108 protein-coding genes and 1 pseudogene (2 of these 109 cut by a window edge) are annotated in these 111,725 nt (G+C 60.8%); 48 read left to right on the plus strand and 61 right to left on the minus strand.

Features of this window, described 5'->3' with window-relative positions:
• Together ppk1 and hemB are read right to left on the minus strand one after the other, a co-directional pair.
• A protein-coding gene (ppk1, locus tag J1G18_RS01795; RefSeq protein WP_123585821.1) for a polyphosphate kinase 1 crosses the window boundary here: on the minus strand, positions 1-1,139 show its 5' portion. Its footprint begins 1,087 nt before the window's first position; only the first 1,139 of its 2,226 coding nucleotides appear in the window; the start codon lies at positions 1,137-1,139; the stop codon falls past the left edge of the window.
• An 18-nt stretch (positions 1,140-1,157) separates the two neighbouring features.
• Positions 1,158-2,171, minus strand: a complete 1,014-nt coding sequence (gene hemB, locus J1G18_RS01800) for a porphobilinogen synthase (RefSeq protein WP_223007004.1) — start codon at positions 2,169-2,171, stop codon at positions 1,158-1,160.
• A gap of 207 nt (positions 2,172-2,378) precedes the next feature.
• Here hemB and J1G18_RS01805 point away from each other — a divergent pair, with 207 nt between their 5' ends.
• A complete protein-coding gene (locus J1G18_RS01805; RefSeq protein WP_027610469.1) occupies positions 2,379-3,029 on the plus strand; it encodes a DedA family protein in 651 nt (216 codons plus the stop codon).
• A 278-nt stretch (positions 3,030-3,307) separates the two neighbouring features.
• A complete protein-coding gene (elbB, locus tag J1G18_RS01810) occupies positions 3,308-3,976 on the plus strand; it encodes an isoprenoid biosynthesis glyoxalase ElbB (RefSeq protein ID WP_134784935.1) in 669 nt (222 codons plus the stop codon).
• A 130-nt stretch (positions 3,977-4,106) separates the two neighbouring features.
• On the opposite strand, the gene J1G18_RS01815 is transcribed toward elbB, so the two are convergent.
• The 3 genes from J1G18_RS01815 to J1G18_RS01825 all read right to left on the minus strand — a co-directional run bounded on the left by J1G18_RS01815 (position 4,107) and on the right by J1G18_RS01825 (position 7,552).
• Entirely contained in the window at positions 4,107-4,562 is a 456-nt protein-coding gene (locus tag J1G18_RS01815) for a YaiI/YqxD family protein (protein WP_098966204.1), read from the minus strand.
• Between the two features lie 108 nt (positions 4,563-4,670).
• Positions 4,671-6,566, minus strand: coding sequence for an FTR1 family protein (locus J1G18_RS01820; RefSeq protein ID WP_223007005.1), 1,896 nt, complete (start codon positions 6,564-6,566; stop codon positions 4,671-4,673).
• Positions 6,567-6,652: 86 nt separating this feature from the next.
• Positions 6,653-7,552, minus strand: coding sequence for a LysR family transcriptional regulator (locus tag J1G18_RS01825; RefSeq protein ID WP_223007006.1), 900 nt, complete (start codon positions 7,550-7,552; stop codon positions 6,653-6,655).
• Positions 7,553-7,680: 128 nt separating this feature from the next.
• Between J1G18_RS01825 and J1G18_RS01830 the strand changes: the two genes are divergently transcribed.
• The 5 genes from J1G18_RS01830 (at position 7,681) to J1G18_RS01850 (ending at position 12,457) form a co-directional block, all read left to right on the plus strand.
• Positions 7,681-9,060 (plus strand): COG3014 family protein, encoded by a 1,380-nt coding sequence (locus J1G18_RS01830; protein ID WP_134784938.1) that lies wholly within the window; start codon positions 7,681-7,683, stop codon positions 9,058-9,060.
• Positions 9,061-9,301: 241 nt separating this feature from the next.
• The gene (locus tag J1G18_RS01835) at positions 9,302-10,696 is read left to right on the plus strand and encodes a COG3014 family protein (RefSeq protein WP_223007007.1); all 1,395 of its coding nucleotides are present in this window, start codon (positions 9,302-9,304) and stop codon (positions 10,694-10,696) included.
• 15 nt (positions 10,697-10,711) lie between these two features.
• Entirely contained in the window at positions 10,712-11,086 is a 375-nt protein-coding gene (locus J1G18_RS01840; protein ID WP_065258120.1) for a YcfL family protein, read from the plus strand.
• Between the two features lie 36 nt (positions 11,087-11,122).
• Positions 11,123-11,710 carry a penicillin-binding protein activator LpoB gene (lpoB, locus tag J1G18_RS01845; RefSeq protein ID WP_003229365.1) on the plus strand — a complete coding sequence of 196 codons (588 nt, stop codon included), beginning with the start codon at positions 11,123-11,125 and terminating at the stop codon, positions 11,708-11,710.
• A gap of 3 nt (positions 11,711-11,713) precedes the next feature.
• Entirely contained in the window at positions 11,714-12,457 is a 744-nt protein-coding gene (locus tag J1G18_RS01850) for a hypothetical protein (protein ID WP_027610462.1), read from the plus strand.
• A gap of 199 nt (positions 12,458-12,656) precedes the next feature.
• On the opposite strand, the gene J1G18_RS01855 is transcribed toward J1G18_RS01850, so the two are convergent.
• The 3 genes from J1G18_RS01855 to J1G18_RS01865 all read right to left on the minus strand — a co-directional run bounded on the left by J1G18_RS01855 (position 12,657) and on the right by J1G18_RS01865 (position 15,984).
• On the minus strand, positions 12,657-13,289 hold the full coding sequence (locus J1G18_RS01855) for a LysE family transporter (RefSeq protein WP_027610461.1): 633 nt from the start codon (positions 13,287-13,289) through the stop codon (positions 12,657-12,659).
• Between the two features lie 203 nt (positions 13,290-13,492).
• Entirely contained in the window at positions 13,493-14,074 is a 582-nt protein-coding gene (locus J1G18_RS01860) for a mechanosensitive ion channel family protein (RefSeq protein WP_098966213.1), read from the minus strand.
• Positions 14,074-15,984 carry an ATP-binding cassette domain-containing protein gene (locus tag J1G18_RS01865; RefSeq protein WP_003229372.1) on the minus strand — a complete coding sequence of 637 codons (1,911 nt, stop codon included), beginning with the start codon at positions 15,982-15,984 and terminating at the stop codon, positions 14,074-14,076. Before J1G18_RS01865 ends, J1G18_RS01860 begins: the two co-directional genes overlap by 1 nt.
• A gap of 50 nt (positions 15,985-16,034) precedes the next feature.
• On the opposite strand from J1G18_RS01865, the gene J1G18_RS01870 reads away from it, so the two are divergent.
• On the plus strand, positions 16,035-16,499 hold the full coding sequence (locus J1G18_RS01870; protein WP_223007008.1) for a TIGR02444 family protein: 465 nt from the start codon (positions 16,035-16,037) through the stop codon (positions 16,497-16,499).
• On the opposite strand, the gene J1G18_RS01875 is transcribed toward J1G18_RS01870, so the two are convergent.
• Positions 16,496-17,629, minus strand: a complete 1,134-nt coding sequence (locus tag J1G18_RS01875; RefSeq protein WP_223007009.1) for an AlgP family protein — start codon at positions 17,627-17,629, stop codon at positions 16,496-16,498. The genes J1G18_RS01870 and J1G18_RS01875 overlap by 4 nt on opposite strands.
• A 192-nt stretch (positions 17,630-17,821) precedes the next feature.
• On the opposite strand from J1G18_RS01875, the gene J1G18_RS01880 reads away from it, so the two are divergent.
• On the plus strand, positions 17,822-18,487 hold the full coding sequence (locus J1G18_RS01880; protein ID WP_223007010.1) for an FKBP-type peptidyl-prolyl cis-trans isomerase: 666 nt from the start codon (positions 17,822-17,824) through the stop codon (positions 18,485-18,487).
• Positions 18,488-18,563: 76 nt separating this feature from the next.
• On the opposite strand, the gene rsd is transcribed toward J1G18_RS01880, so the two are convergent.
• The 7 genes from rsd to J1G18_RS01915 form a co-directional block, all read right to left on the minus strand.
• Positions 18,564-19,022 carry a sigma D regulator gene (gene rsd / locus J1G18_RS01885; RefSeq protein WP_103483669.1) on the minus strand — a complete coding sequence of 153 codons (459 nt, stop codon included), beginning with the start codon at positions 19,020-19,022 and terminating at the stop codon, positions 18,564-18,566.
• Positions 19,023-19,208: 186 nt separating this feature from the next.
• Positions 19,209-19,760, minus strand: a complete 552-nt coding sequence (locus J1G18_RS01890; protein WP_095137655.1) for a disulfide bond formation protein B — start codon at positions 19,758-19,760, stop codon at positions 19,209-19,211.
• 218 nt (positions 19,761-19,978) lie between these two features.
• Positions 19,979-21,217 carry a heme biosynthesis protein HemY gene (locus J1G18_RS01895; RefSeq protein ID WP_098966222.1) on the minus strand — a complete coding sequence of 413 codons (1,239 nt, stop codon included), beginning with the start codon at positions 21,215-21,217 and terminating at the stop codon, positions 19,979-19,981.
• On the minus strand, positions 21,214-22,356 hold the full coding sequence (locus J1G18_RS01900; RefSeq protein ID WP_134784943.1) for a uroporphyrinogen-III C-methyltransferase: 1,143 nt from the start codon (positions 22,354-22,356) through the stop codon (positions 21,214-21,216). Before J1G18_RS01900 ends, J1G18_RS01895 begins: the two co-directional genes overlap by 4 nt.
• 16 nt (positions 22,357-22,372) lie before the next feature.
• The gene (locus J1G18_RS01905) at positions 22,373-23,140 is read right to left on the minus strand and encodes a uroporphyrinogen-III synthase (RefSeq protein WP_223007011.1); all 768 of its coding nucleotides are present in this window, start codon (positions 23,138-23,140) and stop codon (positions 22,373-22,375) included.
• The gene (gene hemC / locus J1G18_RS01910) at positions 23,137-24,078 is read right to left on the minus strand and encodes a hydroxymethylbilane synthase (protein ID WP_135296820.1); all 942 of its coding nucleotides are present in this window, start codon (positions 24,076-24,078) and stop codon (positions 23,137-23,139) included. The genes J1G18_RS01905 and hemC overlap by 4 nt, the downstream gene beginning before the upstream one ends.
• A gap of 137 nt (positions 24,079-24,215) precedes the next feature.
• Positions 24,216-24,962 carry a LytR/AlgR family response regulator transcription factor gene (locus J1G18_RS01915; RefSeq protein WP_003229385.1) on the minus strand — a complete coding sequence of 249 codons (747 nt, stop codon included), beginning with the start codon at positions 24,960-24,962 and terminating at the stop codon, positions 24,216-24,218.
• A 472-nt stretch (positions 24,963-25,434) separates the two neighbouring features.
• On the opposite strand from J1G18_RS01915, the gene argH reads away from it, so the two are divergent.
• A complete protein-coding gene (gene argH, locus J1G18_RS01920; RefSeq protein ID WP_223007012.1) occupies positions 25,435-26,829 on the plus strand; it encodes an argininosuccinate lyase in 1,395 nt (464 codons plus the stop codon).
• Between the two features lie 128 nt (positions 26,830-26,957).
• Here argH and J1G18_RS01925 read toward each other — a convergent pair whose 3' ends face one another.
• Positions 26,958-27,617: a glutathione S-transferase family protein gene (locus tag J1G18_RS01925; RefSeq protein WP_223007013.1), complete on the minus strand. Its 660-nt coding sequence runs from the start codon at positions 27,615-27,617 to the stop codon at positions 26,958-26,960.
• Positions 27,618-27,740: 123 nt separating this feature from the next.
• Here J1G18_RS01925 and J1G18_RS01930 point away from each other — a divergent pair, with 123 nt between their 5' ends.
• The 3 genes from J1G18_RS01930 (at position 27,741) to J1G18_RS01940 (ending at position 31,557) form a co-directional block, all read left to right on the plus strand.
• Positions 27,741-28,025, plus strand: coding sequence for a hypothetical protein (locus J1G18_RS01930; protein WP_027610447.1), 285 nt, complete (start codon positions 27,741-27,743; stop codon positions 28,023-28,025).
• A 258-nt stretch (positions 28,026-28,283) separates the two neighbouring features.
• Entirely contained in the window at positions 28,284-28,529 is a 246-nt protein-coding gene (locus J1G18_RS01935) for a TIGR02647 family protein (protein ID WP_027610446.1), read from the plus strand.
• Positions 28,530-28,713: 184 nt separating this feature from the next.
• On the plus strand, positions 28,714-31,557 hold the full coding sequence (locus J1G18_RS01940) for a class I adenylate cyclase (RefSeq protein WP_223007014.1): 2,844 nt from the start codon (positions 28,714-28,716) through the stop codon (positions 31,555-31,557).
• Positions 31,558-31,564: 7 nt separating this feature from the next.
• Here the strand turns inward: J1G18_RS01940 and rnk are convergent, their stop codons facing one another.
• The 3 genes from rnk to cyaY all read right to left on the minus strand — a co-directional run bounded on the left by rnk (position 31,565) and on the right by cyaY (position 32,799).
• Positions 31,565-31,984, minus strand: a complete 420-nt coding sequence (rnk, locus tag J1G18_RS01945) for a nucleoside diphosphate kinase regulator (RefSeq protein ID WP_003229397.1) — start codon at positions 31,982-31,984, stop codon at positions 31,565-31,567.
• 259 nt (positions 31,985-32,243) lie between these two features.
• Positions 32,244-32,462, minus strand: coding sequence for a DUF1289 domain-containing protein (locus J1G18_RS01950; protein WP_098966236.1), 219 nt, complete (start codon positions 32,460-32,462; stop codon positions 32,244-32,246).
• Positions 32,463-32,466: 4 nt separating this feature from the next.
• Positions 32,467-32,799 (minus strand): iron donor protein CyaY, encoded by a 333-nt coding sequence (cyaY, locus tag J1G18_RS01955; RefSeq protein WP_003229398.1) that lies wholly within the window; start codon positions 32,797-32,799, stop codon positions 32,467-32,469.
• Between the two features lie 316 nt (positions 32,800-33,115).
• On the opposite strand from cyaY, the gene lptM reads away from it, so the two are divergent.
• The 6 genes from lptM to J1G18_RS01985 are packed head-to-tail and all read left to right on the plus strand — an operon-like array spanning position 33,116 to position 37,725.
• On the plus strand, positions 33,116-33,289 hold the full coding sequence (lptM, locus tag J1G18_RS01960; protein WP_007911098.1) for an LPS translocon maturation chaperone LptM: 174 nt from the start codon (positions 33,116-33,118) through the stop codon (positions 33,287-33,289).
• A 9-nt stretch (positions 33,290-33,298) separates the two neighbouring features.
• Positions 33,299-34,546, plus strand: a complete 1,248-nt coding sequence (gene lysA / locus J1G18_RS01965; RefSeq protein WP_098966238.1) for a diaminopimelate decarboxylase — start codon at positions 33,299-33,301, stop codon at positions 34,544-34,546.
• 3 nt (positions 34,547-34,549) lie between these two features.
• Entirely contained in the window at positions 34,550-35,380 is an 831-nt protein-coding gene (dapF, locus tag J1G18_RS01970; RefSeq protein WP_139055128.1) for a diaminopimelate epimerase, read from the plus strand.
• A 13-nt stretch (positions 35,381-35,393) separates the two neighbouring features.
• Positions 35,394-36,119: a DUF484 family protein gene (locus tag J1G18_RS01975; RefSeq protein ID WP_097089519.1), complete on the plus strand. Its 726-nt coding sequence runs from the start codon at positions 35,394-35,396 to the stop codon at positions 36,117-36,119.
• A gap of 2 nt (positions 36,120-36,121) precedes the next feature.
• The gene (xerC, locus tag J1G18_RS01980; protein ID WP_003229409.1) at positions 36,122-37,021 is read left to right on the plus strand and encodes a tyrosine recombinase XerC; all 900 of its coding nucleotides are present in this window, start codon (positions 36,122-36,124) and stop codon (positions 37,019-37,021) included.
• On the plus strand, positions 37,018-37,725 hold the full coding sequence (locus tag J1G18_RS01985; protein WP_223007015.1) for an HAD family hydrolase: 708 nt from the start codon (positions 37,018-37,020) through the stop codon (positions 37,723-37,725). The genes xerC and J1G18_RS01985 overlap by 4 nt, the downstream gene beginning before the upstream one ends.
• 199 nt (positions 37,726-37,924) lie before the next feature.
• Here J1G18_RS01985 and sutA read toward each other — a convergent pair whose 3' ends face one another.
• From sutA to glnK, 4 genes are all read right to left on the minus strand, one after another.
• The gene (gene sutA, locus J1G18_RS01990; RefSeq protein ID WP_003229413.1) at positions 37,925-38,251 is read right to left on the minus strand and encodes a transcriptional regulator SutA; all 327 of its coding nucleotides are present in this window, start codon (positions 38,249-38,251) and stop codon (positions 37,925-37,927) included.
• Between the two features lie 102 nt (positions 38,252-38,353).
• Complete coding sequence (locus J1G18_RS01995; RefSeq protein ID WP_003229414.1) at positions 38,354-38,779, minus strand: secondary thiamine-phosphate synthase enzyme YjbQ; 426 nt, start codon at positions 38,777-38,779, stop codon at positions 38,354-38,356.
• Between the two features lie 216 nt (positions 38,780-38,995).
• Positions 38,996-40,333: an ammonium transporter gene (locus J1G18_RS02000; protein WP_025113244.1), complete on the minus strand. Its 1,338-nt coding sequence runs from the start codon at positions 40,331-40,333 to the stop codon at positions 38,996-38,998.
• A gap of 37 nt (positions 40,334-40,370) precedes the next feature.
• Positions 40,371-40,709: a P-II family nitrogen regulator gene (glnK, locus tag J1G18_RS02005; RefSeq protein WP_002555808.1), complete on the minus strand. Its 339-nt coding sequence runs from the start codon at positions 40,707-40,709 to the stop codon at positions 40,371-40,373.
• Positions 40,710-41,122: 413 nt separating this feature from the next.
• Here glnK and J1G18_RS02010 point away from each other — a divergent pair, with 413 nt between their 5' ends.
• Together J1G18_RS02010 and J1G18_RS02015 are read left to right on the plus strand one after the other, a co-directional pair.
• On the plus strand, positions 41,123-41,383 hold the full coding sequence (locus J1G18_RS02010; RefSeq protein WP_007920416.1) for an accessory factor UbiK family protein: 261 nt from the start codon (positions 41,123-41,125) through the stop codon (positions 41,381-41,383).
• Between the two features lie 763 nt (positions 41,384-42,146).
• Complete coding sequence (locus J1G18_RS02015) at positions 42,147-43,640, plus strand: YifB family Mg chelatase-like AAA ATPase (RefSeq protein WP_223007016.1); 1,494 nt, start codon at positions 42,147-42,149, stop codon at positions 43,638-43,640.
• Here the strand turns inward: J1G18_RS02015 and J1G18_RS02020 are convergent.
• The 3 genes from J1G18_RS02020 to J1G18_RS02030 form a co-directional block, all read right to left on the minus strand.
• On the minus strand, positions 43,637-44,851 hold the full coding sequence (locus J1G18_RS02020; protein ID WP_098966246.1) for an aldose 1-epimerase family protein: 1,215 nt from the start codon (positions 44,849-44,851) through the stop codon (positions 43,637-43,639). The two genes, J1G18_RS02015 and J1G18_RS02020, sit on opposite strands and share 4 nt — an antisense overlap.
• A gap of 219 nt (positions 44,852-45,070) precedes the next feature.
• The gene (locus tag J1G18_RS02025; RefSeq protein WP_027610434.1) at positions 45,071-47,047 is read right to left on the minus strand and encodes a methyl-accepting chemotaxis protein; all 1,977 of its coding nucleotides are present in this window, start codon (positions 47,045-47,047) and stop codon (positions 45,071-45,073) included.
• Between the two features lie 181 nt (positions 47,048-47,228).
• The gene (locus tag J1G18_RS02030) at positions 47,229-48,149 is read right to left on the minus strand and encodes a LysR substrate-binding domain-containing protein (protein WP_047596753.1); all 921 of its coding nucleotides are present in this window, start codon (positions 48,147-48,149) and stop codon (positions 47,229-47,231) included.
• A 159-nt stretch (positions 48,150-48,308) separates the two neighbouring features.
• Between J1G18_RS02030 and J1G18_RS02035 the strand changes: the two genes are divergently transcribed.
• On the plus strand, positions 48,309-49,706 hold the full coding sequence (locus J1G18_RS02035) for a NorM family multidrug efflux MATE transporter (protein ID WP_223007017.1): 1,398 nt from the start codon (positions 48,309-48,311) through the stop codon (positions 49,704-49,706).
• Between the two features lie 127 nt (positions 49,707-49,833).
• Here J1G18_RS02035 and J1G18_RS02040 read toward each other — a convergent pair whose 3' ends face one another.
• The gene (locus J1G18_RS02040; RefSeq protein WP_223007018.1) at positions 49,834-51,507 is read right to left on the minus strand and encodes a putative bifunctional diguanylate cyclase/phosphodiesterase; all 1,674 of its coding nucleotides are present in this window, start codon (positions 51,505-51,507) and stop codon (positions 49,834-49,836) included.
• A gap of 254 nt (positions 51,508-51,761) precedes the next feature.
• Here J1G18_RS02040 and rep point away from each other — a divergent pair, with 254 nt between their 5' ends.
• Both rep and J1G18_RS02050 read left to right on the plus strand, forming a co-directional pair.
• Positions 51,762-53,771 carry a DNA helicase Rep gene (gene rep, locus J1G18_RS02045; RefSeq protein WP_027610430.1) on the plus strand — a complete coding sequence of 670 codons (2,010 nt, stop codon included), beginning with the start codon at positions 51,762-51,764 and terminating at the stop codon, positions 53,769-53,771.
• Between the two features lie 55 nt (positions 53,772-53,826).
• A complete protein-coding gene (locus tag J1G18_RS02050; RefSeq protein ID WP_007962388.1) occupies positions 53,827-54,399 on the plus strand; it encodes a xanthine phosphoribosyltransferase in 573 nt (190 codons plus the stop codon).
• Between the two features lie 129 nt (positions 54,400-54,528).
• Here J1G18_RS02050 and J1G18_RS02055 read toward each other — a convergent pair whose 3' ends face one another.
• The 6 genes from J1G18_RS02055 to dadA all read right to left on the minus strand — a co-directional run bounded on the left by J1G18_RS02055 (position 54,529) and on the right by dadA (position 60,620).
• Positions 54,529-56,451 carry an acetyl-CoA hydrolase/transferase C-terminal domain-containing protein gene (locus J1G18_RS02055; RefSeq protein ID WP_223007019.1) on the minus strand — a complete coding sequence of 641 codons (1,923 nt, stop codon included), beginning with the start codon at positions 56,449-56,451 and terminating at the stop codon, positions 54,529-54,531.
• A gap of 135 nt (positions 56,452-56,586) precedes the next feature.
• On the minus strand, positions 56,587-57,003 hold the full coding sequence (locus J1G18_RS02060; protein ID WP_025112727.1) for a c-type cytochrome: 417 nt from the start codon (positions 57,001-57,003) through the stop codon (positions 56,587-56,589).
• Between the two features lie 182 nt (positions 57,004-57,185).
• Positions 57,186-57,734: a cupin domain-containing protein gene (locus J1G18_RS02065; protein WP_007920393.1), complete on the minus strand. Its 549-nt coding sequence runs from the start codon at positions 57,732-57,734 to the stop codon at positions 57,186-57,188.
• 88 nt (positions 57,735-57,822) lie between these two features.
• On the minus strand, positions 57,823-58,896 hold the full coding sequence (alr, locus tag J1G18_RS02070) for an alanine racemase (RefSeq protein ID WP_223007020.1): 1,074 nt from the start codon (positions 58,894-58,896) through the stop codon (positions 57,823-57,825).
• 94 nt (positions 58,897-58,990) lie between these two features.
• Positions 58,991-59,344, minus strand: coding sequence for a RidA family protein (locus tag J1G18_RS02075; RefSeq protein ID WP_027610426.1), 354 nt, complete (start codon positions 59,342-59,344; stop codon positions 58,991-58,993).
• A complete protein-coding gene (gene dadA, locus J1G18_RS02080) occupies positions 59,316-60,620 on the minus strand; it encodes a D-amino acid dehydrogenase (protein WP_007962383.1) in 1,305 nt (434 codons plus the stop codon). Before dadA ends, J1G18_RS02075 begins: the two co-directional genes overlap by 29 nt.
• A gap of 156 nt (positions 60,621-60,776) precedes the next feature.
• Between dadA and J1G18_RS02085 the strand changes: the two genes are divergently transcribed.
• Positions 60,777-61,265 carry an Lrp/AsnC ligand binding domain-containing protein gene (locus J1G18_RS02085; protein WP_003177284.1) on the plus strand — a complete coding sequence of 163 codons (489 nt, stop codon included), beginning with the start codon at positions 60,777-60,779 and terminating at the stop codon, positions 61,263-61,265.
• Positions 61,266-61,407: 142 nt separating this feature from the next.
• Here J1G18_RS02085 and J1G18_RS02090 read toward each other — a convergent pair whose 3' ends face one another.
• The gene (locus tag J1G18_RS02090; protein ID WP_223007021.1) at positions 61,408-61,761 is read right to left on the minus strand and encodes a YkgJ family cysteine cluster protein; all 354 of its coding nucleotides are present in this window, start codon (positions 61,759-61,761) and stop codon (positions 61,408-61,410) included.
• A gap of 147 nt (positions 61,762-61,908) precedes the next feature.
• Between J1G18_RS02090 and J1G18_RS02095 the strand changes: the two genes are divergently transcribed.
• Positions 61,909-63,219 carry an NAD(P)/FAD-dependent oxidoreductase gene (locus J1G18_RS02095; protein ID WP_223007022.1) on the plus strand — a complete coding sequence of 437 codons (1,311 nt, stop codon included), beginning with the start codon at positions 61,909-61,911 and terminating at the stop codon, positions 63,217-63,219.
• Positions 63,220-63,352: 133 nt separating this feature from the next.
• On the opposite strand, the gene J1G18_RS02100 is transcribed toward J1G18_RS02095, so the two are convergent.
• On the minus strand, positions 63,353-63,598 hold the full coding sequence (locus J1G18_RS02100; protein WP_134784980.1) for a DUF1127 domain-containing protein: 246 nt from the start codon (positions 63,596-63,598) through the stop codon (positions 63,353-63,355).
• Between the two features lie 179 nt (positions 63,599-63,777).
• Between J1G18_RS02100 and J1G18_RS02105 the strand changes: the two genes are divergently transcribed.
• The gene (locus J1G18_RS02105) at positions 63,778-65,196 is read left to right on the plus strand and encodes a PLP-dependent aminotransferase family protein (RefSeq protein ID WP_134784981.1); all 1,419 of its coding nucleotides are present in this window, start codon (positions 63,778-63,780) and stop codon (positions 65,194-65,196) included.
• Here J1G18_RS02105 and J1G18_RS02110 read toward each other — a convergent pair whose 3' ends face one another.
• From J1G18_RS02110 to J1G18_RS02125, 4 genes are all read right to left on the minus strand, one after another.
• Positions 65,197-65,727, minus strand: coding sequence for a hypothetical protein (locus tag J1G18_RS02110; protein WP_135296832.1), 531 nt, complete (start codon positions 65,725-65,727; stop codon positions 65,197-65,199).
• The gene (locus J1G18_RS02115; protein ID WP_210556335.1) at positions 65,724-68,153 is read right to left on the minus strand and encodes a fimbria/pilus outer membrane usher protein; all 2,430 of its coding nucleotides are present in this window, start codon (positions 68,151-68,153) and stop codon (positions 65,724-65,726) included. The genes J1G18_RS02110 and J1G18_RS02115 overlap by 4 nt, the downstream gene beginning before the upstream one ends.
• Complete coding sequence (locus tag J1G18_RS02120) at positions 68,153-68,866, minus strand: fimbria/pilus chaperone family protein (RefSeq protein ID WP_223007023.1); 714 nt, start codon at positions 68,864-68,866, stop codon at positions 68,153-68,155. The genes J1G18_RS02115 and J1G18_RS02120 overlap by 1 nt, the downstream gene beginning before the upstream one ends.
• A gap of 87 nt (positions 68,867-68,953) precedes the next feature.
• Positions 68,954-69,604: a DUF1120 domain-containing protein gene (locus tag J1G18_RS02125; protein WP_098966262.1), complete on the minus strand. Its 651-nt coding sequence runs from the start codon at positions 69,602-69,604 to the stop codon at positions 68,954-68,956.
• A gap of 312 nt (positions 69,605-69,916) precedes the next feature.
• On the opposite strand from J1G18_RS02125, the gene J1G18_RS02130 reads away from it, so the two are divergent.
• Positions 69,917-71,467: a phospholipase D family protein gene (locus J1G18_RS02130; RefSeq protein ID WP_262415490.1), complete on the plus strand. Its 1,551-nt coding sequence runs from the start codon at positions 69,917-69,919 to the stop codon at positions 71,465-71,467.
• A 139-nt stretch (positions 71,468-71,606) separates the two neighbouring features.
• On the opposite strand, the gene J1G18_RS02135 is transcribed toward J1G18_RS02130, so the two are convergent.
• The gene (locus J1G18_RS02135) at positions 71,607-72,752 is read right to left on the minus strand and encodes an MFS transporter (RefSeq protein ID WP_223007025.1); all 1,146 of its coding nucleotides are present in this window, start codon (positions 72,750-72,752) and stop codon (positions 71,607-71,609) included.
• 244 nt (positions 72,753-72,996) lie between these two features.
• A complete protein-coding gene (locus J1G18_RS02140) occupies positions 72,997-74,490 on the minus strand; it encodes an aldehyde dehydrogenase (protein ID WP_007962373.1) in 1,494 nt (497 codons plus the stop codon).
• Positions 74,491-74,725: 235 nt separating this feature from the next.
• Here J1G18_RS02140 and J1G18_RS02145 point away from each other — a divergent pair, with 235 nt between their 5' ends.
• Complete coding sequence (locus J1G18_RS02145) at positions 74,726-75,088, plus strand: cupin domain-containing protein (protein ID WP_097089496.1); 363 nt, start codon at positions 74,726-74,728, stop codon at positions 75,086-75,088.
• A gap of 179 nt (positions 75,089-75,267) precedes the next feature.
• On the opposite strand, the gene rpmG is transcribed toward J1G18_RS02145, so the two are convergent.
• Both rpmG and rpmB read right to left on the minus strand, forming a co-directional pair.
• Positions 75,268-75,423 (minus strand): 50S ribosomal protein L33, encoded by a 156-nt coding sequence (rpmG, locus tag J1G18_RS02150; protein ID WP_003177274.1) that lies wholly within the window; start codon positions 75,421-75,423, stop codon positions 75,268-75,270.
• Between the two features lie 11 nt (positions 75,424-75,434).
• Positions 75,435-75,668, minus strand: a complete 234-nt coding sequence (gene rpmB / locus J1G18_RS02155; RefSeq protein WP_003229474.1) for a 50S ribosomal protein L28 — start codon at positions 75,666-75,668, stop codon at positions 75,435-75,437.
• Positions 75,669-76,114: 446 nt separating this feature from the next.
• On the opposite strand from rpmB, the gene J1G18_RS02160 reads away from it, so the two are divergent.
• A complete protein-coding gene (locus tag J1G18_RS02160; protein WP_096796086.1) occupies positions 76,115-77,701 on the plus strand; it encodes an ABC transporter substrate-binding protein in 1,587 nt (528 codons plus the stop codon).
• A 134-nt stretch (positions 77,702-77,835) separates the two neighbouring features.
• Here J1G18_RS02160 and radC read toward each other — a convergent pair whose 3' ends face one another.
• A complete protein-coding gene (gene radC / locus J1G18_RS02165) occupies positions 77,836-78,510 on the minus strand; it encodes a RadC family protein (protein WP_098966267.1) in 675 nt (224 codons plus the stop codon).
• Positions 78,511-78,646: 136 nt separating this feature from the next.
• Between radC and coaBC the strand changes: the two genes are divergently transcribed.
• From coaBC to argB, 4 genes and pseudogenes are all read left to right on the plus strand, one after another.
• A complete protein-coding gene (coaBC, locus tag J1G18_RS02170; protein WP_003229480.1) occupies positions 78,647-79,855 on the plus strand; it encodes a bifunctional phosphopantothenoylcysteine decarboxylase/phosphopantothenate--cysteine ligase CoaBC in 1,209 nt (402 codons plus the stop codon).
• A gap of 5 nt (positions 79,856-79,860) precedes the next feature.
• Complete coding sequence (gene dut / locus J1G18_RS02175; protein WP_003229483.1) at positions 79,861-80,316, plus strand: dUTP diphosphatase; 456 nt, start codon at positions 79,861-79,863, stop codon at positions 80,314-80,316.
• Positions 80,317-80,645: 329 nt separating this feature from the next.
• A pseudogene (locus tag J1G18_RS02180) lies at positions 80,646-82,022 on the plus strand (phosphomannomutase/phosphoglucomutase); the annotation flags it as partial.
• Positions 82,023-82,039: 17 nt separating this feature from the next.
• Complete coding sequence (argB, locus tag J1G18_RS02185) at positions 82,040-82,945, plus strand: acetylglutamate kinase (protein WP_003229488.1); 906 nt, start codon at positions 82,040-82,042, stop codon at positions 82,943-82,945.
• A 165-nt stretch (positions 82,946-83,110) separates the two neighbouring features.
• On the opposite strand, the gene pyrE is transcribed toward argB, so the two are convergent.
• Positions 83,111-83,755 carry an orotate phosphoribosyltransferase gene (gene pyrE / locus J1G18_RS02190; protein ID WP_011336558.1) on the minus strand — a complete coding sequence of 215 codons (645 nt, stop codon included), beginning with the start codon at positions 83,753-83,755 and terminating at the stop codon, positions 83,111-83,113.
• A gap of 82 nt (positions 83,756-83,837) precedes the next feature.
• Between pyrE and J1G18_RS02195 the strand changes: the two genes are divergently transcribed.
• Complete coding sequence (locus J1G18_RS02195) at positions 83,838-84,617, plus strand: exodeoxyribonuclease III (RefSeq protein ID WP_003229491.1); 780 nt, start codon at positions 83,838-83,840, stop codon at positions 84,615-84,617.
• A 79-nt stretch (positions 84,618-84,696) separates the two neighbouring features.
• Here J1G18_RS02195 and gltS read toward each other — a convergent pair whose 3' ends face one another.
• The 3 genes from gltS to rph form a co-directional block, all read right to left on the minus strand.
• Entirely contained in the window at positions 84,697-85,905 is a 1,209-nt protein-coding gene (gene gltS, locus J1G18_RS02200; RefSeq protein ID WP_096796084.1) for a sodium/glutamate symporter, read from the minus strand.
• A 389-nt stretch (positions 85,906-86,294) separates the two neighbouring features.
• On the minus strand, positions 86,295-86,663 hold the full coding sequence (locus J1G18_RS02205) for a DUF4870 domain-containing protein (RefSeq protein WP_003229492.1): 369 nt from the start codon (positions 86,661-86,663) through the stop codon (positions 86,295-86,297).
• A gap of 29 nt (positions 86,664-86,692) precedes the next feature.
• Positions 86,693-87,415 carry a ribonuclease PH gene (gene rph, locus J1G18_RS02210; protein WP_027610407.1) on the minus strand — a complete coding sequence of 241 codons (723 nt, stop codon included), beginning with the start codon at positions 87,413-87,415 and terminating at the stop codon, positions 86,693-86,695.
• Between the two features lie 270 nt (positions 87,416-87,685).
• Between rph and J1G18_RS02215 the strand changes: the two genes are divergently transcribed.
• The 6 genes from J1G18_RS02215 to J1G18_RS02240 all read left to right on the plus strand — a co-directional run bounded on the left by J1G18_RS02215 (position 87,686) and on the right by J1G18_RS02240 (position 92,993).
• The gene (locus J1G18_RS02215) at positions 87,686-88,549 is read left to right on the plus strand and encodes a YicC/YloC family endoribonuclease (protein WP_102356281.1); all 864 of its coding nucleotides are present in this window, start codon (positions 87,686-87,688) and stop codon (positions 88,547-88,549) included.
• A 10-nt stretch (positions 88,550-88,559) separates the two neighbouring features.
• A complete protein-coding gene (gene gmk / locus J1G18_RS02220; RefSeq protein ID WP_003229498.1) occupies positions 88,560-89,180 on the plus strand; it encodes a guanylate kinase in 621 nt (206 codons plus the stop codon).
• Between the two features lie 167 nt (positions 89,181-89,347).
• Positions 89,348-89,611 carry a DNA-directed RNA polymerase subunit omega gene (gene rpoZ, locus J1G18_RS02225; protein WP_003229503.1) on the plus strand — a complete coding sequence of 88 codons (264 nt, stop codon included), beginning with the start codon at positions 89,348-89,350 and terminating at the stop codon, positions 89,609-89,611.
• Positions 89,612-89,668: 57 nt separating this feature from the next.
• The gene (gene spoT / locus J1G18_RS02230) at positions 89,669-91,774 is read left to right on the plus strand and encodes a bifunctional GTP diphosphokinase/guanosine-3',5'-bis pyrophosphate 3'-pyrophosphohydrolase (RefSeq protein ID WP_007920338.1); all 2,106 of its coding nucleotides are present in this window, start codon (positions 89,669-89,671) and stop codon (positions 91,772-91,774) included.
• A 24-nt stretch (positions 91,775-91,798) separates the two neighbouring features.
• Positions 91,799-92,179, plus strand: coding sequence for a RidA family protein (locus J1G18_RS02235; protein WP_003229509.1), 381 nt, complete (start codon positions 91,799-91,801; stop codon positions 92,177-92,179).
• Positions 92,180-92,252: 73 nt separating this feature from the next.
• On the plus strand, positions 92,253-92,993 hold the full coding sequence (locus tag J1G18_RS02240; protein WP_027610405.1) for a hypothetical protein: 741 nt from the start codon (positions 92,253-92,255) through the stop codon (positions 92,991-92,993).
• A gap of 136 nt (positions 92,994-93,129) precedes the next feature.
• Here J1G18_RS02240 and J1G18_RS02245 read toward each other — a convergent pair whose 3' ends face one another.
• Positions 93,130-93,987, minus strand: coding sequence for an SDR family oxidoreductase (locus J1G18_RS02245; RefSeq protein ID WP_098966278.1), 858 nt, complete (start codon positions 93,985-93,987; stop codon positions 93,130-93,132).
• 188 nt (positions 93,988-94,175) lie between these two features.
• Between J1G18_RS02245 and exbB the strand changes: the two genes are divergently transcribed.
• From exbB to J1G18_RS02275, 6 genes are all read left to right on the plus strand, one after another.
• On the plus strand, positions 94,176-95,132 hold the full coding sequence (exbB, locus tag J1G18_RS02250) for a tonB-system energizer ExbB (RefSeq protein ID WP_098966280.1): 957 nt from the start codon (positions 94,176-94,178) through the stop codon (positions 95,130-95,132).
• A gap of 6 nt (positions 95,133-95,138) precedes the next feature.
• On the plus strand, positions 95,139-95,567 hold the full coding sequence (exbD, locus tag J1G18_RS02255) for a TonB system transport protein ExbD (protein ID WP_007962355.1): 429 nt from the start codon (positions 95,139-95,141) through the stop codon (positions 95,565-95,567).
• Entirely contained in the window at positions 95,564-96,313 is a 750-nt protein-coding gene (locus tag J1G18_RS02260; RefSeq protein WP_223007026.1) for an energy transducer TonB, read from the plus strand. The genes exbD and J1G18_RS02260 overlap by 4 nt, the downstream gene beginning before the upstream one ends.
• A gap of 264 nt (positions 96,314-96,577) precedes the next feature.
• Positions 96,578-97,507, plus strand: coding sequence for a hydrogen peroxide-inducible genes activator (locus J1G18_RS02265; protein ID WP_007962352.1), 930 nt, complete (start codon positions 96,578-96,580; stop codon positions 97,505-97,507).
• Positions 97,508-97,516: 9 nt separating this feature from the next.
• Positions 97,517-99,592: an ATP-dependent DNA helicase RecG gene (recG, locus tag J1G18_RS02270; protein WP_103369795.1), complete on the plus strand. Its 2,076-nt coding sequence runs from the start codon at positions 97,517-97,519 to the stop codon at positions 99,590-99,592.
• Between the two features lie 79 nt (positions 99,593-99,671).
• Positions 99,672-101,072 carry an aminoacyl-tRNA deacylase and HDOD domain-containing protein gene (locus tag J1G18_RS02275; RefSeq protein WP_095137709.1) on the plus strand — a complete coding sequence of 467 codons (1,401 nt, stop codon included), beginning with the start codon at positions 99,672-99,674 and terminating at the stop codon, positions 101,070-101,072.
• A gap of 277 nt (positions 101,073-101,349) precedes the next feature.
• Here the strand turns inward: J1G18_RS02275 and J1G18_RS02280 are convergent, their stop codons facing one another.
• Positions 101,350-101,733 carry a helicase gene (locus J1G18_RS02280; protein WP_003229522.1) on the minus strand — a complete coding sequence of 128 codons (384 nt, stop codon included), beginning with the start codon at positions 101,731-101,733 and terminating at the stop codon, positions 101,350-101,352.
• Positions 101,734-102,248: 515 nt separating this feature from the next.
• Here J1G18_RS02280 and J1G18_RS02285 point away from each other — a divergent pair.
• Entirely contained in the window at positions 102,249-102,620 is a 372-nt protein-coding gene (locus J1G18_RS02285) for a DUF6124 family protein (protein WP_027610398.1), read from the plus strand.
• A 114-nt stretch (positions 102,621-102,734) separates the two neighbouring features.
• Here the strand turns inward: J1G18_RS02285 and J1G18_RS02290 are convergent, their stop codons facing one another.
• The 10 genes from J1G18_RS02290 to J1G18_RS02335 form a co-directional block, all read right to left on the minus strand.
• Entirely contained in the window at positions 102,735-102,896 is a 162-nt protein-coding gene (locus tag J1G18_RS02290; RefSeq protein ID WP_177434699.1) for a hypothetical protein, read from the minus strand.
• Between the two features lie 37 nt (positions 102,897-102,933).
• Positions 102,934-103,467, minus strand: coding sequence for an N-acetyltransferase (locus J1G18_RS02295; protein WP_064589829.1), 534 nt, complete (start codon positions 103,465-103,467; stop codon positions 102,934-102,936).
• A 227-nt stretch (positions 103,468-103,694) separates the two neighbouring features.
• Entirely contained in the window at positions 103,695-104,135 is a 441-nt protein-coding gene (locus tag J1G18_RS02300; protein WP_102356290.1) for a hypothetical protein, read from the minus strand.
• Between the two features lie 60 nt (positions 104,136-104,195).
• Positions 104,196-105,269: a tetratricopeptide repeat protein gene (locus tag J1G18_RS02305; protein WP_223007105.1), complete on the minus strand. Its 1,074-nt coding sequence runs from the start codon at positions 105,267-105,269 to the stop codon at positions 104,196-104,198.
• 2 nt (positions 105,270-105,271) lie between these two features.
• Positions 105,272-106,120 (minus strand): tetratricopeptide repeat protein, encoded by an 849-nt coding sequence (locus J1G18_RS02310; RefSeq protein WP_135296842.1) that lies wholly within the window; start codon positions 106,118-106,120, stop codon positions 105,272-105,274.
• 18 nt (positions 106,121-106,138) lie between these two features.
• A complete protein-coding gene (locus J1G18_RS02315) occupies positions 106,139-106,510 on the minus strand; it encodes a hypothetical protein (RefSeq protein ID WP_135296843.1) in 372 nt (123 codons plus the stop codon).
• 4 nt (positions 106,511-106,514) lie between these two features.
• Entirely contained in the window at positions 106,515-106,970 is a 456-nt protein-coding gene (locus tag J1G18_RS02320) for a hypothetical protein (RefSeq protein WP_167797108.1), read from the minus strand.
• A gap of 68 nt (positions 106,971-107,038) precedes the next feature.
• Positions 107,039-109,489, minus strand: a complete 2,451-nt coding sequence (locus J1G18_RS02325) for an alpha/beta fold hydrolase (protein WP_223007027.1) — start codon at positions 109,487-109,489, stop codon at positions 107,039-107,041.
• A 9-nt stretch (positions 109,490-109,498) separates the two neighbouring features.
• A complete protein-coding gene (locus J1G18_RS02330) occupies positions 109,499-110,893 on the minus strand; it encodes a TIGR01777 family oxidoreductase (RefSeq protein ID WP_135296845.1) in 1,395 nt (464 codons plus the stop codon).
• A 204-nt stretch (positions 110,894-111,097) separates the two neighbouring features.
• A protein-coding gene (locus tag J1G18_RS02335) for a lysozyme inhibitor LprI family protein (protein ID WP_135296962.1) crosses the window boundary here: on the minus strand, positions 111,098-111,725 show its final stretch. 740 nt of this gene lie beyond the right edge of the window; 628 of the gene's 1,368 nt are visible here — the last part of the coding sequence; its start codon lies off the right edge, out of view; it ends in the stop codon at positions 111,098-111,100.

Below are 111,725 nucleotides of genomic sequence, written 5' to 3' on the forward strand. Positions count from 1 at the left end.
TCGCTGTTCTGCAGCAGTTTCGGGATCTGCGGGGTGAACGGCGTGTATTGCAGCTCCGGGTGGCTGTCCAGACCGGTGATGCTGAACAGACGGGTCAGGTTGACCGGGCCGTTGACCTGATACAGCTCGGTCTCGCTCAGGTTGAACTGCTTGAGCAGATAGTCCGAGAGGTGTTTCGGGCAGGTGTCGGCGACTTCCAGACGTACCGCATCACCGTAGCGCCGCGAGAACAGCTCGCCACGCAGGGCGCGCGCAAGGTCTTCGACATCTTCGGAGTCGAGCGCCAGGTCGGCGTTTCGGGTCAGGCGGAACTGGTAGCAGCCTTTTACCTTCATGCCTTGGAACAGGTCATCGGCGTGGGCGTGGATCATCGACGACAGGAACACATAGTTGTCGCCCGGGCCGCCGACTTCTTCCGGAACCTTGATGATCCGTGGCAGCAGGCGCGGTGCCGGGATAATCGCCAGACCGGAATCGCGACCGAAGGCGTCGATGCCTTCCAGTTCGACGATGAAGTTCAGGCTCTTGTTCACCAGCAACGGGAACGGGTGCGTCGGGTCGAGGCCGATCGGGGTGATGATCGGCGCGATCTCGTCGCGGAAGTAGCGGCGCACCCAGGTCTTGATCTTGGTCGTCCAGTGACGGCGACGTATGAAGCGCACCTGATGCTTTTCCAGCTCCGGCAGCAGGATGTCGTTGAGGATCGCGTACTGGCGGTCAACGTGACCGTGCACCAGCTCGCTGATCCGCGCCAGCGCCTGATGCGGTTGCAAACCGTCGGCACCGGCCTGTTCCCGGGCGAAGGTGATCTGCTTTTTCAGGCCGGCGACGCGGATTTCAAAGAATTCGTCGAGGTTGCTGGAGAAGATCAGCAGGAACTTCAGCCGCTCCAGCAACGGATAGGACTCGTCCAGCGCCTGTTCCAGCACGCGGATGTTGAACTGCAATTGCGAAAGCTCGCGATGGATATACAGGCTGCTGTCATCCAGGCCCGGGATCGCAATCACTGGCGCCGCCGCGACGGCTTCAGCGACCGGCGCGGGTGGCGCAGGCTCGAGTTCCGGCGGGGTTTCGGTGATTTGCTCCACCACCGGTTGAGCTTCTTTTACTGCAACTTCAGTGAGTCCTTCGGTATTCATCGAATGTTCCTGGGAGGGCTATTTCTGCTCTCGTAACAATTGAGCGGCGCGGACAGCAAAGTAAGTCAGGATGCCATCAGCGCCGGCACGTTTAAAGGCGGTCAGTGATTCAAGAATTACCGCCTCGCTCAACCAGCCATTCTGGATCGCCGCCATGTGCATGGCGTATTCGCCGCTAACCTGATAGACGAAGGTCGGCACTTTGAAGGCATCTTTTACCCGGAAAAGAATGTCCAGGTACGGCATGCCGGGTTTGACCATGACCATGTCCGCGCCTTCAGACAAGTCCGCGCCGACTTCGTGCAGCGCTTCGTCGCTGTTGGCCGGGTCCATCTGATAGGAGGCCTTGTTGGCCTTGCCCAGATTCGCCGCCGACCCCACGGCATCGCGGAACGGCCCGTAATAGGCGCTGGCGTACTTGGCCGAGTAGGCCATGATCCGCACGTTGACGTGACCGGCCAGCTCCAGCGCCTCGCGGATCGCCTGAATCCGACCGTCCATCATGTCCGACGGCGCCACGACCTGAGCGCCGGCTTCAGCGTGGGACAGAGCCTGCTTGACCAGTGCGTCGACGGTGATGTCGTTCTGCACGTAGCCTTCTTGATCGAGAATGCCGTCCTGCCCGTGGGTGGTGAACGGATCAAGGGCGACGTCAGTGATCACGCCCAATTCCGGGAAACGCGCACGCAACGCGCGCGTGGCGCGCTGGGCAATGCCCTCGGGGTTCCAGGCTTCGGCAGCATCAAGGGATTTCAGTTCGACAGGCGTGACCGGGAACAGCGCCAGCGCCGGGATCCCCAGTTCGACCCATTTCGCCGCTTCTTCAAGCAGCAGGTCGATGGTCAGACGTTCGACACCGGGCATCGAGGCCACGGCCTCGCGACGGTTTTCACCCTCAAGCACGAACACCGGCAGAATCAGGTCATCGACCGTCAGCACGTTTTCCCGCACCAGCCGACGCGAAAAATCATCACGACGATTGCGACGCAGGCGAGTGGCGGGAAACAGACGATTGGCAGGGGTAAAGCTCACGGCGGACTCCTGAGCCCGCGCAAACGGGCGAGCGTGACAGTTATAGACGGCCATTATGACCAACAGATTACAGTTGTGCGTACCCCGTGACATGTAGCCGCATTCCATTGTTGGCGTAGGAATTGTTCACGTCGAGACACATTTGGACACTTTCATGAATGTGTCCGAAGGGTTAGGCTGCGCGTTCATTTCGCCAGCACCCAGACAATGCTCCAACAATTTCTGCATGACTTTGGCTACTTTGCCTTGTTCCTCGGCACGTTCTTCGAAGGCGAAACCATCCTGGTGCTCGCAGGCTTCCTCGCGTTCCGTGGATACATGGACATCAACCTGGTGGTGGTCGTGGCGTTCTTCGGCAGCTATGCCGGCGATCAGCTGTGGTACTTCCTGGGGCGCAAGCACGGGCGCAAATTGCTCGCACGCAAACCGCGCTGGCAGATGATGGGCGACCGCGCGCTGGAACACATTCGCAAGCATCCGGACATCTGGGTTCTGAGCTTCCGCTTCGTTTACGGACTGCGCACGGTGATGCCGGTGGCGATCGGCCTGTCGGGTTATCCGCCGGGACGTTATCTGTTGCTCAACGGTATCGGCGCAGCGATCTGGGCCACCGCCCTGGCAGCCGCCGCCTACCACTTCGGCGCGGTGCTCGAAGGCATGCTCGGCAGCATCAAGAAGTACGAGCTGTGGGTGCTCGGCGCGCTGCTGATTCTTGGCGTTGGTCTGTGGCTGCGTCGCCGCTTCAAGAATGCGCGACTGGCAAAACAGGTTTACGCCGACGAGCAAGCCGCAAAAGCGGCACTGCTGAATCAAGCCGAAGTGGCCAAACCTGCCGAACCGAAGACGCCAGCCGAATAACGCGCTGGCGCCTGGCGTACAGCCTGCGCAAAGCCCGGGCTGGCCGGCTCTTTTAGTCATTTATCCCCTCTGCGCCAGCGGACTCCCGTTCGCCAGCGGCGTTCTCACGCGAAAAATCTCCTGCTCGTCACGAAGCAGGCAACCGCAAATAATGAACACCCCGCCGTTGTTGCGATCCATTTAGAAAGCGCTCCATGCAGGTGCCGCCGCCACTTCAGCCTATGGCAACGCGCGATAAATTAGTGGACATTTAGCGCCATGAATCTGGAGAGAAACCCATGAGCAAAAAAGTTGCAGTGATCCTGTCCGGCAGCGGCGTGTACGACGGCGCCGAAATCCATGAAAGCGTCATCACCCTGCTGCGCCTGGATCAACGCGGCGCACAGGTGCAATGCTTCGCGCCGAACATCGCGCAATTGCATGTGATCAATCACCTGACCGGTGAAGAAATGCCCGAGACGCGCAACGTGCTGGTCGAGTCAGCACGCATTGCCCGCGGCAACATCAAGGACATCCGCGAGGCCAACGTCGATGACTTCGACGCCCTGATCGTACCTGGCGGTTTTGGCGCCGCGAAAAACCTCTCGAACTTCGCCGTTGAAGGCGCCGGTTGCGCAGTACAGCCTGAGGTGCTGGCCTTGGCGGAAGCATTTGCCGAAGCGGGCAAACCGGTGGGCCTGATGTGCATCTCGCCGGCGCTGGCAGCGAAGATCTACGGCCCGGGCGTGACCTGCACCATCGGCAACGATGCCGACACTGCTACCGCGATGAACAAGATGGGCGCCAGCCACGAAGACTGCGCGGTGACCGACATCATTGAAGACAAGGCACGCAAACTGGTGACGACCCCGGCTTACATGCTGGCGCAGAACATCAGTGAGGCGGCTTCGGGGATCAACAAACTGGTGGACCGGGTGCTCGAACTCACCCACGAAAACGATGTTTGATCTCTGACTGCATGCAGAGCGAAATGTGGGAGCGGGCTTGCTCGCGAAAGCGGTGTGTCATTCAAATCAATGTTGTCTGATTCGACGCCTTCGCGAGCAAGCCCGCTCCCACAGGGGAATGGTGATTATTTCAAGGTTTGCGGGTCAGGCGGGTGAGGATGCGGTCCAGCGCATTGGCAAACGCCTGCTTCTCACGCTCGCCGAACGGTGCCGGGCCGCCGCTGATCTGGCCCTGCTCACGCAGGTCGGTGAACAGGTTGCGCACCGCCAGCCGCTCGCCCATGTTCTGCGCATCGAACTCCTTGCCGCGCGGGTCCAGCGCCGCCACGCCCTTCTTCACCAGACGATCGGCCAGCGGGATATCGCTGCAGATCACCAGCTCACCAGGCACGGCGTGCTCGACCAGATAATCGTCCGCCGCATCCGGACCGCTGGGCACCACGATCAGTTTGACGATGGCCAGCCCCGGCTTGGTCTGCGGCTGCCCGGCCACCAGCACCACTTCGAACTGGCGCTTGAGGGCGAACTTCACCACCAGATCCTTGGCGGCCCGGGGGCAAGCGTCGGCATCGATCCATACACGCATGATTTTTTCCTCTTCAAAAAAGCATCGCGGGCAAGCTCGCTCCCACAAGGTTAACGCTAAACCTGTGGGAGCGTGGCTTGCCCGCGAATGTGAGCGCAGCGAATGCTGTTAAGCAGTGACCCGCTTCTTCTCCGCGATCCGACTCCGCCCATACAGCACAACAATCGCCAGAATCGCCACGGCCTGAGCCGTCAGCGAATAGGCGTCGGCGTGAATCCCCAGCCAGTCGAATTCAAAGAACGCCACCGGTCGCGTGCCGAAGATCCCGGCTTCCTGCAGCGCTTTCACGCCATGCCCGGCGAACACCACCGACAAGGCACAGAGCAGACCGGCGTTGATGCTGAAGAACAGCGCCAGCGGCAGTTTTGCCGAGCCGCGCAGGATCACCCAGGCCAGACCGATCAGCAGCACCAGTGCGGTCGCACCACCGGCCAGCACCGCGTCATGCCCGGCGGGGCCGGCCTGCAGCCACAGGGTTTCGTAGAACAGGATCACTTCGAACAACTCGCGGTACACCGAGAAGAACGCAAGGATCGCGAAGCCGAAACGCCCGCCGCCGCCCACCAGACTCTGCTTGATGTAATCCTGCCAGGCCGCCGCGTGGCGCCGGTCGTGCATCCACACGCCGAGCCACAGCACCATGACGCTGGCGAACAGCGCCGTGGCGCCTTCGAGCAGTTCACGCTGCGAGCCGCTGACGTCGATCACGTACGCCGCTAGCGCCCAGGTGCCAAGACCGGCGAGCAGCGCCAGGCCCCAACCGATGTTGACGCTGCGCACCGCCGACTGCTGGCCGGTGTTGCGCAGGAACGCGAGGATCGCCGCCAGCACCAGAATCGCTTCGAGACCTTCGCGCAGCAGAATCAGCAGGCCGGAGATAAAGCTCAGCGACCAGCTCAGACCATCGCTGCCGAGCAGTTCAGCGGACTCTTTCAACTTGCCCTTGGCTACGTCCAGACGCTGTTCGGCCTGCGCCACCGGCAAGCCGTCCTGCAACGACTGACGGTAGGCCATCAGCGATTTTTCGGTGTCCTTGCGCACGTTGGCATCAACGTTGTCCAGCGAGCTTTCGACCAGCTCGAAACCTTCCAGATACGCCGCCACCGACAGGTCATAGGCCTGATCGTGATCACCGGCGCGATACGCCGCCAGACTCTTGTCCAGCGTGGCGGCGGTGTAGTCGAGCAACTGCGCCGGGCCACGCTTGACCTGCGGCGGCTGCGCGCGTTGGGCACGGAAGCTTGCGGCGACCTGCGGGCCTTCGGCAGCCTGCACTTCGGCCGGCGTCTGGCGCGCCAGATCGGCGATGTTGAAGGTCTTGTCGGACTTGGCCGCGGCCGGGTCGGCACTGAAAGCGGCAATGTAGGTCGCCAGATCCCAACGCTGACGGTCGTCCAGTTGATCGGCGAACGCCGGCATGTCGGTACCTTCGACGCCTTGGCCGAGGGTGCTGTAGATCGCGTACAGGCTCAGGTGATCGATGCGTGCGGCATCGCGCAGATTGGCTGGCGGCGGCGTCATGCCGAGCCCCGCCGGGCCGTCGCCGGCACCGCTGGCGCCGTGACACACCGAGCAGTTTTGCGCATAGAGCGGCGCGCCCCGGGTCGGATCGGGAGTGATGATCGGCGCTTGGCTGACTTCATATGCCACCGCCAGTTTCGCCCCCAGTTGTCGGGCCTGACGCGCGACGTCGGCGCCGTCCTGTTTCGCGGTGATGGCGGCGTGCAGAGCCTCGACACCCTGCTCCAGCGCAGCCTTCTCCGGTTTGGCCGGCAGACCGCCGATCAGCCCTTGCAGCACCTGGGTGAATTCCAGTTGCTCGCGGTATTCGCCGTCGTCGATGACCTTGCCCGCCTCGACCGTCGGCGGGTAGTCGGCGCTGATGTAATCGAGCAGGTGCAGCGCCTGCGGGGCGCCTTCCACGGTGTCGGCCAGCAGGTTGAAACTGCTCAGGGCAAACAGCGGGAACACCAGCCAGGCCAGGAATCGGGACGCGGCAGTCATGAATGAGTCTCAAATGGAAATGCGAAGTTACATATTGTTCACTTCGAACGCCTTTCACTCAAGCTTTGTCGACGTCTCGTGGCGTTTTAACGCAGCGCTGCGGTGGTGTTGCGGTAGTGCTCAAGCATGAATTCGACGAACACCTGCACCTTCAGCGCGACGTGCCGGGCATGCGGATAGAGCGCGTAATAGTGGCGCCGCCCAAGGCTGTAGTTGGGCAGGATTTGCACCAGCCGACCGCTGAGCAGATCGTCCTGCACTGTGGCCCGGGTGAACGCGGCGATGCCAACCCCAGCCAACGCGGCGGCGTGCAGCGAACTGATCGAATCGGCCTTGAACCGGCCCTGCACGCGCACGCTGGTGGTAAGTCCACGCGTATCGGTCAGCACCCAGTCGCTGCCACCGGCAAACGCCAGCAACTGCTGCTCGGCGAGTTCGCGCACCTGTCGCACCAGACCATTGCGCGCCACATACACAGGCGAAGCCACCAGCAACATGTCCGAGACAGTCAGCAACCGCGCCACCATGGATGAATCGGCCAACGGCCCGCAGATGCGCAGGGCCACATCGAAACCCTCGGCGATCAGATCGACGAAACGGTCATCGCAGGACAGGTCCACTTCAATCTCGGGATAGCGCTGCTGAAACGCCGGCAACCAGCTCGCCAGTTCCAGCGTACCGATGACCATCGGCGCGCTGATGCGCAGCACACCGCTGGGGCTTTCATGTGCCTGCCCCACCGCCAGTGCGGCTTGATCGAGGCGATCGAGAATGTCCACGCACGCCGCGTAATACTGCTGCCCCGCCGTGGTCAGGCTGAAACCTCGGGTGTTGCGATTGATCAGCCGCGTGCCCAGCTCGCGTTCCAGCTGCTGCAACTGCCGGGAGATGGTCGAGTGAGTGGTGTCGAGGCGCTCGGCAGCGGCGCTGAACCCGCGACACTCGACGATGCAACGAAACGCGCGCATGGCTTGCAGTTGATTCATTAAAGCCCCGGATCTGTTGAGCGCTGAGCGCGCAAGCCTAGCGCAATCCTTGTCCACCCGGCAGCAGCAAAGCGCCCCTATAATGCGTCACCTCCGTGCTTTTGCCGTTCAAGGAAGAACCCGTCTCCATGCGCCATTGCCTGCCGCTCTACCTGCTGCTTAGCCTCATCATGCAACTGAGCGGGTGCGCCGCTTACCGCAATTACGATCAGGAAATGCAGCAGACCATCGATCAGATGGCGCAGGGCAATCTCAACGAAGCACTTTATCTGATGGAGCTGCACAATCCTTGGGAAGACAAGGATCTGCTGTATTTCATGGAACGCGGCGCGATTCTCAGCGCCGGCACCAACCTGCCAAAAAGCCAGGAAGCGTGGCGCAGTGCTGACCGGATGATTTTTCAGCGCGAAGAAGCCGTGCCCTCCGCAGGCATGAAGTTGCTGACCCGTTTCGGTAATGAAATGGGCACCATGCTGGTCAATGACAAGCTGCAGCGTTACGAAGGCTACGACTACGAAAAAGTCATGCTGACCACCGAAATGGCCCTCAACCAACTGGCGGAAAACGATTTCGACGGGGCCCGCGCCGACATCAAGAAAACCCACGAGCGCGAAACCCTGATCGCCCGCCAGCGGGAGCGGCAATACGAAGAAGCGCAAGAGCAAGCTACGCAACAGGGCATCACCTTGCACTACAAGGATCTGGAAGGCTATCCGGTGGCCATCCTCGATGCCCCGCAAGTGCTTGAGCTGAAGAACGGCTACCAGAGTGCATTCAGCCATTATCTGGCCGGCTTCACTTATGAAGCGCTGGGCGAACGCGCGCTCGCAGCGCCGGGGTATCGACAGGCGATCGAATTGCGCCCGGGCGTGCCGCTGCTCGAAAACGCTTTGCGCAACCTGGACAAACCCGGACCGGCAGCCGATGAAAGCGAGATTCTGATCGTGGTCCAGGCCGGTTTCGCCCCGGCACGCAGTTCGGTGCAAGTGCCGATCCCGGTGCGGCTGAACGAAAACCTGACGATTGTTGCACCGATCTCGTTCCCGGTGATGGTGCCCGACACCCTCACACCTGGCGTGACCCAGATCCTCGTCGACGGTAAAAAGCACCCATTGACCATGATTAACAGCGTGTCGGACATGGCCATCCGCACCTTGCGCGATGACATGCCGGCGATCATCTCTCGCGCCATGTTCCGCGCCAACATGGCCGCCATCAGCCAGGCGCAAAAGAACGAGCGCGATCCGTCCAAGGCGTCGTTGGTGGTGACCGATCCTGATCCTTTTGAAGAGGCTGACACTAGAACCTGGCGCACGCTGCCGGACAAAACCCTGGTCGCCCGTCTGCGCCTGAAAAAAGGCCTGCACCGCGTGCGTTTTCCGTATTTTCGTGCAGAAGACGGATTCACGGTACGCGTCGACCGCAGCCATCAAGTGTTCAACCTGCGGGTATTCATGGGCCAGAACTATTACATCGGATCGGCATTGGTCCTGCCCGAAACGCCATGAACGAAAGGTGTCAGATAATGCAGAGGAGTAATGGCACCAAACTAACAAGTGCGATTAAAAAGCTATTACATGGCCAGCATCGCCCGCTTATAATGCCGCGCCCGCGCTATAGCAACGCGGCATAAAAGCTCCTCTGGTTATGAGGAATTGGCAGGAGGCCAGCGCCACTGTCGATGGGTCACACCAGCCCGACCAGCACCGGCGGCTGATGCAGTTTCTAGCTCAGGGAAGAAGTACCCCCATGGCATTGCGCACTCCCACCTTGATCGCGCTCAGCGCTGTCACCCTGCTGTCCGGCTGTTCGGCGTTTCGCAACTACGATTCGGAACTGGCCCAGACCAACCAGCAACTGGCCACCGGCAACGTCGATGCCGCGCTGACCCTGCTGGAAAAAAACAACACCGGCCCCGACAAAGACCTGCTCTATTACTTCGAGAAAGGTGAGTTGCTGCGCGCCAAGGGCGACCTGTCCGGCAGCCAGAACGCCTGGACCAGCGCCGATCAGGTGGTTGGCCAGTGGGAAGATTCGGTCAAGCTCGACACCGGTAAATACCTGGCTCAGTTCGGCAGCTTCCTGGTCAACGACAAGGTGCGTCGCTACGAAGGCTACGACTACGAAAAAGTCATGCTGACCACACAGATGGCCCTCAACCTGCTGGCGGTCAATGACTTCGACGGTGCCCGCACCGCGATCAAGAAAACTCACGAACGTGAAGCGGTGATCGCCGACCTGCGCGACAAGGAATACCTCAAGAGTGAGGAAGAGGCCGAGAAAGAAGGCATCAAGACTCAGTACAAGGATCTGCAAGGCTACCCGGTCGCCAGCCTCGACGCGCCAGAAGTGGTCAGCCTGAAAAACAGCTACCAGAGTGCGTTCAGCCATTACCTGGCCGGTTTCGTCTACGAAGCCCTGGGCGAGAAAGACCTGGCTGCGCCGGGCTACCGCAAGGCGGCCGAACTGCGCCCGAACACCCCGCTGCTGGAGCAGGCGCTGGTCAACCTCGACAAGCCGAGCAAGTCCGACGATAGCGACATCCTGATCGTCGTGCAAAGCGGTCTGGCACCCTCGCGTGATTCGATCCGCGTGCCGCTGCCATTGCCGATCTCCAACAACGTGGTGATCACCCCGCTGTCGTTCCCGATCATCAAGCCTGACACCTCTACCGCACCATTCACGCAGATTGGCGTCGATGGCCAGCAAGTCAACCTGACCGCCCTCAACAGCACCACCGCCATGTCCCGTCGCGCCCTGCGCGATGACATGCCGGGGATCATTGTGCGCACCACCGTGCGCGCAATCACCAAAGGTGTGGCGCAGAAGAAGATCAATGAAACCAACCCGCTGGCCGGTCTGGCCGTGGGTATTTCTTCAGCTGTGCTGGAAGGTGCCGATACCCGTACGTGGCGCACCCTGCCGGACAACACCCAAGTGGTGCGTCTGCGCTTGAAGAAAGGCGAGCATCAAGTCAGTCTGCCGAGCGCTGTCGGCGGCTCGCTGGTCAAGGTCACCGTCGATCAGCGTTATCAAGTGATCAGCCTGCGTGCCGTGGGCAATCAGGTATTTGCCGGTGGCGTCGCCGCCCACGTCATTCCGAGCGCCGGCGCGACCAACGTCGCCAGCCTCAAACAACCTTAAGAACGGAGTCTTTGCATGCGCTTCAAACTCTTCGCCGTTGCCGCCCTCGCCGTGCTGGCCAGCGGCTGCGCCACCCCGCCACCTCCTGAGCCGGGCAGCGCCGCGAGCAAGGTCGTGGCCATGGGTCCGCAGAAACACATCGCGGTCGGCGCCATGCGCGTCGCCCGAGAGAACGGCTTCATGACCGTCAATGTGCAGTTGACCAACACCCTCAACAGCAACAAGACGTTCTACTACCGTTTCGCCTGGCTGGGCCCGGAAGGTTTCCCGATCGCCGAAGAAGAAGTCTGGAAAAGCCAGATGATGTACGGCGCTCAGACCAGCTTCATCCAGGGCATCGCCCCGACCCCGAAAGCCGTGGATTTCCGTCTCGAACTCAAGACGCCTTAAGTCCGCCACCCTATTCCTGTTTTAGAGAGCATTCCCATGTTTGCACGCTTTTCCTTGATCGCCGTCCTCGCCCTGCTGGCTTCCGGTTGCGCCAACACCTCGCCGACCCTGGGCAGCAAGAACATCAGCTACGGCGACACCAAAGCGGTTGAAACCGTGACCAACGAATTCGGCTCGACCGACCTGCAAATGATCGCCGAATCGATGACCCGCTCGCTGGCCCAGTCCGGCATCCTGCAGGGCCGCCCGGTGGTGCAGGTCTACGACGTGAAGAACAAGACCAGCGAGTACATCGATACCCGCGAAATCACCACCAGCATCAAGACTCAGTTGATGAAGTCCGGCACCGCCCGCTTCGCCAGCGACAACACCGCGATGCAGAGCCAGGTCGACCAGCTCAAGCTGCAGAACCAGAGCGGCCTGTACAAGAAGAGCACCGTGGCCAAGACCGGCAACATGATCGCCGCCAAATACCGTCTGGAAGGCTCGATCAGCTCGATCGTCAAGCGCAGCAGCGACTACAAGGACGTCTTCTACAAATTCAGCCTGCAACTGATCGACGTCGAAAGCGGTCTGGCCGAGTGGATGGACGAAAAAGAGATCCGCAAAACCACGGAGCGTTAATTGATGCGCGCATGGATTGGCATGATGGCCCTGGCTTGCGCGTTCAGCGTGCAAGCGGCCCCGAAAGTCGCGGTAACGGATCTGGCGTATCAGGAACGGGTGGAGCAGTACATCCACATCGTTTCGGCGCAGAACAATTACCGCGAGGGTTACTACAGCTCCAGTGGTTCGTCGAACTACAACGAGCTGGAAGCGACCACCAGCTACATCGAACAAGGTGAGCTGCGTAAATTCACCGGCGACATCAAGGGCGAGATCCTCCGCACCGGCATGTTCCAGCTGGTGCAGGGCACGCCGTACACCGCGTCGTCCAAGGGTGACGTCTACGACGTGATCAAGCGCATCAAGGCCGGCAACTTCAAGGGTGCCGACTACGTGCTGTTCGGCACCGTGTCGGACATCGACTTCACCCAGGACATGAACGAGCTGGCGCACACCGACAGTTATTCGGCGGTGCTGGGCCTGACGCTGGTGGCGGATTTCAGCCTGATCAACACCAAGACCTACGAGATCACCTCGGCCTTCACGGCAATGGGCGAAGCGCAGGACACCAAACTGGTGAACGGCCGCGACATCAAGATCTCGCTGAATCGCCCTCGCGTGGTACGTGAAGTTTCGAAAGCGCTGGGTGAGGACGTGGCCGGGCAACTGAGCATGCAGCTCGGTGGCGGCGGTTACGAGCAGCCGCGTGAGGCGCAGCAGCGCAACAATCTGCCGCGTGATACCGCGCCGGTGATTTTGCACTGACCGGCTGAGTGAATAACTCTGTGGTGAGGGGATTCATCCCCGATGGACTGCGCAGCAGGCCCCTTCTTGTCAGGTCAAGAGCGGGGCCGCTTCGCGCCCCATCGGGGATGAATCCCCTCGCTACAGCGGAGTTCACTGGAGAAATCAGTAGGAATAAAAAGGCGACCTCAAGAGGTCGCCTTTTTTCTGCCTGCGGGTTTTACACCGCCGCTTTACGCAACGTCGCCATGAACGCCGCCGCACCGATGAACAGCCCGGCAAAGGTGCGGTTCATGCGTTTCTGCTGCTGCGGTGTACGCAACAGGCGCAGCACCTTGGACGCCAGCCCGGTGTAACCGGCCATGACAATCAGATCCACGCAGATCATGGTCGCACCGATCACCACATACTGAATCAGCAGCGGTGCGTGGGGATTGATGAACTGCGGCAACACCGCGAGCATGAACACCAGCGCCTTGGGGTTACTGATGTTCACCAGAAACCCACGGAACACCAGCGCCAGCGGCTTGCCGATCGGCCGTACCGCCGCGTCATCGCTCATGTCCATCGGCAGCGCACGCCACTGCTTGATCGCCAGATAGACCAGATACGCCACACCGAACCATTTGATCGCGTGGAATGCGGTGGCCGATGCGGTGAGGATCGCGCCGACACCGGCGCCGACAATCGCGATCTGCACCGCCAGGCCGATCTGCAGGCCGAGGGCGTTCCAGTAACCGCGCCAGAAACCGTATTGCAGACCGCTGGACATCGACGCAATGGCGCCCGCGCCCGGGGACAGACTGATCACCCAGCAGGCGGCAAAGAATGCCAGCCATGTTTGAAGCTCCATCGCACACCTCGACTCATGCTCGTGACAAGACGTCAAAGCTAATGCGCTTTGGCGCGGATGACTACCGATTTTTGCTGGAGGGTTCGGGCGCGGCTGATGGCCTCTTCGCGAGCAAGCCCGCTCCCACATTGGATTTGTGTCGATCACAGATCCAATGTGGGAGCGGGCTTGCTCGCGAAGGCGTCAGATCAGACGCCCGAGGACTACTTCTCGAAACCGCTCGAAGGAAACACATCACTCCCGCGCCAGCGCCGCACCGAACGCTGGAAGAACAGGCTGTTCGGCACTTGCACCATGGCGCTGCCCGTCCCGAGCTCCTCGGCTTCGATCAACGTGGTGTAGAGCAGATTGATCGCCACCACCCGGCCCTTGACGCCCGGCTTGTCGGTGGTGTCCACCAACTCGACCACATCGCCGAGGCGGAACGGGCCGACGGTGAAGATCAGGATCGCGCAGAGCAGGTTCGACAGCACACTCCACATGGCGAAGAACGCCACCGCCGCCACCGCGACGAAACCCGACAGCGCCGTCCACAACACCGTGGCCGATACGCCGAGGCGCTCCAGCACAAAGATCAGCGCGCTGCCCATGATCAGCCAGCGCAGACCGCCCCGCAGGGGCATCAGCAACTGCGGCGGAAACGGATAGCGCTCGCCCAGGCGGGTGAGGAATCGAGCGACGACACGTTGAGCGAAGTAGCCGGCCAGCAGGATCAGCAGAATCTGCACGCCGAGCCAGATCGGTTCGACCCACACCGCCGGCAGCGGCAGCTTGAACGCTTCCATCAGGACAGCGCCTCCAGCTCCGCCTGCATGCTTTCCAGCGTTTCGAGTGCCTCCATCCACGCTTCTTCCAGCTCGGCTTCGCGCACTTTCAGCTTGGCCTGCTCTGCCAGCAGATCACGCAATTCGTTCTTGCGCGCCGGCTCGTAGATGTCGCTGTCGCCGAGGCTGGCATCGACCTTGGCGAGTTTCTCGTGGAGCTTGCCCAGTTCGGCTTCGAGCTTGTCGGCTTCACGCTTGTGCGGCGCCAGTTGCTGACGCAACGCGGCAGCCGCCTGGCGCTGGGCCTTCTTGTCGGTCTTGTCCGGGTTGACCGGGGTGTTGCTGACCGGCGCATTGCGTTGACGATATTCCACCAGCCAGCGCGCGTAATCTTCAAGGTCGCCATCGAACTCTTCTACCTTGCCGTCAGCGACCAGGTAGAAGTTGTCGGTGGTGCTCTTGAGCAAGTGCCGATCGTGAGACACCACCAATACCGCGCCGCTGAATTCCTGCAGCGCCATGGTCAGCGCCAGGCGCATTTCCAGGTCGAGGTGGTTGGTCGGTTCGTCGAGCAGCAACAGGTTCGGCCGTTCCCAGGCGATCAATGCCAGCGCCAGACGCGCTTTCTCGCCACCGGAGAAATTCAGCACTGGCTCGTCAATGCGTGCGCCACGGAAATCGAAACCGCCGAGGAAGTCGCGCAGGGTCTGCTCGCGTTCGGTCGGCGCCAGACGCTGCAAGTGCAGCAGCGGGCTGGCCTTGGCATCCAGCGAGTCGAGCTGATGCTGGGCGAAATAGCCAACCACGGTGTTTTCGCCACGGGTCAGGCGCCCGGCCAGCGGTTCAAGCTCGCCGGCGAGGTTCTTGATCAGGGTCGATTTACCGGCACCGTTCGGCCCGAGCAGACCGATCCGCGCACCCGGGGTCAGTTGCAGCTTGACCTTCTCCAGGATGGTTTTGTCGCCGTAACCCAGGCGCGCATCGGACAGGTCGATCAGTGGACTGGAGATCTTGGTCGATTCGCGGAACACGAAGTCGAACGGTGAATCGACGTGGGCCGCCGACAGCTCTTCCATGCGCTCCAGGGCCTTGATCCGGCTCTGCGCCTGACGGGCCTTGGTGGCCTGAGCCTTGAAGCGGGCGATGTAGCTTTCCATGTGCGCACGTTGCGCCTGCTGCTTCTCGTAGGCCTGTTGCTGCTGGGCCAGACGTTCGGCACGGGCGCGTTCGAACGCGGTGTAGCCGCCACGATAGAGGGTCAGTTTGCGCTGATCGACATGCGCCACGTGATCGACCACTTCATCGAGGAAGTCGCGATCGTGGGAAATCAGCAGCAGGGTGCCCGGGTAGCTTTTCAGCCACTCTTCGAGCCAGATGATCGCGTCGAGATCCAGGTGGTTGGTCGGTTCGTCGAGCAGCAACAGGTCCGACGGACACATCAAGGCCTGCGCCAGGTTCAGACGCATCCGCCAGCCACCGGAGAAATCTCCTACCTGACGATCCATCTGTTCATTGGTGAAACCGAGACCGGCCAGCAACTTGCGCGCCCGCGCATCGGCGGTATAGCCGTCGGCGCTGTCGAGTTCGGCGTGCAGACGGGCCAGAGCCGTGCCATCGTGGGCCGCTTCGGCGGCGGCGAGGTCACGTTGCACTTCGCGTAGACGCAGGTCGCCATCGAGCACATAGTCGACCGCCAGGCGTTCGAGGGTGTCGACCTCCTGGCGCATGTGCGCGATTCGCCAGTCGGCCGGCAGCAGGCAATCGCCCGAGTCCGGGTGCAACTCGCCGCGCAGCAAGGCAAACAGGCTGGATTTGCCGGCGCCGTTGGCACCGATGAGGCCGGCTTTGTGGCCGGCGTGCAGGGTCAGCTCGGCGTCTTCTAGCAGACGTTGCGGGCCACGCTGTAAAGTCAGGTTCTGAAGTCGGATCATAATGGCGGCGGAGTCTACCAGCTTCGCTCACAACTGGCGCGAGTAGCACGATGTCCTCTGACCTGTGGAGCTTTTCCCTTGCCACCTACGCCCGACCGGGCGTGGAACCTGCCTGCCTGCAACTGCAAGCGGCGGGGGCCAATGTCTGCCTGCTGCTGTGCGGTCTGTGGTTGGAACAACGTGGCGTGGCCTGCGACGAACAACGCCTGGAGCAGTTGAAAACGCTGGTGGGGCCTTGGGATGCGGAGGTGGTGCAGCCACTGCGTGCATTGCGCACTCAATGGAAAACCCTGGCCGAGGAAGATCCGGTACTCAAGGGTCTGCGAGAACAAATGAAAGCATTGGAGCTGGAAGCCGAACGGCATCTGCTGTGGCAACTGGAACAGGTTGCGCAGGACTGGCCGCACGATGAAGTATCAGCGTCCGGGCAATGGCTGGAGAGCCTGGCGGGATCGACCGCCAGCCCGAACCGCGACGCGCTGCAAGTGCTGCGCGTCGCGGCAACCGGCACTTAGGAAGCGCTGGTCGGGTTGCTGCTGACACTCGACGCAGCGGCTGGCGTTGGCGCCGTCGTGGTGGTCGAGGTAGAAGCGGCTGGAGCAGATGCAGCGGCCGGCGCCGGAGCGGCTGGCTTGGCAGCCGGTGCAGTCGCCGGTTTGGCGGCAGCGGGTTTGGCAGCGGCCGGTTTTTTCGCGGCAGGTTTTGCAGCTGGCTTGGCGGCTGGTTTAGCGGCTACCGGTTTGGCAGCAGGCTTGGCTGCAGCGGTCGCAGGTTTTGCTGCTGCAGGTTTGGCAGCGGTTTTAGCGGCAGGCTTGGCCGCTGGTTTGGCAGCAACCTTGGCAGCAGGTTTTGCCGCGACCGGTTTGGCCGCAGTCTTGACTGCCGGTTTTGCCGCAGCGGTTTTCGCGGCAGGTTTGGCAGCCGGTTTTACCGCTACTTTGGCAGCTGGTTTAGCAGCAGCGGTTTTTGCCGGAGCGACTTTGCGCGCAGCAGGTTTTGCTGCTGGCTTGGCAGCCGGTTTGGCCGCTGCAGGTTTGGCAGCGGCAGTACGTGCGGCCGGTTTCGCAGCGCTCGCCGCAGCCGGTTTTTTCACTGCGGTTTTTGCAGCAGGTTTGGCGGCGGTTTTAGCCGGTGCCTTGGCTGCTGGTTTGGCTGCCGGTTTTGCCGCAGCGGTTTTCGCCGAGGCTTTCGCCGCAGCAGGTTTGGCTGCCGCTTTTTTCGCAGGCGCTGCTGTTGGTTTGGCAGCGCGGGAGGACAGCGCCTTGCCAGCGGCCTCTTGCACCCGGCCGACACCTTGAGCCAGTTTCAGGCTTTCCTGGGCATCGCGCTTGAGTTGCAGAATGTAGCCGCGAGTGTCGGACTGACGATCCTTCAGCGCATCGAGCAGGTCTTCGAGTTCTTTGACGGCAGCCTTGGCCTTGTTCTGCGCCTTGGCTTTACCGGCAGCGGCTGCGTCCTGCAATTTGGTACGGGACTTGTGCAGTTTTTCTTGCGCCTTGCCGCGTTGCTTTTCCAGTTTGGCGAGCAGTTTTTCAGCATCAGCCAAGGCTTGGGAGCAAGCGTTTTCCAAATGCTCGAGCAGGCTGCCCGAGAGTTGTTGGAGTAAGTGCAACGGAGTGTTTACAGGCTTCTTGGTGGCCGACATGGTTTACCTCCTGGCTGACGTGAGTGCGGCTCATACTAGACCTCTGCAGTTACCGCCGCTAGGTCATCTTGACAGTAACGAAACCGTTGCGTTGCAACGAAGCGAAAATGTTCTGCACAAAGACAAAAGCAGTTCACCGTTGCAGACCTTCGCGCTGGCATAATCGCCCGCATCTCAGGACGGAGAGTGCCCATGTCGCGCTACCTTTTTTTATCCCTCTGGATGATTTTTTCCGCCGCCCACGCCGAGGAAAAAACCACCGCGAACGATGCTCACGATCTGGCTTACAGCCTCGGCGCAAGCCTCGGTGAACGCTTGCGCCAAGAGGTGCCGCAATTGCAGATTCAGGCATTGGTCGACGGTTTGCAGCAGGCCTATCAAGGCAAGCCACTGGCACTGAGCGAAGCACGGATCGAGCAGATCCTCGCCGATCATGAATCGCAAAACGCCGAGCACTCATCGCTGCCGTCGAGCGACGCCGCGATGGAAAACGAACAACGTTTTCTCACCGCCGAAAAGGCCAAGCCAGGCGTGAAGGAACTGGCCGACGGCATTCTGCTGACCGAACTGACGCCGGGCACTGGCCCCAAGGCCGGTCTGGATGGAAAAGTCCAGGTGTTGTATGTCGGTCGCCTGCCGGATGGCACCGTGTTCGATCAGAACACTCAGCCACAATGGTTCAGCCTCGACAGCGTGATTGCCGGGTGGCGTACTGCGTTGCAGAACATGCCGGTGGGTGCCAAGTGGCGACTGGTGATTCCATCGGATCAGGCCTACGGCGCTGACGGTGCGGGCGATCTGATTGCGCCGTTTACCCCGCTGGTGTTTGAGGTCGAGCTGCGGGGCGCAACGAGCTGATCGCACCCAGCACGCAGGCATAAAAAAACGCGGTGCGCTTTCGACGCACCGCGTTTTTTTGTATGCGAGAAACGAATCAAGCCTGAACCGGATCTTCCTGCTTGTGTGCCGTGTGCAGCACTTCAATCAGGCAGTCTTCCAGTTCGAAGCGTTCGTGCAGCAGGCCACCCAGCTCCTTGAACTTCTCGGCGACGCATTTGCCTTCATCGCAAAGGTCGTTGAACGCGAGGAGTTTTTCGGTGATGACGTCGATTCGCGGATAGAGCGTTTCGGCAAGTTCGAGGCCGCGCTTGTCGTTGAAGGCCTTGGCTTCACCGGTCAGCTGTTCGTAGATCTCGAAGTGCCCGGCCGACACGTAATCGACCAGCACGCCACAGAACTCCTGCAGAGGCTTGCGGCTCTCGGACAAGGCCTGAGGTTGCGCACCCAGCTTGTCGTAGGCACCGATCAGTTCTTCACGCTCCTGCAACCAGCGGTCGATCAGCAGATGAACTCCACCCCAGCGTTCCTGAGCATTCTGACAACTTTCGAGCATGGCGATCTCTCTTCCCTTGTGGGTCATGCTGCTCTACACCCGCGCCCCTCTTCTGGCTGTTATCGCTTGGGGGCCGACCGGGCAGAGCGTCATCGAGCAACATAAATCCAATGACACGTGCGGGCCAGATTATGCCCGCACGCCTATGGCTTCAAGGTACGCAGGAGATAAAGTTCATACAAGTGTTTAATCCCTGACCAGCGTGCGGTGCGACGCTTCGCCGCTGAGCGGTCGCTGCAGAGCGCTCCAGACCAGCCGCAGCAATTGATAGACCGCCAGGATCGACATCGCCACAAAGAACAGCAGGCTCCATTCCGGGATGCTCAAATCGAACAGCGTCCAGGAAATTTCTGCGCAATCTACACCGCCTCTAAGCATCCGCAACGTTGCACACAACCACGGCAGGTTGCTGAACAACGCTTCGGCATCAGGCGCGCACCTCGTCATCTGCATCAACGGGTCACTCTGCAACAACACCTGTCGCCAGGCCGCCGTCGTCCCGCCCAGGCTCAGGCCAAGCGCGGCGACCCAGTACAGCGACAGGCCGACACGCCGTGGGCCGTGGACCGCCGCCAACCCGCAACAGAACGTCAGCAACGCCATGAAAAACCTTTGCGCCAGGCACAGGCTGCAGGGCGTCAGCCCGACCGCATACTCGAGATAATAGGAAGCTCCCAGGGCCATGGCCCCTGCAGTGAAAGCCGTGAAAAACAAGGAGCGTGAACAGGCCAACGACATGGCTTTTCCGTAACAGTGGAGACAGGCAGTTACGGTAGAGGAAAGCTTGTCAGCCTTTCAAGGCGGGGCCTTGGCGACAGTTCACCAGAAGTGTAGGGAAAACCCGACAGGTGCGAGAGGAATAGGTGTAGTCCGTTGTAGGACTTTGCCCAAGACGCCCGCCACAGGTAATTTTTCGCTCACTGAACGTTAACGAGGGAGCATGCTCCCTCGCGATATCAGGCGTGAACCGGCACCGGCAACGGCGCGGCCAGCAGACGCTCATCCAGCAATCCGAGACCCTCCTGGAACAGCTGGTTACTGCGCTCGGTGTCACCCAGTTGCGCAAGCAGACGTGCCAGCTCGGCGCAGGCTTCCGGGTTACGCTGCACTCGCAGACTGCTTTCCAGGTAATCCCGTGCCTTGCCCCACAAGCTGGCTTGCAGACAGAGACGACCGAGGGTCAGCAACAGGCTCGGATCCGCTGGATGCTCCTTGAGCCAGCCTTCAGCGGCCTGCAACTGACGCGCCGGATCGCTGCCGCGCACCAGGCCATACTGACGCGCGAGATGGCTGTCGTACTTGCGCTTGAGGGCGCTGCGCAGGATTTCTTCAGCTTCGACCTGAGCACCCAACTGACGCAATTGCTCGGCGTATGCCAGCACCAGCGCCGGCTCCTGACGCTGCGCGGAGGTCAACTGCTCCCAGGCACGAGTGAGTGACTGCAGACCGACCTTGCCGTCCTCGTCCCGATGCGCCGCCAGGGACAGGTTGTTACCCCAGGCACGCCGCTCCAGTTCAGCCAGTTCGGCCGCAGGCAAAGCCTTGTCCTTGCGCAGCTCCGGCAACAGGCGAATCACCGCCGACCAGTCGCCGCGCTGCTGATGCAGACGCTGCAACTGACGCAGGGTCTGCACGTTATGCGGATGCCGTTCGTGCATCGCCTGCAGGGTCACCAGAGCGCCGTCGGTGTCACCACGATCGGTCTGCAACTGCGCATGGCTCAAGGCAATCGCCAATTCGGCCTGCGGCTGGCGCTCCAGCGCACGTTCAAGCAACTGATCACACTCTTCGTACTTGCCTTGTTCGTTGGCCGCGCGTGCCGCGCCGAGGTAATACAACAGCGGCTGGCGCTCGGCCTCGGCGGCGCGAGACAGATGACGTTGCGCGCTGGCCCAGCGACCTTCGGCCAGATCCAGCTGCCCGTGTTCGATGGCCACCTGCACCCGCCGGCTGCGGTTGCGGCGCGACCACGGATTGACCACGCCACTGGAGGCCATGACCAGCTCGACCAAGGCCTTGATCCCCCAGATCAGCAGCCACAACACCGCGATCAGGCCCAGCGTGGCCCACAGACTGGCCTCGTAGCGGAAGCTCTTGTAGGCAATCAACACGTACCCGGAGTGTTCGGCAATCGCCAGGCCCAGTGCCGCCGTCGCAGCGATCACCAGAAACACGATCACATACAGGCGTTTCATGGCGTGGTCTCCTGCGCGGTGTTGGCGGCAGGTTTGGCGAACGGTTTGACCGACTCTTCAGCGTTGACGTTACGGCGCTCCAGATAAGCCTGCACCGCACTCAGCGTGCCGGTCAGGTCCGGCGTCTTGACGGTGACCGGTTGCTGGCTCAGCTCGGCAACCTGTTCAAGCATGATTTTGCTCTGCGGATTGTCCGGATTGAAATTGCCCTTGAGCACGTCCCGCGCTTCGGTCAGTGCCTGGGTGTAGACCGGCGCCTGGCCATTGAGCGCAGCCCACTGCGCCTGCTCCAGCGCGAGACTCAGGGCCAGACGCACCTGACTCAGGCTCTGCCCGGCCAGCAGTGGCTTCACATTCTTGTCGGCATTGAAATCGATGCGGATGTAACGCGACACCTGATCCCACCACTGCGCCCAGCGACTGGCGCCATCGCCGTCAGCGGTCAGGCCCAGCAGCGATTCGCCGCGATCCTTGTACTCAGGCGCCAGCTCGGTCAGTTCGATGACCTGATCACGCAAGGCACCAATGCGCAGGAACAGACCGGTGCGATCCGGCTGCTCGGTGCTGCGCAGCGCGACGAGGGTTTTCGCCACTTGCTCGCGGGCGGCGAACGAGCCGGGATCGTTCTGCTCACGCAGAATTTCGTCGGCACCCTGCACCAGCGCCTGGGCGCTGCTGATGTCCTGCAAGGCCGACAGACGCAGGCTGGCCAGACGCAGCAGATGCTCGGCCTCGGCCAGACGCCAATCCTTGCGGCTGGCGCCGAGAACGGTTTCCAGACGCTGATTGAGGCGCTGCTGATCCCCCTGCAATTGCGTCACCAGACGCTGACGTTCGGCGAGTTCATCGGCACCGGGCAATTGCGCGAGGCGCTCGGTCAGACGCTGTTCGTTGAGTTTGAGGCTCTGCGCCTGATCGTTCAACGCCTGCACCTGATCCGACTGCTGTGCGGTGTTGCTCTGCAGGTGACGCACCTGCCAGACACCCCAGCCACCGATCGCCACGCCGGCAGCGCCGAGCAACAGGGCGACAATGGCCAGTCCGTTGCCTCGGCGCGGCTCTTTGGCCGGCGGTGGAGTTTCAACCTGGGCATCGATCACAGGCTGGACATCATCTTTAGGCAAGGCTGTTTCGCTCACGTATCCATCCTTTGCATTAGAGAACGGGCACGGGATGCTCCCGTAACGCCGTCAGCAAAGCCGCGGCATTCGCGCCGCGGCAATCCACAACTGTTCGGGCCCCGGCGGCATGTGCCAGCTCGGCAACCCTTGGGCTTGGCACAAACAACGGCAACTGCGCAATTGAAGGCCAGGCATCGCCGGCCATCTGGCGCAAGTGCTCGAAACCCTGTCCACTGCTGACCACCAGCCCGTTCAAGCGTTCCGCTGCAATGCGCCGCGGCAGCTCTTGCGGCGGGTAGGCCGGCAGGTCACGCCGATACAACTCCAGATACTCGACACTAGCACCAAGCGCGCGCAGGCGCTCGGCGAGCAGCTCGCGGCCACCCTCGCCACGCAGGATCAGCACCTGCGCGCCGGGCTCGGTGACCGCCTCGCGCAGACGCGACAATTGCAGCAGGGCTTCACTGTCATCGCCGTCGGCGGGAAAGTGTACGTCGAGACCGTGATCGCGAAGAATCTGCGCGGTCGCCGCACCGACGCTGAACCACGGCATCGACAGCGACTGAAGCCCATGAGCGTCCAGCAGATCAAGCGCAATCCGCGCCGCCGGCTTGCTGACCACGATGACCGCGCTGCAACCCGGCAGCTGCGCCAGCGCCTGACGTATCTTGTCAGAGACCGGCAGCGGCGCGATGTCCAGAAGCGGCAGGCAACTGCTGAAAATCCCCTGTCCGGCCAACTCCGCGGCCAGCGCCGCACAGTCATCCGCAGGGCGCGTCAGCAGCAGGCGCCAGCCAGTCACTCGTGACCTGCCTCGCCATACACCGCTTTGAGAATGTCGTCGGCACCCTGACTGAGCAACGCTTCAGCGACCTGCACGCCCAACGCTTCGGCATTGGCACGCGGCGCACGCGCTTCGGCGCTGAGCAGCTTGCCGCCGCTCGGCTCGCCCACCAGACCACGCAGCCACAGCTGCTCACCTTCGAGCACGGCGTAGCAGGCAATCGGCACCTGGCAGCCGCCATTCAGATGTTTGTTGAGGGCACGTTCAGCGGTCACACGCGAAGCGGTATCGGCGTGATGCAACGGTGCGAGCAAGGCGTGGATTTGCGTGTCGGCGCTGCGGCACTCGATGCCGACGGCGCCCTGACCACCGGCCGGCAGACTGTCATCGACACTGATGGCCGAGGTGATACGGTCTTCAAAACCGAGACGGATCAGGCCGGCCGCCGCGAGGATGATCGCGTCGTACTCGCCGGCATCGAGCTTGGCCAGACGAGTGTTGACGTTACCGCGCAGGAAGCGGATTTCCAGATCAGGACGACGGGTCAGCAACTGCGCCTGACGCCGCAGGCTAGAGGTGCCGACGATGGCGCCGGCAGGCAGCGCATCCAGGCTGGCGTAAGTATTGGAAACGAAAGCATCGCGCGGGTCTTCGCGTTCGCAGATACAGAACAGGCCAAGGCCTTCGGGGAAGTCCATCGGCACGTCTTTCATCGAATGCACGGCGATGTCGGCTTCGTTTTCCAGCAGCGCGGTTTCCAGCTCCTTGACGAACAGACCCTTGCCGCCGATTTTCGACAGCGGCGAGTCGAGTAGCTTGTCGCCGCGACTGACCATGGGCACCAGCGTCACCAGCAGACCCGGATGGGCCGCTTCCAGACGGGCTTTGACGTATTCGGCCTGCCAGAGGGCCAGCGCACTTTTACGGGTGGCGATGCGGATTTCGCGAGAGGACATGGATCAATCCGTACTGAATAGATACGGCGGATAATAACAGCTCAGCCAAATCCACTTTGACTTGAATCAGAAACGGCGTGGCCTCCCTGGCCTGCAATGCCCGGTAGAAGAAAGTGCAACCGCGCGCGAAGGCCGGGTCAGAGGCCCTGCATCATCTTGCGCACACCGGCCACATGCCGACGGCTGACGATCAGCGCGTCACCATTGAGGCCTTTGAGGAACAGCTGGAAATGCCCCAGCGGTGTGCGTTGCAGACGCTCGATGCGGTCACGGGCGACCAGCGCGTTGCGGTGGATACGCACGAAACGCTCGCCGAATTCGTCTTCAAGGGCCTTGAGCGGCTCGTCCAGCAGCACTTCGCCGCTCTCATGGCGCAAGGTCACGTATTTGTGATCGGCAATGAAATAGACCACCTGATCCAGCGGGATCAGCTCGATGCCTTTGCGGGTACGGGCGCTGATATGACTGCGCGGGCCGTTACCGCTTTCGGCGGCGGGACGGGTCAGGGCCGAGAGTTGCGCCCGGTTGGGACGTTCAGCCCGTTTCAGGGCGTCATGCAGATGTTCGGTTCGCACGGGTTTCACCACATAGCCCACGGCGCTGGCCTGCAGGGCTTCCACGGCAAATTCATCGGGGCCGGTGCAAAACACCACGGCCGGCGGCGTTTCGCGCTCGCACAGACGGGCAGCGACCTGCAGGCCATCAAGGCCCGGCATGCGGATATCGAGCAGCACGATATCCGGCTTGTGGCTGTCGATCAGCGCCAACGCCTCTTCGCCATTCGTGGCGCTGGGCTCCAGGACTGTATAACCCTCGAGCTCGCTTACCATTCGGCTTAGGCGCTCGCGAGCCAGTGGTTCGTCATCAACGATCAGGACATTCATATTGCGCTGGATTCCTGCGTGAGTCTCGCACAAGGATAGCGTAGACAGGTGAAGTGACGTCCGTCACCGCGATCCACGCTAAGACTAGCCCGAGCGCCAAAAAGTGCCGTACGTCGGCCAGCAATATTTGCCAGTGTCCGGGTCGTACTGCTCAAAGCCCGCTGTTTCCTGCGTTTTTCACGGGGTATGCCAAAGGACAAAACCACCCACCCCCTCTTCTTATAGTCGGCGTCCGGACCTTTGTGCGATCCGCAGTCGCGCCGACCCTTATGTCCAACTGTAGACGCTTGCCGGGCCGATATTGCTCAATCGAAAAATATCCTTGCGCAAATCCCCCGCAGACGGCGCCGACTATGAATGAGCAGATGAGAAAAAAACGTATCGACCGGTGTCAGCGACAGGATTGGCAACCCTGTTATTATCCGCGCCAGCGTTTCACGCCTTCTTTCTTCAAGCCGATACGAGCGAATTCATGAGCACTGACAAGACCAATCAGTCCTGGGGCGGCCGCTTCAGTGAACCCGTCGACGCCTTCGTCGCCCGCTTCACCGCCTCCGTCACCTTCGACCAGCGCCTGTATCGCCACGACATCATGGGCTCGATCGCCCACGCCACCATGCTGGCCAAGGTCGGCGTGCTGACCGATGCCGAGCGCGACAGCATCATCGACGGCCTGAAGACCATTCAGAGCGAAATCGAAGCCGGCCAGTTCGACTGGCGCGTCGACCTCGAAGACGTGCACATGAACATCGAAGCGCGCCTGACCGATCGCATCGGCATCACTGGCAAGAAACTGCACACCGGGCGCAGCCGCAACGACCAGGTCGCCACCGACATCCGTCTGTGGCTGCGCGACGAGATCGACCTGATCCTGGCCGAGATCACCCGCCTGCAAAAAGGTCTGCTGGAGCAGGCCGAGCGCGAAGCCGCCAGCATCATGCCCGGCTTCACTCACCTGCAAACTGCTCAGCCAGTGACCTTCGGGCATCACATGCTGGCGTGGTTCGAAATGCTCAGCCGCGACTACGAGCGTCTGGTCGACTGCCGCAAGCGCACCAACCGCATGCCGCTGGGCAGCGCCGCGCTGGCCGGTACCACCTACCCGATCGATCGCGAATACACCGCGCAACTGCTGGGCTTCGACGCCGTGGGCGGCAACTCGCTGGACAACGTTTCCGATCGCGACTTCGCCATCGAATTCTGCTCGGCCGCCAGCATCGCGATGATGCACCTGTCGCGTTTTTCCGAAGAGCTGGTGCTGTGGACCAGCGCGCAGTTCCAGTTCATCGATCTGCCGGACCGCTTCTGCACCGGCAGCTCGATCATGCCGCAAAAGAAAAACCCGGACGTGCCGGAACTGGTTCGCGGCAAGACCGGCCGCGTGTTCGGCGCCCTGATGGGCCTGCTGACCCTGATGAAAGGCCAGCCTCTGGCCTACAACAAGGACAACCAGGAAGACAAAGAGCCGCTGTTCGACGCCGCCGACACCCTGCGCGACTCGCTGCGGGCGTTTGCCGACATGATCCCGGCGATCAAGCCGAAACACGCGATCATGCGCGAAGCGGCCCTGCGTGGTTTCTCCACCGCCACCGACCTGGCGGACTACCTGGTGCGCCGTGGCCTGCCGTTCCGTGACTGCCACGAAATCGTCGGTCACGCGGTGAAGTACGGCGTCGACACCGGCAAGGATCTGGCCGAGATGAGCCTGGAAGAACTGCGTCAGTTCAGCGACCAGATCGAGCAGGACGTGTTCGCCGTGCTGACCCTGGAAGGCTCGGTGAATGCCCGTGACCATATCGGCGGGACTGCGCCGGCGCAGGTCAAGGCAGCGGTGGTTCGCGGTCAGGCCCTCATCGCCAGCCGCTAAAGGTCAAAAGCTTCGCGAGCAAGCCCGCTCCCACATTTGGATTGATGTTGAACACAACATTGTGACCAACGAAATCCCCAGTGGGAGCGGGCTTGCTCGCGAATGCGTCCTTCAGAACGCCAAAAAACTTACTTCTTGGCAGCGATCATCGCCAAAAACGCCGGCATCGCCGCCTCTTTGTCCGCTGCAATCTTCTGCACGTGCGGATTCTGCTCAAGCCGCTCCAGCAGCGCCTTGGCTTTCGGCATCTCTGCCAGCAAATCGATCCCGAACAGTTTCTGCCCGACCGCACACGCCAGCGGCACGCTGTACAGGAAATACAAATCCGCGATGCTCAAACTGTCGCCCGCCACGTACGGGGCGAATTTGCCGTGGCGGCCCAGTGCCGCGAAACCCAGCAGCAGCTCGGCTTTGGTTTTCTCCTTGATCGCCTCCGGCACCGGCGAGCCGAAGAACGCTTCGCCATAACAGGCGCGGCCCGGCAGTTCGATGTACAACTCGATTTCCTTGGCGATCGCCAGCACCTGCGCCCGCTCGAATGGATCGCTCGGCAGCAGCGGCGTGCCCTTCTGGGTCTGCTCGAGGTATTCAAGGATGATCGCGGTTTCGTTAATAAATCCGGCATCGACGCCGAGTACCGGTACTTTGCCGCGCGGGCTGATCGCCAGCGATTGCAGGGTCGGCGTCGGGTAGAACGTCACCTCTTCGAACGCCAGGCCCTTTTCCAGCAGCGCCAGCTTGACCATGTTGTAGTAGTTGCTGACAGCGAATCCGTAGAGCTTGAACATCACATAGCCTCCAGGCCGTGCGGGGTGGGCAGTCACTGTTTATAGATCGCCGGGCGTGATCCTGCCAGCAGCATCACGCCGCTGAATGCGGGTAAACTGGCGCCTTTCCTTGAGGAGCCTGCCATGAGCGAGCCGACTGACATCGACAATGATGAAGAAGAGTTCACCGAATCGACGCTGATCGAAGCGATCGAGAACCAGATCGAAAGCGACAACCCGCCAGCGGCCAAGGCAACCTTCAACAAGCTGACGCTGGTCGGTTACGAGCGTGATGACATCCTGAATCTGATGGCCCACGTGCTGGCCTACGAAATCGACGCGATGCTCGACGAAGACCGCGCGTTCAATACCGAGTGGTATGAAACCGCGCTGCGTGCGTTGCCAGAGTTGCCACCGGAAAAGCAGTAACAACACATTTCCCCTGTGGGAGCGGGCTTGCTCGCGAAGGCGGTGGATCAATCACCAACAGGGCGACTGACCCGACGCCTTCGCGAGCAAGCCCGCTCCCACAAGGTTTGTAACGTATCCATCCAGCCATCTCTCCGGCCCCTACTACACTGGAATCCGCCTCAAGACAAAATCCCTGATCTGAGCACTGGACATGCCGCAAAAGCGGGTTCACCTTAGGGACGCTGTCGTCCAATTCCTAGAAAGTCTGGAGTCCTTATGTCGCTTACCCCTGAGCTGGTTGCCGAACTGGAAGTCCTCGCACTCTTTCCCCTGGACAGTTCCCAGGAAGGTTTGAAAATTCATCAGACCGCTGCCCCGAAACATATCGCCGCCGCCAAACGCCTCTTCGAGAAAGACCTCACCGACCAGCCCGATGGCGGGTATCTGACCAGCCTGGGTCGTGATGCCGCGCAAAATGTGCAAACCGTGCTGACCATTCTGAGAGAACAGGAAACCGCCTGATTTTTCCCGTCTTCGCCCACGGGAACTCCTGCCACGGGATTTCCGCGGGCCCGCTTGATCGCTCACCGTTAAAAATCTGACGTCAAAAAACAAATTCAGCTTAAAAGTCCCGCTGCTCAAAGGCTAAACTGCCTCCCATTCCGAGACCCTCTTCGTCCGAGCCTGCGAGCCGGTTTGAGCTGACATGACGCGCACCCATGAAATCCGCCCCGACCTGGACGAAGGCATCGACCGCAAGGTGCTCAGCCAGCTGCGCGCGCGCTTTCTCAAGCTCAATGAGGGTCGCCTTGGCCGGGCGCTCGAAGGTCTGTCGAGCCGCCAGCAAGGCGTGCTGACCCTGCTGCCACTGTTCTTCCACGTCAATCACCCGCTGTTGCCGGGCTATGTCTCCGGCAGTACGCCAGCCGGGCTTTCCAACTATGAACCGGACGCCAGCGCCCTCACCGAAGCGCAGCGCCTGACCCGCTCGTTCTCCTACAAGCCGCGCCATGGCAGCAACCCGCCTCGGCCGATTCACGGACTGTTTCTGATGGGCAGCCTCGGCACCCTGGCCCAGGCCGATCAGAGCGACATGGACGTGTGGGTTTGCCACGCACCGGACCTGAGCGAAAACGAACTCGCCGAGCTGCGCAAAAAATGCCAGCTCCTCGAAGCCTGGGCCGCGACCCAAGGCGCCGAGGCGCACTTCTTTCTGATCGACCCGGTGCGTTTCGTCAAAGGCGAACGCGACACCCAGCTCAGCTCCGAAAACTGCGGCAGCACGCAGCACTATCTGTTGCTGGACGAGTTTTATCGCACCGCGATCTGGCTGGCCGGGCGCACACCGATCTGGTGGCTGGTGCCGGTCTACGAAGAAAGCGCTTACGACCTGTACACCCACACTCTGCTGTCCAAGCGTTTCATTCGCGCCGACGAGACGCTTGATCTCGGGCATCTGGCGACAATTCCGCCGGGCGAGTTCATCGGTGCCGGCCTGTGGCAGTTGTTCAAGGGCATCGAATCGCCCTACAAGTCGGTGCTCAAGCTGTTGCTGACCGAGGTCTACGCCAGCGAACACCCGCAAGTGCAGTGCCTGAGCCTGCGCTACAAGCAGGCCGTGTTCGCCAATCAGCTGGATCTGGATGAGCTGGATCCGTACATGGTGGTGTACCGACGCATCGAGGAATACCTCTGCGCCCGCAACGAGCCGGAGCGTCTGGAGCTGGTGCGGCGCGCGCTGTACCTCAAGGTCAACCGCAAGCTCACCGGCAACAGCCGCACCCAAAGCTGGCAGCGTTCGCTGCTGGAGCGCCTGGCGCACGAATGGCATTGGGATCAGCGGCAACTGGCCTTGCTCGACAGCCGCAGCCAGTGGAAAGTCCGCCAGGTCAGTGCCGAACGCCGCGCCCTGGTCAATGAGCTGAATTACAGCTACCGCTTCCTGACCCAGTTCGCCCGCACCGAACAGACCGTCAGCCTGATCAACAAGCGCGACCTGAACGTGCTCGGTCGTCGCTTGTACGCCGCGTTCGAACGCAAGGCCGACAAGGTCGAATTCATCAATCCCGGCATCGCCCCGGATCTGGCCGAAGACACCCTGACGCTGGTGCAATCGCCGAACAAAAAAGAGCCCGGGCAAACCCAGTGGGGTTTGTACAACGGTAGCCTGAACGCGCTGGAGTGGGAGCACTTCGCGCCGATCAAGCGCAGCCGCGAGTTGCTCGAACTGCTGACCTGGTGCCACCGCAACGGTGTGATCGACAGCAGCACACGACTGGCGCTGCACCCCGGCACCAGCGATATGAGCGAGTTCGAGCTGTTCAACCTGCTCGGCAGCCTGCAGCAGTGCATCGCCCTGCCCCTGCCGACCGTTGCCGAAGAACGACTGCTGCGCGCTGCGGTGCCGAGCGAAGTGCTGATGCTGGTCAACGTCGGTGTCGATCCGCTCAAGCACCACCGCGACCTGAACATCCTGATGACCACCGAGCGTACTGACTCGCTGAGTTACGCCGGGGTGCGCGAAAACCTTGTGCTGACCCTCGATCAGGTCACGCTCAACAGCTGGAATGAAGTGCTGGTCAACCGTTTCGACGGCCCCCACGCGCTGCTCGATTGCCTGCGCGACTACCTCAACAATCTGCCGCGCGGCCCGCAGCAGCCGTCATTGAAAGTGCGCTGCTTCTGCCACAACCGCGCGCAGTTCATTGCCCGGCGCGTGGAAGAAGTCATCGACACCGCGCAGACCCTGCTGCTCAGCGAGCTCAATCACCGATACCTGATTCAGGTGCAACAGCACTATCACGTGCTGGAGCTGGTGCCGGGCCAAGTCAATCACGTAGCCCTCGCGACATTGCCGGCGCTGCTCGATTATCTGGGCGAAGAACAGCCGCGCTACAGCCCGCTGCACCTGGACCCGATGGCGCTGGAGGATCACGACCTCGCGTTGATCCTGCCGATGGGTCAGCCGGAATCGATTCAGGTGTTCTACCGGATCAGCGAACAACAGGCCGAGCTGTACGTGCTGGATGAGTTCAACGCGCTGTGGCAACAGCATCTGCCGTATCACGATGAACAGAGCCTGCTGGTACCGCTGCAGCGCTTCCTGCAATCGATCCAGTACCGACGCGAAGCGCTGTTGCCGATGGATGGCAGCCCGGCGGTCGGCCTCGACACCTTGTATTACCAGCTATTGCCTTCCGGCCCCGGGCGGGCGCGCCGGGTCGAACCACGACCGGCGCCGCAGACACCGGTCAACAAACCGTTCTACGACGTGCAGGCGATCGTCGGCAAAGCCGCACCGGGCGAGGTGCAGGTCACCTTGTATTGCAATCAACGGGAATTCAGCGAGCTGGAATATGGCGACCAGCTGTTCCATGTGGTCGCCCGGGAGATCGTCGAGCAGCGCCGCGAGACCGAGCGCTATCGCTGCTACATCACCGACCTGGACCTCTCGGGCCTGCTCGGTGATGGTCAGAGTTCAAGCAATTTGTATCTGCGCTACAAGGCCGACCTGGAGCGCGCCCTGAACGAGGCGCTCGAACAGGTCTGAGGCGGGATCACTCGCGGAATTCACCGCCGTTGGCAGGCTGCGATTCAACTTCCAGCAACGTCAGTTTCAGGGTCTTGCCACCCGGAGCCGGCCAGTCGATGTGCTGACCGACCTTCAGGCCCAGCAGCGCGCTGCCGACCGGCGCGAGGATCGAGATCTTGCCTTCGTCGGCGTTGGCATCCTTGGGGTAGACCAGCGTCAGGTGATAGTCCTTGCCGCTGCCTTCTTCGCGGCAGTGCACGCGGGAATTCATCGTCACGACATCGGCGGGCACTTCATCGTGGCCGACCAGCGTATCGGCGCGGTCCAGTTCGGTTTGCAGCGCGATCACGCCCGGCGCAGCCTGGTCTTTCTCATTCAGGTTGTCGATCAAGCGCTCCAGACGTTGCACGTCCAGACGGGTAAGAGTGATGGAAGGTGCGGTCATGATCCGGGCAGACTCCTTTCTTCTGCACACAAAAAAAGCAAAACCCCGCCAAAAAAGACGGGGTTTTCACCAGGCCTCGATGGGTTGAGGCGTGTTCGGACACTATCACAGCTCAAAAAATATACAAGCCACCCACTTTTGATCTGGCAAGAACCCCTGTGGCGAGGGGATTTATCCCCGATGGGTCGCGCAGCGGCCCCAAGCTTCTGAGACTGCTGCGCAGTCTATCGGGGATAAATCCCCTCACCACAAGGTCGAGTCAAGTCAGGGCTTTTCGTGCGGCAGCCTGCTGGCAGATGATCCGACGGCGCTGATCGTCTGCCGAGCGCCATTCGCGAATATCCTCGACATGGCGGAAGCAGCCGAGACAAACCTTCTGTTCATCCAGCCGGCACACGCCGCTGCACGGCGAAGGCACGGCCGGGCTGATGTTGCTGTAAAGCGGCTTTGGCGGACGAACAGGTGCGGTGTCAGTCACGAAATCACAGACCTTCGAAATCGAATTCGACACCGGCCTGCTGCTTGACGATGCGCTCGAGCATCTCGCCCAGTTGCTCTTCGCTCTTGTCGCACATCCAGCGCTCGCTCTCTTCGTCGTAGTCGAAGTGGAAACCGCCGGAGACCGCCGCCAACCACAGCTGACGCAACGGCTCCTGACGACTGAAGATCAGCTGCGTGCCGTTTTCAAACTTCACAGTCAGTACACCGGCCGAGCTTTCCAGGTCGATATCCAGGTCGCTTTCGTCAAAGATGTCCTCCAGTTTTTCCTGGGTTTCATCGACCAGATCGTGGAAACGCGCTTCGGACAAACTCATTGTGGCAACCTCAAAAAATGTCTGATCAGGCTCAAGCGCCGCAAGATACGGACGCTGCCGGCCGATTGCAAAGATTAACGACCAAGCACCTGCCGGCACATCCAACACAACACATGTGGGAGCGGGCTTGCTCGCGAAGGGGCCGGCACATCCAGCATTTTTCTCGACTGGACCGACGCCTTCGCGGGCAAGCCCGCTCCCACAGGGGTTTATGCGTATTCAGACAGCCCCGCCGGACGGGAACCCCCTCGCATAGGCAAGCTGCCGGGTGGCCGGTATACTCCGGCGCAATTAACGCATTTTCAAGGATTTCGCCATGAAGCGCCTGATCTCTTCCCTTGCTGCGCTCGTCGCGGTTGCCTGCCTCGTTTCGGCCTGTGGTCAAAAAGGCCCGCTGTACCTGCCGGATGACGATCAGGACCCGGCCGAGCAAGCCCAGTCTTCGCAGAAGCAGCCGTCCAAAGCACACAAGCACGACGTTTACCAATAAGGGATCGCCATGGACGCTTTTAACTACCGTGGCGGGGAGCTGTTCGCGGAAGGTGTGGCGCTGTCCGCCATCGCCGACCGCTTCGGCACGCCCACCTACGTCTACTCGCGTGCGCACATCGAAGCCCAGTATCTGGCCTACGCCGACGCGCTGGCCGGCATGCCGCACCTGGTCTGCTACGCCGTCAAGGCCAACTCCAACCTCGGGGTTCTGAATGTCCTGGCCCGTCTCGGCGCCGGTTTCGACATCGTTTCCCGTGGCGAGCTGGAACGTGTACTCGCCGCTGGCGGCAGCGCCGACAAAATCGTGTTCTCCGGCGTCGGCAAGACCCGTGACGACATGCGTCGCGCGCTGGAAGTCGGCGTGCACTGCTTCAACGTCGAATCCACCGACGAGCTCGAGCGTCTGCAAGTCGTGGCTGCCGAGCTGGGTGTTCGCGCACCGGTCTCGCTGCGCGTGAACCCGGACGTCGACGCCGGCACCCACCCGTACATTTCCACCGGTCTCAAAGAGAACAAGTTCGGCATCGCCATTGCCGACGCCGAAGACGTGTACGTGCGTGCCGCGCACCTGCCGAACCTGGAAGTGATCGGCGTCGATTGCCACATCGGTTCGCAATTGACCACGCTGCCACCGTTCCTCGATGCCCTCGATCGCTTGCTGGATCTGGTCGACCGCCTCGGCGATTGCGGCATCCACCTGCGCCACATCGATCTCGGTGGCGGCCTGGGCGTGCGTTATCGCGATGAAGAGCCGCCGCTGGCCGGCGACTACATCAAGGCCGTGCGCGAGCGTCTGAACGGCCGTGACCTGGCGCTGGTGTTCGAACCGGGCCGCTTCATCGTCGCCAACGCTGGCGTGCTGCTGACTCAGGTCGAGTACCTCAAGCACACCGAACACAAGGATTTCGCCATCGTCGACGCGGCGATGAACGACCTGATCCGCCCGGCGCTGTATCAGGCCTGGATGGACGTCACTGCGATCAAACCGCGTGACTCCGCTGCGCGCAAATACGACATCGTCGGCCCGATCTGCGAAACCGGCGATTTCCTCGCCAAGGATCGTGAGCTGGCGCTGGAAGAAGGCGACCTGCTGGCCGTGCATTCGGCCGGTGCCTACGGCTTCGTGATGAGTTCCAACTACAACACCCGTGGCCGTGCCGCTGAAGTGTTGGTAGACGGTGATCAGGTTTTTGAAGTGCGCCGCCGCGAAACCGTGGCCGAGCTGTTTGCCGGCGAAAGCCTGCTGCCGGAGTAACCCATGCTGCTGCGTTTTACCAAAATGCACGGCCTGGGCAATGACTTCATGGTTCTCGACCTGGTCAGCCAGCACGCGCATATTCAGCCCAAGCACGCCAAGCAATGGGGCGACCGGCACACCGGTATCGGTTTCGACCAGTTGCTGATCGTCGAAGCGCCGAGCAACCCGGACGTGGATTTCCGTTACCGGATCTTCAACTCCGATGGCTCGGAAGTGGAACAGTGCGGCAACGGTGCGCGCTGCTTCGCCCGCTTCGTGCTCGACAAACGTCTGACGGCCAAGCGGCAGATTCGCGTCGAGACCAAGGGCGGCATCATCGAGCTGGACGTGCGTAACGACGGCCAGATCGGGGTGAACATGGGCGCGCCGCGTCTGGTGCCGGCGGATATTCCGTTCGACGCACCGGCGCAGGCCAGCAGCTATCAGCTGGAAGTCGACGGCACCACGGTCGAACTGGCCGCTGTGTCAATGGGCAACCCCCATGCGGTGCTGCGCGTACAGGACATCAACAATGCACCGGTGCATGAACTGGGGCCGAAAATCGAACACCATCCGCGCTTCCCGGCGCGGGTCAACGTCGGTTTCCTCCAGGTCATCGACCGCAACCGCGCGCAGTTGCGCGTCTGGGAACGCGGCGCCGGGGAAACCCAGGCCTGCGGCACCGGCGCTTGCGCCGCGGCTGTCGCGGCCATCAGCCAGGGGTGGATGGATTCGCCGCTGTTGATCGACCTGCCCGGCGGGCGTCTGTCCATTGAATGGGCAGGCCCTGGCCACCCGGTGCTGATGACCGGCCCGGCAGTGCGTGTATACGAAGGACAAGTGCGTCTTTGAGTGAGCAGAAGCCATGACCGATAAGCCTCAGGTACCCGCCCGACAGTCCGACGAATCAGCGTCCGAGAGCCTGGAGGCGGCAGCGGTTGCCGCATACCTGGAGGCTCATCCGGACTTCTTCGTCGAGCACGAAGAACTGCTGCCTGCCATGCGCATTCCCCACCAGCGCGGTGACACCGTTTCGCTGGTCGAACGCCAGATGAGCATCCTGCGCGACCGCAACATCGAGATGCGCCACCGCCTCTCGCAGTTGATGGACGTCGCCCGCGACAATGACCGGCTGTTCGACAAGACCCGCCGCCTGATCCTGTCGCTGATGGACGCGGCCAGTCTGGAAGACGTGGTGATCAGCGTCGAAGACAGCCTGCGCCAGGACTTTCAGGTGCCCTTTGTCAGCCTGATCCTGCTCGGCGACAACCCGGCACCGGTTGGCCGCTGGGTGACTCATGCCGACGCGCAAACCGCGATCGGCGGTCTGCTCACCGAAGGCAAGAGCGTCAGCGGCACTCTGCGAGAACATGAGCTGGACTTCCTGTTCGGCGAAGAACAGCGCAAGCAGATCGGCTCCACCGCGGTAGTCGCGGTCAGCCATCAAGGCATCCACGGCATTCTGGCGATCGCCAGCCGTGATCCGCAGCACTACAAGAGCTCGGTCGGCACGCTGTTCCTCAGCTACATCGCCGAAGTCATGGGCCGCGTGCTGCCACGGGTCAACAGCTCCCTGCGCTCGGTACGCTGAGCATGGAACGACAACTGGACGCTTACTGCGAACACCTGCGCAGTGAGCGACAGGTGTCGCCGCACACCCTGTCGGCCTACCGCCGCGACCTCGATAAAGTCCTCGGCTGGTGCCTCAAGCAGAACATTGGCAGTTGGGCGGCGCTGGATATTCAGCGTCTGCGCAGCCTGATCGCCCGCCTGCATGCGCAGGGCCAGTCGTCACGCAGCCTTGCCCGATTGCTCTCGGCGGTGCGCGGGCTCTATCACTATCTGAATCGCGAAGGTCTGTGCGACCACGACCCGGCCACCGGACTGGCGCCGCCGAAAGGCGAACGGCGCCTGCCGAAAACTCTCGACACCGACCGTGCTTTGCAACTGCTGGAAGGTGCCGTCGAGGATGATTTTCTGGCGCGGCGCGATCAGGCGATTCTCGAACTCTTCTATTCCTCGGGCCTGCGCCTGTCCGAGCTGACCGGGCTCAATCTCGATCAGCTGGATCTGGCCGACGGCATGGTTCAGGTGCTCGGCAAGGGCAGCAAGACCCGCCTGCTGCCGGTCGGCAAAAAGGCCCGCGAAGCACTGGAGCAATGGCTGCCGCTGCGAGCCATGACCAACCCGGCCGACGACGCCGTATTCGTCAGCCAACAAGGTCGGCGCCTCGGCCCACGGGCGATTCAGGTGCGAGTAAAACTGGCCGGCGAGCGCGAACTGGGGCAGAACCTGCACCCGCACATGCTGCGGCATTCCTTTGCCAGCCACTTGCTGGAATCCTCGCAGGACCTGCGCGCGGTGCAGGAACTGCTCGGCCACTCGGACATCAAGACCACGCAGATCTACACCCACCTGGACTTCCAGCACCTGGCGGCGGTCTATGACAGCGCCCACCCACGGGCCAAACGCAGCAAAGGCGACGATTCATGAACATCCAGTTGATCACCTTCGACCTCGACGACACTCTGTGGGACACCGCCCCGGTGATCGTCAGCGCCGAAGCGGTATTGCGCCAGTGGCTGAGCGAACACGCGCCGAATCTGGGCGCGGTGCCGGTGGAGCATTTGTGGGGGATTCGTGAGCGGGTACTGGCCAGCGAACCGGGTCTCAAGCACCGCATCAGTGCGTTACGTCGGCGGGTGCTGTTCCACGCACTGGAGGAAGCCGGGTACGCCCACGGCGAAGCTGCGGATCTGGCCGACAAAAGCTTTGAAGTATTCCTGCATGCGCGGCATCAGATCGAGGTGTTCCCGGAGGTCGAACCGACCCTGGAAATCCTTGCCAACCACTACGCCCTCGGCGTGGTCACCAACGGCAATGCCGACGTGCGTCGATTGGGCCTGGCGGATTACTTCAAGTTTGCCTTGTGCGCGGAAGACATCGGCATCGCCAAGCCGGATGTGCGGCTGTTTCACGAGGCGTTGCAACGCGGTGGTGTGAGTGCGGAAGCGGCCGTGCACATTGGCGATCATCCGGGCGATGACATTGCCGGGGCACAGCAGGCGGGCATGCGCGCGATCTGGTTCAACCCGGCGGGCAAAGTCTGGGAAGCCGAGCGGCTGCCGGATGCCGAGATCCGTAGCCTGACCGATTTGCCGGCAGTGCTCGCCCACTGGAATGCCCTCTCGAACTGATCCACTATCCCCTGTGGGAGCGGGCTTGCTCGCGAAGAGGCCGTGTCAGTCAACATACAATTTGAATGACACACCGCTTTCGCGAGCAAGCCCGCTCCCACAGGGGATTGCGTGTATCCATGACCTCTTTGTTTCAGGCATGAAAAAGCCCGCAGCGACGGCGGGCTTTTTCAGCAAGCAGGTAGCACGCCTCAGAGCCTCAGATAGGGCGGCTGCCGTACTTGTTATCCGGCTTCTTGGGCGGATCGGCGACCACGTTGGCCTCCACTTCCTGCACCTTGCCACCGCGCGCAAGGAATTCTTCCATGGCCTTGGCCAGGGCGTCGCGCTCCTTGTTCTTGGCTTCGATGCTCGGCAACTCGTCGATCGACACCGCAGCCTTGGCTTTGCCTTTGGCAGCCGGGGCCGGCGTATCGTCACCGCCATCGTCGTCAGCAACGTCTTCCGCTGCTGCTTCCAGGCCTTCCTCGGCCTCGTCTTCGTCGCCTACTTCGAGGTCGTCGTTTTCCAGATCATCGTCGCTCATGTTCTACCTCATGACTTGCGAAAAGCAGATTAGTTATAGACCAGCTTTGGCGACTGTCGAAAGTCGCCGTAAAAAAATCGGTAACCGCTGGTGACCAACGGTTTACGCCCCTTCACCGTGCAGGGTGGCGAGGACTTTACGGGCACCGCCATGATCACGGTGCTCGCCCAGATAAACACCTTGCCAGGTCCCCAGAGCCAGTCGCCCTGCCGAAACCGGCAGACTGATCTGACAGCCAAGTACGCTGGCCTTGAAGTGCGCCGGGAGGTCGTCCAGGCCTTCGTCGTTATGCTCATAGCCGTCTGTTCCTTGTGGGATCAGACGATTGAAAAATCGTTCGAAGTCGCGACGGACCGCCGGATCGGCGTTCTCGTTGATGGTCAACGACGCCGAGGTATGCTGCAGCCACAAATGCAACAGACCGACCCGGCACGCCTTGAGTTCAGGCAGGCCGGCGAGTAACTCGTCCGTTACCAGATGAAAGCCCCGGGGCCGTGCCCGCAGGGTTATCAGAGTCTGTTGCCACATACAGTTCTCCGCACGTTCGGGGCGCATTCTAGCGCGCTCTGGGAAAAAACAAAGGCCCTAATATTCCTGCAATGATGTAAGCGATTGGCCGCAGAAAAATGCCCGCCGTAAACACGACCAAAGCCGTACGAAAAATCCTTTCAGCCACTACCTGAATGACAAATTCCAGACAAAAAAATGCCCGGCAAGCCGGGCAAGTTTTTTCGATGCGCGTACTTACAGGTTGTAGCCGCGTTCGTTGTGTTGTGCCAGGTCCAGACCCACTGCCTCTTCTTCCTCGGTGGCACGCAGGCCCATGACCACGTCCAGTACCTTGAGGATGATGAAGGTGACGATCGCGGTGTAGATCACCGTGAAGCCGACGCCTTTGCACTGAATCCACACTTGCGAAGCGATGTCGGTCACGGTGCCGAAGCCGCCCATGGCCGGTGCGGCGAACACACCGGTGAGGATTGCGCCGAGGATACCGCCGATACCGTGCACGCCGAAGGCATCCAGGGAATCGTCGTAACCGAGTTTGCGTTTCAGCGTGGTCGCGCAGAAGAAGCACACCACACCGGCCGCCAGACCGATGATCAGCGAGCCCATCGGGCCCACGGTACCGGCTGCCGGCGTGATTGCCACCAGACCTGCAACCACACCCGAGGCAATGCCCAGTGCGCTAGGTTTGCCGTGGGTGATCCACTCGGCGAACATCCAGCCCAGTGCAGCGGCAGCGGTAGCGATCTGAGTCACCAGCATCGCCATGCCGGCAGTGCCGTTGGCGGCCGCGGCGGAACCGGCGTTGAAGCCGAACCAGCCGACCCACAGCATGGCCGCGCCCATCAGGGTGTAACCAAGGTTGTGCGGTGCCATCGGGGTGGTCGGGAAGCCTTTGCGCTTGCCCAGCACCAGGCACGCAACAAGACCGGCGATACCGGCGTTGATGTGGACCACGGTGCCGCCGGCGAAATCGAGCACGCCCCAGTCGCCCAGCAGCGAACCCGGACCGCTCCAGACCATGTGCGCGATCGGCGCATAGACCAGCGTGAACCAGACGCCCATGAACACCAGCATCGCGGAGAACTTCATGCGCTCGGCGAAGGCACCGACGATCAGCGCCGGGGTGATGATGGCGAAGGTCATTTGATAAGTGACGAACACTGCTTCAGGGAACAGCGCTGCCGGGCCGGTAATGCTGGCAGGCGTGACGCCCGCGAGGAAGGCCTTGGCAAAGCTGCCGACGAAGGAGTTCAGGTTGACGACGTTGGCTTCCATCCCGGTGGTGTCGAACGCCATGCTGTAGCCATAAAGGAACCACAGGATGGTGACCAGGCCGGTAATGGCGAAGCACTGCATCATCACCGAAAGAATGTTTTTCGACCGCACCATGCCGCCGTAGAACAGCGCGAGGCCCGGAATAGTCATGAACAGCACGAGGGCTGTGGAGGTCAGCATCCAGGCGGTGTCGCCGGAATTGAGGACTGGAGGCGCCACCGGATCTGCCGCCATAGCCAGGCCGGGCATTACGATGGACAACAGGGCGCCTAGCCCTGCGAATTTACGCAGAGTCATATTGTTTTCTCCTGGGGCGTTGGGTTTGTGGCGGCGTTTAGATCGCGTCGGTATCGGTTTCGCCGGTACGGATGCGGATCGCCTGTTCCAGATTGACCACGAAGATCTTGCCGTCACCGATCTTGCCGGTGTTGGCAGCCTTGGTTATCGCCTCGATAACCCGATCCAGATCCTTGTCGTCGATAGCAACGTCGATTTTCACCTTGGGCAGAAAATCGACCACATACTCCGCGCCGCGATACAGCTCGGTGTGACCCTTCTGCCGGCCGAAGCCTTTGACTTCAGTAACGGTAATGCCCTGCACGCCGATTTCGGACAGCGACTCGCGCACGTCGTCCAACTTGAACGGCTTGATGATGGCAGTGACTAGCTTCATGAAACTCTCTCCCGAATTGGTGGACTTGCCCCAGGAAAACAAACCCGACTCAAGTCTAAGCGCAGTGCCTGGCTTTGTAACGCATCGTCGGCCTTACCTGCCCGACTGACGCCAGCTAACCGCTGCCGGCGAAACTCCCCGTCCCGCCTGCCGCACTGCATTCGTCACAGCGACTGCATCAGTGCATGGGTCACTACCGACTAAGCAGAAAGCTTGCCATCTCGCCAAATTCCTCTGATTTCAAGCCCTTGGCCGCTGCCACAGGCGCCCGCGCAAAAAAGCCCCGACGGTTACGCACAACAACGGTGCGCTGCCGTCCGTCCGCTTGCGCGAAAAGCGTGCATCCGTGCCTGCGTCAATGACTATAGACACTGCGTGATACACTGCCCGCCACTGTTTACAGGACACATTCCATGCTCGCGCCCAAAGACTTCCTCGACGCCCTGAGCGGCACCGCCTCCCGCCTGTTCAGCGGCGACACCCCGCTGCCGAAAGCCGAAATCGAAAGCCAGTTCAAGATGCTGCTGCAGAGTGCGTTCAGCAAACTCGATTTGGTGAGCCGTGAAGAGTTTGATAGTCAGATGGTTGTATTGGCGCGTACCCGTGCTCGCCTCGAAAGCCTTGAGGCCAAAGTCGCCGAGATGGAAGCCAAGCTGACGCCGCCGGCCGAGTAAGTCTGCAGACCCTGAGCCAAAGTGCCTTGAAGTTTGCGAAAGAAATTAAACCGCTCCTGCCGAGGCAGGAGCGGTTTCCGTCAGATCAATCCTCTACAACGAATTATTCCAACGGTCTCGCAGAAACTCGTACAGGCGAAAAGCCCATAGCGCGATTCTGACGAGGCGCCACATATGTTTAAGAAACTTAGACATACTTTGGCCCTCCTTGCGTGGGGCCAAACCTCCGATGCACTTTCCGGCGTACGAACACCTTCGGGACTACACGTGAGTATGTCCGCCAAGGCGGCCGGGTGTGGGTTCCTCAAATACAGCACCGGCACGGGTCTCACACCGTGTCGAGGAACATGAAGTCTTTGCGCTCCCGGCCACACTTCGCGAATACCCCATGAGTGGGCATCGTCATTGCGGACTTTATGACAGCCCTTAGAAAGCGATTTAAACAACTTGTATCAAGTCGTTATGAGGCGCTATCAACGGGACCGTTGCCCCCCTTTCAAGCCCATCTGATACTTGCGCCAATGAGCAAACATGCATAACCTGATCGCACGTGAGTGTGTCCGCAAAGGATACGCAGGCCTTGGCCTCACCGAAGCCTGCAAACTGAAAACCGTCTCCTCAAGGCGGTTTTTTTTCGCCTCGAAATTGGTTGACCGCTTTCCCGCAACATCCAGTGAAAGTTCGCCCCCGCCTGATCGCCCTTCCCCAACTACCCTTCAAAAACCCGCAGGAAGCGGTCCCCGATTCAGCTCAAGGAACGACCATGTCCCTCTCCATCGTCCACAGCCGCGCCCAGGTTGGCGTGGATGCTCCCGCTGTCACCGTCGAAGTCCATCTCGCCAACGGTCTGCCCTCGCTGACCATGGTCGGCCTGCCTGAAGCGGCGGTAAAGGAGAGCAAGGATCGCGTGCGCAGCGCGATCATCAATTCCGGGCTGCAGTTTCCGGCGCGGCGGATCACCTTGAATCTGGCGCCGGCGGACTTGCCCAAGGATGGCGGGCGCTTTGATCTGGCGATTGCCTTGGGGATTCTGTCGGCGAGTGTGCAGGTGCCGTGTCTGACGCTGGATGATGTGGAATGCCTTGGTGAACTGGCGTTGTCCGGCGCTGTGCGGCCGGTACGCGGGGTGTTGCCGGCGGCACTGGCGGCGCGCAAGGCCGGGCGGGCACTGGTGGTGCCGCGGGCGAATGCCGAGGAAGCGTGCCTTGCTTCGGGTTTGAAGGTGTTTGCGGTGGATCATCTGCTGGAGGCAGTGGCGCATTTCAACGGGCATACGCCGGTCGAGCCTTATGTCTCGGACGGGCTGATCCATGCGGCGAAACCTTATCCCGACCTCAATGAGGTGCAAGGACAGATGGCCGCGAAACGGGCGCTGCTGATCGCGGCGGCGGGCGCACACAACCTGTTGTTCAGCGGGCCGCCGGGGACCGGCAAGACCTTGTTGGCAAGTCGCTTGCCGGGCCTGCTGCCGCCACTCTCCGAATGCGAGGCGCTGGAAGTGGCGGCGATTCAATCGGTCGCCAGCGGCGTGCCACTGACCCATTGGCCGCAGCGACCATTCCGTCAACCGCACCATTCTGCATCGGGGCCGGCGCTGGTCGGTGGCAGCTCGAAACCGCAACCCGGCGAGATCACCCTCGCCCACCACGGTGTGCTGTTTCTCGACGAGCTTCCGGAATTTGATCGCAAGGTGCTGGAGGTGCTGCGCGAGCCGCTGGAATCCGGGCATATCGTGATTGCCCGAGCCAAGGATCGCGTACGCTTTCCCGCGCGTTTCCAGTTGGTGGCGGCAATGAATCCTTGCCCCTGTGGATATCTTGGCGAGCCGAGCGGCAAGTGCTCTTGTACACCGGACATGGTGCAGCGCTACCGCAACAAGCTATCGGGGCCGTTGCTGGATCGGATCGATCTGCACCTGACGGTGGCGCGGGAAGCGACGGCGTTGAATCCGGCAGTGAAGCCAGGCGAGGACAGCGCCAGTGCGGCAGCCGTGGTGGCCGAGGCACGCGAACGCCAGCAAAAGCGTCAGCGTTGTGCCAATGCGTTCCTCGATCTGCCAGGCCTGAAGCGGCACTGCCAGTTATCCACAGCCGATGAGAAATGGCTGGAGTCAGCCTGCGAACGGCTGACCTTGTCACTACGCTCAGCTCATCGTTTGCTCAAGGTCGCCAGAACCCTGGCAGACCTTGAGCAAGTCGATGCAATCAGCCGTGAGCATCTGGCCGAGGCGCTGCAATACCGGCCGGCGACGCCTTAATGCTCGGTCAGATCCACCAGCGGCGCCTGTCGCACTTCGGTTTCACGCCCGGCCTGGATTTCGCTCACGCGCTTCAAGGCGTTATCCACAGCGCCTTTGTCTGCCAGCAGGCTGTAGCTGATCTGAAACTGTTGGCTGGCCTTTGGCGCAATGGTCGGCACCAGATTCAGCGGACGCTGATAGCGGCGGTTGTAGGAAAAGCTGGTGCCCGGCTCAAGCCCAGTGACATAGCCCTGCCCTTGGGTATCGGTATTTTTCCACAGGGAAAACACTGGCAGCTGCTGTGTATTGAAGCCAACAGAGACACCGAGGCTGCCAGCCTTGTTGTGCAAAACAGTCAGGGTTTCGCCTTTTGCGTCGGCGTAGGGCACGACGTTATAGACGGTTTCGTCGTAGTCCTTGGTTGGACCGCGATAAGTCTGCCAGTCCGCCAACTCGGCTTTGGCCTTGTCGTTGAACGGCGAGACCTGTTTCACCGGCGCCGCGAACCGCGCGCCCTGCTCAAGGAACGGTGTACTGAAGTTGCTGTGATACAGCGCCTGGTATTCCTTCGGATAATCGCCGTTGTTGGTCAGCGTATCGTTGAGGGCAAAGCGCACGCTGCCCGGCTCGGTGACCAGCTCAGTGACGACCGAGAAATCGACTTTCTTGAACGCCTGTTCCTTCAGTTCACCGCGCAGACTGATGGCGTAGGGTGGTTTTTCATCGATGTGCAGCGTGACAGTGCTGGCCGGAATGTTCGCGGCGCGGCCGTGCAGGGTCAGCATCTCGCCATTGTCGATGCCCGGATGGCCGACCCATTCGTAACCGCAGCGGGTCACCAGCTCATTGAAGCCTTCCAGCCAGCCCAGACCACCGCGTCCATTGAGTTCGATGAAGGCCGGGTTGACCACTTCCTTGACCGGCGAATCCCAACCCATGCGCACGTTACCAACCGACGCCTGCAAGACATTCATGCCGCGGGTCGGCACCACCGAGAGTTTCATCGTGCCGTTATCGATATCGACGATGCTGACACCTTCCTGTCGTCCGCCGTGCAAGGTTCGCAGACTCACGGAGAAAGGCTTGTCGGTTTTCAACCCGAGCTGCTCACTGGTAATGCTCCAGTTTTGCGCGGGCTTGTTGGTATCGAGGAGTACGTAATCCCAGGCCATGGCGTGGGAAGCAGCAGAGAGTGCGCCGAATGCAACGGCGAGTTTGAACGGGGTCATGGCAGCAGCCTTTATTGGAGTTGTGCCATTTTTATAGCGCTGCGGAAACGTTTCAGCAAGTGCAATGGAGCTTGCGATCGTGTGATTTACCAAGAACTGGCGGGGATCCATTCGCGAGCAAGCTCGCTCCCACAGGGATCTCGGGTGTTCACAGAATCTGTGATTCACGCCGGAAACTGTGGGAGCGAGCTTGCTCGCGAAAGCTATATCAAGGCTGTATCAACGAAAGCGATCAACCTCGGAACGCAGATCCGCCGCCAGCTTTTCAAGCTCTTTGGCGGTGACCGCAAGGTTCGACACCACCTCACGCTGCTCACTGTTGGCCAGCGCAATGCTCTGCAGGTTACTGCTGAGCAAAGTAGCCGTGCTGCTCTGCTCCTGGGTCGCGGTGGTAATCGCGGCGAACTGCTGCCCTGCCGAACGGCTCTGCTCATCGATCCGCGCCAGCGCCGACGCCACGTTGGCGTTGCGCGACAGGCCTTCCTGCATCAGCAGGTTGCCCTGCTCCATGGTGCTGATGGCGTTGCCGGTTTCCTGCTGGATGCTGTGAATCATCCCGGAGATTTCATCAGTGGCCTGACGGGTGCGCGACGCCAGGTTACGCACCTCATCAGCGACCACGGCAAAACCACGGCCCTGTTCACCGGCACGGGCCGCTTCGATGGCCGCGTTGAGCGCCAGCAGGTTGGTCTGTTCGGCAATCGAGGTGATCACACTGACAATGCCGCCGATTTCCTGGGAACGCTGGCCAAGGGTGTTGATCACGGTAGCCGTGGTGTTCAACGCACCAGCGATTTGCTCAAGCGACGAAGACGCTTCGTCCATGGAAGTACGACCGATCTGCGTCTGCTGAGCGTTTTCCTGGGCCAGACGCTGGGTGGCACCCATGTTGTCGGCAATGTTCAGCGAGGTGGCGCTGAACTCTTCAACTGCGCCGGCCATGCTGGTGATTTCGCCGGACTGCTGCTCCATGCCTTCGTAGGCACCACCGGACAAACCGGACAATGCCTGGGCGCGGCTGTTGACCTCTTCCGAGGAGCGGCGGATGTGTTCGACCATCGTCGACAGCGCCTGGCTCATCTGGTTGAACGCACGGGACAACTGTCCGATCTCGTCGTTGCTCGACACGTTCAGGCGCACGCTCAGATCACCTGCGCCCAGCGCTTCGGCCTGACGCACCAGATCACTCAGCGGCGCCAGTTTGCTGCGCAGCAACCACACCACCGAACCCACCGCCAACAGCATCGCCAGCAGGCTGCCGATGGCCAGTTGCGTGCCGACGCTCCAGGTCACCGCGCGAATCTCGGCTTTCGGCATACTCGCCACCACCGCCCACGGCCCACCGTCAAATGGCACCGAAACGCTGTAGAAATCTTCGTTCTTGTCGCCCCAGAACTGACCTTTGCCAGGGGTTTTGGCCAGAGCGCCAATCACCGTAACCGCCTGATCCAATGCCTGGACGCCCGCCGGGGCCACCAACCATTTGTTCTGCTCATCCAGCAGCGCCAGCGAACCGGTCTGGCCGATGCGGAAGCGCTTGAGGTTGTCGAACTGGGCGTTCTGCGCATCGGTGTAATCAAAACCAACGAACAACACCGCAATCACTTTGCCGCTGCCATCGCGCACCGGGGTGTATTGGGTCATGTAGGAACGATCAAACAGCAGCGCGCGGCCGACGTAACCCTGACCCGCCATCAACTTCGCGTAGGCCGGGTGTGCGTGATCGAGCAGAGTGCCGATAGCGCGCGTGCCGTCCTGTTTGGTCAGCGAGGTGCTGACCCGCACGAAGTCTTCGCCGCTACGCACGAACAGCGTGGCAACGCCGGCGGTCATCTGCTTGAACTCGTCGACTTCCTTGAAGTTGTTGTTCAACACTTCGCTGCCCAAGTGCAGGCCCGGGGTCTGGGTGCCGGCGACGTTCACCGGTTCATCCGGGTGAATGCTCAGGCCCGCGCTGAAGCGTTTCTCGAACAGCCCGCTCAGGCGCTGGGTGCTTTCGCGCAGCGTGCCGTGGAAAGTGCTCAACTGGTCGGCCAGCAGCCGCGCCTCACTGGCGAGGTGCTCTTCACGGGTGGCGAGGTTGGCGGAATCCAGCGAACGCAGGGCGAACACCGTACTGCCGCTGATGACGATCGCCAGTATCACGGCGAGCGCGAGGCCCAGCTGCGAGGCGATCCGAGCGCGAGGTTGAGACATGGACAGCTCCTGGCCGAACTTGCCGATCCTCCTTGATCGCAGCTCGGATAATTTTCTAATGGGGGTGAATCGTGGATACCTGCACGAGGGTTCCACATGCACGTATTCGGCGGTAAAGCCGAATACTTGAGCGAACAGCAGGGTTATGGCACAAGGCCGGCATTGTGGCGGCTCTAACGTTTCAGCTCAAGCGCTTGACCACCGGCAACGCCATGGCTCGCACTTCGCCTTGCAGGAAGTCGCTGAGACGGCGCAAACGTTCACCTCCCGGACGGGTTTTTGGCCACACCAGGTAATAATTCAGTCCGCTGGCGACCGCGGTCGGCCATGGCAGGCTCAGTCTTCCTTGCGCCACATCTTCGGCGACCATCAGCAGATCGCCCATCGACACCCCGTAGCCTCGCGCCGCGGCGATCATCCCCAGTTCGAGGGTATCGAACACCTGCCCACCCTTGAGCGACACCTGATCGGACAGGCCCATGTGCTCCAGCCAACTGCGCCAGTCACGCCGATCCGGGGTCGGATGCAGCAACTCCGTGGAGGCCAGCCGCGCCACATCCCACGGCTGGTCATTCAGCAGGTTCGGCGCGCCGACAGGAATCAATTCCTCGGGAAACAGCAGGCTGGCCTCCCAGTCCGGCGGGAAGTGCCCATCGCTCAGCAGCACCGCGCAGTCGAACGGCTCGTTGTTGAAGTCCACCGAATCCACGTCCATCCAGGCACTGGTCAGTTGCACTTCGTTGCCGGGCTGTAAGTGACGAAAACGGCTGAGCCGGGCCAGCAGCCAGCGCATGGTCAGGGTCGACGGCGCTTTCATGCGCAGAATGTCGTCTTCGGCGCGCAAGGTGTTGCAGGCGCGCTCCAGCGCCGCAAAACCATCGCGAATGCCGGGCAACAGCAGCCGCGCCGACTCCGTCAGTTGCAGGTTGCGCCCACTGCGATGAAACAGCTTGCAGGCGAAATGTTCTTCCAGCGTCTTGATGTGCCGGCTGACTGCACTCTGGGTGATCGACAATTCCTCGGCCGCCCGGGTGAACGAGCTATGCCGCGCCGCCGCTTCGAATGCGCGCAGGGCATACAAGGGAGGAAGACGACGGGACATACACAAAGCTCCTTTAGCGGCATCCGGCCACCCCGGCGAGGTTTACTCATGATGAGTTTTAATCATGCCACCCATCCTTTTTATCCTTTTGTGCAAACCCTGCCAAGCGCCGAGAATCGACGGTCTCTTGTTCCCTCTGATTGATGGGTGGTGATGACCATGCAGCATCCTGTGCGTACCGAACTCTGGGCCCTCCTGCGGCTGGCAGGGCCGTTGATCGCTTCACAGTTGGCGCACATGTTGATGGTGCTGACCGACACCCTGATGATGGCGCGCCTCAGCCCCGAAGCCCTGGCCGGCGGCGGACTGGGCGCGGCGAGTTACTCGTTCGTGTCGATTTTCTGCATCGGCGTGATTGCAGCGGTCGGCACGCTGGTGGCGATCCGTCAGGGCGCCGGCGACATCATCGGCGCGGCACGCCTGACCCAGGCTGGGCTGTGGCTGGCGTGGCTGATGGCGCTCGGCGCCGGGTTGCTGTTGTGGAATCTGAAACCGGTGTTGCTGCTGTTCGGCCAGACCGAAACCAACGTCAACGCCGCTGGACAATTTTTGATCGCTCTGCCCTTCGCCCTGCCCGGCTATCTGAGCTTCATGGCCCTGCGCGGTTTCACCAGTGCGATCGGCCGGGCGACCCCGGTGATGGTCATCAGCCTCGGCGGCACCGTGGCCAACTTCCTGCTCAATTACGCACTGATCACCGGCATGTTCGGCCTGCCGAAACTGGGGTTGACCGGCATCGGTCTGGTCACGGCAATCGTTGCCAACTGCATGGCGCTGGCCCTCGCCTGGCACATTCGCCGGCACCCGGCCTACGACGCCTACCCATTGCGCGCCGGCCTGTCACGACCAAATCGTCAGTACCTGAAAGAACTGTGGCGCCTCGGCCTGCCGATTGGCGGTACCTACGCGGTGGAAGTCGGCCTGTTTGCCTTCGCGGCGCTGTGCATGGGCACCATGGGCAGCACGCAACTCGGCGCACACCAGATCGCTCTGCAGATCGTTTCGGTGGCGTTCATGGTGCCGGCGGGGATGTCCTACGCGATCACCATGCGCGTCGGCCAGCACTACGGCGCCGGGCAACTGAGCGATGCGCGGATGTCCGGCCGGGTCGGCATCGTTTTCGGTGCGGTGGTGATGCTGGGTTTTGCCATGGTGTTCTGGCTGTTGCCGAATCAGTTGGTCGGGTTGTTCCTTGATCACAACGATCCGGCCTTTGCCGAAGTGATTCGTCTGGCGGTGAGCCTGCTGGCGGTGGCGGCGTGGTTCGAGCTGTTTGACGGCACGCAGACCATCGCCATGGGCTGCATCCGTGGACTCAAGGATGCGAAAACCACGTTTCTGGTTGGCCTTGCTTGTTATTGGTTGATTGGCGCACCGGCGGCGTGGTGGATGGCGTTCCACCTGAACTGGGGGCCGACGGGCGTCTGGTGGGGATTGGCGCTGGGCCTGGCCTGCGCGGCGGTGAGCCTGACGCTGGCGTTTGAATGGAAGATGAAGCGGATGATTCAGCGCGAACCTCTGTCATCAAACCAGTACACAGTCGCTCAGGCAGACTGAGATTCCCTTGTGGGAGCGGGCTTGCTCGCGAAAGCGGTGGGTCAGGCAGCCTATGCTTTGACTGACACGACGCCTTCGCGAGCAAGCCCGCTCCCACAGGGATTCATGCCTAACCCGGAGATTGCGTTCAACTGACGATCTCGAGGGCTGGCTGCTGGCTAGAGCCGAAGGTCAGGTATTCAACCAGCTCTGCCAACGGCAACGGCCGGCTGATCAGATAACCCTGCACCTGATCACAGCCAAACCCGCGCAGCAGATCCAGTTGCTCCGGGGTCTCCACCCCCTCGGCCACCACTTCCAGGTGCAGGTTGTGCGCAAGGTTGATCATCGCGTGCACCAGTTTGCGGTTCTCTTCGCGCTGCTCCATGCCGCCGACAAAGCTTTTGTCGATCTTCAGCAAGGTGATCGGCAGGCTGTTGAGGTGCACGAACGAGGAGAACCCGGTGCCGAAGTCATCCAGCGAGAAACGCACGCCGAGACGGCCGAGGGCGTCCATGGTCTGTTTGACCAGATCGCTGCGGCGCATCACGGCGGTTTCGGTGAGTTCAAATTCCAGCCACTGCGCCTCGACCCCGCGCTCGGCAATCAGCCGACTGAGCGTCGGCAGCAACTGGCTGTCCTGAAACTGGCGGAACGACAGGTTGATCGCCATGTGCAGCGCCGGCAGCCCGCGCTCGCGCAGTGCCTGCATGTCGCGCAACGCGCGGGAAATCACCCAGTAGCCCAGCGGCACGATCAAACCGCTCTGCTCGGCCAATGGCACGAATTCGCTGGGCGGCAACAGGCCGCGTTCGCCATGGCGCCAGCGCACCAGGGCTTCGAGGCCGACGATCTGCCCGTCTGCAAGATTCAGCCGTGGCTGGTAGTGCAGCTCCAGCTCATCGCGGCGCAAAGCCCGGCGCAACTCGCTTTCGAGGTCGGCCATGCTCCGGGCGTTGCGGTTGATGCGTTCGTTGAAGATATGGAAGGTGCAGCCCTGCGTGCTCTTGGCCTGCTGCATGGCGATGTGCGCGTGCCACATCAGCGGGTCGGCGCCGCCCTGCGCACGGGCATGGGCGATGCCGAGGCTGGAGCCGATCAACAGGCTTTCGCCATCGACCCAATACGGTTCGGCGAGGGCTTCGGTAATGCGTTCGGCCATCCACTCGGCGCGTTGCGGCGCGCGACGGGTGTCGATCAGCAGGGCGAATTCGTCGCTACCGAGGCGCGCCAGTTGATCCCCGGCCTCAAGCTGACTTTTCAGCCGCGCGACGACCTGCAAGATCAAGCGATCGCCGGCCTGATGACCGAGGGCGTCGTTGGCGTGACGGAAGTTGTCGAGATCGAGATGCCCGAGGGCCAGACCACGGCCGTCGTTTTCCGCCAGGCGCGCCGCGAGCAGGGTCTGGAAGCCCTGGCGGTTGGCGATGCCGGTCAGAGGATCCTGTTCGGCCAGGCGTTGCAGGGTGTTTTCGAGAACGCCGCGTTCACGCACATGGCGCAGACAACGGCGCAGCATGCCGGCGTCGAGGGCGTCGAACACCAGCCAGTCACTGACGCCAACCGGCGCGGTGACCGGCTCGTGATCCAGCAGCAACACCGTCGGCAGGCTGCAACGGCCCGGGGCCGGCTGCAACGCGGGAACGGTCAACAACACCGCGTGACGATTGTCTTCGAACAGACTGCTGACCGACTCCCAGCTCGGCGCACTGATCAGCACCGCCGCGCTCCCCATCGGAGCCAGACACTCGCGCAATAACGCTGTCCACGCTGGCTCTTCGGCCAGTAGCAGCAAACGCAAGGGTTCGACAGGCGTAGACAAGCTAGCTCCCTAGACTCTGCAATGATGTGGGCGGGGCATTATGCCGTTGCGATGTTCAATGACAACGATTATCAGAACGTTATTTTGTGTCACGAATGAGAACATTAGCCGCAAAATCACCGTGTATCCTCCGCGAAAGTAACAAAACCGGCAAATTTGAATCGCGTGGTACGTCACAAGTCGGACAGAGCAGCACAAATCGCTGAGCCTGTTAAAATGCCGGCCCATTTCGTCAACGACTCCCGAATTTTCGTATGTCCCGACTCAATCCCCGGCAGCAAGAAGCCGTGAACTACGTCGGCGGCCCTCTATTGGTGCTCGCCGGCGCTGGCTCCGGCAAGACCAGCGTGATCACCCGCAAGATCGCGCACCTGATCCAGAACTGCGGCATCCGCGCCCAGTACATCGTCGCCATGACCTTTACCAACAAGGCCGCGCGCGAGATGAAGGAGCGGGTCGGCACCCTGCTGCGTGCCGGCGAAGGTCGCGGCCTGACGGTCTGCACCTTCCACAACCTGGGCCTGAACATCATCCGCAAGGAGCATGCGCGGCTGGGCTACAAACCCGGTTTCTCGATCTTCGACGAGACCGACGTCAAAGCCCTGATGACCGACATCATGCAGAAGGAATACGCAGGCGACGACGGCGTCGACGAGATCAAGAACATGATCGGCGCCTGGAAAAACGACCTGATCCTGCCGGCCCAGGCGCTGGAAAACGCGCGCAATCCGAAAGAACAGACTGCCGCCATCGTCTACACCCACTATCAGCGCACGCTCAAGGCGTTCAACGCGGTGGACTTCGACGACCTGATCCTGCTGCCGGTAAAGCTCTTCGAAGAGCACGCCGACATCCTCGAAAAGTGGCAGAACAAGGTGCGTTACCTGCTGGTCGACGAATACCAGGACACCAACGCCAGCCAGTACCTGCTGGTGAAGATGCTGATCGGCAAGCGCAATCAGTTCACCGTGGTGGGCGACGACGACCAGTCGATCTACGCCTGGCGCGGCGCACGGCCGGAAAACCTGATGCTGCTCAAGGATGACTACCCGTCGCTGAAAGTGGTGATGCTCGAGCAGAACTACCGCTCCACCAGCCGCATCCTGCGCTGCGCCAACGTGCTGATCTCGAACAACCCGCACGAATTCGAAAAACAGCTGTGGAGTGAGATGGGCCACGGCGACGAGATCCGCGTGATCCGCTGCCGCAACGAGGACGCCGAAGCCGAGCGCGTGGCCATGGAAATCCTCAGCCTGCACTTGCGTACCGACCGCCCGTACAGCGATTTCGCGATCCTCTATCGCGGCAACTACCAGGCCAAGCTGATCGAACTGAAGTTGCAGCACCACCAGGTGCCGTACCGCCTGAGCGGCGGCAACAGCTTCTTTGGCCGTCAGGAAGTGAAGGACCTGATGGCCTACTTCCGCCTGATCGTGAACCCGGACGACGACAACGCCTTCCTGCGCGTGATCAACGTGCCGCGCCGGGAAATCGGCTCGACCACCCTGGAAAAACTCGGCAACTACGCCACCGAACGCAAGATCTCGATGTACGCCGCCACCGACGAAATCGGTCTGGGCGAGCATCTGGACAGCCGCTTCACCGATCGCCTGTCGCGCTTCAAGCGCTTCATGGACAAGGTCCGTGAGCAGTGTGCCGGCGAAGACCCGATCTCGGCGCTGCGCAGCATGGTCATGGACATCGACTACGAGAACTGGCTGCGCACCAACAGTTCCAGCGACAAGGCTGCGGACTACCGGATGAGCAACGTCTGGTTTCTGATCGAGGCCTTGAAGAACACCCTGGAAAAAGACGAAGACGGCGAAATGACCGTCGAGGACGCCATTGGCAAACTGGTCCTGCGCGACATGCTCGAGCGGCAGCAGGAAGAAGAGGACGGCGCCGAAGGCGTGCAGATGATGACCCTGCATGCGTCCAAGGGCCTGGAATTCCCTTACGTGTTCATCATGGGCATGGAAGAGGAAATCCTCCCGCACCGCTCCAGCATCGAAGCCGACACCATCGAGGAGGAACGCCGCCTGGCCTACGTGGGTATCACCCGCGCCCGTCAGACCCTGGCGTTCACCTTCGCCGCCAAGCGTAAACAGTACGGCGAGATCATCGACTGCGCGCCAAGCCGCTTCCTCGATGAGCTGCCGCCGGACGACCTGGCGTGGGAAGGCAACGACGACACACCGACCGAAGTCAAAGCCGTGCGCGGCAATAGCGCATTGGCTGATATACGCGCGATGTTAAAGCGCTAGAATTGACCACTTTTTTAAAGCTTAGGGCGCACAAGCGCTGAACGAGGACAGCTTCATGGAAGCATTGCAGCAGAAAATCCGCGAACAAGGCATCGTGCTTTCCGACCAGGTCCTGAAAGTCGACGCCTTCCTGAACCACCAGATCGACCCGGCCCTGATGAAGCTGATCGGCGACGAATTCGCCACGCTGTTCAAGGATTCGGGCATCACCAAGATCGTCACCATCGAAGCCTCGGGCATCGCTCCGGCGATCATGACCGGTCTGAACCTCGGCGTGCCGGTGATCTTCGCCCGCAAGCAACAGTCCCTGACCCTGACCGAAAACCTGCTGTCGGCGACCGTTTACTCGTTCACCAAGAAGACCGAAAGCACCGTGGCCATCTCGCCGCGTCACCTGACCAGCAGCGACCGCGTGCTGATCATCGACGACTTCCTGGCCAACGGTAAGGCTTCGCAGGCGCTGATCTCGATCATCAAACAGGCTGGCGCCACCGTCGCCGGTCTGGGCATCGTGATCGAGAAGTCGTTCCAGGGCGGCCGTGCCGAGCTGGATTCGCAGGGCTATCGCGTTGAATCGCTGGCCCGCGTGAAATCGCTGAAGGATGGCGTCGTTACCTTCATCGAATAAGCCACACCGCATTACCCCCTGTGGGAGCGGGCTTGCTCGCGAAGGCGTCGTGTCAGTCGAGCTATTCTTTGACTGACACGACGCCTTCGCGAGCAAGCCCGCTCCCACAGTTGGTTTTGGGGTGAGCCGTTACTGCGCGGTGGCTTTGAGGCCGGTAAGGAGCAAGCGCTGGAAAAGGTCTTCTTTCAGGCCTTCCGGGTTGGTCAGTTGCATACGTTCAAGGTGTTCGGGGAACGTCGAAGCCTCCGGCGCATCCAGCGCAGCCTTGCCCAGCTCCAAGATCTCGCTCAGCTTGAACTTGCTCTTGAGCCAGTTCAGCGCCCGCAGCAGATCCCGCTCGATCGCGGTGAAATCACAGCCCAGCGGATATTCCGGAAACAGGTTCGGATGCTTCGCGGCGATCGCCTGCAAGCGTTGCGGGGTGTTCTCCGCGAAACGCGGATCGAGGCGGAAATCCTTCGGCAGTTTGCCGACCTTCTGCGCCTGCTCGATCAGTTCTGGCTGGAAGCGTGAATCGCTGATGTTCAGCAACGACTCGATTACCACCGCATCGGTCTTGCCGCGCAGATCGGCAATGCCGTATTCGGTGACCACGATGTCGCGCAGGTGCCGTGGAATCGTGCAATGCCCGTACTCCCAGACGATGTTCGAGCTGACCTCGCCGCCGGACTCGCGCCAGCTGCGCAGGATCAGAATCGAGCGCGCATCGTGCAGCGCGTGGCCCTGGGCGACAAAATTGTATTGCCCGCCGACACCGCTGAGCACCCGCCCGTCTTCCAATTGATCGGCCACACCCGCGCCCATCAGCGTCATAGTGAACACGGTGTTGATGAATCGCGCATCGAGACGCTGCAAGCGCTTGAGCTCTTCCTGCCCGTACAGCTCGTTGATGTAGCTGATGCGGGTCATGTTGAATTCGAGGCGCTTGCTCAGCGGCAGCTCGCGCAGGCGCTCGTAGAAACTGCGCGGGCCGAGGAAGAAGCCGCCGTGCACCGAGATGCCATCGGTCTGCGCCGACTCATCGAGGGTGCCGGCGTTGGCCTGCTCCTGAGTGTGCACGTCGGGGTAGACCTTGCGCCGGATGATCCCGGCATCGGCCAGCACCAGCAGACCGTTGACGAACATTTCGCTGCAGCCATACAAACCCTTGGCGAATGGCGCAGTACCGCCCTCGCGCTCGATCAACTGCGCCCACTGGCTGAGATTGATGTCGTTGAGCAAGGCTTGGTAACCAGCGTTGTCCGCCTGCCGCGCGAGCAATGCGGCCGTGAGCGCGTCGCCCATCGAACCGATGCCGATCTGCAAGGTGCCGCCGTCGCGCACCAGGGTGCTGGCGTGCAAACCGATGAAGTGATCCTGAAAACCCACCGGCATGTTCGGCGTGGAAAACAGCGTGCTGCTGTCCTTCGCGTCGATCAGCAGGTCGAAGGTGTCGATATCGACTTCGGCATCGCCGGGCATGTACGGCAGATAGGTGTGCACTTGACCGACCAGCAGAATGGTCTCCCCGGCGTCGCGGCGCTTGGCGATCATCGGCAACAGGTCGAGGGTGATGTCCGGGTTGCAGCTCAGGCTCAGGCGATCGGGATGTTCGCTGCTGCTGGCGAGCAATTGCGCCACCAGATTGAGGCCGGCGGCATTGATATCGCGGGCGGCGTGGCTGTAGTTGCTGCTGACGTAGTCCTGCTGAGCCGGCGCGCTGTTGAGCAGGCTGCCGGGCTGCATGAAGAACTGTTCGATGCGGATGTTGGCGGGCAGGCTGTCACGCTGCAGATCGGCGAGGAAATCGAATTCGGGGTAGTCGCCGAACACGCGCTCGACGAAGGGTTCGATGAAGCGCTTCTGCAGACCGTCGCCCAGCGTCGGCCGCCCCAGGCACAGCGCGGTGTACATCGTCAGCTGTCGTTCGGGCAAATCCTTGATCCGCCGGTACAGCGCGTTGACGAAGTGATTGGGCTTGCCCAAGCCCAGCGGCATGCCCATGTGGATATGCGCCGGCAGGCGTGCAAGCACCTCGTCCACTGCCTGTTCGATCGAACACAACTGCACCATCTGAAGCCTCCTGCCCGTTCCGTGAATAGGGGTAGACCGAGCTTGCCTCGACTTTGCTGCAAAGGACAGCGAAAGCCGTGAATCGCAGGCACAAAAAAACCGTCCGAAGACGGTTTTTTTCGTCAGAAGCGCGGCTTATTTCAGGCCGGACATCTTCTGGATCGCGCCTTTCAACTCGTCATCCGAGCAGTCGGCGCAGGTACCTTTGGGTGGCATCGAATTCAGGCCAGTGATGGCTTTGGCCAGCAGGCCGTCGAGGCCGCCCTGGTGATCAGCACGGTCTTTCCAGGCCGCTGCGTCACCGATTTTCGGGGCGCCCAGCAGGCCCGTGCCGTGACAAGCGTTGCAATGTTTTGCAATCACTTCATCCGGCGTCTTCGCCCCACCACCGCCGCCAGCGGAGGCAGCGACTTCCATCCCTTTGCATTCCTGCCCCTGAACGCACACCTGGCCGACCGGCTCGAGGCGCTTGGCAATGTCGTCATTCGTCGCAGCTTGAGCGCTGACAGCCCAGAGGGCCAGTACGGTTGCTGGTGCGGCCAGCATTTTCATAATTAGGTTCACGCGTTCACCCTCAATGGTGGCTATTCACGCCTGCGGCCACGGTTCGCAGGCGGGCGCAAGTATAGCGGGTAGCCCGCCACACTGAAACAACCCCATAGTCGAAGGGGTTATACCGCGCTGTGGAAAAACTCATCGGATGCCTTCACCGTCATGGCCTGGCACCTCTGTCTTTAAAAATTCGCCGGCGTGGCTGCGCTGATTAGTCGCGCGGGCGCGTCGAACGGATTACGGAAACGGTGCGGCTTGGTACTTTCAAAATAGTAGCTGTCGCCGGCTTCGAGAATAAAAGTTTCCAGACCCACCACCAGTTCCAGACGCCCTTCCACCAGAATCCCGGTTTCTTCGCCTTCATGGGTGAGCATTTCTTCGCCGGTATCAGCGCCCGGCGGGTAGATCTCGTTGAGAAACGCGATGGCCCGGCTCGGGTGCGCGCGGCCGACCAGTTTCATGGTCACCGCGCCGTCGGAGATGTCGATCAGCTCGTTGGCCTTGTAGACGATCTGGGTCGGGACTTCCTGCAGGATTTCTTCGGAAAAGAACTCGACCATGGACATGGGAATCCCGCCCAGAACCTTCCTCAGCGAACTGATCGAAGGGCTGACGCTGTTCTTTTCGATCATCGAAATGGTGCTGTTGGTGACGCCCGCGCGTTTGGCGAGTTCACGCTGGGAAAGCCCTTTGAGCTTGCGGATCGATTGCAGTCGTTCACCGACGTCCAAGGCGGGAGCCTCCTGATGTTGTAAGAATATTGAGCGTTATCATGGCGACAGCGTTCAGTATTTACAACACTTGGCCCCCGCAGCAGCGTCAACCCTCGAAATAGAGCCTTGGCACGCGACGCAAGTTGCAGAAGATCTGGTACGGAATGGTGTCCGCCCACTGCGCCACTTCGCTGGCGAGGATGTTTTTGCCCCACAGCTCGACGGTCGAACCGAGGTCCGCTTCCGGCACATCGGTGAGGTCGATGCAGAGCATGTCCATCGATACGCGGCCAAGCAGGCGGCTGCGTTTGCCGGCCACCAGCACCGGCGTGCCGGTCGGGGCATGACGCGGGTAGCCATCGGCATAGCCCATGGCTACCACGCCGATGCGCATCGGCTTGTCGGTGATGAATTTGGCGCCATAGCCGATCGGCTCGCCGGCGGGCAGTTCGCGCACGCAGATGACTTTCGATTCGAGGGTCATCACCGGTTGCAGACGCTCGGCCACGGCGTTGGCTTCTTCGAACGGGGTCGCGCCGTAGAGCATGATGCCCGGGCGCACCCAGTCGCTGTGGATCTGCGGCCAACCGAGCACGGCCGGCGAGTTGCGCAGGCTGACTTCGGCAGCCAGACCCTGACGCGCCGCTTCGAACACCGCGACCTGATCGGCGCTGCTCTGCTCATGCAGTTCATCGGCGCGGGCGAAGTGGCTCATCAGCACGATTTTCGCCACTTTGCCGCTGGCCAGCAGGCGCTGGTAGGCCGCCGCGTAGTCCTTCGGATGCAGGCCGACGCGGTGCATGCCGGAATCGAGCTTGAGCCACACGGTGATCGGTTTGCTCAATGCCGTCTGCTCGATGGCTTCGAGTTGCCACAGTGAATGCACCACGGTCCAGAAATCATGCTCGACGATCAGTGCCAGTTCATCGGCTTCGAAGATGCCTTCGAGCAACAGCACCGGAGCCTTGATGCCGGCCGCGCGCAGCTCCAGCGCTTCTTCAATGCAGGCGACGGCAAACCCGTCGGCCTCGGTTTCCAGCGCCTGGGCGCAACGCACCGCACCATGACCATAGGCATCAGCCTTGATCACCGCCAGCGCCTTGACGCCGGTGACTTCGCGGGCAATTCGGTAGTTGTGACGCAGGGCTTCTAGGTCAATCAGGGCACGGGCAGGACGCATGGCGGCAGACTTCTAGGCGGTCATGGAAATAAAAACCGGCGCCGACTGACGACGTGAACCGCCAACAGCGCCGGGAGAGGGATCTTTAAATCGGTTACGGCAACGCGGCGACGATGGAGATCTCGACCAGGATGCTCGGCTTGGCCATCTTCGCTTCGACGGTGGCCCGGGCCGGCGCGGCGCCTTTGGGCAGCCACTGATCCCACACCGAATTCATCCCGGCAAAGTGCGCCTCGATGTCATTCAGGTAGATCGTTGCCGACAGCAGATGCTGCTTGTCAGTCCCGGCCAGATCCAGCAGACGCTCGATGTTGGCGAGCACCTCGCGGGTCTGCTGTTCGACTCCGGCGTCGAAGTCGTCGCCGACCTGCCCGGCCAGATACACGGTGCCGTTGTGGGTGACGATCTGACTCATGCGCTCATTGGTGAGCTGGCGCTGGATTGCCATGTTTTGCGGACTCCTGAGGCTTGTTGCCGTAACGGGAAATATCGAGGCCTTCGGCGCTGATCTGCGGCTTTTTCTTCGCCATCAGATCGGCCAGCAAACGACCGGAACCGCACGCCATGGTCCAACCCAGGGTGCCGTGACCGGTGTTGAGGAACAGGTTCTTGAACGGCGTGGCGCCCACGATCGGCGTGCCGTCCGGGGTGGTCGGACGCAGACCGGTCCAGAAGCTCGCCTCGGCCAGATTGCCGCCCTGAGGATAAAGGTCGTTGACGATCATCTCCAGAGTTTCGCGCCGACGCGGGTTCAGCGACAGGTCAAAACCGGCGATTTCCGCCATGCCGCCGACGCGGATGCGGTTATCGAAACGGGTGATCGCGACCTTGTAGGTCTCGTCGAGAATGGTCGAGGTCGGGGCCATGGCCGGGTTGGTGATCGGCACGGTCAGCGAGTAACCCTTGAGCGGATACACCGGAGCCTTGATGCCCAGCGGCTTGAGCAGTTGCGGTGAGTAGCTGCCGAGGGCCAGCACGTAGCGGTCGGCGGTTTCCAGCTTGCCGTCGATCCATACACCGTTGATGCGGTCACCGGCGTAGTCGAGGCGCTGGATGTCCTGGCCGAAGCGGAATTCCACACCAAGTTTCACGGCCATTTCCGCCAGGCGCGTAGTGAACATCTGGCAGTCGCCGGTCTGGTCGTTCGGCAGACGCAGGGCGCCGGCGAGGATGTCGGTGACATTGGCCAGGGCCGGCTCGACACGGGCAATGCCGGCGCGGTCGAGGACTTCAAACGGTACGCCGGATTCTTTCAGCACGGCGATGTCTTTAGCGGCGCCATCGAGCTGTGCCTGAGTGCGGAACAGTTGCGTGGTACCGAGGCTGCGGCCTTCGTAAGCGATGCCGGTTTCGGCGCGCAGTTCATCGAGGCAGTCGCGACTGTACTCGGACAGACGCACCATGCGCTCCTTGTTCACTGCGTAACGGCTAGCGGTGCAGTTGCGCAGCATTTGCGCCATCCACAGGTACTGGTCGATGTCGGCAGTGGCCTTGATCGCCAACGGCGCGTGGCGCTGCAGCAACCACTTGATGGCCTTGAGCGGTACACCCGGCGCAGCCCATGGCGAGGCATAACCCGGCGACACCTGGCCGGCGTTGGCGAAACTGGTCTCCATGGCCACGGCTGGCTGCCGGTCGACCACCACCACTTCAAACCCGGCACGGGCCAGATAGTAAGCACTGGCGGTACCGATGACGCCGCTACCCAAGACCATTACGCGCATTTTTGTATCCCTCATCGCGGCGGGGCCGCGTACGTCTGTTGTTAGAGCAATGATGCGCGCAGTGTAAAAAAGAATGGCCAGTGCATTTCACTATATAAGCGCCTATATTTGGCGACAATTCTCGGCAAAAACCCTTTTCACGGAGGCGCATCCCCTATGCGTACCAACACTCAGACCAAACGTGAGCTGGACAAGATCGACCGCAACATTTTGCGGATCCTGCAGGCGGACGGGCGCATATCGTTTACCGAACTCGGGGAGAAGGTTGGTCTGTCCACCACACCGTGCACGGAGCGAGTGCGGCGACTGGAGCGCGAGGGGATCATCATGGGCTACAACGCCCGCCTGAACCCGCAGCACTTGAAGGGTAGCCTGCTGGTGTTCGTCGAGATCAGCCTCGATTACAAATCCGGCGACACCTTCGAAGAGTTCCGCCGCGCGGTGCTGAAACTGCCGCACGTGCTGGAATGCCATTTGGTGTCAGGGGATTTCGACTATCTGGTGAAGGCGCGGATCTCCGAGATGGCTTCGTACCGCAAGCTGTTGGGCGACATTCTGTTGAAGCTGCCGCATGTGCGTGAGTCCAAAAGCTATATCGTGATGGAAGAGGTGAAGGAGAGCCTGAGCCTGCCGATTCCGGACTGAGATTTGTGCTGCCTGATCCGGCCCCATCGCTGGCAAGCCAGCTCCCAAAGGTTCAGTGGTCAACAGATATTCTGTGAACGACAACGATCACTGTGGGAGCTGGCTTGCCAGCGATTGGGTCGACTCGGTTCCAGCAATTGCGCTAAACCAGCACCTGCCGATTCGCCGCCATGTATTCGAAGATCTGCTTTTCAACCCGTGGATAAATCAACTCCACCGGCCCCCGCCCGTTCGGGCATGGCAGGGTTTTGGTGGTACCGAACAACCGGCAAATCAGCGGTCGCTCGCCATACACCGTGCAGCCATTCGGCCCCAGGTGTACACAGTTCAGTTCTTCCATCGCCGCATCCTGCTCGGCGCGGGTCTTGCGCGGCAGGCGTGACATTTCTTCCGGCGAGGTGGTCACCGGCCCGCAGCAGTCATGGCAGCCTGGCACGCACTCGAACGTGGGGATCTGCTGACGCAGGTCGCGAATGGTCTGGCGGTTGCAACTCATCGAAACGGTAATCCACATGAAATAGGCGGCAATTGTGCCGCAAAAGCCGAGATCCACACAGCAACGGCCGACCAGTGTTGCCCGTCTTCGGCCGTGCGGCTTATGCTCCGTCAAATTTTCTCGACACCCAGCCGTTGGATGATGCCCATGAATGCCCGCGCCCGAACCTTCGCGAGCCAACCCCACGTTGCCTCTTACTACGCCGCCAGCAGCCTGCCACAGCCCGACTATCCGGTTCTGCAAGGCGAGATGAGCGCAGACGTGTGCGTGGTCGGCGGCGGCTTTTCCGGGTTGAACACCGCGCTGGAACTGGCCGAACGCGGCCTCAGTGTGGTGTTGCTGGAAGCGCACCGGATCGGCTGGGGCGCCAGCGGCCGCAACGGCGGGCAGTTAATTCGCGGGGTCGGCCACGGCCTCGACCAGTTCAGCAACGTCATCGGCGCTGACGGCGTTCGCCAGATGAAACTGATGGGCCTGGAAGCGGTGGAAATCGTCCGCCAGCGCGTCGAGCGTTTCCAGATCCCGTGCGATCTGACTTGGGGCTACTGCGACCTCGCCAACAAACCGGCCGATCTCGAAGGCTTTGCCGAAGATGCCGAAGAGCTGCGCAGCCTCGGCTATCGCTACGAAACCCGCCTGCTGCAAGCGGATGAAATGCACACCGTGGTCGGCTCCAAACGCTATGTCGGTGGCTTGATCGACATGGGTTCCGGGCATCTGCACCCACTGAACCTGACGCTGGGCGAAGCCGCTGCCGCACAGCAATTGGGCGTGCAGCTGTTCGAGCAATCGGCGGTGACGCGTATCGATTACGGCCCCGCAGTTCGCGTCCACACCGCTCAAGGTTCAGTGCGGGCGAAAACCCTGGTGCTGGGCTGCAACGCTTACCTCAACGATCTCAATCCGCAACTCAGCGGCAAAGTACTGCCCGCCGGCAGTTACATCATTGCGACCGAACCGCTGTCCGAAGAACTGGCGCACAGCCTGCTGCCGCAAAACATGGCGGTCTGTGACCAGCGGGTGGCGCTGGATTACTACCGGCTCTCGGCGGATCGGCGCCTGCTGTTCGGCGGTGCCTGCCACTATTCCGGGCGCGACCCGAAGGACATCGGCGCCTACATGCAGCCGAAGATGCTCGAAGTGTTTCCGCAACTGGCGGGCGTGAAAATCGACTATCAATGGGGCGGCATGATCGGCATCGGCGCCAACCGTCTGCCACAGATCGGCAGGCTCAATGATCAACCGAACGTGTATTACGCCCAGGCCTATTCCGGGCACGGAGTGAATGCCACGCACCTGGCGGGCAAGCTGCTCGCCGAGGCGATCAGCGGGCAGCACAGCGGTGGCTTTGATCTGTTTGCCAAGGTGCCGCACATCACCTTCCCCGGCGGCAAGCATTTGCGCTCGCCGTTGCTGGCGTTGGGGATGTTGTGGCATCGGATTAAAGAGTTGGTCTGATGTTTTTTTGAGGCCCTGAATACACCTTCGCGAGCAAGCCCGCTCCCACAGGTGACCGCGCTCCACCTTGAGAACACGGTCGAATGTGGGAGCGGGCTTGCTCGCGAAGGGGCCGAAACAGGCGCTAAAACGTTCAGATCCGCCAGAACGGCTTCAACCCCTCTTCATTTGCCTGCTCCCGGGTCAACCCGACGTCCTTGAGCTGCTCCGGCGTCAGATTCATAAGCGCCTTGCGCGTGTGCAGACGATGCCAGAACAGGCCCCAGCGACTCAGGCCGGATGGCGCGTTACGCATGGCGCTATTCCATGCACTGTCCTCCTGCCCTGCCGCCAGTTCCTGACTGCGTAACGTCAGCCGCACATCGCTCAAGCCGTTCATTTTTGTTGCTCCTGTTTACTTGGGTAGCCAGAGATTCCATGATGCGCGGGTCGGCAAAAGCATTACAGATTCAACACATCTGTATTAACTCCATACAGATTTGCCATTCCTGAGACTGAATTACCGATTTTTGCTGCATCTGTACTGGTTTAACGAATAACCTGCATCGAGGCAGTGCCATGACCCTGTATGTGAACCTCGCCGAACTGCTCGGCACCCGCATCGAACAAGGCTTCTACCGTCCTGGCGATCGCCTGCCTTCGGTGCGCGCCTTGAGCGTAGAACACGGGGTCAGCCTGAGCACGGTGCAACAGGCCTATCGCATGCTCGAAGACAGCGGTCTGGCAACGCCGAAACCCAAGTCCGGCTACTTCGTGCCGGTGGGCCGCGAGCTGCCGGAGCTGCCCGCAGTCGGGCGTCCGGCGCAGCGACCGGTGGAGATTTCGCAGTGGGATCAGGTGCTGGAGCTGATTCGTGCGGTGCCACGCAAGGACGTGGTGCAACTGGGTCGGGGCATGCCCGACGTGACCACGCCAACGATGAAACCGCTGTTGCGCGGACTGGCGCGGATCAGCCGACGCCAGGACATGCCCGGTCTGTATTACGACAACATCCACGGCACCCTTGAACTGCGCGAACAGATCGCCCGGTTGATGCTCGATTCCGGCTGCCAGTTGAGCGCCAGCGACCTGGTGATCACCACCGGTTGCCACGAAGCACTGTCCACCAGCATCCACGCCATCTGCGAACCGGGCGACATCGTCGCGGTGGATTCGCCGAGCTTCCACGGCGCCATGCAAACGCTCAAGGGCCTGGGCATGAAAGCCCTGGAAATCCCCACCGATCCGCTGACCGGCATTAGCCTCGAAGCGCTGGAACTGGCGCTGGAGCAATGGCCGATCAAGGTCATCCAGATCACCCCCAACTGCAACAACCCGCTCGGCTACATCATGCCGGAGTCGCGCAAGCGCGCCCTGCTCAACTTGGCACAGCGTTTCGACGTGGCGATCATCGAGGACGATGTGTATGGCGAGCTGGCCTACACCTACCCGCGTCCGCGCACGATCAAGTCCTTCGACGAAGATGGTCGAGTGCTGCTGTGCAGCTCGTTTTCCAAGACCTTGGCCCCAGGCCTGCGCATCGGCTGGGTCGCGCCGGGTCGTTATCTGGAACGGGTGCTGCACATGAAATACATCAGCACCGGTTCGACCGCACCGCAGCCGCAGATCGCCATCGCCGAATTTCTCAAGGGTGGCCATTTCGAACCGCACTTGCGGCGGATGCGCAGCCAATACCAACGCAATCGTGACGCGATGATCGACTGGGTTACCCGCTACTTCCCGGTCGGGACCCGCGCCAGTCGTCCACAGGGCAGCTTCATGTTGTGGGTCGAATTGCCGGAGGGTTTCGATACGCTGAAACTCAATCGCGCGCTGCACGATCAGGGCGTACAGATTGCCGTCGGCAGCATCTTTTCCGCCTCGGGCAAATACCGCAATTGTCTGCGGATGAATTACGCGGCCAAACCGACACCGCAGATCGAAGAGGCGGTGCGCAAGGTCGGCGCAGCGGCGATCAAACTGCTGGCCGAAGCCTGATCATTCCAGCTGAAACGTACCGAATCCCTCAAATCGCTGAAGGTCGGCGACACGACTTGAGGCATCACTGACGCGCGCTTCGATTTCCAGCTCCACCTCCAGATGGCGCCCGGCGGCGATACTGCCTGCGCGCCATGCGGTGATGCGATCGCCAGGCTGCAACAGGCCCGCCTCGCCATCATCGCGCTGCCATTGCACCGGCGCGCCATCCAGACGCGCCGCCACAATGCGTATCTGCAACCGTCCCGGTGCCCAGCGGTAATGCAGCGCATCGCTGCTCGGAGCAGCAAAGTTCCACCTGATGGCGCGCGCAGCCGGACATTGAATCCGTAGATGAACCGTGCGCACACCAAAACTGCCTTCATTGCCCGATGGCCGGGCGAGCAGCTCCGCCCGCGTCGAAACGCCATAGTCCACAGCGCTCGGTGAGAGTGTCATCTGGCAGGCCTCGCTGGCCATGACCGAGGTCGATGCCAACGATGCCAGCGTGATCAGGACAATCCATCGATGCATGCGCAATAACTCGGTCATGTAAGGTTCAAAGGCTGACAGAGCGCGTCGACGGGCTCGATCAATGCTTGCTCGTCCGGCGCTTCAGCCAGATTGAATTGCAGGTCGCAGTGCGCGCTATCCGACAGTTGCACCCGCAGCGACTGACCGGGTTTGATGTCCGGCAGAAAGATCGCCCCGGCCTCAAGCACCGTGGTCACGTATTCGCCTTGCCCGTTCTGTACGGCGAGGCCACTGGGCAACCATTGCCGGTCAAGCGTCCTGGCCTTCAACAGCACACGCCGCACGCGGGTGATGGAAAAATCCATATGCTGAACCGAGCCACGCCCGGCCTCGACCTCCTGATAACCGTCGAGCACCTCGACGTTGCGCGGCAAACTCAACGGATCGACTTCCAGCCGGGCTGTGGAATAGGCCGGCAAACTCGCCACCACCGCCCGGCCCAATCCATCCGTCCACACCGGGCCTTGCGGCGTGTACAGCTTCAGACCCGCACGGTCGCCAGCCTTGAGCACGGCAAAGGTCTCGCGCAGCGGATACGGCGACAGCGTCACACCGTCGCGATGCAACGCCATGCCGCCGCGCAGCCCCAGGTCGAATTCGCTTGCCCCGGCTCGCTGGTTCAGGCCCAGATCCAGACTGGTGTAATGCGCCAGTGCGTTGACCCGCAAACCCAGCGATGGCGCCGCAGCTTCACGCTGTTCGGCACTGGCGCTATAGGCCAGGGTTTCACTGAGCACTTCACTCATCGACACGCCACTGCGCACCCCTGATCGCGGATCGCTGCGCAGGTAACTGCGAGCCCTGCGCTGATCGCCCAATGGTATCCCGGCCGTCAGATAGACCGAGGTGCCCCGCTGCCTCGCGTCGGCATCGCCGATCCCTCGCTCCAGACTCAACGACAGGCTGATGCGCGCGGGCAGTGTCTGCGACCAGGACAATCCCAGGCGCATGTTGGGTGGCTCGTCCACGCTGGTGTAGCGCGACCAGGTCATGCCGAATGCCCCCCAGCGCTCGACAGTACCGTTGAGCGAAAATGTCCAGTGATCGCGCCCGGAGGCGTCGGCCCGTCCCTGCTGCTGGCTCCAGCCGGTGTCCGACAGGCTGCGAAAGCCCTTGCCACGGTGCACCGCAACCACACTGGTGGACAGATTCGGCGACAACACGGCACTGACGGTCATTTGCACCTCATGACCTGCAATGCCTGTGTCTCGATCGCTGGACAACACCTGGCGCACACCGGTGCTCAGATTGCCCGGCCATTGACGCTGCAGCCCCCAGCCTGCCGACAGATAATCCGCCCCACCGAGGAACCCGCCGCTCACGCGCAACGCTCGTGACAGACTCCACTCTCGGCCAAGGGTGGCAAATGACGGCGCCTGACGATCATCCGAACCCTGGCGTCGCACCGTGCCAAGCGCCAGATTGAAGCCGTCGGCGCGATCGAATTGTGGATCCTGCAGGCTGGCTGCCGGGACGCGAAAACGCCGCACTTGCCCTTCCTGCTCGTGCACGCTGACTTCGAGGTCGAGCTGGTTGCTCAACAACGGCAGCGCGCGCAAGGTGAAGGGGCCGCCGGGAACCAGTGTGGTGTAGATCAGCACGCCGTTCTGCCGGACTTCGATTCGCGATGGCGACCAGGCAATGCCCTCGACCTCGCCACGTGCACCCTCCTGTGCTGCGCGCATTTGCGCGAACGCACCTTCCGGCAGAATCTGCACTCCGTTGAACGATTCGCCGGCGAACAATGGCGACTGCAAGTTCAACTGGCCGATCTGCACGTTGGCTTCGTAAGCTTCCAGAGTGCGCGTGCCATAGGCATACAGATGCTCGAAACGCGTGCTGTCGGGCAACTGCGTATAGGACTGGCGACTGCGCAAGACCCAGTTGCCGGCATTCAGGCCGAACTCCGAACCCAGCCTGCGAAAATCGCTACGTTGCCCCTCGTGCTGGCTGCCCATGACCAAAACATCGTAGTTGAACACGCCGCCCACTCCGCCATTGGCGAAACTGCGTGGCTGAAATTCCGGCAATGCCAACAGGTCCGTCGGCAGCAGCAGGTCGATCTGTTCCTTGCCGGGATGCAATGCAACGGTGGCCGCTGGCAGACCTTCGCCCAGCGTCAGGCACTGCTGCGGTTGAACGGGGGGCAAAGCCGCTTGCGCGCGCACACCAGCAGCCTTGAGCAAGGCCGGTTGCAGGCACGGCTCGCCCTGTTCATTGAATGTCACGAACACCCGCCCCCGTGGCTGTCCATTGACCTCAAGCGCGACCAGCCATGTGCCTTGGGAGAAACGCGGTGCTTGGCGAAAGTACTCAGCCAATGCGGGGTCGAGCCCGCGCTCGCGAAGCACCTGCGCATCGAATTCCACCCCTTCACTGGCCATCGTCATGCCGATCGCATTCGCCATCAGCAGTGCCAGTCCCTGACGGGCACACGTGCGCATCAGTGCGTAACCGGGGCATCAAAGTGATCGACCGCAAAGCCATATGTGGTCGCCGGAAAGATCCGCACTGCCATGGTTCGCACTGTCACGTTCAACGGCAACCCGACAGACAGGCGCTCCCCTGGCAGGATCCAGGTACGCGGCAGATCCACCGCCTGCGTGCCCGGCAGCGGAACAATCGCTTTAGCCAGTCGCACCACGTAAGGACTGGGATTACTGACCAGCAAACCTTCAGCCGTGGCTGACCAGCTCAGGCGTTTCCATGGCTCGCGCTCCACTGGCAGACCGGCGGGGCGCAGGATCACCGGCAGGTTTTGCCGAACACCCAGATTGACCCGGGCACCGTCGACACCTGCCACAGGATTGATCCCCTCAAAAATCACCCGTTTCAGACGCTCGGTCTGCAATGGTTCGGCGCTCTGCAACATGAACCGTACCTGCTGCACCGCACCAGGCTCGACACGGGCAATCGGCGGACTGAACAGCAACAGCAGTTGATCATGCGGCTCGATATTTTCGACCGTGGTGTGCAGCAGGGCCGGACGCGTTTCGGTGTTTCGCACATTCATCGTCGCTTCACCGACACCCTCATCCACCACCAGCACAGGGGTTTGCGGCACCATTCCGGCAGCGTGAACCCCGGGCATCAAAATCAAGACGAGCAGGCACAGTGGCAACGCCCGCAAGCCTGGGCGGCACATTGAAATCGGCATCGGTATTGCTCCGCAGGGGGCAGCGCACCCGGCAAAGGGCGCGCTGAATGAACCTGAAAGAACCCGGTAATGGCCGGGTTCTGACGATCAGAGGTAGAACATCTCGAAGGTCACCGAGCCATCGAGCGGGATCTCGCTGGTGATCGGCAGCGCGTTGCTCGGGCCGATGATCGGCAACAGGCTCATCGGAAACCCGTGGTGACGGGCCGCGACCGGGCCAGCTGCCACGCCGGAACCCCATGAGTAGAGCGCCGGGGCATTGCCCACCAGCGGCGAAGCAGGCAGTTGCCACGCCGGTGCTGCCAGAGTGCGTGTCATCAGAGTCTGCGGGGCACCGTCGGCTTCCGGACGACCGTGACGCAGCGCAAATCCGCCGATACGGATGCCGTTGATTTCACCCAGGCCGTAGAACAAAGCCGGATCGTTATTACCGGCACCATCGTTGATGCCCGGCAATTTGGTGGCTGTACGATTGTCTCTGACCGACACCTCGACCGATGCCTCTGCATCACAGTTGATGTGCAGCGAAATGTCGTGGGTCGGCAGCAGCGTCTGCGTGGTCTTGTTCAGGGTGGCTGCGGATATCTTGCGCAAATCTACCGTGCCGCCACCGGCAAATGCAGGGATGCACGAGGTCGGAATAATGGTTCCGATCACGCTCAGATCCACGCTCTCGGCGACCACCAGGGTGGGTAATACTGCAGCCGCGACGGCTGCCATCCATGTTGTTTTTTTCATCAGTCCCTACTTCATCGGTTATTGATCAATGGCAGTTGTTCAGCGCATTGCCTTCACAAGACGCTGAACACCGGGGCGATGATTTCGTTTTTTGCAGGATCCGTATGTAGGAATCGGCGCCGACCAAGAGCTGAAAAAACAACAAAACAAATAGTCCAAAACCACAGGCGAACTCATTCCTACTTTTGAACGACTAATTGTTTACACAGTGTGGCGAGGATCCGCCGGAAACGGTCTTGGAAATCCTCTGCGTGCCATACTCCGTCACCCCCTGCCTCCAGCCGAGAAAGCAACGTGCGACCCGGAAAAAAATTGCTCGCTGTCTGTGCGTTGTGCTCGTTGGCCAGTGGTTGCGCCACCCTCGATGCGCCGCGCGAACCCAGCCAGGCGTTGCCGGCCGCGGGCTCCGCATTCGGTCGCTCGATTCAGACCCAGGCAGCGCCCTGGCAGGGCCGTTCCGGCTTCCGCTTGCTGTCCAACAGCACAGAAGCCTTCACCGCCCGCGCCGAGCTGATTCGCAATGCGCAAACCAGCCTCGACTTGCAGTACTACATCGTCCATGACGGCGTCAGCACGCGGATGCTGGTGGAAGAACTGCTCAAGGCCGCCGACCGCGGCGTGCGCGTACGCATCCTGCTCGACGACACCACCAGCGACGGCCTCGACACGATCATCGCCACGCTGGCGGCGCATCCACAGATCCAGATCCGCCTGTTCAATCCGCTGCACCTGGGCCGCAGCACCGGCGTGACCCGCGCCGCCGGACGCCTGTTCAACCTGTCGCTGCAACACCGGCGTATGCACAACAAACTGTTCCTGGCGGACAACAGCGTGGCCATCGTTGGCGGGCGCAATCTGGGCGACGAGTATTTCGATGCCGAGCCGAATCTGAATTTCACCGACATCGACATGCTCAGCGTCGGCCCGGTGGCCGAGCAACTCGGGCACAGTTTCGACCAGTACTGGAACAGCGCGCTGAGCAAGCCGATCAATGAATTCCTCTCCAGCAAACCGAGCATCAAAGACCTGCAAAACACCCGCACGCGCCTGGAAGAGTCGCTGGATGAAACCCGTAAACAGAATCACGCGCTGTATCAACAGTTGATGACGTTCAAGACCGCGCCACGCATGGACATCTGGCGCAAGGAACTGATCTGGGCCTGGAACCAGGCGTTGTGGGATGCGCCGAGCAAAGTGCTGGCCAAGGACGAACCGGACTCGCAACTGCTGCTGACCACGCAACTGGCGCCGGAGCTGCGCGGCGTCAGCAAAGAGCTGATCATGATCTCGGCGTACTTTGTGCCCGGCCAGCCGGGGCTGGTGTACCTGACCGGGCGCGCCGACGCCGGGGTCTCGGTGAGCCTGCTGACCAACTCGCTGGAAGCCACCGATGTGCCGGCGGTGCACGGCGGTTATGCGCCGTATCGCAAGGCGCTGCTGGAGCACGGGGTAAAACTGTATGAGCTGCGCCGTCAGCCTGGGGATAACTATGGCAGTGGCCCGCACCTGTTTTACAGCAAGTCTTTCCGTGGTTCGGATTCCAGCCTGCACAGCAAGGCGATGATTTTCGATCGGCAGAAAGCGTTTATCGGCTCATTCAACTTCGATCCGCGCTCAGTGCTGTGGAACACCGAAGTCGGGGTTCTGGTGGACAGCCCGGAACTGGCCGAGCATGTGCGCGAACTGGCCCTGCAAGGCATGGCGCCGGCTCTGAGCTATCAGGCGAAACTGCAGGATGGCGAGATCGTCTGGGTGACCGAGGACAACGGCCAAATACACACGCTGAGCAAGGAACCAGGGAGCTGGTGGCGGCGCTTCAATGCGTGGTTCAGCACCACTGTTGGTCTTGAGCGGATGCTGTAATCGAATTGAAAACTCATTTGTGGCGAGGGAGCTTGCTCCCGCCTGAGTGCGCAGCGCTCACGAAGTCTTTGGGGCCGCTGCGCAGCCCAGCGGGAGCAAGCTCCCTTACCACAAGAAGTCTTTCGCTTTAAGAGCTGACTTAAGCAGGCTCGGCCACTGTGCCGAATGCCCCCTGACGCATCAGTAGAATCACCAATCCAAACGCCCCCGCCGCCATCAACAACGGCAACGCATGCCCGCTGATCCACTGACTGCCCGCCCCCGCCAGCAACGGCCCGATCAGACAGCCCACACCCCACAGCTGCGCAATGTGCGCATTGGCCCGCACCAGCGCATCGTCGCGATAACGCTCGCCGATCAGAATCAGTGACAAGGTGAACAGGCCACCGGCACTGGCGCCGAACAACACCCACAACGGCCAGATCAGCAGCGTGTCGATCAACAGCGGAATCGCCAGACTCGACAGCATCAGGATCACTGCGCAACCGGCGAACAACGTGCGCCGCGACAGGTAATCTGCCAGCGCGCCGATCGGCAGTTGCAACAGTGCGTCGCCGACCACCACCGTGCTGACCATCGCCAACGCAATCTCGGCGGTGAAGCCCTGTTGCAGGCAATACACCGGCAACAGCGTGAGGATCATCGCTTCGGACGCGGCGAACAGTGACACCGCCCAGGCAATCGCCGGCAGCTCCCGGGCAAAACCCCACAGATCGCTGAACGTCACACTGCTGGCTTCACTGCTCGGCGCACCGCTGCGGCCCATCAACAGCAATGGCGAGACTGTCAGCAGCCCGACACCGACCCAGAAACCATAATCGTGCTCAGTGCCTAGCGCACCCAGCAGCAGCGGACCAGACAGTTGGCTCAGCGCGTAGCTGCTGCCATACAGAGCGACGAGACGACCGCGCCAGTGTTCGACGACCAGTTGATTGATCCAGCTCTCGCCGAGGATGAATACGATGGTCAGGATCACCCCGATCATCAGGCGCAGCACCAGCCAGACCGGATAACTCGGCAACAGCGCGAGCAAGCCGATCGACAACGCCCCGGCCCACAGGCAAAGACGCATGAGGTTCGCGGTGCCGAAACGTGCCGCCAGATGACTGGAAATCTTCGCGCCCAGCAATACGCCAATCGCCGGCATCGCCGCCATCACGCCGATGGCGAAAGAGCCGTAACCCCAGCTCTCCAGACGCAACGACACCAGCGGCATGCTGACCCCCAGGGCCAGGCCGACACTCAAGACAGACGCCAACACGGCGAAATACGTCGCCCAACGCATGGTCCACGCTCCTGTGGATATTCTTATGTGCGCCACAAAATCAAATGTGGGAGCAAACCCTGTGGTGAGGGGATTCATCCCCGACAGGTCGCGCAGCGACCTCAAAACCTGCACCCTCGCATGCACTGGTTTTGCGACTGCTTCGCAGCCGATCGGGGATAAATCCCCTCACCACAGAGACTTGCTCCCACAGGGGATCTCCGTAAGTTCGAAAGCCTGAACGAATCAGGCTCCCGCTAACGGCTTACAGCTTGATCCACGTCGCTTTCAACTCGGTGTACTTGTCGAACGCGTGCAACGACTTGTCGCGACCGTTGCCCGACTGTTTGAAGCCGCCGAACGGTGCGGTCATGTCGCCGCCGTCGTACTGGTTGACCCACACGCTGCCGGCGCGCAGTGCTTTGGCAGTCAGGTGCGCCTTGGAGATGTCCTGAGTCCATACCGCAGCGGCCAGGCCGTACGGCGTGTCGTTGGCGATCTGGATCGCTTCTTCGGCGGTATCGAAGGCGATGACCGACAGCACCGGGCCGAAGATCTCTTCCTGAGCGATCTTCATCGCGTTGCTCACACCGTCGAAAATCGTCGGCTCGACGTAAGTGCCACCGGTTTCCTGGAGGATGCGCTTGCCGCCCGCCACCAGTTTGGCGCCGTCGCTGTGACCGGATTCGATGTACGACAGCACGGTGTTCATCTGCTGGGTATCGACCAGCGCACCGACGTTGGTCGCCGGATCCAGCGGGTTGCCCGGCTTCCAGGTTTTCAGCGCCTCGATCACCATCGGCAGGAATTTGTCCTTGATCGAACGCTCGACCAGCAGACGCGAACCGGCGGTGCAGACTTCGCCCTGGTTGAAGGCAATGGCACTGGCGGCGGATTCGGCAGCGGCTTGCAGGTCCGGCGCATCGGCGAAGACGATGTTCGGGCTCTTGCCGCCGGCTTCCAGCCACACGCGCTTCATGTTCGATTCGCCGGAGTAGATCATCAACTGCTTGGCGATCTTGGTCGAACCGGTGAACACCAGCGTGTCGACATCATTGTGCAGGGCCAGCGCCTTGCCGACGGTGTGGCCGTAGCCCGGCAGCACGTTGAGCACGCCTTTCGGAATGCCGGCCTCAACCGCAAGCGCAGCGATGCGGATGGCGGTCAGCGGGGATTTTTCCGACGGTTTGAGGATCACCGAGTTACCGGTCGACAGCGCCGGGCCGAGTTTCCAGCAGGCCATCATCAGCGGGAAGTTCCACGGCACGATGGCACCGACCACGCCGACCGGCTCGCGGGTCACCAGACCCAATTGATCATGCGGAGTGGCGGCGACTTCGTCGTAAATCTTGTCGATCGCCTCACCGCTCCAGCTCAGCGCTTGCGCCGCGCCCGGTACGTCGATGTACAGCGAATCGCTGATCGGCTTACCCATGTCGAGGGTTTCGAGCAGCGCCAGTTCTTCAGCGTGCTGCTTGAGCAAGCTGGCGAAACGAATCATGGTGGCTTTGCGTTTGGTCGGCGCCAGGCGCGACCACACGCCGGAATTGAAGGTGGCGCGGGCGTTTTCCACGGCGCGCTGGGCGTCAGCGGCGTCACAGCTGGCAATCTTGCCCAGCAGACGGCCATCGACCGGGCTGATGCACTCGAAGGTTTCGCCGGAGACGGCGTCGGTGTATTCACCGTTGAGGTAGGCGCGGCCTTCGATCTTCAGGTCGCGAGCACGTTGTTCCCAATCGGCACGAGTCAGGGTGGTCATTCGAGTGTCCTCCTCTTGTTGAATACGAGCGCCGCGTTCTTCGCGGACGTCTTCAGGAATGCTGCCCGGCCAGCCTGCTTTTCGGTCCAAGGCACCCGCCACCCTAAACCAGCGGCCGGGGTTGTTTCAATATATTTGACATAAGCGCGCCATACGCCCTTGCGGTGTTCATTTTAATAAACATAGACTTTGGCCCTTTCAAGCCACCGCGCCGTCATCACGGGAGAAAACAACAATGAACATCCAGAACGTCGTCGATATCAGCCTGACCAGCAGCGAAGCCGAACGCTATCGCCCGGACCCGGCCAAAGTGCTCAAGGGCGATCCCGAGCAAGCGGTGTTCAACCAGTACGACAGCCCTTGTGGGCAAATGGGTGTTGGCGTGTGGGAAGGCGCGGTCGGGCAGTGGACGGTGAACTACACCGAGCATGAATACTGCGAAATCCTGCAAGGGGTTTCGGTGCTGCGTGACAGCGATGGCAATGCCAAGACCTTGCGTGTTGGCGACCGCTTTGTGATTCCGGCCGGTTTCCGTGGTACCTGGGAAGTGCTGGAGGCTTGCCGCAAGATCTATGTGATCTTCGAACAGAAGGCCTGAGTCTTTCGCTGATATTACCGGCCCCTTCGCGAGCAGGCTCGCTCCCACATTCGACCGCATTCCATTGTGGGAGCGAGCCTGCTCGCGAAAGCGTCGCAACAGTCAGCACAAAACTCCAGGCAACAAAAAAGGCCCGTATCGTGAGATACGGGCCTTTTTCGTAAGTCGGGAAAAATCAATTACTTGATTTTGCCTTCCTTGTAGATCACGTGCTTGCGAACAACCGGATCATATTTCTTGATCTCGATTTTGTCCGGGGTAGTACGCTTGTTCTTGTCGGTAGTGTAGAAGTGACCAGTACCGGCGCTCGAGATCAAACGAATCAATTCACGCATGATTAGCTCCCTTAAATCTTGCCATCGCGGCGAAGTTCGGCGAGCACGACACTGATGCCACGCTTGTCGATGATGCGCATGCCTTTGGCAGATACGCGCAGACGCACAAAACGTTTCTCTTCTTCAACCCAGAAGCGGTGATGCTGCAGGTTCGGCAGGAAACGACGACGGGTTTTGTTGTTTGCGTGGGAAATGTTATTCCCGGTTACCGGACCCTTACCGGTAACTTGACATACTCTCGACATGCCTCAGCCCTCTAAAACCACATGCCCAACCCGGCATGGGTTGGCCGCTTAATCTCTCAGTCATTTGGCGCCAGGCGCCGCGTTTCTTTAGAGGTCTTACCGGCTACACCTACAGTGAAGGAACCGGGCCCCTAGAAAAGAGCGCTGCTTTATACCAGAAAGACCGGGGTGCAACAACAATGGATGTGCAATCAAGCGGTAAAAAGGCGCATTTTCCGCCTGCAGACGCTTTGGATAAAGGCTGAGGCGAGTTTTGACCACTCGTCGCAGAAAACCGCTCTAACAGACGTTTCCGACTTTTCCTCGTGCACCGCGGTCTGGAAAAACGTCACTGCGCTGCCCCAAAAATGCAAAAAGGGGATAGTCATTTGCAATCCAGCCCTCTAGGGTAACCCTTTTCCAGACTGCACCTGCAGATGGCCTTCGATCTGTAAAGGAAGCCGACCATGCGCCTCGCTGCCCTACCCCTGTTGCTCGCCCCGCTTCTGCTGAGCCCCCTGGCCCAGGCCGCCGCCCTGAGCGTGTGCACCGAGGCCAGCCCTGAAGGGTTCGATGTGGTGCAATACAACTCGCTGACCACCACCAATGCCTCGGCCGACGTGCTGATGAATCGCCTGGTGGACTTCGACACCGCCAGCGGCAAAGTCGTGCCGAGCCTGGCCGACAGCTGGGAAGTCAGCACCGACGGCCTGACTTATGTGTTCAAGCTGCACCCGCAGGTGAAGTTTCACAGCACTGACTATTTCAAGCCGACCCGCACCCTGAGCGCCGAAGACGTCAAATTCAGCTTCGATCGCATGCTCGATCCAGCCAACCCATGGCACAAAGTGGCGCAAAGCGGCTTCCCGCACGCCCAGTCCATGCAGTTGCCGGCGCTGATCAAGAAGATCGACGCGCTTGACCCGCTGACCGTGCGCTTTACCCTCGACCACCCGGACTCGACGTTCCTCGCGACCCTGAGCATGGGCTTCGCCTCCATCTATTCCGCCGAATACGCCGACAAGCTGCTCAAGGCCGACGCCACCGACAAGCTCAACAGCCAGCCGATCGGCACCGGTCCGTTCGTGTTCACGCGCTTTCAGAAAGACGCCTCGGTGCGCTACAAGGCCAACCCGGACTATTTCGGCGGCAAGCCGGCGGTCGACCCGCTGATCTTCGCCATCACCCCGGACGCCAACGTGCGCCTGCAAAAGCTGCGGCGCAACGAGTGCCAGATCGCCCTGTCGCCAAAACCGCTGGACGTGAAGGCTGCGCAGGAAGAGCCGACGCTGAAAGTAGAAAAGACTGACGCCTTCATGACCGCTTTCGTCGGCATCAACAGCCAGCACCCACCACTGGACAAACCAGAAGTGCGCCAGGCGATCAACCTCGCCTTCGACAAGGCCAACTACGTCAAAGCCGTGTTCGAAGACACCGCCGAACCCGCCAATGGCCCTTACCCGCCGAACACCTGGAGCTACGCGAAGAACCTGCCGGGCTATCCGCACGACGTGGCCAAAGCCAAGGCGTTGCTGGCCAAGGCCGGACTCAAGGACGGCTTCCAGACCACCATCTGGACGCGTCCGTCCGGCAGTCTGCTCAACCCGAACCCGAGTCTGGGCGCGCAGTTGCTGCAATCGGATCTGGCGGAAATCGGCATTCAGGCGGAAATCCGCGTGATCGAGTGGGGCGAGCTGATTCGCCGCGCCAAGGCTGGCGAGCATGACCTGCTGTTCATGGGCTGGGCCGGCGACAACGGCGACCCGGATAACTTCCTCACGCCGCAGTTTTCCTGCGCGGCGGTCAAATCCGGCACCAACTTCGCCCGCTACTGCAATGCCGACCTGGACAAGTTGATCAGCGCCGGCAAGACCACCAGTGAGCAAGGCGTGCGCACCAAACTGTACGAACAGGCACAGGCGCAGATTCAGCAGCAGGCGCTGTGGCTGCCACTGGCGCACCCGACCGCCTATGCGCTGACGCGCAAGGATGTGCAGGGTTACTCGGTGAGCCCGTTCGGGCGGCAGGACTATTCCAAGGTCAACCTGAAATAACCCGTCACAACACAATTCACCTGTGGGAGCGGGCTTGCTCGCGAAGGCGTCGGATCAGCCAAACTCTTATTGACTGACACATCGCCTTCGCGAGCAAGCCCGCTCCCACAGGGGTTGGTGTTTGTTGTTGAAAGCTACATCCAGCCACATTCCGCCATCGACAGCGGCTCGCCGTCGCCAATGATGAAGTGATCCAGCACCCGTACATCAATCAGGTCCAGAGCCTTCTGCAAGCGCTTGGTCAGTTGTCGATCCGCCTGGCTCGGATCGCTGTTCCCCGACGGGTGGTTGTGGCAGAGAATCACCGCCGCCGCGTTGTTGGCCAATGAGCGTTTCACCACTTCCCGGGGATGCACGCTGGTGTTGTCGATCGAGCCGCGAAACAGCGCCTCGAACGTCAACACCTGATGCTTGGAATCGAGAAACAGGCAGCCAAACACCTCGTGTGGCTCGTGGCGCAGCATGGATTTCAGATAGTCCCGAACTGCCTGCGGATTCTCCAGCGCCGGTTTTTTACGCATGCGCTCGGCCAGATGTCGCCGCCCCATTTCCAGCACCGCCTGCAACTGCGCGAATTTCGCAGGCCCCAATCCCAACTGTCCGCTGAACGCCGCAAGATCGGCCTCCAGCAACGCGCGCAGGCTGCCGAATTGCGTCAACAGGTGTCGCGCCAGATCCACCGCGCTTTTTCCCGTGACCCCGGTTCGAAGAAAAATCGCCAGCAACTCGGCGTCCGAAAGACTTCCCGAGCCCTGTTCAAGCAGCTTCTCCCGCGGCCGCTCCGCCGCAGGCCAATCGCGAATACTCATACACCTTCCTTGTCTGTGGGCACCGCTGTTCCGTAGCGGTCGCTGTGATATCGTAGCCCATCTTTTTTGCGGGCGAATTCACCCTGGGGAGGGGGTTTCGCCACGTATGTCACCCACGAAATGTAAAGGCAGACCTATGCAGCGGCTGTATCGGAAACGCATCGTTCTGGGCGTCGGCGGCGGCATTGCGGCCTACAAGAGCGCCGATCTGGTTCGTCGCCTGATCGACCAGGGCGCCGAAGTGCGTGTGGTCATGACCCATGGCGGCGCCGAGTTCATCACCCCGCTGACCATGCAGGCCCTGTCCGGGCACCCGGTTCACCTCGACTTGCTCGACCCGGCCGCCGAAGCGGCGATGGGCCACATCGAACTGGCCAAATGGGCCGATCTGGTGTTGATCGCCCCGGCCACCGCCGACCTGATCGCCCGTTTGGCCCAAGGCATCGCCAATGATTTGCTGACCACTTTGGTTCTTGCTACCGACGCCGTGGTGGCCGTCGCGCCAGCAATGAATCAGGCGATGTGGCGCGATCCGGCAACCCAGGCCAACCTGCAACTCCTTGAAAGCCGTGGCCTGAAGACTTTCGGCCCGGCCTCTGGCAGCCAGGCCTGCGGCGACGTCGGCATGGGCCGGATGATGGAAGCCACCGATCTGGCGCAGTGCGCGGCGGACTGCTTCCAGCGTCAGGCGCTGACCGGCAAGCACGTGGTGATCACCGCCGGCCCGACCCAGGAAAACATCGACCCGGTGCGCTACATCACCAACCACAGCTCCGGGAAAATGGGCTTCGCTCTGGCCGAAGCCGCGGTGGAAGCCGGCGCCCGCGTGACCCTGATCAGCGGCCCGGTACACCTGCCGACGCCGGATCGCGTCACGCGTATCGACGTGGTCAGTGCCCGCGACATGCTCGCAGCGTGCGAGTCGGCCATCCCGTGTGATGTGTTCATCGCCTCGGCAGCGGTGGCGGACTACCGTCCGGAAGTCGTTGCCCCGCAAAAACTCAAGAAAGACCCTACAAGCGGCGACGGCTTCGTCCTGCAAATGGTGCGTAACCCGGACATCCTGGCCACCATCGCGACCCGTCCCGACCGTCCGTTCAGTGTCGGCTTCGCCGCCGAGACCGAACACCTGCTCGACTACGCTGCACGCAAGCTGAAAGACAAGAATCTCGATTTGATCGTCGCCAACGACGTCGCCAACCCGAGCATCGGATTCAACAGCGAAGAAAACGCCTGCAGCGTGATCGACCGTGAGCTTCATGCCACTGTTTTCGCCCAGACCAGCAAGAGCAAGATCGCTCGCCAACTGGTCACTTTTATCGCCGAACGTCTGAACCAGGTTTAATTTACATGCACGCTTTGCAAGCCAAGATCCTCGACCCACGCATCGGTACCGAATTCCCGCTGCCGCAATACGCCACCCCAGGCTCCGCCGGCCTCGACCTGCGCGCCATGCTGGAACAGGACATCGTGATCAAGCCGGGTGAAACCGTGCTGATCCCAACCGGTCTGTCGGTGTACATCGGCGACCCGAACCTCGCCGCACTGATCCTGCCGCGCTCGGGCATGGGCCATAAGCACGGCATCGTGCTCGGTAACCTCGTTGGCCTGATCGACTCCGATTACCAGGGCCCGTTGATGGTGTCCTGCTGGAACCGTGGCCAATCCGACTTCACCATGACCGTCGGCGAACGTCTGGCGCAGCTGGTGCTGGTACCCGTGGTGCAGGCGCACTTCGAAATGGTTGAAGAGTTCGTCGAAACCGAACGCGGCGCGGGCGGCTTCGGCCATACCGGCACTAAATAACCCTGAAATATTATTGTGGCGAGGGGATTTATCCCCGATGGGCTGCGAAGCGGCCCCAAGGCTTTTGGATCTGCTGCGCAGCCATCGGGGATAAATCCCCTCACCACAAAATTTGTGCTTTTTCGGCAGCAGGTTTTAGCACCGAAAATCAAGGTTTTGCCGGCCGCAGGCCACGCCAGACGAGGCGTCATGGCCCTTTCACACCACGAACTCTCTGCGGAAAACGCCGTCATACCCTTCAGTTTGAGCCTGCCGCCGAGTGAATCGTCGGTGTGTCCCGCCACTTTCGAGATGGAGCATTTGTGCAGATGAGCACCCCCGCCAAGATCGCCCCGAAGCTTCCCGACAGCATCTTCCGCGCCTATGACATTCGCGGCACCGTGCCGGAATTCCTCAATGCCGAAACCGCTTACTGGATCGGCCGCGCCATCGGCTCACAGAGCCTGGCCCAAGGTGAACCGAATGTTTCCGTCGGTCGCGACGGTCGCCTGTCCGGCCCGGAGCTGGTTGCAGAACTGATCCGCGGTATCGCCGAGAGCGGCTGCCACGTCAGCGACGTCGGCCTGGTCCCGACGCCTGCGCTGTATTACGCGGCGAACGTATTGGCCGGCAAGTCTGGGGTAATGCTCACCGGCAGCCATAACCCGTCGAACTACAACGGCTTCAAGATCGTGATCGCCGGCGACACCCTGGCCAACGAGCAGATCCAGGTGCTGCACGAGCGCATCAAGACCAATGACCTGACCAGCGGTCAGGGCAGCGTGACCCAGGTCGAAATCCTTGACCGCTACACCACCGAAATCGTCAAGGACGTCAAACTGGCCCGACGCCTGAAAGTCGTGGTCGACTGCGGCAACGGCGCGGCCGGCGTGATTGCCCCGCAACTGATCGAAGCGCTGAACTGCGAAGTCATTCCGCTGTTCTGCGAAGTCGACGGCAACTTCCCCAACCATCACCCGGACCCGGGCAAGCCCGAAAACCTCGTCGACCTGATCGCCAAGGTCAAGGAAACCAACGCCGACCTCGGCCTGGCCTTCGACGGTGACGGCGACCGCGTCGGCGTGGTGACCAATACCGGCAGCATCGTCTACCCGGATCGCCTGCTGATGCTGTTCGCCCGCGACGTGGTGGCGCGCAACCCGGACGCGGAAATCATCTTCGACGTCAAATGCACCCGCCGTCTGGTGCCGCTGATCAAGGAATACGGCGGTCGCCCGCTAATGTGGAAGACCGGTCACTCGTTGATCAAAAAGAAAATGAAACAATCCGGTGCTCTATTGGCCGGTGAGATGAGCGGCCACATCTTCTTCAAGGAACGCTGGTTCGGTTTCGACGACGGTATCTACAGCGCCGCACGGCTGCTGGAGATCCTCAGCAAGGAAAAATCCACCGCCGAAGAGCTGTTTGCGACCTTCCCGAACGATATTTCTACGCCGGAAATCAATATCCATGTGACCGAAGAGAGCAAATTCAGCATCATTGATGCACTGCACGACGCACAGTGGGGCGCAGGCGCCGACCTGACCACCATCGACGGCGTGCGAGTCGATTACGCCAAAGGCTGGGGCCTGGTACGCGCCTCCAACACCACTCCGGTGCTGGTGCTGCGCTTCGAGGCCGATGACGAGGCTGAATTGCAGCGCATCAAGGACGTGTTCCACGCCCAACTGAAACGCGTTGCACCTGATCTCCAACTACCGTTCTGATTCACCCGGAGCCCTGAATGACCCTCGAACGCGAAGCCGCCGCCCACACCGCCCAGGTCCTGTCCGAAGCGTTGCCTTACATCCGACGTTATGTCGGCAAGACCCTGGTGATCAAATACGGCGGCAACGCGATGGAAAGCGAGGAGCTGAAAACCGGCTTCGCCCGCGACATCGTCTTGATGAAAGCCGTAGGCATCAACCCGGTGGTGGTTCACGGCGGCGGCCCGCAGATCGGTGATCTGCTCAAGCGCCTGTCGATCGAAAGCCACTTCGTCGATGGCATGCGTGTCACCGACGCCGCGACCATGGACGTGGTGGAAATGGTCCTCGGCGGTCAGGTCAACAAAAGCATCGTCAACCTGATCAACCGTCACGGCGGCAGCGCCATCGGCCTGACCGGTAAAGACGCCGGGCTGATTCGTGCGAAGAAACTGACCGTCACCCGCCAGACCCCGGAGATGACCCAGCCGGAAATCATCGACATCGGTCAGGTGGGCGAAGTGGTCGGGATCAACACCGAGTTGCTGAACCTGCTGGTCAAAGGCAACTTCATCCCGGTGATCGCGCCGATCGGCGTCGGTGAGAACGGCGAGTCGTACAACATCAACGCCGACCTGGTGGCCGGTAAAGTCGCCGAAGCGCTGAAAGCCGAGAAGCTGATGCTGCTGACCAACATCGCCGGCCTGATGGACAAGTCCGGCACCGTGTTGACCGGCCTGAGCACCCAGCAGGTCGACGATCTGATCGCCGACGGCACCATCTACGGCGGCATGCTGCCGAAGATCCGTTGCGCACTGGAAGCGGTTCAGGGTGGCGTTGGCAGCTCGCTGATCATCGACGGTCGCGTACCGAACGCGATCCTGCTGGAAATCTTCACCGACACTGGTGTGGGCACGCTGATCAGCAATCGCAAGCGTCCGTAAGGCGTAGCGGAAACGAAAAGACCCCGCTCAGCCTGGCTGAGCGGGGTCTTTTTTTGCCTGCAATCCCTGTAGGAGCTGCCGCAGGCTGCGATCTTTTGATGTTTTGCTTTCAAAAAACAAGATCAAAAGATCGCAGCCTTCGGCAATTCCTACAAGGGCAGCGCGTCAGACGCCGAACTGGGCGCGATACGCTTCCACGGCTGGCAAATGCTGCTTGAGCTGCGGATCATCGGCGAGGAATTCCAGCACCTGGTTCAGCGAAACGATGCTGATCACCGGAATACCGAAGTCACGCTCGACTTCTTGGATCGCCGACAATTCACCGTTGCCACGCTCCTGACGGTTCAGGGCGATCAGCACGCCGGCCGCCTTGGCGCCGTCCTGGGACGCGATGATCTGCATCACTTCGCGGATCGCGGTGCCGGCAGTGATCACGTCGTCGATGATCAGCACGTCACCGGTCAGCGGCGCGCCGACCAGGCTGCCGCCTTCGCCGTGGGCCTTGGCTTCCTTGCGGTTGAAGCACCATGGCAGGTCACGGTTGTGGTGTTCGGCCAACGCGACAGCGGTGGTGGCTGCCAGCGGGATGCCTTTGTAGGCCGGGCCAAACAATACGTCGAAAGGAATGCCGCTTTCGGCGATGGCTGCCGCGTAGAAACGCCCCAGCTGCGCCAGGGCCGAACCCGAGTTGAACAGGCCGGCATTGAAGAAGTAAGGACTGGTGCGCCCGGACTTCAGGGTGAACTCACCGAAGCGCAAAACGCCGCGATCGATGGCAAAACGAATGAAATCGCGCTGATACGCTTGCATGAAAAAAACCCCAAATACCACGGATTTAGCTAATTAGCTTGACGCCGTGTATCATACACGCACGCGATTTTTGGGGCCATTTATGCGGATCATCAGTGTGAACGTCAATGGTATTCAGGCTGCAGTCGAGCGTGGTTTGCTCAGTTGGCTGCAAGCACAGAATGCCGACGTCATCTGCCTGCAGGACACCCGTGCCTCCGCCTTTGAACTGGATGACCCAGCCTTCCAACTGGATGGCTACTTCCTTTATGCCTGCGATGCTGAAGTCCCTGCCCAAGGTGGCGTGGCTTTGTATTCGCGGTTGCAACCGAAGGCTGTCATCAGCGGTCTCGGTTTCGAGACGGCCGACCGCTACGGGCGCTACCTGCAAGCAGATTTCGACAAAGTCAGTATTGCCACCTTGCTGCTCCCTTCGGGGATGAACGGCGATGAGGACTTGAACCAGAAGTTCAAGCTCATGGACGACTTCGGCAAGTACCTGGACAAGCAGCGGCGTAAACGTCGCGAGTACATTTATTGTGGCTCGCTGTACGTTGCGCAGCAGAAGCTCGACATCAAGAACTGGCGCGACAGCCAGCAATCCCCGGGCTTCCTGGCGCCAGAACGCGCCTGGATGGACGAGATTGTCGGCAACATGGGCTATGTCGATGCCCTGCGCGAAGTCAGCCGCGAAGGTGACCAGTACAGCTGGTGGCCGGACAACGAACAGGCCGAGATGCTGAATCTGGGCTGGCGCTTCGACTACCAGCTGCTGACCCCAGGCTTGCGCCGTTTCGTACGCAGCGCGCGCCTGCCACGTCAGCCACGGTTCTCGCAGCACGCGCCGCTGATCGTCGACTACGACTGGACGCTGACCATCTAAGCGTCGATCCGTCGTTAAAAAAATGCCCGTATCGCTGGATACGGGCATTTTTTATGCCGCGCCTGAAGCAGTCCTGACCTCAGACGGCGACAAAAAACGGCAAGGCCAGGTAAAGCTTGATGACGATCACATTGATGATGTCAATGAAGAATGCACCGACCATCGGCACCACCAGAAACGCAATCTGCGAAGGCCCGAAACGCTGCGTCACCGCCTGCATGTTCGCAATGGCGGTTGGCGTTGCGCCCAGGCCAAAACCGCAATGCCCCGCCGCCAGGACCGCCGCGTCGTAGTTACTGCCCATCACTCTGAATGTCACAAAAATCGCAAACAGCGCCATGACCAACGTTTGCGCAGCCAGGATGATGAATATCGGCAGTGCCAACGCTGCCAGATCCCAGAGTTTGAGAGACATCAAGGCAATTGCCAGAAACAGCGACAGGCTGACATTGCCCAGCACCGACACTTCACGCTCGAATACCTGATACAGGCCCAGCGCCGATAGCCCGTTACGTAGCATCACCCCCACAAACAAAACGCAGACAAACGTTGGCAACTCGAATGCGGTTCCGTGCAGAAAGCCATTCAGAAGATTGCCAGCCAATAAACTGACCGCAATCAATGCCAGTGTCTCGATAAACGAAAAGGGCGTAATCGAGCGCTCTTTGTTCGGCTGCTCAAAACCCTTTGGCATCCGTGGCGTTTCTTGAAACTGGCAACCGGGCACCTCAACGCGTTTGATGAGCAGGCGGGCCACAGGCCCACCTATCAAACCGCCCAGGACCAAGCCGAAGGTTGCCGAGGCGATTGCAAGCTCGGAGGCCGAAGCAAGGCCGTACTTTTCACTGAATACCGTGCCCCACGCCGCCCCCGTACCGTGACCGCCCGCAAGCGTGATCGAACCCGTCAGGAGCCCCATCAACGGATCAAGACCCAACGTTTTGGCAAGGCCAATGCCCAAAGCGTTCTGAACCACCAGAAGCCCGGTAACCGCCAGTAGAAATATGCCGACTACGCGACCACCCTTTTTCAGGTTGGCAAAGTCTGCGCTCAAACCGATTGTGGCAAAGAAAGCCAACATCAACGGCGTCTGCAGTGAAGTATCGAATCTGATTTCTATATCAAAAGTTCGCAATATCAATAAACCCAGCGCAACTACCAGTCCACCGGCGACGGGTTCAGGAATATTGTAATTACGCAGAAATCCGACTCGTGCAATAAGTCCGCGCCCCAGTAATAGCACCAGAGAGGCGGCCACGAGCGTTCCATAAAAATCGAGCTGGATCATTGGGGATATTCTTGGCTATTTATTCATCAGGCGCACTTTTACCCGCGCACGCCTATTGAATCGGCTGATTGTCTCAACACTGATTGATGTGGAATTCAAGGGCCTTTGATGGCTTGAATATATCGAGATATTTCTGAAGCAAAGTTGCGCGGAGCAACCTTAACAATCGACAAGTCCTGTTGCCAAGGACTGAGATCGCGTTAAAGCATTGCAGTTGTGACTAAAAGTGTAGGCGTTAGATATATAAAAAATATCCACTACCGCTTGTCGCAGATAGAACTGCTCCTACACGAAAGAGTAATTATTCGAGTTGCAAAAACACAAATGCCCTGACAAGTCAGGGCATTTACATTAAAACTTTACGAGTCACGGAGGCTTTGCATTGATCGTTATTTGATCAGTCGCCAAGTGAATGGATAACGGTAGGGAAAGCCTTCGTTCGCCTTCACCCCGGCAATGATCGTCAGCACCAACGCGCCGATGGCCAGCAGGCCCAGCAAGAAGAAGCCGATGATCAACACCATCAGCAGCAGACAGATCGCGGCAGCAATCGCCACGGTGATTTGAAAGTTCAGCGCTTCCTTGCCCTGAGCGTCGATGAATGGATCGGTCTCGCGCTTCATTTGCCACAGGATCAGCGGCCCGATCAGGTTGCCGAACGGAATCCAGATCCCCAGCAAGGCGGACAAGTGACAAAACATCGCCCATTGGCGAACCTCCTGGCTCGGCTTGGGCAGCAACTCTTGCTCATCACTCATCACGTCCTCCTTGCGGGTTGCGAACCTGCTCAGTCGGCCAGTGCAGCCTTTTGCAGTTCGAAGATTTCGTTCATGCCTTTCTTCGCCAGTTCCAGCATGGCGTTCAGATCTTCAGGCTGGAACGGCGCGCCTTCGGCGGTACCCTGGACTTCGATGAAGCCACCGGTGCTGGTCATCACCACGTTGAGGTCGGTCTCGGCGGCGGAATCTTCAAGATAGTCCAGATCCAGCACCGGCTCGCCCTGATACATGCCGACCGATACCGCGCCGATCATTTGCTTGAGCGGGTCGCCGCCTTTCAGGCCGCCGCGCTTCTTGATCACTTTCAGTGCATCGACCAGTGCCACCATGGCGCCGGTGATAGAGGCGGTGCGGGTGCCGCCGTCAGCCTGGATCACGTCGCAGTCGACGTACAGGGTCACGTCGCCCAGCTTGGACATGTCCAGCGCAGCGCGTAGCGAACGGCCGATCAGGCGCTGGATTTCCAGGGTGCGGCCGCCCTGCTTGCCACGGCTGGCTTCACGCTGGTTACGCTCGCCAGTGGCGCGCGGCAGCATGCCGTACTCGGCGGTCAACCAGCCCTGGCCTTGCCCTTTGAGGAAGCGCGGCACGCCGTTTTCGACGCTGACGGTGCAGATGACCTTGGTATCACCGAATTCGACCAGTACGGATCCCTCGGCGTGTTTGGTGTAGTTGCGGGTAATGCGGATCGAGCGAAGCTGATCGGCAGCGCGACCACTTGGACGTTTCATAGGGAATACCTGTACTGGGGACGGAAAACTGCCGAGCATTATAGAGCGCTGCACCGCGCCTGGGCACGGGTTAAAAATTCCGACCGTCGACCCAGAGGCCTGAAACGCGCATAACCGACGGCCTGCAGCCCTTTGTCACACCGTGTGTTTGGGCGCATCCGCCGCACTGCGCTACAATCCTGCGCCTTTGCTGCCAGTCGGCTTAAATTCATTGATATCGAGCCTGCGGAACATCCCTTCTGCGCCGATCTGCATTGCGAGGTCACCGCCATGGTGCACAGCATGACCGCCTTCGCCCGCGTCGAGAAAGCCGGCGTCCAGGGCACCCTGAGCTGGGAGCTGCGCTCGGTCAACAGCCGCTATCTGGAACCGCACCTGCGCTTGCCGGAGTCGTTCCGCGACCTCGAGGGCGCGGTGCGTGAAGCCCTGCGTCAGGGCCTGTCGCGGGGCAAACTGGAATGCACCCTGCGCTTCACCGAAGAAAGCACCGGCAAGCCGTTGCAGGTCGACCGCGAGCGCGCCGCGCAACTGGTCGCCGCCGCCGAAACCGTTGCCGGCCTGATCAAGAACCCGGCAGCACTCAACCCGCTGGAAGTGCTGGCCTGGCCCGGCGTACTGGTGGCCGACGCCACTGATCCACAGGCGCTGAACGCCGAGGCGCTGGCGCTGTTCAATCAAGGTCTCAAGGAACTCAAGGCCGGCCGCGAGCGCGAAGGCGCGGAGCTGGCACGCCTGATCAACGAGCGCCTGACTTCCATTGAAGAGGACGTCGTGACCTTGCGTGAACTGGTGCCGCAGATGCTCGCGACCCAGCGTCAGAAAGTCCTCGACCGCTTCACCGACATGAAGGCCGAACTGGATCCGCAGCGCCTGGAACAGGAAATGGTCATGCTCGCGCAAAAAAGCGATGTGGCCGAAGAACTGGATCGCTTGAGCACCCACATCATCGAAGTGCGCCGGGTGCTCAAGTCCGGCGGTGCCGCCGGTCGGCGCCTGGATTTCCTGATGCAGGAGCTCAACCGCGAAGCCAACACACTGGGCTCCAAGGCCTTCGATCCGCGCAGCACCCAGGCCGCCGTCAACCTCAAGGTGTTGATCGAGCAGATGCGCGAACAAGTGCAGAATATTGAGTAAGGCAACAGACATGACCCACAGCACCGGCACCCTGTACATCATTTCCGCGCCATCGGGCGCAGGCAAGAGCAGCCTGGTCAAGGCTTTGACCGATGCCAATCCGGAGATCCGCGTCTCGATCTCCCACACCACCCGCGCCATGCGTCCGGGTGAAGTGGACGGCGTGAACTATCACTTCGTGACTCGCGAAGAGTTCGTGAAGATGGGCGAGCACGGCGATTTCCTCGAACGCGCCGAAGTCTTCGGCAACTTCTATGGCACCTCGCAAAGCCGCCTGCAGCAGACGCTGGACGAAGGTCACGACCTGATTCTGGAAATCGACTGGCAAGGCGCCGAACAAGTGCGCAAGCTGATGCCGCAAGCACGCTCGATCTTCATCCTGCCGCCGTCGTTGCAAGCATTGCACCAGCGCCTGACCAACCGTGGCCAGGACAGTGACGAGATCATTGACGGGCGGATGCGCGAAGCCGTCAGCGAGATGAGCCACTATGTCGAGTACGACTATCTGATCATCAACGACGATTTCGCCCATGCACTGGACGATCTTAAGGCGATTTTCCGCGCCAATCAGCTGCAACAGAAACGCCAGCAGGTACGTTTCGGCAAATTACTGGCCGAACTGCTCGGTTAATCAGCACTTCCCAAAACCGCTGCAAGCGCTTTACATTGGTGCTTGCAGCGCGTTGAAGGGTCTGGTCAAAAAATCAGCGCTTCCCTAATCGCTGGTGATTTTTTAAACTGCTCAGTCCGCTCGCCCAACCGGGCAGCGCGCATATTGCATTCGCTCCGAGGAATACCATGGCCCGCGTAACCGTTGAAGACTGCCTAGAACACGTGGAAAACCGCTTTGAGCTGGTCATGCTCTCTACCAAGCGTGCCCGTCAACTGGCCACCGGCGGCAAAGAGCCACTGGTCCAGTGGGAAAACGACAAGCCGACCGTTGTCGCCCTGCGTGAAATCGCAGAAGGCCTGATGAGCTACGAGTTCATCGCCGAGCAGGAAATCGTCCACGAAGACCCGGTCTTCGCTGCGTTCGAGGACGAGTCCAACGAGGCCGTCTAAGCCTATGCCTGGTCGACGTAGCACGGCGCGGGAACACAGCCTACGGCAGGAGTCATCATGCCGAGCATAGACGCCCTCGCCGATCGCTTATCGACCTACCTCGGCAACGACCAGGTCAACCTGGTCCGCCGAGCGTATTTCTACGCCGAACAAGCCCATGACGGTCAGCGCCGTCGCAGCGGCGAGGCGTACGTCACGCATCCTCTTGCGGTGGCGAATATTCTTGCCGACATGCACATGGACCATCAGAGCCTGATGGCCGCGATGCTGCATGACGTGATCGAAGACACCGGTATCGCCAAAGAAGCGCTGCAAGCGCAGTTCGGTGAAACCGTGGCCGAACTGGTCGACGGGGTCAGCAAACTGACCCAGATGAACTTCGAGACCAAGGCCGAAGCCCAGGCTGAAAACTTCCAGAAAATGGCCATGGCCATGGCGCGCGACATTCGCGTGATCCTGGTCAAGCTCGCCGACCGCCTGCACAACATGCGCACGCTGGAAGTGCTGTCCGGGGAAAAACGCCGCCGGATCGCCAAGGAAACCCTCGAAATCTACGCGCCCATCGCCAACCGGCTGGGCATGCACGCCATTCGTATCGAATTCGAAGACCTCGGCTTCAAGGCGATGCACCCGATGCGTTCCGCGCGGATCTACCAGGCGGTCAAGCGCGCCCGGGGCAACCGCAAGGAAATCGTCAACAAGATCGAAGAGTCCCTCGGCCACTGCCTCGCGATCGACGGCATCCAGGGCGAAGTCAGCGGTCGCCAGAAACACCTCTACGGCATCTACAAGAAAATGCGCGGCAAGCGTCGGGCCTTCAACGAGATCATGGACGTCTATGCGTTCCGGATCATCGTCGACAAGGTCGATACCTGCTACCGCGTGCTGGGTGCTGTGCATAATTTGTACAAACCGTTGCCGGGACGCTTCAAGGATTACATCGCGATTCCCAAGGCCAACGGCTATCAGTCGCTGCACACCACGCTGTTTGGCATGCACGGCGTACCGATCGAGATCCAGATCCGTACCCGCGAAATGGAAGAGATGGCCAACAACGGCATTGCCGCACACTGGCTGTACAAATCCAGCGGTGACGAGCAGCCGAAAGGCACTCACGCCCGCGCCCGCCAGTGGGTCAAAGGTGTGCTGGAAATGCAGCAACGTGCCGGCAACTCGCTGGAATTCATCGAGAGCGTGAAGATCGACCTGTTCCCGGACGAGGTCTACGTGTTCACGCCCAAAGGCCGGATCATGGAGCTGCCCAAAGGCTCCACGGCGGTCGACTTTGCCTATGCGGTGCACACCGACGTCGGCAACAGCTGCATCGCCTGCCGGATCAACCGCCGTCTCGCACCGCTGTCCGAACCGCTGCAAAGCGGCTCCACGGTCGAGATCGTCAGCGCACCGGGCGCGCGGCCGAACCCGGCGTGGCTCAACTTCGTGGTCACCGGCAAGGCACGTACGCATATCCGCCATGCACTGAAACTGCAACGTCGCTCCGAGTCCATCAGCCTCGGCGAACGCCTGCTGAACAAGGTGCTCAACGGTTTCGACAGCTCACTGGAGAAGATCCCGGCCGAGCGCGTCAAGGCGATGCTCACCGAATACCGCCTCGAACTGATCGAAGATTTGCTCGAAGACATTGGTCTGGGCAACCGCATGGCCTATGTCGTGGCGCGCCGTCTGCTCGGCGAAGGCGAACAGCTGCCAAGCCCGGAAGGCCCGCTGGCGATTCGCGGTACAGAAGGCCTGGTGCTCAGTTACGCCAAGTGCTGCACGCCGATCCCCGGTGACCCGATTGTCGGGCACCTGTCGGCGGGCAAAGGCATGGTCGTGCACCTGGACAACTGCCGCAACATCAGCGAAATCCGGCACAACCCGGAAAAATGCATCCAGCTCTCGTGGGCCAAGGATGTCACCGGCGAATTCAACGTCGAGCTGCGCGTCGAGCTGGAACACCAGCGCGGCCTGATCGCCCTGCTGGCCAGCAGCGTCAACGCGGCCGACGGCAATATCGAGAAAATCAGCATGGACGAGCGCGATGGCCGCATCAGCGTCGTCCAACTGGTGGTCAGCGTCCACGACCGTGTGCACCTGGCCCGCGTGATCAAGAAACTGCGCGCCCTGACCGGGGTCATCCGCATCACCCGCATGCGTGCCTAATTCACACCTAACAAGGAGTCATACATGACCAAGACCGTTATCACCAGCGACAAGGCCCCAGCCGCCATCGGTACCTACTCCCAGGCGATCAAGGCCGGCAACACCGTCTACATGTCGGGCCAGATTCCTCTGGACCCAAAGACCATGGAACTGGTTGAAGGCTTCGAAGCCCAGACCGTCCAGGTGTTCGAGAACCTCAAAGCCGTGGCTGAAGCCGCTGGCGGTTCGTTCAAGGACATCGTCAAGCTGAACATCTTCCTCACCGACCTGAGCCACTTCGCCAAGGTCAACGAGATCATGGGCAAGTACTTCGACCAGCCGTACCCAGCGCGCGCCGCCATCGGCGTTGCTGCCCTGCCGAAGGGTTCGCAAGTCGAAATGGATGCCATCCTGGTCATCGAGTAATGCGCACGGCGCAGCCTTCAAACGCTGCGCCGACTGCTCTGCGGTAAAGAAAAGGTTTTGAAAGGATTCCACCATGCGCAAAGCGCTTGCTCTCTCGCTGCTCGCCATTTTCCTCGGCGGCTGTGCCAGCGACCCCGCCGACCGTGACATCAGCGGCACCTGGATCAACCAGGTGGCGATCGACGCTGCTGCCAAGGGCGGCCCCCTGCGCGAAGCGCTTCAGGCCTATGGCCCGAACCTGGAGTGGGACGTCAACACCAAGGCCGGTCAGGCCCGCTACACCAACGGTTTCGAGAACGTCGAAGGACGGCTGCAGGGTGAACAGTCCGGCGCCTGGAAAGTCGACTTCTATGGCAGCTCCGGCAGTGAGCTGAAGCGCGACGGCGGACGGATGAAACAAGCCGCCACCGAGAACGAGCCGGATCAGTTGTTCGACCGCGCACAAATCCCCGTGCCGGAAGGCGCACCGATTGGCGCCAGTTTCGAACGCGCACTGTATTCGGCCTATCTGGGCGGCAGCTGGAAGATTGCCAGCGGCGACGGCGAAGGCAACACCGTGCAGTTCCAGGCCGATGGCCAGGTCTCCGGCCTGCCCGGCGCCGACCGCTATGCCCTGTGCCTGGCAGGCGACTGCGCCTCGATGAACAGCGACCACGACAGCATGTGGCTGCAACTCAACGGCCAGGGCAACAACTGGATCTTTGCCCGCAAAGGCAAGGCGCTGGAGATTTTCCAGGCAGTGAATACCGCACTGGCGGATGAAATGCCGCAGTTCACCCCGGGTGAACGCAAGTGGTTGCTTGAGAAGCAGTAACCGCGCCTGAAAGTAACACTTAACCCTGTGGGAGCGGGCTTGCTCGCGAAGAGGGTGTGTCAGTCGACATCATGTTGCCTGACACACCCTCTTCGCGAGCAAGCCCGCTCCCACAGTGGTTTGTGGCGTTAGAAAGTCAGCACTTGCCTTCAAGAATCGCCGCATAGCCTTCACGGTAACTCGGATACGTCGGCGTCCAGCCCAGTGCCTTCGCCCGGGCATTGCTGCAGCGCTTGCTGCCGGTGCGGCGTACGCTGGCGTCTTCCGCCCAATCGGTGACACCCAGATACTCGCGTAGCCAGGCGACCACTTCGGCCAAGGGTGCGGGCGCATCGTCCACCCCGATATAAACATCCTGCAACGGCGTGCCCTGATGAGCTGCCTGCAGCAGAAACGCCATCAGCCCCGCCGCGTCATCAGCATGAATGCGATTGCCGTATAGCGGCGGCTCGACCGCCACCCGATAACCGCGACGCACCTGGGTCAACAGCCATTCACGTCCCGGGCCGTAAATGCCGGTCAGGCGCACAATGCTCGCCGGGATGCCGCTGTTCAGCGCCACTTGCTCAGCCTCAAGCATCACTCGCCCGGAATAGCCGCTGGCGACGGTCGCTGAATGTTCGTCGACCCACTCCCCTTCCTGCTGCCCGTACACACTGCTGCTGGAAACGAACAGCAGCCGCTCAGGGGTCTGCCCATAGTCGTCCAGCCAGCTCAGCACGTTCTGCAAACCCTGCACGTAAGCCGCACGATAACCGGCCTCATCGTGATCGGTTGCCGCTGCGCAATACACCAGGTAATCCACCGCCCCGACCGGCCAGGTCTCTGGGCAATCTTCCTTGAACAGGTCTCCGGCGACGCCGATGACGCCATCCGGCAAACGCGAAACATCACGGCGCAGACCATGCACCTCCCAGCCGGCGGCCAACAATTGCGTAGCCAGACGACTGCCGACGTCACCGCAACCGGCAATCAAAACAGAAGGCGCGGACATGAAAAAACTCCCAAACGAAAGGAACAGACTAGCCCTCGCAAAGGACGAACGGCTAGCAATGAAGGAAAAAAAGAAACTCTATTACTTTTGTTAACAAGAATTACTTGCAATAATGCACCCCACTTTTGTTCTCGGCCTCACGAGGCCTGGAAGAGCATCACCGTTTTTCTACCTCAGGTCCGGCCAGCATGACACGTAATCAATTCCCCGCTTCGCCAACCACACGACCTCGCGCCTGGAGCGCGGTGGCGGCCCTGCTGCTCAGCCTGATGCTGGCGCCGACCGCTGCTTTCGCTGACGCACAAGCGCCAGCCGCTCCGGCTGCCACCGAACAGCACGCGCCTGCTACCGCCGCGCCAGCCGCCACCGACCCGGTACAGGCTGTAGACGCCAGCGCAGCAGACGCGCCTGAAGTGCTCGAACCTGACAACAGCTTGGGCATGGCCCACGACCTGTCGCCATGGGGCATGTACCAGAACGCCGACATCATCGTGAAAATCGTGATGATCGGTCTGGCCATCGCTTCCATCATCACCTGGACCATCTGGATCGCCAAAGGCTTCGAGCTGATGGGCGCCAAGCGTCGTCTGCGCGGTGAAATCGCTGCCCTGAAAAAAGCCGCGACCCTCAAGGAAGCCAGCGCCACTGCGGCAAAGGAAGGCACCCTCGCCAACCTGCTGGTGCACGACGCCCTCGAAGAGATGCGCCTGTCGGTCAACAGCCGCGAGAAAGAAGGCATCAAGGAGCGCGTCAGCTTCCGTCTTGAGCGTCTGGTCGCTGCCTGTGGCCGCAACATGAGCAGCGGCACCGGCGTCCTCGCCACCATCGGTTCCACCGCGCCGTTCGTCGGCCTGTTCGGTACCGTGTGGGGCATCATGAACAGCTTCATCGGCATCGCCAAGACCCAGACCACCAACCTTGCCGTCGTGGCGCCGGGCATCGCCGAAGCGCTGCTGGCCACCGCGCTGGGGCTGGTTGCCGCGATTCCTGCGGTGGTGATCTACAACGTGTTCGCCCGCTCCATCGCCGGCTACAAGGCGCAGGTGTCCGACGCTTCGGCGCAGGTCCTGTTGCTGGTCAGCCGTGACCTCGATCACCAGCCTGAGCGCAGCAGCTCGCAACCACACATGGTGAAAGTGGGGTAATCGGCCATGGGCCTGCATTTGAAAGAAGGCGCAGACGACGATCTGGCCGAGAACCACGAAATCAACGTCACGCCGTTCATCGACGTGATGCTGGTACTGCTGATCATCTTCATGGTGGCCGCGCCGCTGGCTACCGTGGACATCAAAGTCGACCTGCCGGCCTCGACCGCCAAACCGGCGCCGCGCCCGGAGAAACCGGTGTTCCTCAGCGTAAAAGCTGATCAGCGTCTGTACATCGGCGACGACGAAGTCAATGCCGATACCCTTGGCGCCGTGCTCGACGCCAAGACCCAGGGCAAAAAAGACACCACCATCTTCTTCCAGGCCGACAAGGGCGTGGACTACGGCGACCTGATGAGCGTGATGGATAAATTGCGCTCGGCCGGTTACCTGAAGGTCGGTCTGGTGGGCCTTGAGAGCGCAGCCAAGAAATGATCACGACGCGCCATAAGCTGACGCGTTACAGCGGTAGCCTGACCGTGGTGCTGGGCGTTCACGCGCTGGCCATCGCGCTGGCGCTGAACTGGACCGCCCGCCCGCCCATCGAACTGCCGCCGCAGGCAATGATGGTCGAGCTGGCACCGGTTCCGACCCCGCCACCGCCTGCTCCGCCGAAAGTCGTCACACCGCCGCAGCCACCGGCTCCGGTCGAAGAGTTGCCGATTCCGAAACTGGCTGAAGCACCCAAGCCCGAGATTGCCGTACCGAAGCCCAAACCCAAGCCAAAGCCGAAACCGCAGCCGCCCAAACCGGTCGAGAAAAAACCGGAGCCGGTGAAGGAAAAACCTTCCGAGGAAAAACCGGCGGAGACGCAGCCGACCCAAGCACCGACGGAGAAATCCGCCCAGCCGGCACCGGGACCGTCGCCCGCACAATTGGCCGCCAAGGCCAGCTGGCAAAACACCCTGCTCGCGCACTTGGGCAAGTACAAAAAGTACCCGCAAAGCGCACAGGCACGGGGCAAGGAAGGCCTGAACCGTCTGCGTTTCGTGGTGGATGCCGAAGGTAATGTGCTGTCGTTCGAACTGGTGGGCCGCTCGGGCAACGCCGATCTGGACCGGGCCACCCTGGAAATGATCCGCCGCGCACAACCGCTGCCCAAGCCACCGGCGGACATGTTGACCAACGGCTCGGTCGAAATTGTCGCGCCGTTTGTGTACTCGCTGGATAAACGCCGCTGATCCATTGTGGGAGCGGGCTTGCTCGCGAAAGCGTCGTGTCAGTCGACATCAATGGTTCTGACACACCGTATTCGCGAGCAAGCTCGCTCCCACAGGGTTTTATGTCGACTATCAGATTGAAATAAAGGCACCGAAAGGTGCCTTTTGCCTATCTGGCAACGGCAAACTCACATTGCCCGGTGTCGCATTCCTCACTCAGTCTGATAACGTGCGTCTATCGATTGCAGCCGTTATGCTTGGCCCGCAACTTCATGGACGCTTGCTATGACCCTCACAGAATTACGCTACATCGTTACCCTCGCCCAAGAGCAGCACTTCGGCCACGCCGCCGAGCGTTGCCACGTCAGTCAGCCGACCCTGTCGGTGGGCGTGAAAAAACTTGAAGACGAACTCGGTGTGCTGATTTTCGAGCGCAGCAAAAGCGCCGTGCGCCTGACCCCGGTCGGCGAAGGCATCGTCGCCCAGGCGCAGAAAGTCCTGGAACAGGCGCAAGGCATCCGTGAACTGGCCCAGGCCGGCAAGAACCAGCTGACCGCCCCGCTGAAAGTCGGCGCGATCTACACCGTCGGGCCGTACCTGTTCCCGCACCTGATTCCACAACTGCACCGGGTCGCCCCGCAGATGCCGTTGTACATCGAAGAAAACTTCACCCACGTGCTGCGCGACAAACTGCGCAACGGCGAGCTCGACGCGATCATCATCGCCCTGCCGTTCAACGAAGCCGACGTGCTGACCCTGCCGCTGTACGACGAGCCGTTCTACGTCTTGATGCCAGCCCAGCACCCGTGGACGCAAAAAGAATCCATCGACCCGGGCCTGCTCAACGACAAGAGCCTGCTCCTGCTCGGCGAAGGCCACTGCTTCCGCGACCAGGTGCTTGAGGCCTGCCCGACCCTGACCAAGGGCAACGATGGCGCCAAGCACACCACAGTGGAATCCAGCTCGCTGGAAACCATCCGCCACATGGTCGCGTCCGGTTTGGGCATCTCGATCCTGCCGCTGTCGGCGGTGGACAGCCACCACTACGCCCCCGGCGTGATCGAAGTACGCCCGCTGTCGGCGCCGGTGCCATTCCGCACCGTGGCGATTGCCTGGCGCGCGAGCTTCCCGCGGCCGAAAGCCATCGAAATCCTCGCCGACTCTGTTCGCCTGTGCTCGGTGGCCAAGCCCGCCGCGCCGGTCACGGCCGGTTAAGCCAGGGTCATGACCGAGCTGTCGCAAGTGTCGGTGACGGCACTCAAGGGTGTCGGCGAAGCCATGGCCGAGAAACTGGCCAAGGTCGGCCTGGAGAATCTCCAGGACGTGCTGTTTCACCTGCCGCTGCGTTATCAGGATCGCACCCGCGTGGTGCCGATCGGCCACTTGCGCCCGGGCCAGGACGCCGTGGTCGAAGGCACCGTCAGCGGTGCCGACGTGGTCATGGGCCGGCGTCGCAGCCTCGTCGTGCGCATGCAGGACGGCACCGGCGGACTGAGTCTGCGCTTCTACCATTTCAGCAACGCGCAGAAAGAAGGCCTCAAGCGCGGCACACGGATTCGCTGCTACGGCGAAGTGCGCCCCGGCGCCTCGGGGCTGGAAATCTACCACCCGGAATACCGCGCCATCACCGGTGACGAACCGCCGCCGGTGGATGAAACCCTGACCCCGGTTTACCCGCTCACCGAAGGCCTGACCCAACAGCGCCTGCGCCAGTTGTGCATGCAGACCCTGACGCTGCTCAAGCCAAACACCCTGCCCGACTGGCTGCCGACCGAACTGGCCCGCGACTACCAACTGGCGCCGTTGGCCGACGCGATCCGCTACCTGCACAACCCGCCCGCCGACGCCGATGTCGATGAGCTGGCCCTCGGTCATCACTGGGCCCAGCATCGGCTGGCCTTCGAAGAGCTGCTGACCCATCAACTGTCGCAACAACGTCTGCGCGAAAGCATGCGTTCACTGCGCGCGCCAGCGATGCCGAAGGCGAAAAAGCTGCCGCCGAAATACCTGGCCAACCTCGGCTTCAACCCGACCGGCGCCCAGCAACGCGTCGGCAACGAAATCGCCTACGACCTCAGCCAGCACGAACCGATGCTGCGGCTGATTCAGGGCGATGTTGGCGCGGGCAAAACCGTGGTCGCCGCCCTCGCGGCACTGCAAGCGCTGGAGGCCGGTTATCAGGTCGCGCTGATGGCGCCGACCGAGATCCTCGCCGAGCAACACTTCATCACCTTCAAGCGCTGGCTCGAACCGCTGGGCATCGACGTCGCGTGGCTGGCCGGCAAGCTCAAGGGCAAGAATCGCGTCACCGCGCTGGAACAAATCGCCAGCGGCACGCCGATGGTGGTCGGCACCCACGCGTTGTTTCAGGACGAAGTGCAGTTCAAGAACCTCGCGCTGGTGATCATCGACGAACAGCACCGCTTCGGCGTGCAGCAACGTCTGGCGCTGCGGCAGAAAGGCGTCGGCGGGCGCATGTGCCCGCATCAACTGATCATGACCGCCACGCCGATCCCGCGCACGCTGGCGATGAGCGCCTACGCCGACCTCGACACCTCGATCCTCGACGAACTGCCACCCGGTCGCACCCCGGTCAACACCGTACTGGTCACCGACACCCGTCGCGTCGAAGTCATCGAACGGGTGCGCAGCGCCTGCGCCGAAGGGCGTCAGGCCTATTGGGTGTGCACGCTGATCGAAGAGTCGGAAGAGCTGACCTGTCAGGCCGCCGAAACCACGTTCGAAGACCTCACCGCCGCCCTCGGCGAGCTGAAAGTCGGACTGATCCACGGGCGCATGAAGCCTGCCGAGAAAGCCGCGGTCATGGCCGAATTCAAGGCCGGCAACCTGCAACTGCTGGTCGCCACCACGGTGATTGAGGTCGGCGTCGACGTGCCCAACGCCAGCCTGATGATCATCGAAAACCCCGAACGTCTCGGCCTCGCGCAGTTGCACCAATTGCGTGGCCGCGTTGGCCGGGGCAGCGCGGTCAGCCATTGCGTGCTGCTCTACCATCCGCCGCTGTCGCAGATCGGCCGCCAGCGCCTGGGCATCATGCGCGAGACCAACGACGGTTTCGTCATCGCCGAAAAAGACCTCGAACTGCGCGGCCCCGGCGAAATGCTCGGCACGCGCCAGACCGGCCTGCTGCAATTCAAGGTCGCCGACCTGATGCGCGACGCCGACCTGCTGCCCGCCGTGCGCGATGCCGCGCAAGCTTTGCTCGAACGCTGGCCGACTCACGTCAGCCCACTGCTCGACCGCTGGCTGCGTCACGGGCAGCAATACGGCCAAGTGTGAGCACCGTCGCAGTTTGTGCAGGATCGTTCCTACAGAGCTGGTTATACTCCTGCCATTGTTTCAAAAACGGATACAGACCATGACTGACGCAGCTCTCGCCCCTGAACTTCCGCACGCGCCGTCTGTAATTCGGCTGCTGCTCGGCAAGCTGGGGATCGCCTACGAAGAAGTGCTCGACCACCACGGCCTCAACGCTTCGCGCAAGGTACAAGCCGTGTTGCTGGACGATGCCGTCGGCGCGCTGATGGTGCTGTTTCCGCAGAGCCAGTTGCTCGACCTCAACCGCCTCGCCGAACTCACTGGCCGACGCCTGACCGCCGTGTCCACCGAGCGCCTGGAAAAGATGCTCGGCAAACACAGCCTGAGCCTGCTGCCGGGCCTGCCGGCGCTGACCAGTTCGCCGTGTCTCTACGAAGAGAGCCTGCTGCGCGAACCGAAGCTGCTGATCAACTCCGGCGAGCCGGGCCTGCTGCTGGAAATCACCAGCGAAGCCTTCAAGAGCATGCTGACCAAGGCCAGCGCCGCCAACTTCGGCGAAGCCCTGAGCAGCATCCGCCCGAACCTTGATCGCCCGGACGATGACCGCGAGGAAATCACCCAGGCCGTGCAGGCATTCACCGCACGCCGGATCCAGCAGCGTCTGGAAGCGACCATCGAAATTCCGCCGCTGGCTGAGACCGCGCAAAAAATCATCAAGCTGCGCGTCGACCCCAACGCCACCATCGACGACATCACCGGCGTGGTCGAAACCGACCCGGCGCTGGCTGCACAAGTGGTGAGCTGGGCGGCGTCGCCGTACTACGCTTCGCCGGGCAAGATCCGCTCGGTGGAAGACGCGATCGTTCGCGTACTGGGCTTCGATCTGGTGATCAACCTGGCGCTGGGTCTGGCCCTCGGCAAGACCCTGAGCCTGCCGAAAGACCACCCGCAACACACCACGCCGTACTGGCAGCAGTCGATCTACACCGCCGCCGTCATCGAAGGCCTGACCCGCGCCATGCCGCGCGCCCAGCGCCCGGAAGCCGGCCTGACCTACCTCGCCGGTCTGCTGCACAACTTCGGTTACCTGCTGCTGGCCCACGTGTTCCCGCCGCACTTCTCGCTGATCTGCCGCCACCTGGAGGTCAACCCGCACCTGTGCCACAGCTACATCGAGCAACACCTGCTCGGTATCAGCCGCGAACAGATCGGCTCGTGGCTGATGCGCTACTGGGACATGCCCGATGAACTGGCCACCGCCCTGCGCTTCCAGCACGACCCGAGCTACGACGGCGCCTACGCCGAATACCCGAACCTCGTCTGCCTGGCCGTGCGCCTGCTGCGCAGCCGCGGCATCGGCTCCGGCCCCGACGAAGACATCCCCGACGCCCTGCTCGAACGCGTCGGCCTGACCCGCGACAAAGCCAACGACGTGGTCAGCAAAGTGCTTGAGGCTGAAGTCCTGCTGCGTGAGCTGGCCTCACAATTCAGCCAGGCTTGAAAACTTCGCGAGCAAGCTCGCTCCCACAAGGTTTCGGTGACCTCCTGTGGGAGCGAGCTTGCTCGCGAAGAATCCACCCCAATCTACCTGCCTGACACAAAACCTGTGGTGAGGGGATTTATCCCCGACCGGCTGCGCAGCAGTCGCAATCCCAGCCAACAGCGTGTGTCAGTTATATCGAGGTCTCAGGTTTTGGGGCCGCTTCGCAGCCCATCGGGGATAAATCCCCTCACCACAACAGCCCATCCACTCAAGCCCATCACTCAAGCCCTTCTACTCAAGCCTTAGGCTTGGCCTTCCTCGGCTTCAAATACTTCATCAACCCCTGAAACCACATCACCAACGCCGGATTCCCCTTCAGCTGAATCGACTTGTCCTGAATCCCCTGCATAAACGCCAACTGCTTGTTCTTCGCCTGCATCGTGGCAAAGGCATAACCCGCATCCTTGAACGCAATCGCAAACGCCGGCTCCGCCACCACCCCAGACTTGCTGGTAACCCGCTGGTTCTTCACCACGAAATGCCGCGCCACTTTCCCGTCCAGCGTCTGCAGCTGAAACACCAGATCCTTGTCCCCCAACTGCTGCTGGAACGCAGGATTTGTCCGGCTGGCCTTACCCATCAACAAACCCATCATCCACAGAAGAAAACGAAATTTCATGCGCACAGCCTCAAAAGGAAAATGAACGGCCGGGGGAGTGTAAGGGATTCATACGATAACGCCACTATCCGCCGCTATTGGAAGATGATGCAGACCATCTCCCGCACGATGACCGCCAAGTCACGCCTCAGCACCCACCGTCCTACACCTGTTGAAACACATCCCTGTAGGAGCTGCCGAAGGCTGCGATCTTTTGATCTTCCGGCCTGCAAACCTATGGGAAATTTCCTGCAAGGCGTGGTGTTGTGCGAGAACTAGGCAGGTTGGAGCATCGTCGATAGCCTGTGTGTGTCTCCGCAAAATCGGTGACTCGGACGTGCAAGTCCAGACTCGTCATGCATTCAGTTATGGCTATTCGCCGGGTGTTTTCCTATGCTCGCGAACTGTTATGGCGGCTGTGTATGGGAGGCCTTCGGGTCTGCCGGTTTCCGAGTCCGGTCTTGCACACCTATGCACAGCTGCCACCCTCTCGAAGCAAGCGAAACGGTGTTGGCTCCATAACTCGGAAAATACTTATGATCAAACCAACACCCAATCCCCCCGAAACCCCAGACATATCGCCCTACGAATCGCTGGAATCCAAGAAATTCCACGAGGCCGCCGAACGCGCCCTCGACCACCATTTCAAACCGCGCACCGAATCCCAACCCAAACGCGAAACCGGCCTCTTCAGCCTCACCCCCGGCACCGACGCCGAAGCCCTGATGGCCAACGCCTCCGAAGACCTCCTGTCCATCAGCGCCATCGCCTGCGACCTCGCCGACGACCTCCACGGCTCCCGTCGCTCGGTAGCACTGGCCCTGAGCAGAATGGCGGATGGGGTGCGATTGATGGTGGAAGGGACGCTCGACCATATTGAAGTGCGGAACCTGGCAGCCAAGTCCTAGCGAAATTTGCGGATGAAAAAAGGGGACGTTAAGTCCCCTTTCTGCACCTATCGGTAAAAAATCCAGACACAAAAAAACTGCCAATCAGGCAGCTTTTTCGAGAATCCGAAACCTTCAGCCGGCCAGTCGACCGACAGGCTCGAAATCACTGCCTTTGGACAGTGCGACATCCAGAAAGCGGCTGCGCTTACCGGAACGTTTGGCCAAAACCTCACGAGCTTCGGCCTGGAACCGGGCAGCCATCATAGGCTTGGGTTCATGTTTGGACTTTTTCATGGAAACCTCTCGGGTCTCGAAATTTGACTGGATAGTATTACCGCTCAACCCCAATAACAAGCCGGCCCGTCGGATCAAAGCCAAACCCTAAACTCTCATACAACGGTATAGCAGCGGCGGCTGGTTCTTGAACTTCAATTTCCGTACAACCTATTAAGATCGCGTAGTTTTCAATCGCGGTTAGCGCCAAAGCAGCCACGGTGCCTCGCAACGGATGAGATCTGTCCGGCTTGCCCTCCAGAATCACAATCTTGATGCACAGCTTGCTCTTGCGAGGTGAGGCATAACACAACCCACATAATTCCCGGTCGAACCAAAGCGAGACATCAAAGCCTCGGATGTCAGCCTGCTTCCATTGATGCACGTCATGCCATGGGTATAGCGTAGCCTCATCCCCCCACAGATCGGCGGCTTCAATGGCAGCAAGAGTAATGGGCTCATATCGAATTTGAGTTGTATCAATACCTCTGGTTATGAGGTTCTGGTTCTCGCGCGCCAGGGCTTCCGCTGCCTTACGCGCCTCAGATCTCCAGATCTGGTAGCGATACCCGTTCCCTCGACTCTTGGACATGGACAACCACTGGCAATTTTCAAGGTCGAGAGAGTAACGGCGTTTGAAAGCTTTTGAACATCAACAGAAATACCCTGACATTGATTATCTGGTCCGAGCAATCCGCGGCCCTTTAGCCTCAGCCCACTTACGCCATCGTTCATCGGCAGGACGGGTGAGATTGGTTACGCCGTAACGAGATTTGTGGATGTAAAAAAGGGGACGTTAGGTCCCCTTTCTTCAAGACTTTATCCCCACTGACAACCCGTCTCTGGGGAGGCCTCGATGCTGAAGTCTTCATCGAACGAATACTGTTTTCCGGATTTGTAATTCGTGTAACGCATTGAGTTCACCCGAGCGCCTTGCGTTGCAATGACATACTGCCCTGTCACTGCACCGTCTGAAACTTCCACCCAAGTCGTCGTGAATTCGTAGGGGCCGTCCTCCGTCATGACGTATTCTTCGGTTCGGTGATGAACCAGAGCAATGGCGTTCTTCGACTTGCTATACCTGACACTTGCGCCGCTCCATTTGGCGGCCGCGTCGTAATAGGTTCTGAATTCAAAATCGATATTTTTGCCTTCCAGCGAGCGGAAGCACCTTACCTGTGTAGAAACTTCACTGTGCGCAGCCAGTGGCATTAGAAGAAGCACAGAAATAAACGCAGGCAAAAATTTCAAACCGAACATTCCTTTAGCGGTTTCATGAGGTATCAGAAAACACATCTACAGCAACTCAACGAGCGTTGATCACGCCTCGGGCGCCAAAGCGCGGCGCTCACCCACCCTCGCCGGGATCTTCGAAGCCTTCCCCGCTTCAGACATTCGCGATGAGTATTGCTTGTATGCCGCCACCGCCCGCTCTTTATCGTTCAGGGCCCAATAACTGTCAGCGAGATTCAGATAAGCAACCGTCCTGTTTGGGTGGTTGGCAATCACTGCATTGAGCAACTCAATCGACTCAGCGTAGTAATCCGCCTCGCCCAGTAAAAACCCAAGGTCGTTGGACCAGCCGGGACGCTGCGGGTAGTAGTACTTTGCGACGATATAGCTTTCCGGGGGACAAGTGTCATGCGAGCCGCCGCCCATCAACGCGTAGCTCATCGTATCCTTGAAGGAAGAGTCATCACCCTTTCGGTAGGCTGCCAGCGCCATATCCAGCAAATCAGCCGAATCGACGGTCATCAATTTCTTTCTCACGCCCTTAATACTGCCAGTACGAGCAACCTGCAGCTTCTGCAGCGCTTCACGCCCATCGAAAGAAGCGAGAGTGATGGGGCCCAATGTCTGCACCGGCAACTCCACTACGCTGACAAGCGACCGGTCACAGGAGTCGTTGTTCGCCACTTCCAGGAGAGCTTTCAGCTCAAACTGCTTTGAACCTCTGTTGAAGGCGAACAACAGGTTGAAGTTATAAACCGCGTTATCTTCTTCGCTGGTTACTAGCGCGATGTAATCCCCAGCCTCAACGAACGGCTGCTTGACCACAGCTTCCTCAGCCTGTGGATCAATGACGGTCATGACGCCAGGGCGACCTTTGAGTACATGGACGCTGAAGACACCCTGAAGCGCAGACGAGTACTGACTCTTGATCAGAGGCAGCGCCTTCGACGTATCGAGCAATATGTCCTCATCACGTGCCTGTACCGGCGCAATCAACAACCGGTTAGAGGCCTCGTCCGCGTCTCCTGCCAGAACGAATACGTTCTGCCGTGATGCATCACCCAGCAAACTCGCAGGAATTTCCTTGAGGACTTGCGGGGTAGAAAATGCGTAGGAAGTGGATAAAAGCCCAAGGCTCAACACGATAAAGCGGAAGAACATATTCACTGTTTCATTCCCTGAATTTCAGATCGCTCAACGACGCGTTGCGAAATCTTCTGCGCTTTGCCGGCGGCACTCATCGCGTCGCGGTACTCGCGGTAATACCGCTGCGCTTCCTCTTGCCGATCAAGTCGCCACAGCGAATCAGCCATGTTCAGCATCAGCACTGTGCGTTTGCCGACAGCTTCAACGCCTCGATAAAACTTCATTGCCAACTCATCGTTACCGCCCTCGGCCAGATAAAAACCGAGGTCGTTGTAAGCCTGAACATTTTGCGCCGGGGGATGACACGCCATATAGGATTCCGGGCTTAAAAAGCTCAGGCTCCATTCGATGGACTCTGCTCGGGACTGCGCAGGCTTAATACTCGAAGAATTTTTCAGAAGGTCCTTTGGTGGCTTAGTCTCCAAGACAGGATTGAGTACCCCGCCCTCTTCAGAAACCCATTGATTACCCACCCATTTACCCTCACAAAACCGTTCGTAAGTCTCAGCAAGTACGCAACCGGTTTCCATCGAGATCACATCGCAATGTCCCTGTGATGTCGCTATTTCCTCGCCGTTCTCACCTATGACAACGCCGTACTCCACCGCAGTCGCCAGTAGAAATTTTTTGTCAGGGCTGAGCCACTCGGGATAGGCCTGAGCACCAATGCCGGCATGGAACAAGGGGAACGTTTGTCCATTCGCGGTGAACCAGGCGGTCGTAGATTCCACGACGGGCGTTGTCCATTTTTTTGCCTGGAACGTAACGGTGTTTCCGGCGGCTCCCACTATTGGCGGGTCAACGGCAAAGACATTGGCAGCGCTGAACAAACTGCCGATCATCAACACCCACTTAAGGCTGGCCATAGCTAATCCTTTTCGCCGTTAGCCGGCCTTTTGTTTTGTCAGGCACTTTGCATAGCCGTCCGCAAACTTGGCATCGAATGACAATGCCACTGGCTCCTCCAACTCCGCCGAGCTATTGAGCAATACACGGGTAGCCGGGGTGTATTTGATCCAGCCAATCGTGCCGGTGCCGTCGGTGTCGAAAAACAGCTGAGCGCGCACTACTTCACCGTCGTCCTCATCGATCAGCAAATTGACCTTGTCCTTGCCGACATAACGAAACGGAAAATCGCTGCTCCTGACAAGCTCAGTAAGGTAGCCGTAGCAACTCCCTTCGCTGGCAGTCGCGGTCAGTGAATGAGGTAATAGCGAAAGCGCAATCAGCACAGGCCGAATGAAAAACCGGTTCATCCACTCACTCCTCATCCATCGGCGGCGATTCCACGTCGGTCATGCTCAGCAGCCGAAACTCATTGTTCACAAACTCGTAGTAACGATCCCGATTACCACTTTCCAACGCATTCCCCTGCGCATCTTCTTCGCCGTCGAGCGTGATGCCGGAGACGATGATCAAGCGGCTATCTGGCTGGTAAACCATGCCAAAAGTGCTGCCGTCGTAAGCATTCGGCAGACCGCCAACTACTTCACCGGTCTGGGCGTCCAGCACTTCGCCGCAAATGGCGCTACCGCCACAGCCGAGCCTGTGCAGGATGTAATGGCCGGCGAAGTTGACCTTGCCTTTCAGGGCTTGTGCCCGCGCTTGGTCCATCATTGGGCTGCTGTTTTCTTGCGGCACCAGATTATGGTTGGGGCCGTTGAAAACTGGCGTGACGGTGTAATCCTTGAAGGTTGGATCTGCAGCGAAGGCCATGGCGGTTGAAATTGCCAAGAGACAGCCCGCTAACAGTGACAGCCAGTTCATACGCAACAACCGTCGTTTCACTTCGTATCCTTCGAATTCATCAATTCCAGTTCACCATCCCGATACAACACCTCACACCCCAACCACGCCGGATCCACCTGCGGCATCACCGCCGACGGCTTGCGCAACTCGCGCAACAACGTCGAACCATGGGACAACCGCCCGCCCATACGCGCAATCACCGCTCGTGCTGCTTGATAGTGCGCATGCCGCCCCGGATCTAGGGTGTCTTCCAACAAAATGTCCACGCCGAGAATGCCTTGCACTTGCCCCGGATAAATCATGAAACCGGTGGCCTGCTCCGCACCTTCGCGACCGTCCTGCCAAAAGCTGCCATCGCGGGTGCGCACGTCGGGATGCGGCGCGAACCAATGTTCGCGATCCGCCATGGGCATGGCGTGGTGCAGACGGAAGAAGATGCGCATCAGATTGTCGCGATACCACTCGCGTACTTGCAGGTAGTAACCGCGCAGGCCCGGCAGGCCGGTCGAATGCGCGAGGCGGATCAGCCCGGACCATTGCGGGAATGGCTGTAGCGGCAGTTCGCTCGACGCGGGTCGCGGGGTGGCCGGGTCGGTCTCCCACGGCAATCGATGCGGACTGTTTTCCAGATTGTCGTACGCGGTCGGCGGGCGGCCCAGCCAGTCGCCGCCACTGCTGGCCAGCGCCGTGGCGATGCACAGATTGCCTTGCACCACGAACACGTAGAACCGGGTGAACCAGTCCGCGAGTTGTTGGCCATTGGCACTTTGGGCGACCAGTTCGGCCAGCTCCCGATCGAAGCGCTGCAAACCGTTTTCAAGGCTCAGCAAATGGCCGCGAGCCTTGCGTTGCATACGCAAAAATAGCGGCAACGAACGCAGCATCTTCAGCGGTTGCCACGGCAGATGCGGCGTCGCACCACCAACTTCACCGGCGTAGTTATCGGCGCTGATGCCCCAGTCGGCCAACCGGGCAAGAAACAGGTCATTGTTGATGTAGGACGCGCCGCCGAACACAGCAGTGAACGGCTCGTTGTCCTGCAACACTCGCGCATCCCAGCGCGCCATGATCGCCGGGATACTCACCGCCGCGCGGCGTTGGGCGTACTCCACCAGCACGCTCGGTTGCGGCGGCAGGATCTCGGCGATGTTGGCGGCGGTGAGGTGCCGGCGCCAGCCGTAGTCGCTGATCGGCCGGTATTGCAGCAGCCAGAGTTGCGAACCGTCCCAGGCCCATTCGACGTCGCCGGGCACGTAGTGGAACACGCGCACCACGTCTTGCAGAAAGCGCCAGAGCAGGTCTTCGGTCAAGCCGTGGGTCGGCGTGAACGTGCCGCTGCGCCACGCATCGCCGAGTCGCGAAAGCGTTGCTCGTGAGGGGCTGACATGACCGTCGGCCAACGATTCGAGATGGCCTTCAACCCATTCCAGTTCTACCGAGAGATGACGCACGAATGCGATCCCGGAAACCACCGGGGTGATGAAGCGTTGCACCACCACTTCCTCGACGCCCTCGGCCGTCAGTTCAGCGATGCGTTTCGGCAAATTGGCGGTCGGCTCGCGCAGATAGGTGGTGCTCAAACCGGCATTTGCCGAATCGGCCTGATCCTCGCCATAACTGGAGGAGCGCACCGCCCAGGTCACGTCGGGTTGGGCAGCGAGAAATGTTGGCAGACGCGGATCATTGCAATCGTTGAGCGTCAGCGCCGCCGGCACCGCTTGCCGCGCCAGTTCAGCCAGGCGCAAACGCCCGCCCTTGGTGTGCGCAACAAACCCGCGCTCGCCCGACTCCAGCCATTGCGCGAACTGCGCGGGCGAGTCGATCCACGGGTAATGGCCCCAACCGGGTTTGAGGCTGATAGTCAGATCAGCGCGAGCGAGAATCGCCGACCACGCCGCCGCTTGCTCGATGCCGAGCACAGCGTCCTGATCGCCCCAGACCAGCTCGACCGGATCGGTGATCCACTCCAGCAGCGGCAGCGCGGTGTCGGCGCGAATCAGGTCCCAATGCGGTACGAACGCACGGCAACGCGCATAGCCGGCGCCCATGCGCTGGTACTGCGCGGGCGTCCAGGTCTGGTTGGAGAACTTGCGGGCGAACAGCGTGGGTTTGTTCGAGAGCAACCAGTGAATGGTCTTGCGAATCGGCAGCGGCGACATCAGTGCAGGCAACCGCCGCTGCCACAGAAACGCACCGACCGGCGCCAACAAAACGCTGCGGGAAAAGTGCCCCGGCCGACGTTGCAACGCATGCAACACCAGCAACGCATTGACCCCGACCGCCATGATCGCGCTGCCCTGCTGTGTCATCGCCAGCAAGGTCTGCGCGTAGTCCGCCAGATCCTCACAGGGCGGCTGCGGATTGGTGCCGAAACCCGGCAACTCCAGCGGCATGACGTCGTAGCGCTGAAAGTGCGGCAGCGCGTCATCCCACCAATCGGCGGCGCTGCCGTTGCCGGCCAACAGGTACATCAAGGGCTTGCTCATGAGCGATCCTCAGGTCAGGTCGCGCAGAGCGGCGTCGAGGGTTGGATAACGGAACGTGTAGCCAGCCTCGGTCAAACGCTGCGGCACCACGCGCTGACCGTCAAAGAACAACTGCGCCATCTCCCCTGCCAGCGCACGCACTGGCGCGGCGGGAATATGGAACCACACCGGACGCTTGAGGACCTTGCCGGCCTGCTCGGCGAACGCTGCCTGACTGACCGTTTCCGGCGCCACCATGTTGTAGGTACCGCGCAGACTGTCGTCATCGAAAGCCCTTGCGATCACCTGAAGCACATCATCGCGATGCACCCAACTCATGATCTGCCGACCATCGCCCATGCGCCCGCCGAAGCCCAAGCGGAACGGCAGCAGCAACGGCGTCAACGCGCCGCCCGGGCCGAAGACCACGCCGAGGCGTAGCACCACCTGACGCACGCCAAACTCAGTGGCCGGTTGCGCGGCGGCTTCCCAACGCGCGCAGAGTTCGGCCATGAAACCGTCGCCCTTGCTGGCGTGTTCATCGAGGCTTTCGCTGGCATCGCGCACGCCGTAGAAGCCGATGGCCGAGGCTTGAATCCACAGCGTTGGTTTTTGCTTGGTGTTCTTCAGCCAGGTCATCAACGCTTCGGTGGTGCCGACTCGGCTGGCGAGCAGTTGCGCCTGACGCTTGGGACTCCAGCGTGGGCCGGCGACGGGTGCTCCGGCGAGATTGATCACTACGTCGAAGGCTTCGTCGCGGCTGAGTTCGCTGAGCGAATGCACGCAGCGGACGCGGCCGTTGAATAGATTGGCCGCGTTCAACGGATCGCGTGTCAGGACGCTGACCGAGTGGCCCGCGTCGAGTAATTGATTGACCAAGGCTTCACCGATAAACCCGGTGCCGCCAGTGATCAGCACACGATTGAAAGCGCCGCCGGCAAACGGGTTGGATTGGCTCGGAGTCTTTACTGAAGGAGATTTTCGGCGGTCATGTCGATACAGCCAGAATAACGGCGGCACCAACACCAGCAATGCAAAACCATCTAGCCATAGATGCGACCAAACCTGTTGTTGCGCTGAGAGCCACATGTCCTGAGGCGCCCATAACAGGATGCCCGCGATCAACCAGCCCCAAACTGCCGGGGCTTTCAAGCGATTGCCCAAGTGCACCAGCGCGAGCATGTACAGCGAATAACTTTGCAGCGTCGCGCCGAACAGCGCGAGCCACCAGACTTGTTGTTCGTGGCCGGCAGCGGGTACTGCGTCGGCGCCCCAGAATGCGAGTTCGAGGGTGTGCAAATAGCCGTCGAGTAAACCGGAGTGACCGGCCCAAGTCAGGGTGAGGCCGGCGAGAATGTGCACGATTGAGGCGGCGTATAGCCAGAGTACTAACGCGGGGCGAAGGGAGATCGAGGGGGCTGGCATTCCGTGTCCTGAGCGCATTCCTTGGGGGTGGGGAGTTTAAAGGAAAATCGCGGTCGTCAGATGCTCAAGTATTAAACGTTCAAGCGCTGCGGATTCTGGCTCAGCGCATATGAAAACGCGTTAGCCATGGTGGTGGAACGCGTTTGATCACATCGAGGTGAAAAGGCGTCGGGCGCTATAAACGCCCTTCTTCACTTAACCGCACTAAAAGCAGCTGCTGGCCACTATCGGTTCGGCCACTTCGGACTGAAGTCGCTTAATCGCATTGATGCCCGAGTCGTTACCTTTGTCGGCAGCAAGCTGATAACAGGCCAAGGCGCGAGGAGTATCTTTCTTTCCTAGATCGCCGCTTTTCCAATAATCGCCTAACGAAACGAATGCGTGCGTTGATCCCATGGTGGTAGCACGAATCAACTCTTTTTCAACGTCCAGCGGGCGCTGGCAGGGTCCTGAACCGGCCAATTCATTGCCAAAACAATAGAAGCCAGCCAACGACTCAGCACCGCTCGGTGAATCAACGGCTGCTGCTTTGAAAAGAGCCTCAACTTTGCCGTATTCCAATTGCGGGGCCATACCCGACAGACTCAGCCCAGCCGCAGCCGAACTGGATATAGGATCGCCTGAAGCGGCCGCGCACAGGTAATTTTCCAAAGTCGCCTCAAAAAGTTCTCCTGTCAGCCGGTATTGCTCAAGGCCGCCCAAGCCAGCAAATCCTTGTCCGCGCTGCCAACAGAAATTCTCCGCACGACTCATTTTCCGCGTACTGGCTACAGAAAGCTCTTTATCAGGAATCGACCAGTCCTCAACCCCATCAAGCGTCCAGCAGGACTTC

Origin of the sequence: Pseudomonas sp. MIS38 (assembly GCF_019891575.1) — a bacterium.
Classification (GTDB): domain Bacteria; phylum Pseudomonadota; class Gammaproteobacteria; order Pseudomonadales; family Pseudomonadaceae; genus Aquipseudomonas; species Aquipseudomonas putida_A.

What these genes read in the sequence shown, in the direction of transcription:
- J1G18_RS01805 (WP_027610469.1), top strand. Translation starts at nt 2,379, where the DNA reads ATGCTCCAACAATTTCTGCATGACTTTGGCTACTTTGCCTTGTTCCTC.
- elbB (WP_134784935.1), top strand. Translation starts at nt 3,308, where the DNA reads ATGAGCAAAAAAGTTGCAGTGATCCTGTCCGGCAGCGGCGTGTACGAC.
- J1G18_RS01815 (WP_098966204.1), bottom strand. Translation starts at nt 4,562, where the DNA reads ATGCGTGTATGGATCGATGCCGACGCTTGCCCCCGGGCCGCCAAGGAT.
- J1G18_RS01820 (WP_223007005.1), bottom strand. Translation starts at nt 6,566, where the DNA reads ATGACTGCCGCGTCCCGATTCCTGGCCTGGCTGGTGTTCCCGCTGTTT.
- J1G18_RS01825 (WP_223007006.1), bottom strand. Translation starts at nt 7,552, where the DNA reads ATGAATCAACTGCAAGCCATGCGCGCGTTTCGTTGCATCGTCGAGTGT.
- J1G18_RS01830 (WP_134784938.1), top strand. Translation starts at nt 7,681, where the DNA reads ATGCGCCATTGCCTGCCGCTCTACCTGCTGCTTAGCCTCATCATGCAA.
- J1G18_RS01835 (WP_223007007.1), top strand. Translation starts at nt 9,302, where the DNA reads ATGGCATTGCGCACTCCCACCTTGATCGCGCTCAGCGCTGTCACCCTG.
- J1G18_RS01840 (WP_065258120.1), top strand. Translation starts at nt 10,712, where the DNA reads ATGCGCTTCAAACTCTTCGCCGTTGCCGCCCTCGCCGTGCTGGCCAGC.
- lpoB (WP_003229365.1), top strand. Translation starts at nt 11,123, where the DNA reads ATGTTTGCACGCTTTTCCTTGATCGCCGTCCTCGCCCTGCTGGCTTCC.
- J1G18_RS01850 (WP_027610462.1), top strand. Translation starts at nt 11,714, where the DNA reads ATGCGCGCATGGATTGGCATGATGGCCCTGGCTTGCGCGTTCAGCGTG.
- J1G18_RS01855 (WP_027610461.1), bottom strand. Translation starts at nt 13,289, where the DNA reads ATGGAGCTTCAAACATGGCTGGCATTCTTTGCCGCCTGCTGGGTGATC.
- J1G18_RS01860 (WP_098966213.1), bottom strand. Translation starts at nt 14,074, where the DNA reads ATGGAAGCGTTCAAGCTGCCGCTGCCGGCGGTGTGGGTCGAACCGATC.
- J1G18_RS01865 (WP_003229372.1), bottom strand. Translation starts at nt 15,984, where the DNA reads ATGATCCGACTTCAGAACCTGACTTTACAGCGTGGCCCGCAACGTCTG.
- J1G18_RS01870 (WP_223007008.1), top strand. Translation starts at nt 16,035, where the DNA reads ATGTCCTCTGACCTGTGGAGCTTTTCCCTTGCCACCTACGCCCGACCG.
- J1G18_RS01875 (WP_223007009.1), bottom strand. Translation starts at nt 17,629, where the DNA reads ATGTCGGCCACCAAGAAGCCTGTAAACACTCCGTTGCACTTACTCCAA.
- J1G18_RS01880 (WP_223007010.1), top strand. Translation starts at nt 17,822, where the DNA reads ATGTCGCGCTACCTTTTTTTATCCCTCTGGATGATTTTTTCCGCCGCC.
- rsd (WP_103483669.1), bottom strand. Translation starts at nt 19,022, where the DNA reads ATGCTCGAAAGTTGTCAGAATGCTCAGGAACGCTGGGGTGGAGTTCAT.
- J1G18_RS01890 (WP_095137655.1), bottom strand. Translation starts at nt 19,760, where the DNA reads ATGTCGTTGGCCTGTTCACGCTCCTTGTTTTTCACGGCTTTCACTGCA.
- J1G18_RS01895 (WP_098966222.1), bottom strand. Translation starts at nt 21,217, where the DNA reads ATGAAACGCCTGTATGTGATCGTGTTTCTGGTGATCGCTGCGACGGCG.
- hemC (WP_135296820.1), bottom strand. Translation starts at nt 24,078, where the DNA reads ATGTCCTCTCGCGAAATCCGCATCGCCACCCGTAAAAGTGCGCTGGCC.
- J1G18_RS01915 (WP_003229385.1), bottom strand. Translation starts at nt 24,962, where the DNA reads ATGAATGTCCTGATCGTTGATGACGAACCACTGGCTCGCGAGCGCCTA.
- argH (WP_223007012.1), top strand. Translation starts at nt 25,435, where the DNA reads ATGAGCACTGACAAGACCAATCAGTCCTGGGGCGGCCGCTTCAGTGAA.
- J1G18_RS01925 (WP_223007013.1), bottom strand. Translation starts at nt 27,617, where the DNA reads ATGTTCAAGCTCTACGGATTCGCTGTCAGCAACTACTACAACATGGTC.
- J1G18_RS01930 (WP_027610447.1), top strand. Translation starts at nt 27,741, where the DNA reads ATGAGCGAGCCGACTGACATCGACAATGATGAAGAAGAGTTCACCGAA.
- J1G18_RS01935 (WP_027610446.1), top strand. Translation starts at nt 28,284, where the DNA reads ATGTCGCTTACCCCTGAGCTGGTTGCCGAACTGGAAGTCCTCGCACTC.
- J1G18_RS01940 (WP_223007014.1), top strand. Translation starts at nt 28,714, where the DNA reads ATGACGCGCACCCATGAAATCCGCCCCGACCTGGACGAAGGCATCGAC.
- rnk (WP_003229397.1), bottom strand. Translation starts at nt 31,984, where the DNA reads ATGACCGCACCTTCCATCACTCTTACCCGTCTGGACGTGCAACGTCTG.
- cyaY (WP_003229398.1), bottom strand. Translation starts at nt 32,799, where the DNA reads ATGAGTTTGTCCGAAGCGCGTTTCCACGATCTGGTCGATGAAACCCAG.
- lptM (WP_007911098.1), top strand. Translation starts at nt 33,116, where the DNA reads ATGAAGCGCCTGATCTCTTCCCTTGCTGCGCTCGTCGCGGTTGCCTGC.
- lysA (WP_098966238.1), top strand. Translation starts at nt 33,299, where the DNA reads ATGGACGCTTTTAACTACCGTGGCGGGGAGCTGTTCGCGGAAGGTGTG.
- dapF (WP_139055128.1), top strand. Translation starts at nt 34,550, where the DNA reads ATGCTGCTGCGTTTTACCAAAATGCACGGCCTGGGCAATGACTTCATG.
- J1G18_RS01975 (WP_097089519.1), top strand. Translation starts at nt 35,394, where the DNA reads ATGACCGATAAGCCTCAGGTACCCGCCCGACAGTCCGACGAATCAGCG.
- xerC (WP_003229409.1), top strand. Translation starts at nt 36,122, where the DNA reads ATGGAACGACAACTGGACGCTTACTGCGAACACCTGCGCAGTGAGCGA.
- J1G18_RS01985 (WP_223007015.1), top strand. Translation starts at nt 37,018, where the DNA reads ATGAACATCCAGTTGATCACCTTCGACCTCGACGACACTCTGTGGGAC.
- sutA (WP_003229413.1), bottom strand. Translation starts at nt 38,251, where the DNA reads ATGAGCGACGATGATCTGGAAAACGACGACCTCGAAGTAGGCGACGAA.
- J1G18_RS01995 (WP_003229414.1), bottom strand. Translation starts at nt 38,779, where the DNA reads ATGTGGCAACAGACTCTGATAACCCTGCGGGCACGGCCCCGGGGCTTT.
- J1G18_RS02000 (WP_025113244.1), bottom strand. Translation starts at nt 40,333, where the DNA reads ATGACTCTGCGTAAATTCGCAGGGCTAGGCGCCCTGTTGTCCATCGTA.
- glnK (WP_002555808.1), bottom strand. Translation starts at nt 40,709, where the DNA reads ATGAAGCTAGTCACTGCCATCATCAAGCCGTTCAAGTTGGACGACGTG.
- J1G18_RS02010 (WP_007920416.1), top strand. Translation starts at nt 41,123, where the DNA reads ATGCTCGCGCCCAAAGACTTCCTCGACGCCCTGAGCGGCACCGCCTCC.
- J1G18_RS02015 (WP_223007016.1), top strand. Translation starts at nt 42,147, where the DNA reads ATGTCCCTCTCCATCGTCCACAGCCGCGCCCAGGTTGGCGTGGATGCT.
- J1G18_RS02020 (WP_098966246.1), bottom strand. Translation starts at nt 44,851, where the DNA reads ATGACCCCGTTCAAACTCGCCGTTGCATTCGGCGCACTCTCTGCTGCT.
- J1G18_RS02025 (WP_027610434.1), bottom strand. Translation starts at nt 47,047, where the DNA reads ATGTCTCAACCTCGCGCTCGGATCGCCTCGCAGCTGGGCCTCGCGCTC.
- J1G18_RS02030 (WP_047596753.1), bottom strand. Translation starts at nt 48,149, where the DNA reads ATGTCCCGTCGTCTTCCTCCCTTGTATGCCCTGCGCGCATTCGAAGCG.
- J1G18_RS02035 (WP_223007017.1), top strand. Translation starts at nt 48,309, where the DNA reads ATGCAGCATCCTGTGCGTACCGAACTCTGGGCCCTCCTGCGGCTGGCA.
- rep (WP_027610430.1), top strand. Translation starts at nt 51,762, where the DNA reads ATGTCCCGACTCAATCCCCGGCAGCAAGAAGCCGTGAACTACGTCGGC.
- J1G18_RS02050 (WP_007962388.1), top strand. Translation starts at nt 53,827, where the DNA reads ATGGAAGCATTGCAGCAGAAAATCCGCGAACAAGGCATCGTGCTTTCC.
- J1G18_RS02055 (WP_223007019.1), bottom strand. Translation starts at nt 56,451, where the DNA reads ATGGTGCAGTTGTGTTCGATCGAACAGGCAGTGGACGAGGTGCTTGCA.
- J1G18_RS02060 (WP_025112727.1), bottom strand. Translation starts at nt 57,003, where the DNA reads ATGAAAATGCTGGCCGCACCAGCAACCGTACTGGCCCTCTGGGCTGTC.
- alr (WP_223007020.1), bottom strand. Translation starts at nt 58,896, where the DNA reads ATGCGTCCTGCCCGTGCCCTGATTGACCTAGAAGCCCTGCGTCACAAC.
- J1G18_RS02075 (WP_027610426.1), bottom strand. Translation starts at nt 59,344, where the DNA reads ATGGCAATCCAGCGCCAGCTCACCAATGAGCGCATGAGTCAGATCGTC.
- dadA (WP_007962383.1), bottom strand. Translation starts at nt 60,620, where the DNA reads ATGCGCGTAATGGTCTTGGGTAGCGGCGTCATCGGTACCGCCAGTGCT.
- J1G18_RS02085 (WP_003177284.1), top strand. Translation starts at nt 60,777, where the DNA reads ATGCGTACCAACACTCAGACCAAACGTGAGCTGGACAAGATCGACCGC.
- J1G18_RS02090 (WP_223007021.1), bottom strand. Translation starts at nt 61,761, where the DNA reads ATGAGTTGCAACCGCCAGACCATTCGCGACCTGCGTCAGCAGATCCCC.
- J1G18_RS02095 (WP_223007022.1), top strand. Translation starts at nt 61,909, where the DNA reads ATGAATGCCCGCGCCCGAACCTTCGCGAGCCAACCCCACGTTGCCTCT.
- J1G18_RS02100 (WP_134784980.1), bottom strand. Translation starts at nt 63,598, where the DNA reads ATGAACGGCTTGAGCGATGTGCGGCTGACGTTACGCAGTCAGGAACTG.
- J1G18_RS02105 (WP_134784981.1), top strand. Translation starts at nt 63,778, where the DNA reads ATGACCCTGTATGTGAACCTCGCCGAACTGCTCGGCACCCGCATCGAA.
- J1G18_RS02110 (WP_135296832.1), bottom strand. Translation starts at nt 65,727, where the DNA reads ATGACCGAGTTATTGCGCATGCATCGATGGATTGTCCTGATCACGCTG.
- J1G18_RS02115 (WP_210556335.1), bottom strand. Translation starts at nt 68,153, where the DNA reads ATGCGCACGTGTGCCCGTCAGGGACTGGCACTGCTGATGGCGAATGCG.
- J1G18_RS02120 (WP_223007023.1), bottom strand. Translation starts at nt 68,866, where the DNA reads ATGCCGATTTCAATGTGCCGCCCAGGCTTGCGGGCGTTGCCACTGTGC.
- J1G18_RS02125 (WP_098966262.1), bottom strand. Translation starts at nt 69,604, where the DNA reads ATGAAAAAAACAACATGGATGGCAGCCGTCGCGGCTGCAGTATTACCC.
- J1G18_RS02135 (WP_223007025.1), bottom strand. Translation starts at nt 72,752, where the DNA reads ATGCGTTGGGCGACGTATTTCGCCGTGTTGGCGTCTGTCTTGAGTGTC.
- J1G18_RS02140 (WP_007962373.1), bottom strand. Translation starts at nt 74,490, where the DNA reads ATGACCACCCTGACTCGTGCCGATTGGGAACAACGTGCTCGCGACCTG.
- J1G18_RS02145 (WP_097089496.1), top strand. Translation starts at nt 74,726, where the DNA reads ATGAACATCCAGAACGTCGTCGATATCAGCCTGACCAGCAGCGAAGCC.
- rpmG (WP_003177274.1), bottom strand. Translation starts at nt 75,423, where the DNA reads ATGCGTGAATTGATTCGTTTGATCTCGAGCGCCGGTACTGGTCACTTC.
- rpmB (WP_003229474.1), bottom strand. Translation starts at nt 75,668, where the DNA reads ATGTCGAGAGTATGTCAAGTTACCGGTAAGGGTCCGGTAACCGGGAAT.
- J1G18_RS02160 (WP_096796086.1), top strand. Translation starts at nt 76,115, where the DNA reads ATGCGCCTCGCTGCCCTACCCCTGTTGCTCGCCCCGCTTCTGCTGAGC.
- radC (WP_098966267.1), bottom strand. Translation starts at nt 78,510, where the DNA reads ATGAGTATTCGCGATTGGCCTGCGGCGGAGCGGCCGCGGGAGAAGCTG.
- coaBC (WP_003229480.1), top strand. Translation starts at nt 78,647, where the DNA reads ATGCAGCGGCTGTATCGGAAACGCATCGTTCTGGGCGTCGGCGGCGGC.
- dut (WP_003229483.1), top strand. Translation starts at nt 79,861, where the DNA reads ATGCACGCTTTGCAAGCCAAGATCCTCGACCCACGCATCGGTACCGAA.
- argB (WP_003229488.1), top strand. Translation starts at nt 82,040, where the DNA reads ATGACCCTCGAACGCGAAGCCGCCGCCCACACCGCCCAGGTCCTGTCC.
- pyrE (WP_011336558.1), bottom strand. Translation starts at nt 83,755, where the DNA reads ATGCAAGCGTATCAGCGCGATTTCATTCGTTTTGCCATCGATCGCGGC.
- J1G18_RS02195 (WP_003229491.1), top strand. Translation starts at nt 83,838, where the DNA reads ATGCGGATCATCAGTGTGAACGTCAATGGTATTCAGGCTGCAGTCGAG.
- gltS (WP_096796084.1), bottom strand. Translation starts at nt 85,905, where the DNA reads ATGATCCAGCTCGATTTTTATGGAACGCTCGTGGCCGCCTCTCTGGTG.
- J1G18_RS02205 (WP_003229492.1), bottom strand. Translation starts at nt 86,663, where the DNA reads ATGAGTGATGAGCAAGAGTTGCTGCCCAAGCCGAGCCAGGAGGTTCGC.
- rph (WP_027610407.1), bottom strand. Translation starts at nt 87,415, where the DNA reads ATGAAACGTCCAAGTGGTCGCGCTGCCGATCAGCTTCGCTCGATCCGC.
- J1G18_RS02215 (WP_102356281.1), top strand. Translation starts at nt 87,686, where the DNA reads ATGGTGCACAGCATGACCGCCTTCGCCCGCGTCGAGAAAGCCGGCGTC.
- gmk (WP_003229498.1), top strand. Translation starts at nt 88,560, where the DNA reads ATGACCCACAGCACCGGCACCCTGTACATCATTTCCGCGCCATCGGGC.
- rpoZ (WP_003229503.1), top strand. Translation starts at nt 89,348, where the DNA reads ATGGCCCGCGTAACCGTTGAAGACTGCCTAGAACACGTGGAAAACCGC.
- spoT (WP_007920338.1), top strand. Translation starts at nt 89,669, where the DNA reads ATGCCGAGCATAGACGCCCTCGCCGATCGCTTATCGACCTACCTCGGC.
- J1G18_RS02235 (WP_003229509.1), top strand. Translation starts at nt 91,799, where the DNA reads ATGACCAAGACCGTTATCACCAGCGACAAGGCCCCAGCCGCCATCGGT.
- J1G18_RS02240 (WP_027610405.1), top strand. Translation starts at nt 92,253, where the DNA reads ATGCGCAAAGCGCTTGCTCTCTCGCTGCTCGCCATTTTCCTCGGCGGC.
- J1G18_RS02245 (WP_098966278.1), bottom strand. Translation starts at nt 93,987, where the DNA reads ATGTCCGCGCCTTCTGTTTTGATTGCCGGTTGCGGTGACGTCGGCAGT.
- exbB (WP_098966280.1), top strand. Translation starts at nt 94,176, where the DNA reads ATGACACGTAATCAATTCCCCGCTTCGCCAACCACACGACCTCGCGCC.
- exbD (WP_007962355.1), top strand. Translation starts at nt 95,139, where the DNA reads ATGGGCCTGCATTTGAAAGAAGGCGCAGACGACGATCTGGCCGAGAAC.
- J1G18_RS02260 (WP_223007026.1), top strand. Translation starts at nt 95,564, where the DNA reads ATGATCACGACGCGCCATAAGCTGACGCGTTACAGCGGTAGCCTGACC.
- J1G18_RS02265 (WP_007962352.1), top strand. Translation starts at nt 96,578, where the DNA reads ATGACCCTCACAGAATTACGCTACATCGTTACCCTCGCCCAAGAGCAG.
- recG (WP_103369795.1), top strand. Translation starts at nt 97,517, where the DNA reads ATGACCGAGCTGTCGCAAGTGTCGGTGACGGCACTCAAGGGTGTCGGC.
- J1G18_RS02275 (WP_095137709.1), top strand. Translation starts at nt 99,672, where the DNA reads ATGACTGACGCAGCTCTCGCCCCTGAACTTCCGCACGCGCCGTCTGTA.
- J1G18_RS02280 (WP_003229522.1), bottom strand. Translation starts at nt 101,733, where the DNA reads ATGAAATTTCGTTTTCTTCTGTGGATGATGGGTTTGTTGATGGGTAAG.
- J1G18_RS02285 (WP_027610398.1), top strand. Translation starts at nt 102,249, where the DNA reads ATGATCAAACCAACACCCAATCCCCCCGAAACCCCAGACATATCGCCC.
- J1G18_RS02290 (WP_177434699.1), bottom strand. Translation starts at nt 102,896, where the DNA reads ATGAAAAAGTCCAAACATGAACCCAAGCCTATGATGGCTGCCCGGTTC.
- J1G18_RS02295 (WP_064589829.1), bottom strand. Translation starts at nt 103,467, where the DNA reads ATGTCCAAGAGTCGAGGGAACGGGTATCGCTACCAGATCTGGAGATCT.
- J1G18_RS02300 (WP_102356290.1), bottom strand. Translation starts at nt 104,135, where the DNA reads ATGTTCGGTTTGAAATTTTTGCCTGCGTTTATTTCTGTGCTTCTTCTA.
- J1G18_RS02305 (WP_223007105.1), bottom strand. Translation starts at nt 105,269, where the DNA reads ATGTTCTTCCGCTTTATCGTGTTGAGCCTTGGGCTTTTATCCACTTCC.
- J1G18_RS02310 (WP_135296842.1), bottom strand. Translation starts at nt 106,120, where the DNA reads ATGGCCAGCCTTAAGTGGGTGTTGATGATCGGCAGTTTGTTCAGCGCT.
- J1G18_RS02315 (WP_135296843.1), bottom strand. Translation starts at nt 106,510, where the DNA reads ATGAACCGGTTTTTCATTCGGCCTGTGCTGATTGCGCTTTCGCTATTA.
- J1G18_RS02320 (WP_167797108.1), bottom strand. Translation starts at nt 106,970, where the DNA reads ATGGCCTTCGCTGCAGATCCAACCTTCAAGGATTACACCGTCACGCCA.
- J1G18_RS02325 (WP_223007027.1), bottom strand. Translation starts at nt 109,489, where the DNA reads ATGAGCAAGCCCTTGATGTACCTGTTGGCCGGCAACGGCAGCGCCGCC.
- J1G18_RS02330 (WP_135296845.1), bottom strand. Translation starts at nt 110,893, where the DNA reads ATGCCAGCCCCCTCGATCTCCCTTCGCCCCGCGTTAGTACTCTGGCTA.